Consider the following 99,292-nt stretch of genomic DNA (forward strand, 5'->3'; position numbering starts at 1 on the left):
GCTCCCCCACCTGCGTCGATCGTCCGCCGCGGCAATCGTCAACATGTCCTCCTGCACCGCCGCATCGGGCTTCCGGCAACGCAGCGCGTATTCGGCGACCAAGGGCGCGATCGAGGCACTCACCCGGTCCTCGGCGGCCGATCTCGTCGCCGAGAACATCACCGTCAACGCGGTGAACCCGGGCACGGTCGACACCCCGTTCATGGCCGAACTCGCCGCCCGCGCCGACGACCCCGCCCAGCGACGCCGCGATTACGAGAGCCGCCAGCCCACCGGCCGGATGGTCGCCCCGGCCGAGGTCGCCGCCGCGGTGCTCTACCTCGCCGACCCGGTCAACCGTTCCTCCGTCGGGACCGTGGTCACGGTCGACGGCGGTATCGCAAGCCTGCATATCACCCAGGCCTGAAACCCTCTAGAAAGGATCCAATCATGTCGGAACAGCGCACGGTGATCATCACCGGAGCCGGCCAGGGTATCGGCCGACGGTACGCCCTCGAATTCGCCGCGGACGGTGACGCCGTCGTCATCGCGGATCTCAACGGTGAGAAGGCGGCCGCGGTGCAGGCCGAGGTCGAGGCGGCCGGCGGGACGGCGCTCGCAGTGACCACCGATGTCGCCGACAAGGGCAGCGTCGATGCCATGGTCGCCGCTGCGGTGGCGAAGTTCGGCACTATCGATGTGCTGATCAACAATGCCGCCATCTTCTCCACCCTGGTGATGAAGCCGTTCGACGAGATCGATATCGACGAATGGGAGAAGGTCTTCGCCGTGAACTCCCGCGGGACCTTCCTGTGTGTGCAGGCCGTGGCCCCGTACATGAAGGCTCAGAAATCCGGCCGTATCATCAATATCTCGTCGTCGGTGGTGACCACCGGCCGCGCGAACTACGCCCACTATGTCGCCTCGAAGGGCGCGGTATCGGCACTGAGCAAATCGCTGGCCACGGAAATGGGCGAATACAACGTGACCGTCAATGTCGTCAGCCCGCACGGCATCGTCACCGAGATCCCGCGTGGCACCATCACCGACGACCAGTGGGCCGGGATCCTGGCCGAGCAGGCCATCAAGCGCAAGGGTTCGGCCGAGGACGTCGTGGGAGCGGTGAAGTTCCTGGCTTCCCCGGGCGCCGGCTACATCACCGGGCAGACCCTGCTGGTCGACGCCGGCCTCCGCTACACCTAGACGCCACGCAGAAAGGATTCTCATGTCCCATTCGATCAAGCGGGTGAGCGATAAACGTCATCGGATCGCTGTCATCGACGGTCCGAACATGTCGAACCTGGGCGCCCGCAGCAAGAAGGTCTACGGCGCGATCGCGAGCCTGGACGACCTGAAAGCATTCGTCGCCGGTTTCGGCAGCGATCTCGGCGTCGAGGTGTCGACCTTCTCGTCCAACTACGAGGGCGCGATCCTCGAGTTCATCCACGAATCGGCCGAACAGGTCGACGGGTACATCATCAACCCGGCGGGGCTCACCACCGTGGGAGAAGCGGTCCGCCACGCCCTCGAAGAAACCACCAAGCCGGTGGTGGAGGTCCATTTCTCCAACATCACCGCCGGCGCGGGCGGCGCCCGGGGCCTCGGCGGTGGGGCGATCCAGTCCACGCTCACCCACACCGCCACCGGCATGTGCATGGGCCTACGGCAGTACTCCTACATCGGCGCACTCACCGCCCTGGTCCTGTCACTGGACGACGCGAGTTTCCTCGGCGCGCAACCGTAGGCCCGGACAGACGACCGGCCTCAGCGGGTCGACGACGCCACTCACCTCAACCGCAGTTGCCGATGATGAGGGAACTGCGGCCGGGGCGAGTGGCGTACCGGTCGACCGGTGAAGCACACGCCACGCCCGCAATAACCACCGAGCACGTCGCTGGGGACTGTAAACACAACAAATCGGACAAATCCGCTTCTGAACAGCGGCTACGAGCTCGGCCGTCGCCCTGGCACCATGTCGCTATGGCGCGAGGACGGCGTACACCTGACCGGCCTCGGCGAACATCTCCTCGCCGAACAGACGCTGCGGCGACTCCTCACCCGGCTGCCGGAACCCCGCCGATGAGACCGGCAGATCGGCCGCAGATAGTGCGCAAACAGCAAGGCCCATCGTCAGGGGTGGACGGTGATCCACACCTCGCCCGCCCGCACCGTGGACTACGACAAACGGAACAACCCGCTTGATGGTCTCGGTGCCCTCCTCCTAGCATTCGATGCAATCGAACACCCGGAACCAGCAAAGTTGCTGATATAGAGGGATACAGCGGGCAAGACAGCGCACCGCAGGACTGCCGGGCAGGGTTACACGGTGCTGCCACCATCGGCCAGCAATGTGCTGCCGGTCATGAAAGCGGACAGATCCGAAGCACAGAACAGGACGACACGGGCGATATCGTCGGGAACACCCAGACGTCCGATCGGGCTGGTCAGCATGAGATGGGTCGAGGCGTCGGGCGCCGGTGCCGCAGCTGCCGCCGCCGCCAGCATATTGCCTTCGGTGGGGATATAGCTCGGTGCGACGCCGAGGACACGGATATCGAGTGGGGCGAGTTCGAGGGACAGTTCCCGGGTGAGACCGCGGGCGGCGTGTTTCGATCCGACGTAGGCGGCGAGACCTGGCGCGCTGCCGCGGAAGCCGGCGGTGGAGATGATGTTCACAATCACGCCCCCCCGCGCCGATTTCCGACATGCGCCGGGCCGCCTCGCGCGCGCCGAGAAAGACGCCGCGGGCATTCACCGCGAATACCTGGTCCCATACCTCTTCGGTCATGTCGAGCAGGGGCACGCTGGGGAAGACACTCGACAACCCCGCCTATCAACGCAATTGGCTGGCGCTGGCCATCGCGGCAACCGACCCCGCCCACCCCGCGCACGAGTTCTTCGTCAGCCGGCGTGAACGGATGCGGACCCGCTTCAGCGGTAGCCCACTGCCCACATCACGGGACAGCGCTTACCTGTCGGCGGACGAGAAGGTGACTCTCGTGCTTTCACTGAACGACGGTCTGCGCATCCAATCTCGCCTCGACCCCGGACGCGAGCTACTCCACTTGCTGGAGGTGTTCATGACATTGGTCATCAGCCCCGCACATCCGGATACCGGCGCCTGACAAGCCCGTCCGTGACTACCGCTTGTTCAGTTGGCCCGCATCGACGGCAACGACCGAGCCGGTGACATAACGCGCCTCATCGGATACCAGCCAAGCAATGGCATTCGAGACGTCGAGTGGTTCCACCAGGTCTACCGGCATAGCGTTGGACAGCGCCCGCGCCAGTGCCGGATTGCGTTCCATTATCCCCTCCAGATTCCCGTCAGCGGCCATCGGCGTACGGACGGCGGTCGGGGCCACACTGTTCACCCGGATACTGTGCGGTGCCAGATAATTCGCCCACGACCGCATCAGTCCGACCACACCGTGTTTGGCCGCGGTATAGCCGAGGAAACCGGCCGTGGGGATGCCGACTCCGGTCAATCCACCGGTGGAGCTGGTCAGCACGATCGCCCCGCCCTCGCCACGCTCGACCATGGACGGAATCGCCACGCGACCGGTGTTCCATACTCCGGTCAGGTTGACGCCGATCACCTCGTCCCACTCCTGCTCTTCCGGCGCCGCTGCACCTCCGGCCCCTATTCCCGCGTTCGCCAGCACGATGTCGACCGGCCCCAGCTCCGCTACACCTTCCCCGAACACCTTTTTCAGCGCTGACACGTCACGGACGTCGGCTTGCCGGGCGACGATGCGCCTACCCAGTTTCTCGACCTCGGCGACAGTCTGCTCGAGCTCTTCGGCGGTGCCCATCGAGTACTGCACCGTCGCCAACTGGGCGCAGATATCCACGGCGATGATATCGGCGCCTTCCGCCGCCAGCCGGACCGCGTGACTGCGACCCTGCCCGCGAGCGGCGCCGGTGATGAACGCGACCTTGCCGTCCAACTTTCCCATTGTGTCTCCTTTGATCCTCATGTACTACCTTCGTGGAGGTGTTTCCGGGCCGTATATGTCAGACCCGCTCCGGGCCGCCGCTGGCCGTGTGCCATCGGCACCTTCCACAGCTACGGTGGCCACATCCGGCCTTACTCAGAACTGGCTGTCTCCCAGCGCTTCCCACTACAGCGCGGGAGGCCGAGTCGGCTACGTCACCACGACGGCGTGTTCCGGACAAGCATCGGCCGCATCGGCGGCAGCATCCACCCGGTCGTCGGGTACTACAGGATTTCGCGCCTCGGCGTAGCCATCGTCGGTGAGTTCGAAAATATCGGGGCACAACGCTGCGCAGACTCCGTGGCCACGGCAACGGTCGGAATCGACGGACACTTTCATGACGTTTCACCAACCTACCGAGCGAATATTCTGGTTCATTTCACCTGCGTGTAGGTGATATTGAGGTTACGCAACCCGCGCAGCAGAAAGGTCGGTTCGTAGCCGTACCGGCGGTCACCGGAAGCACCGTGGACGCTCTCGTCGATGGCGATATCGGTGACACGGTCGAGCATCCGATTGAGTGTGACCTGACCTTCGGTCCTGGCCAGCGGTGCGCCGGCACACGTGTGAATGCCGCGCCCGAAGGCGATGTGCTCGCGCGCATTGCGGCGATCGATGAGGAACTCGTCGGGGTTGTCGAATTTACGCGGGTCACGGTTGGCCGCACCGATGCACAACATCAGGACGGTACCGGCTTTGATTTCGATCCCGCCCAGTTCCGTGGTCTTGCGCGCCAGCCGGAAGTCGACCTTGGTCGGGCTCTCGAAACGGAGCGATTCTTCGATGAAAGAACCGACCAGGCTGCGATCTTCGCGCACAAGCCGCTGCAACTCCGGCCGCTCCGCGAGAACCCGGACAGCCGCACTGAGCAGTTTGGTCACGGTTTCCTGTCCCGCGGCGAACAGGAAGGTCGCCGGCCGCACGACGTCGATGATCTCGGGTTCCACTCCGTCGGGGTATGTGGTGGACGCGAGCACCCCGAGGATATCTTCGCGCGGGGTAGCCCTGCGGTCAGCGATGTACTCGCCGAAGGTTTCTTCCAGCCACTGCAACGGGTTGGATCCCACGGGTTCGCTGTCCAATGCCCCCACTCTGCTACCCGGCTCTTTGTGACCGGCCAGGCGTGCGCGGAATTCGTCGCGATCGGAGTCGGGGACACCGAGCAGGTCCGCGATGACCAAGGTTGCGAAGGGCTTGGCATAGGCGTCGAGGAAGTCGCAGCGGCCGCGCGCGACAATCTCGTCGAGCTGGCGGTCGGCCAACCGCCACATATATTCCTCGTTCTCTTTGAGCCGTTTCGGTGTCAGCAGCCGGCTCAACAACATCCGTGCGCGGGTGTGCTCCGGCGGATCCATGGTGACCATGTGCTCGAAGATCGGGAAATGGTGGCGATGTTCTTCGATCTGCGCGGTGATGTCGTCACCCTCGGGCACAAACGGAAGCGGCGGGAAGGGGCCGCCGATCGAGACGCACGCCGAGAAGGCGTCGGTATTGCGGAACGCCTCGTTGGCTTCCTGATATCCGGTAACAGCGACGACACCGTAGTGCGGTTCACGGAAGACCGGGTTCCGGCTACGCAGGTAGGCCAGGTATTCGTAGGGGTCCTGGGCAACCTGCGCATCCGTGAAGTAGTTGACAGAGGCCAAGTCGGTCATTGTCAGCCTTTCGAGGAGGGCGGCATTCGTCCGCCGAGTGCTGTCGACGGTCAGGTCATCGATCGGGTGCGCAGCACTGACCGGGAAACGGGGAGGCCGCTTCGGCAGATCGAACAGATCACTTTCGGAATCGTTCCGGCAATGGCCTGCCATCGGATACCACTCCGGCGATCCATCAACATTTTATCACTCGATCAACACTTGGCAACTCGATATCAGTATCATGCACCTGAGCGATCGGTCAAGCCGATACCCCGTACAGAAGTCGGCGACGAGCATGGCGCACCCCGACCGACCGGGCCGAATTCCACGATACTGCAGCATATATCGCCATCTTGACCGTAGAGCCCCGAACGGAAGGCAAATCCCGCACCGAGACTCTCCATACCCGACAACCACCGTCCACTCGGCGAGCAACCATTGACATAGACAGAGATCGAGAGTCATATTTGATCGATTGATCAGCATTTCCGGGCGGCCGTCCGGATACCGGTCGAGCCGCGGTCCGATGCGCTTCGCGACCTGAAAAATTTCACTACCAGTCGATGTGGGAGAAGAATCGTGCGTGTAGGTTTTATCGGGCTCGGCAGTCAGGGCGCTCCCATGGCGCGGCGCATAGCCGCGGCGGGGCACCCGACTACGTTGTGGGCGCGTCGCTCCGAGACGCTGGTTGCGCTCTCCGATACCGGAGCGGCAGTCGCCGAGTCCCCGGCTGCGCTTGCCGCCAGCGATCGGTTGGCCGCGATCTTGTCCGACGGCACCGCGAACAGTTTCGCGCTGAGTACGATCGCCCCGTTGGGCGGAAGTCTCGAGGTGCTTGCCGCACACGCCGATGGTCTGCTGCGCAAGGATGTCGGGCTCAGCGGTGATCTCGCCACTCGCGCCGCGGCCCAACGCGGTCCGGTGGTCACCGCGGCCGAGGCGACGTTGGCCTTGATGTCGGCCCTGCACCGAGGGGCGCGGGGGACCGAGCAGTAGCGGGCGCACGCTGATCAGCGAAATCTGAGTAATCCCTCCTGCGCGAACGAGGCAACCAAGGTCCCGCCCTCGGTGAACACGTCGCCGCGCCCGAAACAGCGGGCGTGTGCGGCCACCGGGCTGTGATGACGTAACAGAAGCCAATCGTCGGTGCGGAACGGACGATGGAACCACAGCGTGTGCGAGGTGGTGGCAGCCGTCCACGCGCTGCCGTTGCCGTGGTGGTTGTACCCGGCGAACGGCCGCAACGCCGTGCCGATGAGATTCACATCGGACGCGTAGCCGACCAGCGCGGGCGCGACTGTCGAATCCACTGTGGGGGTACGCATCCAGAGTTCGTAGTCCGGGGGTTGCGCGTCGAGTATGTTCAGGTCGTCCGCCGACCTCGCCTCCCAGGGCAGCAGGCCGTGATCGATCCGGTACTCGGGCGGCAACAGCGGCGGGACAAAGGTCGCTGTCTGGCCGGTCGGACCGTCCTCGACGACATGCAGGCTCACCGAGGCGATCGCGAGAGCTTCGCTGTGCTGGTGAGCGGTGATCGTCAGCGTGACGAAAGAACGACCGGCGCGCAGGACGCGCACCTCATAGCACACCGGTGCGCGGCCTTTGCCCTCCCGGAGGAATTGCACATGCAGTGATTTCACCGATTTGCCGGGACAGACTTCCCCTGCGACCCGAATGGCTTGTGCCAGCACCTGACCGCCGAAGAGCCGGTCGAGTTCCAGATCCTGGCTGTCGGCTTCGAAGACCGCGCTACCTTCCCGCGGTTCCGGTGCGACCGGGGTACGCAGTTCCAAGCAGCCGAGCAGATCGAGCCAGAGAGCAGGCATACCAACTTCTTTCAGGGTTTCGGCGAGGGCCTACGGGCGGTGGGTTCACTGCACAAGGCGGCCGAGCGGGAAGGTTTCACCGACTTACCGGGGCCAGATCGCACATGGCCCGCGGCCGGGAATTTCCGGCGCGGGTGAGGAAGAGTTCGGCCGCTCCGGCCGGAGTGGCTCGGGAACCTGCCGCCGACAACGCGGCCTGTTTGAACATTCGGGCGGCCACGCTGAGTCGATGCTGTGCCGCAACGAATGGCTCCCGCGCAACCTGCGGGAACGGCCGGCCCCACATCGTGACCTCGTCGATGAGCCGATACTCGAATACCTCGGCGATTCCGTCGCGTACCCGGGCGTCGGCCATGTACAGCTGCGGGTCGACCGCAATCGCCTGGGGTAGCGGAATCCGCGTCTGCGATACCAAGGCCGTTTCGAGGTCGACGACGTGCGCCCCGAGGATATCCAGCGGTCGACAGTCCTCGCGTTCATCGACCAGGACGACGACCTCCCATCCCGCCATCACTCTGTCGAACAGCCAGCCGCCTGCATGGGTGACTACGGCGGTAACTCCGGAGGCCGCGACAACCAATCGGTGGCTGGTCCGAATGTTTCTCGCCTGCGCGGCGGCGAATGACAAGGGATGCATACGGGCATCGGGTCGTGAGTGCACGATCATCGGGTTTCCGTCCCGTCGAGCCGAGGGGGTGAAGGGTCCACCGGCCGCCTGCGCGCGAGCCACGGCGCCCGTAGGCGAGCCGGCGGGCCTTGGGTCTTCTGCGGAGTTCAGCCCATTGCGATCCGAATATTCTTCACCTGCAGGAATTCGTATAGCCCATCGATACCGCCGGTCCGTCCGAAGCCGCTTTGTTTGTAGCCCCCGTAGGGCCCCTGGGGCGAGATATCGCTGATCTGGTTGATCCAGACCGACCCGGCTTCCAACTGCCGTGCGACGCGATGGGCCCGTGTGAGGTTCGTAGTCTGGACGAATGCATTCAGGCCGTAGCGGCTGTCGTTGGCGAGCCGGATCGCCTCTGCCTCGTCGGTGAATCTCATGACCGATACCACCGGCCCGAATGTTTCGTCCTGGGCCAGCGCCAAGATGTGCTCATGCGTGCCGCCGGAGGACCGACCTACCCGGTCGCCGGCAATGAACAGATCTCCGGAGAGGGTTGCGCCGGACCGGGGGTTGTCAGTGTTGGATGTCACGGTTGCTCCTGCGAGTTCGTTCCGGCTTCGGCGCGCCATTCCTCGAGAACGCGGGCCTTCTGCTCACTGATCACCTGACTCAGGTGTGCTGCCTTCGGAAGTCCGGAGTAGGCGCCGAACTGCAGGGCCAGTTCGTCCATCTCTTCGAAGGAGATGTCGCGGCTCTTGAGCGCTGCGTAGACATGCGAAAGGATCGGAATCGGTGCATCTTGAAATCCCACGCACGCCACGGTGATCAATCGGCGCGCTCGCATGCTCAGGCCCGGGCGAACCCACATTTCACCGAAGACGAAGTTGAGGATGCCCGCGCCTTGGTAGGGGTTGTCTCGGTCCGGAGCGAATGGCATGCAGTTGATATCTTTGAAGGTCGCTGTTCCCTGAACCAGGCGCTCCTCGGGGTCGCTCGGTGTGACCAGCGGCAGCAGCGGTTCGGGAGGGGGCATCGGAAGATCACGTTCGCGATGGATCCGTTCCCATTGCATATCGACGATGATGTTGAATCGCGATGCTTTGGGCCATCCCGCGTAGACGGCGAAATGCAGTACGGTTTCCCGCATCTCGGTGATCGAGATGTCGCCGCTGTTCAGGGCGGCGTACACGTGGTCGGCCAAGTGCTGTTCGACATCGGAGTCGGCCACGCACGACAGGGTGATGAACCGGCGGTCGCGGCGGCTCAGCACCGGCCGGGTCCATACTTCGGCGAAGACGAAGTCGATCAGGCCGCTGGTCATCGTGGGATTCGAATCCGCCGGCGGGTCGAAGGTCATGATGTCGGTGAATGCGCTCCTGCCACGTTCCGAACGCGCCGTGGAGGTATCGATGGTTCCCATATCTTCAGCTTTCATTTGAGCGTGACACCGGCATCGACCTTGAACTCCATCCCGGTCACATGCCGTGCCTCGTCGGAGATCAGATACAGCACCGCGTTGCTGATATCGATGGGCTCGGTCATCACCACCGGTAGCGCATTGCCGAACAGCGGCGCCAGATCCGGGCGGGCCTCGGAGAGCAGACCGAACAGCGATTCCGGCGACATACCCGTCGCCACCCCGGTCGGATGGACGGTGTTGACCCGGACATTTTGCGCGGCGAGCTCGTTGGCCAACGCTCGGCTCAGGCCGACGACACCGTGCTTGGATGCGGTGTACGGGGTGTGCAACGGTGTGCCTTTCAGACCCGCCGCCGAACTGATGTTGACGATGCTGCCGCCGCGCTCGACGAGATGCGGAAGCGCGGCGAAGCAGGTATTCCATGTGCCGATGAGATTGATGTCGACCACCGTGCGCCATTGTTGAGATGTCGTCCTATCCCAGGTCGCGGCGGTCAGCACTCCCGCGTTGGACACGGCCGCGTCCAGCCCGCCGAGCTGGGCAACTCCTTCCTCGACGGCCCTGGTCAGCGCGTCCGCGTCACGAACGTCGACTACCGCGGTAATCGCGCGTCGGCCGTGCTTCTCGACCAGCTGAGCGGTTTCAGCGAGGTCGTCGGTCGTAGCAAGCGGGTATTCGAGTTCCGGCAGCGACCGGCAGATGTCGATCAAGATAACGTCGGCTCCCTCGTCGGCGAGGCGCACGGCGTGGCTACGGCCCATACCGCGGGCGGCACCGGTGATCAGGACGCGTTTACCGGCCGCCCGTCCGGGCGGTCGTGTGTGCTCGGCCATCGTGTCCTCACAGCTTGTTGGTGAAGCCGGCATCGACGGGCAGCGTCACGCCGGTGATGTATTTGGCTTCGTCCGAGGCCAGGAAGGCAATCGCCGCACTGATGTCCTGGGGTTCGAGCATCGCGACGGGCATCGGGTTCATCAGATGCGGGCCGCCGTCGGGGTTGTTCGCCGCCCACTCCGCCATCTGGGGATTGACCGCCATCATGGTGTTCACCGCGGTCGGGTGCACGGTGTTGACGCGAATACTGTGTGCGGCCAGGTTATTCGCCAGACAACGCATGATTCCCACGATGGCGTGCTTGGACGCAGCGTAGCCGAGTCCACCGCCATCCATACCACCCATACCCACGAGGCCGGCGGTGGAGCTGGTGAAGATTATGGAACCGCCCCGCCCACCGGCGATCAGATGCGGAATGGCAGCACGAGCGGTGTGGAACGCGCCGGACATGTTCACACCGATCACATCGGCCCACTGCTCGAGCTCGGTCTCGATCGGGATTGCCTCTAGCGACAACGGCGCGATACCCGCGTTCGCGCAGACGATATCCAGGCGTCCGAGCTCGGCCACTCCGCTGTCCAGCGCGTCGCGGAGCTGGAGAAAGTCGCGGACGTCGGCGACCGAGCCGATCATCTTGCGCCCCGTCGCCTCGACGAGCGCGATCGTTTCGTCGAGCTCGTCCCGGCTTGCCATGGGATACCGATTGGAAGCGATATCAGCGCAGATATCCACACCGATGATGTCGGCACCCGCACCGGCGAGACGGACCGCGTGACTTCGGCCCTGTCCTCGTGCCACTCCGGTGATGAAGGCGACTTTGCCATCTAACGATCCCATCGATCCTCGCTTCGGTGCCGAGCAGATTCGCGTCACCCTGGTTATTTCACGAGGCGAACGCGACGATCTTCGAGCGCAAATATGCACCTGACCTGTGGTATCGTGGATACCACTGTGATGGAGAATAACAGTTCCACTGTCGAGAGGGAAGGAATCGCGAGAATTGAGCGAACACTACGATGTGGTGATGGAATCGGCCGTCGGCGATGGAGAGCAACGCATCCGCGAAACGGTCATCGACATCCTCGAGACCGAGGGGTACGACGCAGTACAGGTCCGGGTGGTCGCGCGGCGCGCTCGGGTATCCTTGGCCAAGATCTACAAGCTGCACAGCACCCGCGACGAACTCATTCTCGCCGCACTGGACTGGTGGATGCAGGAGAACCGCTACGCGGGAATACCGACATCACACCCACGCCCTGGAGACTCACTCCACAACGCGCTCATGCACGTGTTACGCCCGATCTTCGAACCCTGGGAGCATCACCCAGGCCTGCTCGTCGCATACTTTCGCGCACGCTCCTCCGCAAGTGGGGAGACACTGGCCAGCCATGGACTCGACGCCGTCGTTCCCGCCGCGATGGCGGTACTGGTCGATATCGACGCGGAATTCATCCAGGACCTGGACATGATCCTCACCAGCCTGGCGTACGGACTGTCGGGACGTGTCGCGCGCGGCGAAATCGAGGCAGCAACAATCGTGCCCGCCATCGACCGCGCCGTGTACTGGTTGACCACCGGTTACGAAGCGACGCAGGGATCTCGGCCATAGCCCCGAGCATCGGGCAGAATCACCGCAACCCTCCGGGTCCCCTCTAAGGTGCGACCGAGAATCCGTATGCAGCCTGTGACGCCGACCAATCGGATCCTCCGGGATTCTTCCGGCAGCATTGCGCCGGCCAGAGATAATTTTCACTAGCATTCTGCGACTGGGCGCTCCACCTGCAGCAATTTCGCGAGCTCGTCGCGTAGTTCGACCGCACGGCGCGCGGCGGTCGACGCCGGGGGCGAGTGCTCCGATCACCGCCGTTGCCGAACCCGAATGGGAAGGCCCTCATCGCACCGGCGACCGCGAACAGAGCCTGAGCGGCACGACGTAGGTTGGGCCCCACGGAACGGGTGGAGCCCACCACCTCGCACAGTGACGCCTGAACGTTTGCCGGGAGGTAGGTTCCCCATACGAAGCTCCGCCGATCGGAGCTTGATCAATCGATCAGAATTTCACCACAGTAGCATCCACGGACGAAGGCGAGGGGACCATTCTCACCGGAGCGCTGGAGTCCGGCGGCAGGACCCCAGCGGGCGAAGAGGCGTCAGCTGTGCCCGGTTCGAACCATGTGACCAGTTCGATCAATGGTCACTGGGCAGGATCACGCACCGGAGCGGTACCGACCCCTGGCGATACCACTGCCGGGCGGTACCGGCCCATCAAGTCCTGGACGAATGCGCGTAATTCGGCGTGCCCCTGCCGCATGCCGACTGCACCTTCGTTACACAGGATCCGGGACGCACCGGTGAGCAACATCGAGACGACAACGGGCGGGTACCGGTCGAGATCGACCCCGCACGAGCGCAGCACGAGAGTGACTGCGGCGGTTTCGATATCCCGGACACGTTCAGCGAAGGCCTTCAGCTCCACCCCGACCGCCTTGCGATGATTGGCCAAGGCCATGAACTCTGTGTTCAGCTGAGTGAACCGGGCATCGGTGTTGATATCCCACAACACCTGCAGTGGATCGTCGGCTGTGAGGGCTTGCCGCATCCGATCCAGCGCCTTCTCCGCACCGGCACGCAGTACCGCGATGAACAGGTCATCCATCGTCGGGAAGTAGTAGTACACGAGGGCCGACTTGACCCCGGCCACTGCGGCGACCCGGCGCGAGGTCGCAGCGGCATATCCCTCCTCTCGGATGATCTGAGCGGTCGCCTCCATCAGGCGCAGTCGCGTGCCGGTGTCGTGCGCTTTCGTGGCCCGTTTCGTCACCATTCAGCACCGTCCGACGGTCCTGCTGCCATCAGGCCGGCAGATGCGGGTCACGGAATTCCCCAGTTGCCGGAATCGCCACAGAGTAACCATTGGCTCACCTTAACATTTATCGATCGATCAACCCGCAGCGGCGCCAGCGCCCGCCGACCGGCAGGACGGCGAGATGGTTCGCGCCACCAGGCGTGCCCTCGCCAGCGTCGCCATGGCGAAACGACCGCGCTGGTGAACCACTACCCGGTCGTCGCGCATATCGATATCGCGGGCGCGGCATCGACGCAGGTGGTACCGCGGGTATTCGCCGCCGGCGGCGACACCCAGAGCTTCCGGGTCGTCCTCGTAACCACCGTGATCGCTTTGATCATCGCCCTACTCATGCCTATGGGCGGGAAGCCCGCCACCGGCGGCGCGCATCCCGCTGTGAAGGCGGACGCGGCCTTTAGGGCGCCGTTGCCCGGGGACACCCCACCGGCCCGAGTTGTCGGCCGGTCCGGTCGGAGATCTGTGGGGCGGAAGAGCTATACGCCCAGCAGGTCGAGGCTGCGGTGTCGTTCGACCGCGCGGCCCAGGCGATCGGTGAGATGTTCGATGACCGGACGATCGACGGCACGAGTCATCCCCCACATGAACATCCCGTACGGCAGATACGACCGGTACAGCTGCCAGGCCCGGCCGCGGCCCGGCGCGGTGACACCGTGGGAGCCCAACCGGTCGAGATAGTGGTCGAGCAGGGTGCGTTCGTGGCGGGCGAGCTCGTCCGGGTCCAGCACAGTCGCCAGGTGATAGGCGACGTCGAGGGCCCATGTGCCCCGTTGAACCACCTGCCAGTCGATGAGACCCGGCCGTCCGTCGGCTGTCTCATAGATATTGCCGGTGTGCAGATCGCCGTGGATCAAGCAGGCCGGTTCGGTGGCGCGAAGCCGGTCCATGGCCGCCATTGCCGCGATGAGGCGGTCCGCGCTACGCACCTGTTGCGAGACGCCCGGGGCCCGGCCGTCGTCGAGCAGCCCCTGGAGCTGTTCGGGGCTGAGATGACCCGATAGGCGAACCAAACGGGGAGGGAAGAGCTCGTACAGCGCTGAGCGTTTCCCATCCCAGGTGGCCGCATGGAGTGCGGCGAGCTGTTCAAGTGTCGCGGCGGCCCGCTCCGCGCCGTAGGTGGTGGTCGGATCGAGGAACCGAGCGCCGACGGCGACGAGATCGTGCATGAGAACGAGGGCGTGCCCGGTCCTGTCGTCGACAGCGGCGTGTACACACGGTGGGGTACGGACGGGAAGATCCTGCGCGGCCAGCCGGTAGAAGTCGCCTTCGGCGCGGGTCGTGCGCGTCCGAGCCGGATTGAAGTAGCCCTTGGCGCACAGCGCGGTAGGCGCGTCGGTGGGCTGGGCGTACTCGACGCGGAACCGCAGTTTGGTGGCGACGGTCTCGAGTCGTTCGACAATGCGGGTATCTGCTACGACGGCACCGGGATAGCTTGGGGCCAGGGTCGAAGTGAGCCAGCCGGGAGATAGCACTATCGATTGATCGGCAGGCGCCGGAGAGCTCGCCCGATTCATCGAACATCCTGCGCGACAGCGATCCCGGCGAGATCACACGCCTGGTGCAGATAAGAGAAGTGGCGGGCGCCCGCGCTGCCCGGTAACTGCATCGAGCGTCGGCTGCGTAAACTGAGCAGTCCGGCCTTGACACGGGCGAACACCTCGTGCCAGTGGAGGTGATCGATCGAGTGGCCGGTCAGCTCTTGCCAGAGCGCGATGGTTTCCGCGCGGCCGCCGAGCCCGTCCAGGCGCGGCACTCCCTGGCCGACCGACAAGGACTCGTCGAACAGCAACCACCAGGCCAGATCCGCCAACGGGCCGGCCAGCGAAGCCTGTTCCCAGTCCATGACGCCGACGACCCGGAAATCATCACCGAACATCATATTTCCGATACGCGCATCCCCCCAGGAGATCCCGGCCCGGGAATGCGCCGGCCGGTTCCGGTCCAGCCAGTCCAGCAACACCCGCACAACGTCGGGAGCGTCGTCGCCGAACGCCCAGCGCGCGTAGCCCGTCCAGTACGACAGATGCTGCGCATCGCCCTGCGTGCCGTGCTCGGGCCGGTCGAAGAACGGCACCATCGCCACGGGTAGGCGATGGATGGCGGCCAACTGGCGCATTGCGCTCTCCCAAAGCGTCCTGCGCTGCGCCGGAGACGCCTCCGCGAGCCAACCGGAAGAGTTGTACGGCGGCATGCTCACCGGTACGCGGCCGCGCATGCGTTGCATGACATAGAAGGGCCGGCCGAGGATCGCGGGGTCGTCCTCGAACCACAGTGCCCGCGGTACCCGTACCTCGGGGTGACCGTCGAGGGCTGTGAGTATGTCGTACTGAATATGGAATTTCGGCTCGAAGAACACTTGATGGGCCGGCGCCGGCGCGATGCGCACCACAAGTTCTTCGACACGCGAGCCGGTGCGCGCTGTGACAAGAAGGGTCTCGTTCGAAAACCCTGCACCGCGCGGGTACTCGGGTCGATCGATCTCGACTGCGGCGACACCGAGACGATCGGCCAGCCAGGGACGTAGCGCGGCAACGGCGGCGTCCAGATCGCGGCCTTTGGAGAATTGGGGAGCATGTTGCATTGCTGTCCCGTTACCTTTCGCTGGGCGGACCGCCGAATGCGATCCGGCAGAAGGCCCACACCTGTTCGAAGACATCGTCGACACTTGCGGGTGCGGGCGCGAACGCATAGTGGTGGAATACGGCCGTAACCAGTTGCAGGGCCAGCCAGGCATCGGTCTGCGGGTCGGTGGGGCGCAGCACGCCGGCCGTTGCGGCAGCGTGTAGTTCCTGCTCGACAAGGTCGACAAAGGGCCGGTTGGCCTGGGCCATCTCGACCGGGAAGATCTGGTACAGCCGCCAGTGCTCGGCGGTGATGAAGCGCGATCCAACCAGGCCGCCGCCTCGACCCCGCAGCGAACGCAGGATCTCCGAGAGATAGAACCGCAGACGAACCTCGGGATCGGGCAATTCGCGGGCGGCGGTCTCGACCTCGGCGGCCCGTTCGCTGACGACAGCCTCGAACACGGCGAGCAGGAGCTGGTCTTTACCGGCGAAGTGCCGGTAAAAGGTTTGCAGCGCGATACCGGCTTCTTTGGACAACTCTTGTGTGGTGAACGAGGTACCTTCGGTCTGCAACAGTCGCCGTGCGGCCGCGATGATCGATTGAACCTGCTTCCGGCTACGGCCCTTCGATCGCTGGACCGATCGGGAGCGTTCTGCCGCGCGGTCGGCCCAGGGCGCCGTAACCGAGGCACCGTCGGCGCAGTCTTGGGCAGGGCAATTCTGTGTGGGCGCCACAGTGTCCTCTCTCGGGCCGGTGATCGGGAGTGCGATCGGCTATGTGATGCTCCGGCTTCCTGAGCACCTGGCATCGGGCGGACCTGGTGCCGCCGACCAGATCAGGCTGATGCAAAAGTGATGTTCAGTTCCCTCAGCCCGCGGAGCAGGAAGGTGGGTTCGTAGTGGTAGATCCGATCATCGGCGTGGCCATGGGCGGCCTCGTCGATCGCGATATCGGTGACACGATCGAGCAAACGATTCAGCGTGACCTGCCCTTCCACGCGAGCCAGTGGCGCACCGGCGCAGGTATGGATTCCACGACCGAAAGCGATGTGCTCGCGCGCATTACGGCGGTCGAGCCGGAACCGGTGGGGATCGTCGAATTTGCGTGGGTCACGGTTGGCCGCATTGATACACAGCATGACCACCGTGCCGGCGGGAATGTCGACACCGCCGAGTGTGGTGCGCTTTCGAGCAAGCCGGAAGTCGACCTTGGTCGGACTCTCGATACGCAGGGACTCCTCGATGAATGGGGCGATGAGGCTGCGGTCCGCACGCAGGATCCGCTGATACTCCGGCTTCTCGGCCAGAACCCGCACCGCGGCGCTCAGTAGCTTGGTGACCGTCTCCTGCCCTGCGGCGAACAAGAACGTGGCGGGACGCACCACTTCGATGACCGACGGTTCGGATCCGTCGGGATACATCGTCGACGCCAATACTCCGAGAATGTCGTTTCGCGGATTCGCGCGTCGATCGGCTATGTAGCCACCGAAGGTGTCGTCCAGCCACTCCAGCGGGTTGGTTCCCGGCGCGTCCTGATACATCGACCCCTCGATACTGCCCGGAGTCGTCTGGCCGGCCAGCCTGGCCCGGAACTCATCCCGATCCCCGTCCGGTACGCCGAGGAGGTCGGCGATAACCAGGGTGGCGAAAGGCTTGGCGTACTCACCGAGGAACTCACAGCAACCGTTACCGAGGAACTCGTCGAGCTGGCGGTCCGCCTGATCCCACATGAACTCCTCGTTCTCCTTCAGCCGCTTGGGCGTCAGGAGCCGGTTCAGCAGACCACGGGTGCGTGTGTGATTCGGTGGATCCATGGTGACCATGTGCTCGGAGATCCGGAACTGCTGCCGGTGAGCCTCGATCTGTTCGCCGATATCGTCACCTTCCGGCTCGAACGGCAGAGGCGGAAACGGCCCACCGATCGAGACGGCGGCCGAGAAGTCTTCCTGGTTGCGGAAAACCTCGATGGCCTCCCGGTATCCCGTGACGGCCACGACTCCGTAGTGCGGCTCTCGGAACACCGGGTTACGGGAGCGCACATAGTCGAGGTACTCGTAGGGATCCTGAGCGATAGCCGGATCGGAGAAGTAGTCGACGGACGCCAGGTCAGCCATAGAGCTCGCCAGCCTTTCATGACAGGAAATGAGACAGGCACATTTCGAGATTCACACTCTCGCTTGAGGTAGAATGGTACTCTCATTCTGGGTTAGGCGCAGGAAATTCAGCTGCAGTCGCCCAACCGATGACGTATCGGGCAGCAGCATGCTCGATCAGCGACAGGCGAGGTTCTCTATGAGTGGGCGGGTCGAAGGCAAGGTCGCCTTCATAACAGGTGCGGCACGCGGACAGGGCCGCAGCCATGCAGTGCGACTGGCCCAGGAGGGCGCCGATATCATCGCCGTCGACGTGTGCCGACCGGTGGGCGAGAGCAGCGGCATTCCGGCATCCACTCCCGGAGATCTGGCCGAGACCGCGGGCCTTGTCGAAAGTCTCGGCCGCCGCATCGTCACCAGAGAGGTCGACGTCCGGGATTTCGACGCATTGCAGGCCGCCGTCGACAGCGGCGTGGAACAGCTCGGCCGACTGGACGTCATCGTCGCCAATGCAGGGATCGGGATCGGTGGCGCGACGCTGGAAGCAACCGGCGAGCAGGATTGGGACGCCGTGATCGACATCAACCTTTCCGGCGTCTGGAAAACAGTCAAAGCCGGTGTGCCCCATATATTGTCCGGCGGGCGCGGCGGGTCGATTATCCTGACCAGCTCGGTGGGAGGACTCAAGGCTCACCAGAACATCGGCCATTACGTCACCGCCAAGCATGGGGTGGTCGGTTTGATGCGGGCATTCGCAGTCGAGCTGGGACAGCATTCCGTCCGGGTCAATACGGTGCATCCGACCAATGTCAACACCCCGATGTTCATGAACGAGGGCACCAAGCGGATGTTCCGCCCGGACTTGGAAAACCCCGGCCCCGAAGATCTCGCTGCGGTAGCACGGCAAATGCATGTACTCCCGGTCGGGTGGGTGGAGCCGGTCGATATCAGCAACGCGGTCTTGTTTCTGGCCTCGGACGAGAGCCGTTACGTAACCGGCCTCCCCTTGACCGTCGACGCCGGGAGCCTACTGAAGTAGCCCGTCGTGGCCGAGCGGCTCGCACCGCACAGAAGTTCGTCTGCGGCAGGGCCTTGTCGATGCCTGGCGAACGCTTTCCCGCACGAGCCATCGCGTGGAACCGAACGCCGACGTCCACCGAGGCTTCGCCGACCCGTTGACCCCCAATTTTCCCGAGACCGAAAACCGGCCAACTGCTTGACGTGGGTCGACCCGAAACGAGCTTGGCGCAACAATACTCACAGTTCGCTGAGAGAGCGGCCGAGACCGCAGAGCAATCTGCTGCTGAACTGCCAGAGTAGACGTGCCGCATCATCGTCTCGAGCCTCGTCGCTGGGTATCTCTTCCTCAGCTCGTCGATGGAAGTACCGTCCACTGCCGCGGCCGCCTTCGGGGGATGTGGCCAGCCAGACCAGCGTGTCGGCCGGTTCTTCAGGCGGGACGGTATCGGCGGAAGCCATGTATTCCCGCATCCCGGTGTCCCCGTGTGCTGCAAAGTTGGTGCTCACTGTGCCGGGGTGCATCGAGTGGGCAACGATACCCGACGCCGCCCCTCTCCTGGCCAGCTCGCGAATGAAGAGAATGATGGCGAGTTTTGCGCGGCCATACGCAAGGGCCGTATTGAATCGGTCGAGGCTCTGAGGGTCGTTCCAGTCTATTCCATTGGCGATGCGATGGGCGCTCGAAGAAACCGCGATTACTCGGGAGCTGGCGGTCGGGTCGACGGTGAGGAGCGGCAGAAGTTCGTGAGTCAGCAGGAACGGCGCGAGAAGGTTGGCGGCGAAGGTGGCCTCGGTGCCCTCCTCTGTCACGATCTTTCTGTCACGCACGCCGCCGGCATTGTGGATGAGTACGTCGAGTCGTGAAGTGCACGAACGGATCTCTTCTGCCAGGCGGGCGACCTGCGACATCGAGGTGAAGTCCGCCTGCAGCATCGTGAAATCACCGAGCGCCGCGATCTCTGTTGCGGTGTCGGCACTTCGCTGCGGATCGCGGCCGGTGCCGATCACCTTCCAGCCGAGGTCGACGAGACGACGCGCGGTCGCCTTACCGATCCCGGAACTGGCTCCGGTGACAATCGCAACTCGACGTTCCGTGTCGACTCTCAAAGCCTTGCTCTCAATCAGTGTGGTCCGATACATGTACAGCCCGACAATGATGGCTGCGATGCACCGGTCGAAGTTTCGGGTGTGTGAGTTGCCCGGCACCGATCCCTGCCGGTGGCATGGCGGGACGCCCTGCCGGCAGCTCGGAACGGCACTGACGACAGCGACACCTGGCTGAAACCTTGCTCGCTGTCCGATCCTGGCACTACTTGCGATCGGCAGGGAGCGCCGAATTCGACTCGGCGACATAGATGTCGTCGTCGGCCATCCAGTGCACCAATCGCGACAACGGGTACATTGCGTCGTGCGGACTGCCCTCCACGTGACTGTTGGCGGTGCCGACTCGGCAGATGCGCTGGGCGCCGGCTCCTGCGAGCCGGTCGCGTAGTTCCGCCTTGCGCTGATATGGATACATCCCGATCGTCTGGGTAGCGAGGTTGACATACCGCGTCGCGCCGTCGATAGACGAGACCATTACCACGTTCGAGATCTTGTTGGAGGGATGGAAGTCGACCGGTTGCTCCGACAGCACGACAATGCCCCGGCCATCGAAGCGGCCGAACACTTCGATCTCGTCGTCCATGGCCTGCATGACTTCGATCTCGTCGCGGACGTCCGGTGGTGGCAGGGGAGCTACAGCCGAACCGAAGACGCGGTCCACGGCCAGTCTGTCGGCCAGAGCGGCACAGAACGTCCGGGCCTGATCGCGATCGTCGGTCTCGAGAAAGACGAATCGACTTGCGAGACAAGCCTCTTGATTGAACACTGTAGTGTCGGCGGCGACGCGTTCGGCGACATCGGCGACGGCATCCGGGGACTCGAATACTTCTTGGCCGACCATCGAGATCGACGATTTCGGATCGAAGGACAGCAGTTGCAGTCCCGGCCCGAGATACTTGATGACATTGTTGATGGCCGGGCCGCCGCCCCAGGCAACAATCCTGTCGAAATACTGCGGCCGATAGATTGTCCGCTCGATGGACTCGTCACCACCCTGCCAATATACGGCAGACATCGACTGCACCACTGGATGTTTCGGGTCGATCTCGGCCATGGTCTGTAGGACTGCCACTGTGGTGAACGGATCCGAAGAAGGCATCTTGAACAGGTTGATGGCCTTGGTCATTGCGCCTTGCGCGATGGAAGCGATGCATCCCGCCGGCGCATTGCCTGCAAGCATGTGCACCATTCGGGGAGGAAAAGCACGAATTGCTACGTCGTTACCTGCAGGGTCGGTGTGCGCGATCCAGCCGTCGAGTACTGCCGGGTTGTGAAAATTAGACTCTATCTGGGCCATGAGTCCGGCACGGGTGAGCAGGTGCGGTGCACTGCGATACAGATTCTCCACTACTCGCCGGGGCAACGGATTGGTCGCGGCTACCAGGTCCAGGCAGCGTTGCATATGTGGGTTCTTGTCGAGCGCCAGCCGCTCACCGGCCTCCACCAGGAAATCGACGATCTCGGTGAGGGGAGTATCGAGCAGGGGCGGCAGTTGAGCGCGGGACACGACGATCGCATCCAATTCCAGAGCAGGCGTTCGGAAGTCAGTGCCGAGATCGCGGGATCGATGCACATTGTCGTCGCCTTGAATCAGTTCGCCGCGGACAAAGAATGGCGCGGACAAATATCCGGTCGCGGTGCTCATGCTTCTCCTCTGACATAGGCATCGATGGTCCCGGCGCAACTGATCTTGTCACCACCGAGGTCGGCGTAACGGGTGATGTCCTGACCCACCGTCGGGCCTTGATGTCCGCAGGCGCACGAGCTGAAGTCCATGGTGACGCGGTCCCCGGAGATGACACCTCCCCAGCGACCGTCCAGCGACAGATCGAGGAAGGCGGCGCGACCCTGAATTTCACCCGACTCGGTGTCGAGCAGCCTTTCCCCCGGCTCGTCGAGAGGGAGTGCGATTACCCAGGGCGGAACATGATACCGGCCACTTCGGCATTTGGGGAAGGGGGTATTCAACTCCTGCATTGTGTAGAAGTGATAGATCCGGTTTTCACCGATGTTGAATGTTGCCAAGATGAATTCGCGATAGTTCTCGGGCAGCGTCGCCCCCTTCAAACCACCACCGACGAGCAGTGCGGTGTCGTCACGAAAATGGCTGCTGTCGAATCCTTTTGCTCGGACGCCGGCAGCGATAGGATACAGCGTGGCGAACATTCCGGTGAGGAGCAGTTTATGCTCGCGGCAGGCGATCAGTTCGTCGACGGCGCCCGAAAGTGCTTCGTCCATAGCTTTCTGGCGCTGGGCGCTGAGCTGTTCGAAGGCCGCGACTTCCGACGGGTCGGCAGAACCGTCGCCTATACGTTTACGGAGCGCGATCATGTCCATGATCGATCCGACAGTAATGGGCGGAACGTCGAGTTGGAAACTCGAGTCCGGTGAGGAGAATGCATTGGTGAGCGCAATTCGTGTGTGTTCGTTGCGTTCGACCGTGGTGCGCGGGCCGAGTCCGAAGAACCGACGGTCACCTTCGGGTTGAACCCCGGTAGCCCAGGAAAATTCTTGCACATTCGCCGTCGCCGATATCTTCAGGTCCGCCCCGGAACATGAGATCAGCGCCGGCTTTCCTGAGGTACCACTCGAACAGGTAACGTAATAGCCGACGGTTTGCAGCCGTGAGACGAAACCATCCAAACCGTCGACACCCTCGAGGTCCAATCCGTCCAGAGGATAGGTCGACACGGTGCGAATCCACTTCGCCATCCGGTCCCAGCGACCTTCCAACAGCCAGTTTTCACTGTAGCTCTTGTAGGCGCTGTGCGCGAACAGCAGCGGAACGAGGTCGGCGCGATCGGTGATCTTGTCTACCCCGGCAGTGCTCGCTCGATTCTTCAGAAGCGGGATCTGCTCCCGGCGGGATTGCAGACGCTCATTTGCTGCCTCGAGTTGCAGCGGGATGAGGTCCTGTTGCGCAATGTCATAGCGCTCAGGCGTGGCCTGCAATCCGATCAGTTGATCGAGCGCTGATGTCATGGTCGCCTCCTCGGCGGGAAAATCGCACCTGGTGTGCGGACTTCTTTTCGGTGGCATTGCTGCCGCTGCCCGATCGGTCGTGCAACACATCGCCGACCTTCCGACCATGCATGCGGCCGTCACCTCGACGCAGAGCTCGGGATGCGTTCCCCGGCCTGGCAACCGGGCCACACTCTCTAAGAGCTCGGCCGATTCGAAGCGCTCGTGAGCGGTACCGGAACTTGCATCGAGATCATCGAAGTCGATGACACCGCGGAACCGACGGGCTTGAAACTCGTTCCCGACGTTCCGGAATCCGAAACCGCTGTTCGCTTGCGCGACCACCGTGGCCCGACCAGACGGCTCCGACATGTCCGCGAAGGTCCAAATCCTTACTCACACTGCCGAACTCTACAACACGAATCGGCCATAAGTATCCGGAATCGGATACTTACTTGCCGGAATATCACCTAGACAAAGTAGACGTAACCGTGTACATAAAGACGATGCGCCCGACCACGGCCCATCGCCTCGATCATGGCGCAGGCCGCGATACACGGGCACTGACGAGGGCCACGAGTTGGCTCACTGCTACAACCGCGTCGTTCACAGCAACCGCAGTTCCGGGGCCTTGCCCCGCATTCGGCGAGTCGCCCGGCGTACATCACCGAGACCCGGTCGGCGCGGCCGGCGACCGCCGAGAGATCGTGTCTGATCGATATCAGCGACATCCCCCGGTGCCGCTGCACACGGCGCAGCAGGTCGAGGATCTGCCGCTGGATCGTCATGTCCAGCGGGGTGGTCGGTTCGGTGGAGCACCCATGGCCTCAGCTCTCAGGCCTGCTATTCGACGATCCACAGCTCCTCGGGCAGCACCGAGCCGGAGCCGTACATGGTGAGGCCGCCGACGTTCTTCCCGGTGGCGGCGCCCGCGACAGTGCGTGTGTAGAAGACGGCGGGCATCAGGTCGATCAACCGCTCCTGAACAGTCCGGTAGATCGTCTTGCGCTGCTCCACATCCGTCGACATCCGGCCGGTGTCCAGTGCTTTGTTCAGGACCGCATCGTCGATACCGGCGCTGTTCCGGCTCGAGTCCCCATGGAAGGCCGTCCACAGCCGCGGCTCGGGATCATCGAAAAACGCTCCGCCGGTCATCACGTCGAAATCGTATGTGTGATGCAGTTTGATCAGGTCGATGATATCGATGACCTTGACTTCGGCTTCGACATTGTCGAACGCGCTGAGCTGAGCCTGCACACTCTCCGCCAGCAGCCGGTTCTCCGTCTGCGCGGTGGTGGTGAAAGTGAACTTCACGGGCTTGCCCTCGGCCGCCAGTTCGTCGAACAACCGTTGTGCGGTCTCGGGATCGTGTGTGTGCAGGGGCAGATCCGGCGTGTAGTACGGGGAGGATTCGCGGAACAGGGTGGTCGGGAGTTCCCCGCTTCCGTTGTAGATGGTCAAGTTGAGCGCGTTCACATCGAGGGCGGCCGCCACGGCCCGGCGGGCTCGGATATCGTCGAACGGCGCGCGCCGCATGTTCAGCGAGAGGTGCTGTCCCCCGTGCAGCGGTGCTACCGCGGTGGGGTAGCCCTGATTCTTCAGTTTTTCGATACTTCCCCAGTTGGGGCTGATGATCACGTCCGAGCCACCACTGATCAGGGTGTTGTAGCCCTGAGCGGAGTCGGCGGAGGTGCGCAGTTCGATCCGGTCGAGGTAGGGTTTCGGCGCATCCCAGTAGTTCGGGTTCTTCACCAGCTCGATCACATCCTGCCGGGCCCACCGCTGGAGGGTGAACGGACCCGCACCCACCGGCTTGCTGTCGAAGGCCGTGCGCCCAGCCTGCAGCGCCTGCGGTGAGGCGATCCAGTTCATCGAGGTTTCTACCAGGGTGTAGGCGAAATGCGGTGCCGGGTGGCGCATCTGCACTCGCAGCGTGGTCGGGTTCACGACCTCGGTCGATGCGATCGCCACCGCATCCTCGATATAGGACGATCCGTTTTCCGGGTCGACGAAGCGGTCCCAGTTGAATTTCACGGCCGCCGCGTCCAGCGGAGTTCCGTCGGAGAACCGCAGGTCCGGCCGCAACGTCAGGTCGAACGTGGTACCCCCGTCTCGCGTGGCGAAGCCGGTCGCCATGGTGTATTCGATCTCGCCACTGTCCGCATTGTTGACCATCAACGTCCCGTACAGGGCGTTGCCGAGGATCGCGTTGATCACCCACTGATTTCCCATGGCTACCGGGTCGAGGGTGCGCGGTTCACTGGTTTGGATGATCTGTGCGGTACCGCCGGCCACCGGGTCGCCGCCCGGGCCGGTACCGGTACCTGTTCCTGCTCCGGTTCCGCCGCAGGCGGCCAGGACGAGAGCGGTGCAGCACACAGCGATCGAACGAAAGAACGATGTACGGAACATCATTGTTCCTCTCAAAGAAGAAGCGAGGATTGAATCGGATGGACGGGCAGGTCAGTCGCTCATCGTGCGATCGAACCGGCCACGCAGGTGGTCATCCGCTCGGTTCAACGAGAAAACGGTGCACAAGATGACCGCGGCGGGCACGAAAACCATGCGTGGCGCGGTGGTAAGGCTGTCCTTGCCGTCGGAAATCATTCCACCCCAGCTCAGTATCGGGGGCGGGATTCCGAGCCTGAGAAAGCTCAACGATCCGTCCGCAACCATGAGCGCGGCCACCACCGCCAGGGTGACCAGAGATCCCACCGACAGACCTCGGCCCAATCGCCTCACGATGGAGAACATCATCCACTTTCACCTTTCCGGAGCGCGCGACCGATCGACCCGACACTCGCGGGGGGTACCTGGCTCACGATTCACGGCCGCATGCGACCAGGATGAGAATTCCATTCTCCTTATGGGCATCTCTGTTCGCGCTCTTAGTAGAAGCATATTCTACCCGGGGTGGGGTCGTGAGAAAACGGCAAATGAACCTCGAAGCCGCTGGTAACAGTGACACCGAGCAACGGTTGCCGCGCCAGGAGGTCATTGCTTGTCGTGAAGCGACCCCGAGTTCGGCGACCGTCGCGGGATAGGGGTCGCGCGGGCATAGGCCGCAACGGTTCCCGCGCGCGGCGGCGGTCGCGACGCTGGCGCGGCCCTCATCGGTCAGGCTCAGCCGGGCGTCTCCGCCCAGCGAAGAATCTGTCGAGCGAGACTTGGGCTTGCTCAGGGGTCGCCTCTTCAGCGCGGGTGCGCCACCATCGTTGCGCAGCCGTGTGATTCGCCTTCTCGACCACGCCCTTCCGAGTGCTGCGCCGGGGCGGGCAGATCGCAGGCACCACGGCGTAACGTGAATTGAACGCCGTGGTCGGAATGAATGATCGTGCCCGGCTCCGGCGACCGGTTCGATATCGCCATCCCGAGCGCGTTGGTGACCAGCGCCGCGGTTTGGGTCGAGTCGATGGACCAGCCGACGACTCGCCGTGAGTGGGTGTCGAGCACGACCGCGCAGTAGACCTTTCCTTCCCTGGTGTAGTGCTCGGTGATGTCGGTGACCCACAGCTGGTTCGGCTGTGACCGGGTGAACGCCCGGTTGACCAGGTCACCGGCGGTCGAGGTCTGATGCCGTGGCCGTGCCCGTTTGACCCCAGGCAGGCCCTTGATTCCCGCGCGTGCCATCAATAGTTCGACCTGGTTGTAGCCGACGCCGATACCGAGGCCGAGGGTGAGTTCGGCGTGCACCCGCGGAGCACCGTAGGTGCCGCGGGAGGCGGGTGGACCGCGCGGATCTGGTCGGTGAGCCAGGCGTGGCGGATCGCTCGTTGCGAGGGCGGGCGTGATTTCCAGTGGTAGAAACCGGACTCGGAGACGTCCAACAGCCGGCACGCGACCTGCACCGGCAATCCCTCGCTCGCGATCGTGGCTATGGCCGCGTAACGCCTTTTGGGCCATTGCCCTGTTCTTTCAGCAGCTCACGAGCCCGTTTCAGGATGGCGACCTCGTGCTCGAGCTCGCGGATGCGGCGCTTTGCTGCGATCAGTTCGGACTGTTCGGCGCTGGTTGCGCCGGGTATCTGGCCGGTGTCGATCAGTTCTTGTTTGCGCCAGACGTAGATCGTCTGGTCGCTGATGCCCAGGTCCGCGGCTACCTGCGCGACCGGTCGGCCGGCGGCGACCAGGTCCAGGACCTTGCGACGGAACTCTTCGGGATAACGCCTTGGCACGAACAAGTCTCCTTCGATGACTTCGTGACCAAGAGTCAAGCAAACCAACTCCGGAAAACCGGGGGAACATCACGCGGCGGCCGTGGCCGGGGCGGGTGATCAAGACCAGTCCCCCGGTGACCCGCCACGACAGCAGGTCGCCGAGATGCCAGTCGAGGGCTCCGACAATGGCTTTGTCGACGACACGTCCGTTGGTGTCGACGGGCCGGATGCTGTGCACGGCCCTCGACCGGATGGGTTCCTCGACATTCGCCATCGGCAGAGCAGGACCCGCAGCCAGACCGCCGGAGCCGCCGATCAGGGGCCCACCCGTGAACGAAGGCAACAACGGCCCCAGTGTGTCACTGGTCATAATTTTCACCCCCGCCCGGGGTGAAACCGCAGGTCACAGCAGTGACAGGAAAATGGGTGTCCAGGCAGTGCACGGACACGGTTTTTAGGGCACAAATGCAGCAAAAAAGTGTCCGGAGGGGGAACCGACCACTACGCCACGCACTGACCAGGAAACATGTTCTGCGTCTTGCATATTAGAGGCCACGGGCACGATCTGTTGCTGACCTGGACTTCCGGATGAACAATCAGATGTTCCAGGCGGTACTCATTTCCGCCGCCCCCGAAAGTCGCCGAGCATGTTCAACAGCGGGCTCGGCGCCCGAGCCTCGGCACAAGCGGAGGTCATCCCCACGGCCGTGATATGCGCACCGGCCAGGTCCCGTCCTTCCTGCGCACGCGGGGGTCCTCCCGGTGATATCGAGCATCAGCAACCCTCCCAGCGGCCCTCCCCGCGCATGCGGGGGTCGTCCTCCAGCGGGCTGATGCTGCCATTGGTCGCCTACCCCTGACCAGCTGAAGGGAATTCCTCTGTGCCCACTGCCAACACGGCCGTCACCGAATCGACCGCGATCACCGAAGAGCAGTCACATCATGATCAGGCCATACCGGCGCGCGAGGTCCTTGTGCGTACGACTTCTTCTGGTCGGTACTCATCACCGCCGCTGCGGTCGGTATTACCGGCAACGCTTACACGCGATACTGCATGCGACCGCACTACCGGTGCTTGCTGCTGCGGTCGCGGTCATTCCACCGTTGGCACTGCTCGCCGCGGTGCACGGCGTCGCGCTGCTGCAGCGTGCGCACGCCCGCGCCCGCGGTACACACCTCGTCGCCACGGCCATGACCGCACCTATCGCCGCCGGCGCCTTCTGGCTCGCTTACACCGCGCTGCGCGCGCTCGCAGTCACCGCCGGGAGCCGGCCGGGGAAGCATGGCTGTGCCCCTTGATCATCGAAGGCTCCATGACCCCGGCCACCGTCGCCCTGCTCGCCCTCGCCCATTCCCGCGCACGCACCACCGCAGCCCCCGCACACCGTGACCCGGACACATCACGAAGGGACCCCGCTTCCCCCGCGGCCGAAACTGCCCAGCACATGCACCATCGAGTCGCCGGGAATCGGCCACCCACGCGCTGAGTGCATCGAAGTCGAACGACAGACAGATGGTCGGCTTCGCGCTTTGGGCCCTGTTGATCATAGCCGTCCTACTCGCAGGTCATGGGTCGCCGGCGCCGTCCGCTCGAGCAACCCGATACCGGCCGGTGTTGCATCTGCTGGTCTTCGGACCGGCCTCCGGCACCACGAACCTGTCCGAATTCGAGGATCTCGGAATCGGACGGCGAGCTCACGCGAATTGAGGTCCGACGACTTCGAGCAACCGGAGCTTCTCGGCGCTTTCGGTACCGGGATTCGCGGTGTACACGAGCAAGGACTGCGACTGATCCGGGTCCAGCAGGGTCTGGCAGTGCAGCTCCAGTTCGCCGACCTCTGGGTGTCGAAACCGTTCCATGACGCAGCTCGGTGCCGGCACCGGGTGAGTTGCCCAGAGGCGGGCGAACTCGGGACTGCGATCCAGGAGAGACTCGACGATCTCGTCGGTCCGGGAGTGTTCGCCGTCACGGAGCCACGCTTGATGAAGGTGGGCTACCAGTGTGCGGCTGCGTTCGGCATGGTCTGCGGACAGGTATTTCGCGCGAACCGACAGGTCCGTGAACCAGCGGTGGTAGAGGCTGCGGTCGAGGCCGGAGTGGCGTGAGTCGTCACCGAGCAGAGCAATCGCGAGGTCGGTCTGCAGGAGTGTCTCGGCTCGGTGATTGACTACGAGAGCGGCGCTGTCGTGCAGTCCGGCGAACACCCGCATCATACCGGGGTTGACATGATCACCCAGTGGACCTTCGGCCGGCGGGAGGTATCCACCCAGCCGGAAGAGATGGTCGCGTTCCTCGAGGGTCAGCCGAAGGCCCCGGGCCAGCGCGGCCAGGGCCTGCTCCGACGGGCGGGGCCCCTTCGGTTGTTCGAGCCTGGCGTAGTAGTCGACGGACAAGTCCGCCAATCGGGAGACCTCCTCACGGCGGAGCCCCGGTGTCCGGCGGTTCCGGCCCGGTCGAATGCCCACATCTTCGGGCTGCAGTGCTGCGCGTCGCGTGCGCAGGAAATCCGCCAGGTGTGCACGGTCCATCCGAATCCTCCTCGCCGCCGTCGCTAGGTCACCGGGCTGCCGAAGCCGATATGGGTCAACTCCTCCGACACTGCCCACAACTCGGCCGCGGCTCCGGCGTCCCGTGCGGGCCGATAGATATCCAGCTCGGTGGGCCGGCCGGTGAATTCTCCGATGCCGTTCGGGCCGTAGAAGCCGCCGCCGTGTGATTCACCGCCGACGGCCGCGTAGAGAATCGGTTGAACGCCCTCATCGACTCCGTGGACGAACATGCCCAACCGCTTCAGTCCGGCCATCACCGCTGCTTGCGGTGACGGCCGGGTACGGCCCAGATTGGGCCCGGCCGAGTAGAGGTTGGTGAGGGTCGTTCCCGGATGGGCGGCCGTGCTGGTGATACCCCAACCGGCCTGGGCACTCCGCCGGTCGAGTTCGAGTGCGAAGAGTAGATTCGCGAGCTTGGAGATACCGTAGGAACGCGCTGGGGAGTAGCTTCGCTCGGACTGGAGGTCGTTCCAGTCGAACTTGCCGAACCGGGCAGCGCTGCTGGTAACGGTGGTGACCCTGGCTTCACCCGCGCGCAGCAGCGGTAACAGGCCGGCAGTCAGAGCGAAATGTCCGAGGTGATTGGTACCGAACTGAAGCTCGAAACCATCCTGGGTGAGTTGGCGAGTCGCGGGTGCCATGACTCCCGCATTGTTCACGAGCAGATGAACGGGTTGGCAGTCGGCCAGGAGGCGGTGGGTCAGCTCGGCGACCGAACTGAGTGATGCGAGATCGAGGGTTTCGAGTGTTATCTCGGCCTCCGGGGCCGCAGTCCGGATCACGTCTACGGCGGACCTGCCCTTCTCCTGGTTCCGCACCGGGAGGACAATTTCCGCGCCCGCCTGTGCCAGACGCGTCGCGAGCGCGAGGCCCACACCGTCGCTCGCTCCCGTGACGATCGCGCGTTTTCCGGTCAGCCGCGGTACGGACGTGATCGGGATCGAGCGTTTCATATCCACTCCTTCAACAGGTTCGTCCCTCCACGATCAACGCCTACGCCGGGATGCACCATGCCCTTCGAGTACGGGGACCGCCGTCACATGCCGGTGGAGGCGCAGGGTTCCGCTCGTGGAACTCGCGATGTGGTTGCCGGGGCTGTCACCGCCGGCAACCACAGCTCTCGCTACGAAACGGCGGCGCGGGCGGCGTCGAGGATCGCGGCTGCCACCGCGTCCGGTTGGGAGACACCGACGGCGTGGGAGGCACCTGGAACCTCGCGGATCGCTTCCGCGCCGGCTCGCTTCGCCATGAAGCGGTGCAGACCGACGGGAATGTTGAGATCCGCGTCGCCGAAGACGAACCACGACGGGGTCGACCGCCACGCGGGGGTGTCGGTCGGCAGTCCTGTGGTGAGGGCGAGCTCGGTGACGGGACGTTGGGTCGCGCTCATCACCGCGGCCCGAGCGAGGGGAACATCGGCGGCGAACTGGTGGTGGAAGGCCTCCGAACGGATGGCGAACTCGTTCCCACCTGCGACCGGGTAGGCGGTGAGTGACTCGCCGAGAGTACTGCCCGGGAACATATTCGACAGTTCGAGTGCGGATTCCCCGTGCTCGGGTGCGAATGCGCAGACGTAGACGAGGCCGGTGACCTTGTCGTTCCCGGCGGCGGCCTCGGTGATCACCATGCCGCCGTAGGAGTGGCCGACGAGCACCACGGGTGCGTTGATCGCGGCGATCACGTCGCGGACATAGGCGGCGTCGCTCGGCAGACTTCGCAGCGGGTTGGCGATCGCGACGACCTCGAAGGACTGCTCGCGCAGTCGCTCGACGACGCCCGACCAACTGGCGGACTCCGCGAAGGCGCCGTGTACGAGGACGACGGTCGGTTTCTGCTCGGTCATAGTTTGTTCTCTTCTCTCGGGTCAGTGGAAAGCGCAGCGAAGTGCGTGGACGGCCTGATCGATCGCCGCGGTCGAGGCGGCGGTCCGGCGCAGGGGGTTGAGCATCATGAAGTCGTGCAGGGTGCCGTTGTAGCGGGCACTGGTGGTGCGCACGCCGGCCGCGGTGAGCTTGCGACCGTAGGCTTCTCCCTCGTCACGGAGGACATCGCTCTCGGCCACGGCGAGGAAAGTGTCGGGCAGGCCGGTGAGTTCCTCGGTGCTCGCCCGCAGCGGTGAGACGGTGATGTCGTCGCGTTTGTCCAGGTCGGGCAGATAAGCGTCCCAGAACCAGGCCATGGCTTTTGCGGTGAGGTGGGGTCCGTCGGCGAATTCGCGATAGCTTCCGGTGTCCTGTCCGGCATCGGTGACCGGGTAGTACAGCGACTGGTGCACGAACTCCACATCACCGCGCTGTTTGGCGAGGAGCGCCAGAACCGCCGCTGTGTTGCCCCCGGCCGAGTCGCCGGCCACCGCCAGCCGGGTGGCGTCGAGGCCCTCTCCGGCACCGTGCTCGGTGATCCACTGGGCGGTGGCGTACGCCTGCTCGATCGCGACCGGGTACCGGGCCTCGGGCGAGCGCTCGTAGTCGACGAACACCACCGCCGCGTCCGCCCCGACCGCCAATTCACGAACGAGCCGGTCGTGGGTTCCCACGCCACCGAGAATCCAGCCGCCGCCGTGGAGATACAGCACAACCGGCAACCTTCCTTCGGCCCCGACCGGTCTGACGATGCGAATCCGCACATCGCCGACCTCGGCGGGAACAGTCACCCACTTCTCCTGAACCGGGGGCTTGTCGATCGGCGCGGCCTGGATATCGTCGAGCACCTTGCGCGCGCCGTCGGGTCCGAGTTCGTACAGCAACGGGGGGTGGGCGGCGGCTTCGGCGAATTCCTGTGCCGCCGGTTCGAGGACGGGCTTGGTCATCCGGCTGCTTTTCTCTGCTGTCATGACAACTTGGACAGCACAGCACTCGGACTTTGTGACGGACGCGGCATAGCCTTGCCTGTCTGACCGCTGTGTCCACACGACGGGTTTCTCTGCTGTCGTCTTCGGCCACGTGCGGAATCGCGGCGCACGTCAGCTGTGAGGAGCCGCTCCAGTTGGGCCACGGCGCCGTTCTGGGCGGCGTCGTGGAAGGCCCGCAGCAATCGGTCCCGGTCCGCGCGGGAGACAGGCTCGTGCTCGTGCCGTGGCCCAGCGAGGCGGGCGCGAGCCCGATGGCAGAGTTGGCGGGCGTTGGTCTCGGATATCCCGAGCCGGTCGGAAATATCGCGGAACGGGTAGGCGAACGCTTCGCGGAGCACGAAGACAGCGCGTTCGGTAGGCGTCAACCGCTGCAGCAGGAGCAGGACGGCGTGCTGGATATCCGCCGCCCGCTCGGTCGTCAGCGACGGATCCTCGGCGGTGGGTAACTCTTCCGGGAGCCAGCGATCGACCAGAACTTCGTGGCGTGCGCGGGCCGAGCTGGTCGCGTTGAGCGTGACCCGGGTCGTGATCGTCACCAGGAATGCGATCCGGTCGCGCACCTGTGTGCGGTCTGTGCCCTGCCAGCGGAGCCAGACGTCCTGGACGACGTCCTCGGCGTCGGCTGCCCGGCCCAGCATTCGGTAGGCGATACCGAAGAGGCGGGGTCGAGCGTCCTGGAAGTCTGCCGCGTACCCGGCGACTTCCGATGACGACGGACTCGTCCGGTCCGGCTCGGATATGACGTTGGTAGTGGTCGTCGAGTGCATGGCGGACGTCCTTTCCTGCGGACCTCGACCGCCACTCGGATCGGCGATCGAATCGGCGACCCCAGGTGGGCCGCATATCCACCGTCGCCCGGCAGGGGTGCCGATCGCGCCCTTGGCGATCCCGGGTGACCCCCTGGCGAAGCGGAACCAGGGACACGTGGCCCCGGGGGTCCTTCCCCGGGCCACTGGTGTGGACAGGCGGTGTCGATTGCCGCTGTCGAGATCCGAAACGGGGGTCGGCAGGACGCTGACCAGGAGTTTGTGCTGAGGAACGCATCCGCGCGGGTGACATCATGAGCGCGTCCGGTCCGGGGGTGGTGCTGGTGGACCAAGGGCACTCCCGGTGCCCGACCTGCACGGCCACCCTCTGGGGGAATGCCGGAGCCCGTGGTCCAAGGGTTACCTGCTGGAGACCGTGTGCGCTGCCGCCGGCAGCGATCCCCGGGTGGCTGGACGCACCGGTGATGAACCGGATAGTTCCAGGTAGCAGCGGGAGTCCGAGCGCTCACCGAGGCGACCGGTCGCCTCTCGCTGCTGTTCGCCGCCCGGCGCGGAGGGGAAGCTGCCAGAACCGCGGCGCTGATTCGGGACAAGCCCAGCGGACGCCTTCCTGGCGTGAGACGCCGCAGAGCCGACGTGACCGGGCCCGCACACCCCCGGGCCGGGCGCCCAGGGAGCATCCCCGGCCCAAGCAGACCAGGGATCGGCTACGGCCGACGGGGCGCGAGCCGCCGCCCCGCTGTCATTCGGCCTGGAGCAGGGCATCCCCGAGCTGTCGGCGGGAGGTGATCGACAGCTTCGTGAAGATTTTGCGCAGATGCCACTCGACCGTCCGCGGGCTGAGGAACAGCCGGGCACCCACCTCAGGGTTGGAGAGGCCTTCGCCGACGAGGGTCGCGATCTGCCTTTCCTGCGGTGTCAGCTCGTCGCTCGAGGTTTCGACGCTGCGTTTTCGGACCTTCTCACCACTGGCCAGTAGCTCCCGGCGGGCGCGTTCGGCGAATGCCGCCATGCCGATCGAGATGAACATGTCGTAGGCGGTGCGCAAATGATGCCGGGCGTCGATGCGCCGAGACTGCCGGCGCAACCATTCGCCGTACAGCAGATGAGCGCGCGCCAGTTCGGGGCGTAGCAATGTCCGGCCCAACCGCTCGATCGACTCGCGGTAGAGGTCGTCCGCGGCGGTCTCGTCGGCGAGCAGTGCCCGGCAGCGTGCCAGGATCCCGTGTGACCAGTCGGTGTCGCCGGTCTCGGCCGCGTCGGCCAGCCGTTCGAGCGCGCTGCGGGCGGCCTTGTCGTCACCGACCCGCACCGCTGCCTCGATGAGCTCGGGCAGCACCCACACCGAGACGACCAGCTGGGTGATCCTGGTGCTGGCCTGGGCTGCCGAGAGGGCGTCCTGGTAGCGGGCGAGGCCGTTGTAGAGGACCGCTGCCGACCATTGCGCTGTCGTGACGCCGGTCAACTGGCCGTCCGCTGCACTTTGTTCGATCGTGGCGGCGATCAGCGCCGACGCTTCGGTCTCGTCGCCCTGCATCGCCGTCAGTATGAGAGTTGTGTAGGGAGCGAGGGGGATGCCGGTGGCGGCGGCGATACCTTCGGATTCGGCGACGATCCCGGCCGCGGTGGCGAAGTCCCCGATCAAGGAGGTCGCTGCTCCCAACGAGGCGAGATAGATGGGGAGTTCGGTCAGGATGCCGGCGGTGCGCACGACCTCAGCTGCTCGGGCATACGTTTCGAGCATGACCTGCTCGTCCCAGACGGCCGGGCTGAGGCCGCACGCCGCCCAGCCCCATCCCAGGAGGTCCGGCACGGGCAGGTCCACGAGTGCGGTCATTGCGCGCCGCAACGCGGTGATCGCGGTGCTCCGCCCCTCGGTGACGAGCAGCGCGCAGCCCTCCAGCACCAGGTCGATCGGCCGTGGGCTGCCCGGCCGGGGTGGGAGTTCCCGGATCGCCCCGGAGATCGCCACGAGACTCTCGGAATCGGCGGCACCCCACGCCGCCGCACCCCAGGCGAGTAGGTAGGTCTCCCGTGCGAGGTCGGGGTCGAACGGCTCCAATCGCCGCGCCGCAGCCAACAGCATCGGCGGGGATTCCTGATTGAAGCCCGCCGCGTGCGCGATACGACCCCGCACCAGCTGGGCGCGTGCGCGGAGCCATTCGCTCGGCTCATCGAGTTCGGCGATATCTATGAGCCTGCGCGCGGCATCCAGATCGCCCGCCCGGACACTCGCGTCCGCGGCGGCCACCGCGCGTTCGGCGCGCCGCTCGGTGCTCGAGGTCAGTGCCACGGAACGCTGCAGGAAGGCAGCAGCGGAGGCCAGCCCGCCGCGCGCCCGTGCCCGGCCGGCGGACAGCTCGAGTTCCGCCGCGACGGTTTCATCCGGTTCGCCGGCCGCGGCAGCGAGGTGCCAAGCACGGCGATCCGGGTCGATCTGGGGATCGGTGACCTCCGCCAACGCCAGATGTACCGTGCGGCGGTCCTCGTCCCCGGCGGCTCGATACACCGCCGAGCGTACGAGCGGGTGGCGGAAGGTCACGCGTATGTCGAACGACAAGAGTCCGGCGGTCTCGTCGTCGAGGGCTGTCGCCGACGTGAGGCCCAGTCGCTCCGCCGCACGCCAGACCAGGGCGGGGTCGCCGACCGGCTCTGCGGCGGCGATCAGCAGCAACAACCGACTCTGCTCCGCCAGTTTCTCGATTCTCGACAGGAAGCTCTGCTCGATCCGATTGGGCAGCGTATCGGTCCGCGGCAGGCCGAACCCGCCGGCAAGTTGGGTAATGGTGCGCTCGCGGGGCAGCTCCAGCAGAGCCAGCGGGTTGCCCGCGGCTTCAGCGACGATCCGATCTCGGATGTGGTGATCGAGCCGGGCGTGGGTCGCCGCCTCGAGTAGGGCGTGGGCGTCGGCCTTGCCGAGCCCGCTGACTTCCAACTCGGGTAGCCCGAGCAGATCCCGAATCCGCTGCCGGGCGCCGAAAACGAGCGCGACGGACTCGGCGAGCAACCGTCGGGCTACGAAGCCGAGGACTTGTGCCGAGGCCTGGTCCATCCACTGCGCGTCGTCGACCACACACAGCACGGGGCCGCTTTCCGAGGCCTCCGACAACAAACTCAGCACCGCCAGTGCGACCAGAAAGCGTTCCGGTGGGGTGCCCGCTCGCATCCCGAATACCGTCTCGAGGGCGTCGCGCTGCGGTTCGGGCAGTTCTTTCACTCGATCCAGCAGCGGCACACACAACTGGTGCAAGGTGGCGAACGCCAACTCCATCTCGGACTCGACACCGACCGCCCGCATCACCCGCATACCTGTCGCCGAATTCTCCAGGTATTCGAGCAACGCGGTCTTGCCGGCTCCTGGCGCGCCGTGCACGACGAGGACACGGCTCTCACCGGTGCGGACGGCCTCGGTCATCTGATCGAGGGCGCCGCATTCCGATCCTCGCCCGACGAGCCCGATTCGCCCTCGAAACGCCACCCTCGCCTGCCTTCACTTCGGTCGATCAGAACCGGATCGGTCTCGACAATCCAGAGAGGACAGTCGCGTCTATTGTTCAGATCGGGAAGAACTGGTCCGCGCGCGGGCCCGGGCTATGGGTGCAAAAGGTGCCGTGCTATGGGTGAAACGTAGCGGCTCACCGGGTGATCATGTTTCTCGGCCACCTCCCCGCCGGGGATCGACTCGTGGCGCGGAGGCATCACGCGGCGCGGCGAGAGTGACCGCCACAGCTGTCACGGTGAGCAGTGCGACAACCGCGACGGTCGCGGCCGGGATCGCTGCCGTGGCGACCGGTGCGACGAGTACCGCCGCGGAAGTGCCGAACAGCACTCGTGTGCGGATCGGCGAATGCGCCACCATTCCGGCATGAGCCGCCCACAGCAGCACCAGGAACACGGCGGTGGGGATCGCCACGGCATAGCCGGTGACCAGCGAAGAGGTACTGGTATGGCCGTCACCGTTACGCACTGCGACTTCCAATCCCGCACCGAGCGCGGCCAGCGCCGCGAAAATCGCGTAGTGGGTGTATCCCCAGACGAACGACCGCGTCCGCCGATCGCTCAATGCCGCCCCACTCGGCTCGAGGTCATAAAGCCACCAGAGCGCGAACAACAGGGCCAGTCCGGACAACGCAGTGACCACCAGGGTCGGTCGTAGGCCGTGATCGAGGGCGTCGGCGACCCCGGTGGACACCGCGAGAACGCTCTCACCGAGGAGGATGATCGTGAAAAGGGTGTAGCGCTCGGCGATGTGGTGTGGATGCCATGCGGTGCCACGCGCTCGTTCGGCCCATACCGGTATCGCCAGCTCGGCGGCGGCGAAGGCAAGAAAAACCAGATTCACCACCGCTGCGGCCAGTACATCGAGCTCGGCCAGCAGCAGTCGTAGCAACCACAGGGCTTCGAGCACCGCGATACCGGTTGCGTACCGCAGTGCGGTCCGCCGGCCGGGCCGATCGTCGCGCGCCGCCCGGAGCCATTGCGCCATGAGACCGCTGCGCATCACCAGATAGCCGATAGTGATCGCGAGATAGTCGCCGTGAGCGAACGCGGCGGGCACACCCGCCGCGAGTATCAGCACGCCGACCATCTGCACCCATGTCAGCAGGCGATAGGGCACATCGTCGGTGTCGTACGACGACGCGAACCAGGTGAAGTTCATCCACGCCCACCAGATCGCGAAGAACACCTGCAGGAACGGCAGCAGACCCGAGAGCGGATGACCGGCCCCGACGGCGTGCCCGAGCTGCGAGACGATGGTGGCGACCGCGACCACGAAGCTCAGGTCGAAAAGCAACTCGAGTCCGGTCGACGCCCGATGCGGTTCATCGACCGACCGGCCACGCATCCGGACACGCAGCCGATCGGAGCGAATACTATTGGTCACTCGACCAACTTTCCGATGGTCGAAACGTCGCGCATCAGGTGAGCTATATCGGCCGGAATGTCGGGAATCGCTTCCCGTTCGATCCGGCCGGGCCCCGACCACACGAGGTTGACCTGCAGCTCCGGATCGAGCTCCGGATAGTCGGACCGGTTGTGACACCCTCGTGTCTCACGTCGCTCCAGGGCGGCGTCCAAGGTGGCACGGGCGGCCATCGCCGACGATTTCAGATCGAAGGCATGCGCCAGATCCTGGAAACCGGCGGGGTCGGGATGCACCCCGGTATCCGCCATCCGCGCCTCGAGCTCGTCGAGCTCGGACAACCCCGCGCGAATCCCGGCATCATCGCGGACCACACCGGCATGCTCGGTCATCGTGTTGCGCAGGGTGCGCTGCAGTGCCCGGACGTTTTCCTGCCCGTCCGCCGCCAGTAGTTCGTCGACCTCACGGCGGGCCTCGGCGAGCGCGCCTTCCGACCGCCGCTGCACGGACAGCCCGGCCGAGTACCGCGCGGCCGCCTCCCCCACGATCCGGCCGTAGACGAAAAGCTCGATCAGCGAATTGCCGCCGAGCCGGTTGGCACCGTGCAGACCACTGGACGCCTCACCTACCGCATACAAACCCTCGACGCCGGTCCCGTGGTCATCCGCCCGAACCCAGACACCACCCATGGAATAATGCGCCGTGGGCGCGATTTCGATCGGCGACCGAGTGATATCGAGCATCTGCAGTTCCAGCATCGTCTGGTAGACGCGCGGCAGCCGCCGCATGATCGTCTCCCGCGGCAGGTGCGAAACATCCAGCCACACACCACCGTTCTCCGTGCCCCGGCCCTCTTTGATCTCGGTGTAGGCGGCGAGCGCGACCCGATCACGGGTGGACAATTCCATCCGCTCGGGGTCATAACGCTCCATGAACCGCTCGCCCGGGGCGTTGCGAAGAACACCGCCCTCCCCGCGAGCGGCCTCCGAAACCAGCGTTCCGGCGGCGTTCTCCGGCTCGATCAGCCCGGAGGGATGGAACTGGACCAGCTCCGGATCCCGGATCCGCCCACCGGCCAGCACCGCCAGCCGCACCGAATCGCCGGTGTTCTCGTCCCGTCGCGACGAGGTACGACGCCAGATCCGGGTGTGTCCGCCCGCGGCGAGGATCACCGCGTCGGCCCGGAACGCGTAGCGCCCGCCGTCGTCGAGATCGAAGCCGTAGGCGCCGAAGACGACGTTGTCGTGCACCAGAATCCGCGTCACGTAACAGGTGTCGAGGATCCGGATGCCGAGCTGCGCGGCGCGGTTCACCAGGGTTCGCTGGATCTCGAGGCCCGTGTAATCACCCGCGAAGGCGGTGCGCCGGTAGGTGTGGGCGCCGAAGAAGCGCTGCGAGATCCGGCCATCGGACTCGCGAGCGAACGGCATCCCCCACCGCTCCAGATCCTCGATGCCGCGTGCGGCATGCTCGGTGACGATCCGCACGGTATCCGGGCGGGCCAGCAGGTAGCTTTCGGTGATCGTATCCGCGGCGTGCTGTTGCCAACTGTCCTCGAGGTCCATCGTCGACAGCGCGGCGTTGATACCGCCGGCAGCGAGTGTGGTGTGCGCGTCGGCCTTCGGCCGTTTGCCGACCACCAGCACATCGATACCACGTTCGGCCAGCTCGATCGCGGCCCGCAGGCCCGCCCCACCCGTGCCGATCACCAGTACCGATGTCGCGACCTGACGTTCGTCGGGGTAGACGAGCATCAATTCAATCCCTTCGAATCACGATCGGTGCGCGCGAGCGGCTGTGTACCGCCCGCGCGCCCGGATCACTGCTGCGCCAGCCACTCCGACAGGCGTGTCTGCGCGAGTCGCGCATCCCGCCCCGGCAGCAGGCTGCCGGGCTTCAGTACCGCCCCGAAGTACGGCGACTGGGGGTCGGTGCGGACCTCACGCGGATCGGAGCGGGCGGTCAGCACTGTGCGGATCCACTGGTCGAGTCCGAATACCTCCGGACCTGCGACCTCGACGGTGCCGCCGACCGGCGTGCCGGCGGCGGTGCGACCCACGGCGGCCGCGACATCGTCGGCAGCCATCGGTTGCACGTTCGCGCCCGATAACCGGACCACGCCGTCGCTGGTCGCGGAATCGGCTATCCCACCGGCGAACTCGAAGAATTGGGTGGCATGTACCAGCGAGTACGGCAGGCCCGATCCCTTGATCAGTTCCTCCTGAGCCACCTTCGCCCGGAAGTACCCCGACTCCGGCAATCGTTCGGTACCCACGACCGACAGTGCGACATAGTGCCCGACCCCGGCCCCGCGCGCCGCCTCGAGCAGGTTGGTGGTGGAGGTCCGGAAGAAGTTCATGACATCGTCGTCCGCGAACGACGGCGAATTCGACACGTCGATCACGACGTCGGCGTCCTGCAGGACTTCTTTGACTCCTTCCCCGGTGAGCGTGTTCACTCCCGTGTTGGGTGCGGCCGGAACCGCCTGATGGCCGTGCTCACCCAGCCGGGTGACGAGTTTCGAGCCGATCAGCCCGGTACCGCCGATGACGACGATCTTCATGCTCATTCCTTCCATCGAGCGCAATCTGTGAAACCGCAATACCCCTGCAATGAGGACAAGCTGGGCAGCTACTTCGTGACGTTCGCAGCGCCGGAGTCGGAAAGATCTCCGGCGTTGCCGGGTCGCCGTCGTGCGAGTTCGTCGGCATCGACCGGGACCAGCATGGGGTGGCCCTGTGCGCAGAACATCGTCACCAGGAATACGGATTCGGCATCGTCGAGGTTGTTGGCGTCCCGGTAGTGAATGACATCCCCGCCCGGCTCCCAGAATGTCTGCCCCGCCTTGACGATCCGTTCCGGTTCGCCCTCGATCTCCACGATGATCTCGCCTTTGAGCACATAGCCGTACGCAGGCCCGGAGTGACGATGTGGCGGCGATCCGGGACTTCCAGGAGGAAGCGTCACAAGGATCGTCATGGCCTCGGCGCGGGATGGGATCTGCGGTGCGCCGGACACATTCCCGATCAGGGCTATCCGGGGTGCGAGCAGTTCCGAATTCGTGCCCTCGGTGTGGTTCGGAGGTTGTGTGCTCACGAGATTTCCTTTCGAATCCGCTGATCAGTCCATGTCCGGCGACGGGTGGGACCAGTCACGCTCTGCTTGACGCATACTCCGAGAAGCCGTCTGAAACCCGGTACTCCCGCTCTTATCTCGCGACTCGACCGGACACCTTCGACAACTAGGACAAGAGAGAGCGCCGTCTTGTGACAAACCGGTGGCCGCCCTGAGCCGCCACACATCCCTCGCTCTCTCCGCGGGCATGGCCCGGGGCGCCTCGATGTGCTTTCCGCGAATCTCATCGAATCGAATCAGGACAACGATGTCCTCGGCGTCAGGCCGAGTGTGGCGGCGAGAGTCCCCAGCAGTTCCACCTGCCGCTCCGGATGAACAGATGCCAGGTTGAGAGTGATGTGCATCTCGTCGGCGCCGGCGGACGCGGCACGCTCGAGGTCTGCGAGGACGGCGTCGGCGAATATCGCCGGGCTCCCGGGTGCACCGCCGGGGTAGAACTGCAGCGTGTTGAGGACGACGGCTCCGGTACCGCCCGCGTCCCGGTACCAGCCGATCTTGGTACCGGTGTCGTCCCAGTCCAGGGCTACCGCGATGAATCCGTCCGCCAAGCGTGCCGCGCGCTCGATCGTCGACCGGACCATCGCGCCGAAGTACAGCGGGATCGTGTCCCCCCACGGTTTCGGGCCGACCGCCGACCTGGGAATGTGGTAATTCGCGCCCTCGAACTCCACCGGGTCCCGGCCCCAGCAGGCGCGCATCGCCGCGACGTGCTCGACGAACCCGGCGCCGCGGCGGGTGAGCGGGATGCCCGCCGCGGCGAACTCCTCGGGAATCATCCAGGAGGAATCGGCCGCGCCTCCGCCGCCCTGTCCGATACCGGCACAGAGCCGGCCCCGGGACAGACGATCGAGAGTAGCCAGTCGACGCGCGAGCACGATCGGGGGCTGGAAGATGGAATTGACGACCCCCGACATCAGACGAACCCGGCTCGTGTGCGCGGCCGCCCAGGTCAGGACCTCCAACGGGTCCCACACATGCGACTCGGGCAGCCCGTCTTTCAGGTTCGTGGCCGGTGAGACGGGCATCAGGAGCCGCTCACTGACGGAGACGGCGTGGTAGCCGAACTGCTCGGCTGCCCGGGCCACCAGGGTGACGGCGTCCGGGCCGGCGTGCGGGCCGAATGTCGGCAGGCCGACACCGATACGTGGAATGCTCATCTGGATCCTCCGGTTGGGATGTATTGCGGCCTTCGTGTGAGGCGCTCCCTGGATGGTCGGAGTGGGCTCGGCAATCTTGCGGCGATCTCCCGCAACGAGCATGTCAATTTCAGCGTCGCGGCTCCGACTCATCGGTGAGCGGCGCCGTCGGGGCACCGCACCGGCACAGAGGAGACACGATGAAATTCATGCTGATCATGCATGCGAACCCACTGATCTGGGACGCGCTCACCGACGACGAGCGCAACGAGGTGATGAGCGGGCACGGCGCATTCATGGAGACGATCCGGGAGTCCGGTGAGCTGCTCGGCACAGCGGCATTGGCCGATGTCTCCGAAAGCGTCGTGGTGGGTGTCAGGGATGGTGCGCGCACGGTAACGGACGGCCCGTATCTCGAGGCCAAGGAATATCTCGGAGGCTACTACCTGGTCGAATGCGAGAGCCGGGAACGCGCACTGGAGGTGGCGGCGATGATTCCGGACGCGAACGTGGAAGGACTCGGTATCGAGGTTCGTCCGGTGGTGTTCGCCACCGATCGGGCGGACTCGGCCACGCCGTGAAGTTCATGCTGAACGTGTTTATCGACCCCACGGATCCGGCAGTGCCCGACGCCTGGTTGCGCGTATCGCACGACGTGGCGTTCGCGGACACAGTGAGCCGGGCCGGGGAATTGGTCGGCGGGCACGTGTTCGCCGATCCGTCCACGAACACGGTGGTCCGGCCCCTCGGCGGAGAGCTGTCCGTCACTTACGGGCGGCCGTACCTCGGGGCCCAGACGTACGCGAGGAGCTATTTCGTGCTGGACTGCGAGAACCTGGCACGTGCTGTGGAACTGGCCGCGCTGCACCCGGCAATCCGATTCGGCGCGGCGGAGATACGGCCGCTGATGTTCCCCGCCGGTTGGGAGATGTGACCATGGCCGCCGAGGACCTGGGGAGCAGGTTGCGCGAGCTGGCGCCACAGGTCCTCGGCGCGCTGCTGCGACGCTACGACGCGTTCGACACCTGCGAAGACGCCGTCCAAGAGGCGCTGCTGGCAGCCGTACGGCAATGGCCGACCGACGGGACACCCGACGACCCGCGAGCCTGGCTCGTCACCGTCGCCTCCCGCCGCGTCGTAGACCACATCCGCAGCGAGCAGTCCCGCCGCCGGCGCGAGGAAGTCGCCGCAATACAGGATGGCCCCGACGCGGAGCGGACTCCACCTCCCGGCGAGCCGGCCTTCGGCGACCGCGACGACACGCTGGCCCTGCTGTTCATGTGCTGTCATCCGGCGCTGACCGAATCATCGCGCATCGCGCTCACCCTGCGCGCGGTGGGCGGCCTCCGGACCGCCGAGGTCGCGCGGGCTTTTCTTGTCCCCGAGGCCACCATGGGACCGCGGATCAGCCGGGCCAAACAGCGAATCCGGGCGGAGGGATCGCGCTTCGGGATGCCGTCGGGCGAAGAATACTCCGAACGGCTCGGCGCCGTCTTACACGTGCTGTACCTGATCTTCAACGAGGGATATACCGCGAGTTCCGGGCCCGACTTGCGGCGCGACGACCTCACCTCCGAGGCGATCCGGCTCACCCGCGCGGTCCACCGGTCGCTTCCGGACGACGGCGAGGTGGCCGGCCTGCTCGCGTTGATGCTGATGACCGACGCGCGGCGGGCCACGCGCACCGACCCCGATGGTGGCCTGGTCCCGCTTGCCGAACAGGACCGCGCCCGCTGGGACATCGCTGCGATCGAAGAAGGAGTCGGCCTGGTCACCGACGCCATGATGCGGTCACCGATCGGGCCGTATCAACTCCAGGCCGCGATCGCGGCGCTGCACGTCCAGGCATCGCGCGCCGCGGATACCGACTGGCAACAGATCCGTATCCTCTACAGAATCCTCGGCCGAATCGCACCGAACCCCATGGTGACCCTCAACCATGCTGTCGCGGTCGCGATGACCGACGGTCCGTGCGAGGCGCTGGAACTGCTGACCCATCTGGACACCGACACGCGGATGGCCAGGCACCATCGCCTGCACGCCGTCCGCGCTCACCTACTGGAACTGGCCGGCGACAACCCCGCCGCACACGACGCCTACCTGCGCGCCGCGCAGCTGACCACCAGCCTGCCCGAGCAGCGCTATCTGCTCGACAAGGCCGACCGGCTTTCCCGCGCCGGCGCCGCTGTGGACCGAACCAAGCCGTGACGACTCGTGGTGCCGGCCCGGTCGGTCGGCACCACGAGTCGTCGACCGATCACTCGATGAGGGAGAAATTCATCCGCATCCACGGGATCCATATGCCTGCACCGGTTTCACGTTCCCAGAGTGCGTGCATGGATGGTTCGTTCGAAGACGGCCGGAGAGTGCTGCGCATTCTCTCTCCGTCGAAGAGCCACGACCCGTCGTCGTTCGGATGGGCGGTCATGGTGCTGTAGACCCCGGAGGCATCGAAGGCGCGCATCGCATACGTGCCGGCATCCGGGTCGTAGTCGCCGATGAGTTCGAGGGCCTGGGTATGCTCGGCGCCCATCATCACATCGACGCGGTGCAGGATCCACTGGCCTCCGGTCATCCACTCGTATTCGTCGGTGCCCTCGATATCCATCATGTGCCGGCCGTGCTCATCGAGGACGATGCCGGAGGTCTTCCACCGGCCGATAAGGGTTTCGAACCCTTCCATCGCACGGGCAGTTGTGGCCATCTCGAGTTCTCCGTTCGTTGCCGGCGGCGTCGGTGCCCGAAGTGCGGTCAGTAATCCCAGACGGCCGGTACGAAACGGAAGGCGTTGCCGGCGACCGCCACGTGGCAGACGGACGGGAACGGCAGGTGAGTGGCCACCAGTTGCTCGCCACTCGCCGCCAACTCTTTCAAGAGACGGATCCTGACGCGGGCCGATTCCTCGGGATCGTGTTCGAACCCGTTGTGCCACTCGGGGTTGTCGAATCCGGGCTGGAACACCGCGTCGCCGGCGAACGTCAGCCGGTCGCCACGGGACTCCAGGCGGACGATGCTGTGGCCCGGGGTGTGACCACCGGTGCGACGGATCATCACGCCTGGCGCCACCTCGTGCTCCGTCTCGAACGGCCGCAACTGGCCGCGGTACATGTCCAGGAACCGCGAGGCAGTTGTTCGCAATACCTCCGGCACCGGTGCCGGCATGGCGGTCCGGGAGAAGTCGGGCGCCTCCCAGAACTCGGCCTCGGCGGCCGCCAGGTGGACCCGCAGATCTGAGCGCAGCCGGCCCCTCAGCCCGTCGACGAGCAGCCCGCCGATGTGATCCATGTGCAGATGGGTGAGCACCACGTCGGTCACGGAGGCAGGATCTATCCCAGCGGCATCCAGTCGCATGGCCAGCTGCCCGGCCCGCGGGAAGCCCGGAAACTCGGTGCCCAGCCCGGAGTCGATGAGGATGGTCCGATCGCCGCTGCGCACCACCGCGACATTCAGTGGCCAGTCGAGCGTCTCCGGTGGGAGGAACATGTCATTGAGCCAGGCCGACAGATCGTCCGGGGCGGCATTCGTGGCCATCGTGACAGCGGATATGGGCAGCACCCCGTCGCTGATCACCATCACGTCGAGGTCGCCGACCTTCAGCGCGTAGCGCGAGGGAACCAATTCGTCATACCCTGGTGCGTCGGAGCGTGCAATGTTGATCTGCTTCATTTTGTTCTCCTTTTGAAGAGAGTTGACCGGCGCCATGAGGTGGCACCGTTCAGTCATAGCTAGGACCGGACAGCAGCCCTGTTTGTGACGGCCGCGAACTCTTCCGAACATGCTGAGGATCGGCCCGGGGATTCCTGACACGACGACATCGGTCTCGACACCCGCCGCGTCTCCACCGGCCGAGATGAACGTCCACTTCCCGATCCGAGCGCAACGACCGGCAGACCGTGCAGGTCCGCCTCCGCCTTTCACCGGCATCATCCAGATCCGACGCCACCCGGGGACGACCCGAGTGAAAATGGCGGCAATCAGATATCCGTGACTTCCCACACGAACAGTCCGCCGACCACGCCGGCGGTGTCCGCGAAATCACTCGGCGATTCGATCTGCTCCGGGTTCTCGGTGGCGCTGAACACCGTCGCTGCGTCGCCGTCATCGGAGATGACCCACGCGTACCTGACCTCGTCGATCTTCATGCAACCCACCGCATGTCGTAAACCGGCAGTTTTCCGTTCGTACTTCGCGCGACCTTCTTTGCGCCCCAGTAAGTTCGGTAGCCTTGCCCGCCGTCGGCCACGATGCCGCCGTTCGGCGCTACGCGGCGCCAGCGGTACCTGCCCTCACCATCGCGGTAGATCTCGATGTCGTCGAGTCCGCTCATGCCATTACCCGCTGTTCCGGCCGACTCCGGAAATCGACGTTCTCCGAAGGCACGATCCGCGGCGCTTTCGTCGACGCGGGCATTCTGGTTGTCGTTCACGCTGCCCAGACTCCTTTTATCGGCCGCCGGTCGACGGCACCGCGTCCGCCTGCCACAGACTCTTCGGCCGCATGTCCGTCCAATTCTGTTCCACGTACTCGAGGCACGCGGAGCGGGAACTCTCGCCGAAAACGGCCGACCAGCCGCTCGGGACATCGGCGAAGGACGGCCACAGAGAATGTTGCCCCTCATCGTTGACCAGAACCAGGAAAACACCGTCTTCGTCGTCGAACGGATTCGTACTCAATTTCCTTACCTCGTTTCTTCTGGGTGGATAAAGCCTGAATTCGGAAAAGACAGGTAGCGGCCGGCCGGATTACCGCCGACTCGCGCGTCGGTAGCCCAGGGCGGCCGGGACCGCGAACACGGCGAGCATGCCCAGCGACCAAACCAGAGTCAGCAGCAACGGTCGACCGAGCGGACCGCCTTCGGACAAAGCCCGCATGGCCTCCACCGTGACCGATATCGGCTGATGCTGCACGACCGGCCGGATCCACTCCGGATAGGCCGCGGCCGGGACGAACCCCGTGCTGAAAAACATCAGCAGCGAAGTCAGAATCGTCATGCTCTCCACCAGGGTGGCCTTCGGCGCGAGCACCGCGATGACCATCACCAAAGTGGCGAAACCGAGCCCGAACAACACCGGGATCAGAACGAAGACGATGGCGGCGGGTAGGCCCTGGTGGAATCGAAAGCCCAGCAGATGACCGAAGGCGACGATCACCGAGGTACCCACCAGAATCCGGCACCCTTCGGCCAGGATTCGGGCGGCGAGCCCCGAGCCTCGGGACACCGGTAGCACCCAGAATCGGGCCAGCAGACCGGCTTCCCGCTCCCGCCACAGCATCGCTCCCCCGGCAGCGGCCCCGGACAGCGCACCGACCACCGCGACCATCGGCACCGAACCGTACAGCGCGCTGCGCCCGGAAAACCGTCCGACCTGATTGCCGATCACGGTGTCGAGCACGAAAAGCAGCAAGCAGGGAATGATCAAGGTCTCCAGCAGGACGACCGGATGCCGTAACCACCTCAGAAGCAGCCGCTCGGTTTGAATCGCAATGTGCCGCAACGGTAGTGCGGGTCGGCCTATCGCCAGGTCGACCGCCGGACGGGTGGCGAACAGGCTCACCGATACTTCAGGTGCCGAATCCGAGGTGATCATGCGTCTCTCCGAGTGCTCAATCGCCAGGCCAGCGGAATGCAGATGACGAGGGCGGCCGCGATCCAACACAGCGACGGACCCACCAGAGCAGAGGTGACGGGGGTTGCGTCACCTCCGGAATCGCCGGCCGAGGCCCGCAGTACAGCGGCGAACTGGGAGACGGGCTGGTTGCGGACGAAAGGCTGAATCCAGTGCGGATATTGGCCTACCGGAGCGAGCCCGGTGGAGAGCATGCCGAGGATCAGCGGTGGTAGTCCCAGGATCTGGGTGATCGACTCGGGACTGCGTATCGCGGTACCCACCACATCGGCACAGAAGGTGAGCACGATGCCGGTGGTCAGCGCGAAGGCGAGGAAGCCGACCGTGTGCGCGGTATCCCCCCAGAACCGAAAGCCGATGACATGACCGCAGATCAACGCGGTGACGAGGGCGATACACAGCCGGACGAGCGAGCCCGACATCCGCGCCGCGACCGGGACCAGCGGGCCGACCGGCATGGAAGTGAATCGGCGGTCGAGGCCGGAGACCGCGTCGGTGGCCGAGCGCAGCGCGGCAGAGATGGCGGTGAAGGCGATCGCCTGCAGGATGACCAGCGGCATCATGAATTGCGCGTAGCTGCTGAAACCCGTTCCGGCCAAGGCCATGATGCGCTGCAGCGGCAGGTAGAAGCCCGCGGTGAAGACGACCGGGGCGAGCACGGAGGTCAGCACCTCGCCGGATCGGATCGCGGGCATGATCAACCGGATGCTGAGCACCCACCACTGTTGCCGGGCCGTGGGCGTGGGCGTGGCACGGCCGGTGCCGAATGCGAGTGCGGTGGTCACCTGCGGGCCTCCTCGGTCCCCAGGGGCGAGGAATCGGCACTCGTACCCGCACGTGCACGGTCGTGTACCCCCGGACGCTGTGTGAGGGACAGAAACACCTCGTCCAGCGACGGCCGTCGCAAGGCGATATCGGCCAGTTCGATGCCTGCGGCGGCCAGCCGCCGCAGGACCTCGAAGACTGTCCGCGCGCCGTCGGGCGCCGCGATGACGATCCGACCGGTATCCGCTGTGTACCCGTCGGACGCGACTGAGTCCAGGACACTGACCATCCGCGGCACATCGGCCGAATGCAACGGGACGATCTCGCAGTAGCTGCCTCCGGTGCGGGCCTTCAGTTCATCGGCAGTGCCCTCGGCGATCACCGTGCCGTTATCGATCACCACGATCCTGTCGCACAGCGCATCGGCTTCCTCCAGGTATTGGGTGGTGAGCAGGGTGGTGATGCCGTCGGCGCGAAGGCCCTTCACCAGCTCCCACACCCCCTGCCGGCTGCGCGGATCCAGCCCGGTGGTGGGTTCGTCGAGGAACACCACTTCTGGTCGGACGACGAGTCCGCAGGCGATATCGGCACGCCGTCGCATGCCGCCGGAGTACGTGCCGACCCGTCGCGTGGCCGCGTCCGTGAGGTCGAAAACGGTGAGTAGTTCGTCGGCGCGGGCCTTGGCCGCGGATTTGCTCAGCCCCTGCAGGCGGCCGAACATCACCACATTCTCGTAGCCCGAGAGCATATCGTCGAGAGCAGCGAACTGGCCGGTGAGCATGATGGACTTGCGCACCGCAGCCGGATCGCGGACGACATCGTGTCCGGCCACGAGCGCCCGGCCACGATCGGGAGCGAGCAGTGTGGACAAGATGTTGACGGTGGTGGTCTTGCCCGCACCGTTGGGGCCGAGGAGGCCGAGGATTTCACCGGGCGCCGCTCTGAAGTCGATCCCGCGCAGGGCCGGCCGAGTGCCGAACGTCTTCTCGATGGCCTCGACGATCACGCCGCCGCTGGAACTCATGGATATGCCTTTCACTTCGGTCACGCCGCCACAGCGCCGTCGGTACCGGCAAGGGCGCGGACTACGTCGGGACGGTCACTCAGATGGGTGTCGAGCGCGCGGGCTATCCGCGACAGTGCACGCGGGGTGGCCAGCTCGCTGTGCTCGGCATCGATGTCGTACACGGTGATCTCGCCGGTGACATACGGTTGCCAGCCCTCCGGAGGCGCGATCTGCGACAGCCCGGCTGTCGCGCGGAAGAACAGGATGTCGCCGGCGAATTCGGGCTTCCGGTCGACCGACAGGATGCGTCCGGCCGCGTTGTAGGACGCAGTCAGCCGCTCCAGTAGATCCGCGGTGACCAGCGAGCTCCCGCCCAGCTGGTCACAGATCAGCGTGGCCACCTCCTCGGCGGTGGCCTCGGCGGAGATGTTCGACAGCCCGAACAGGTCACCGAACTCGTTGAGCAGCGCACCGACTCCGAGATCTTCGGTGTGCTGGGCATGCGCGCCGTTCGAGGAGTCCGCGTCCAGCAGTGCCAGCACTCCCACCTCCGCGCCGTCGGCCTGCATCCGGGCCGCGATCGCATGGGCGACGATCCCGCCGAACGACCAGCCCACCAGGTGGTACGGCCCCTCGGGTTGCACGCCACGGATCTCACGCACATAACGCTCGACGTACTCGGCGATGGACCGGGCCGCCGGTTCCCCGGACAGCTCGGGCGCCTGCAGGCCGTAGATCGGCCGCCCCGGTCGCAACGCCTCGGCCAACCCGAGGTAAGGCCAGGCGATTCCGGAGGCGGGATGGATGCAGAACAGCGCCGGTTCTCGACCTTCGCTCCGGATCGGCAGCAGCACGTCCAAGCCCAGTGCGGACGCCGCCGTCGTGCCCACCGCTGCGCCGGTCACGGCCGCCAGGGCCGCGACGCTGCGGTGCTCGAAGACCTGCGCCGGGGTCAGCGCGATACCGACCGCCCGCGCCCGTGCGACGAGTTGCATCGCGATGATGCTGTCACCGCCGAGCGCGAAGAACGAGTCGTCGACGCCGACGCACTCGCGACCCAGCAGGTCGGCGAACAGCCGGGCGAGTTCCGCCTCGGCGGGCGTGCGCGGCGGCCGGTACTCGGTGGTGTCGTCGAGGAATACCGGCTCCGGCAGGGCCTTGCGGTCGAGTTTGCCGACCGGGGTCAACGGCATCGCGTCCACGAGGACGATGGCGGCGGGCACCATCGCCGCGGGCAACCGCTCCGCCAGGTAGGCATGTAGTTCGCCTGCCTCCGGGACCGAGCCGGACGACGCGGGCACCACGTAGGCGGCCAGCGCCGGTGCGCCGGCCGGAGTGCGTACACCGAGGGTGACGGCGAATTCCACTCCCGGAGCACCGGCCAGGGTAGCGTCGATCTCGCCGAGTTCGATGCGCTGGCCGCGTATCTTCACCTGGAAATCGGAACGCCCTCGATACTCCAGCCGAGGCCGGGGCTCCGCAGTCCACCGGACCAGGTCGCCGGTCCGGTACATCCGCTCCCCCGCAGTGTCGTACGGGTTCGCCACAAATCGGGTTGCGGTCGTTCCGAACTGGCGGAAGTAGCCACGGGCCAGGGCCGGACCGGCGAGGTAGAGCTCACCGGTGACGCCGGCCGGAACCGGTCGCAGCCACGTATCGAGCACGAGTGCCGAGAAACCCTGGACCGGTGCGCCGAGGGTGATCGGCGCATCGGGCCTCAGATCCGCGGATCTGGTTGCGAGGATGGTGGTTTCGGTGGGGCCGTACAGGTTGACCATCCGCCGCCCCGGCGCCCACTGCGCCACCAGCTCGGCGCTCACCGCTTCACCGCCGACCGCGAGGGTCCGCAACTCCGGCAGTCCGTGCCGGCGAATGGTGGCCAGCACCGACGGCGTGATGAATGCGTGGGTGACCCGCTGATCACGAAGCAGCTCCTCGAGATCGGGTCCGCTGTAGACGTCCAGCGGCGCGACGATCAGGGTGCCGCCGGAACCGAAGGCGAAGAGCGCCTCCAGCACCGAGGCGTCGAAGCTGGGCGAGGCCGCGTGCAGCACTCGCGAGTGCCGGTCGAGTTTCATCGTTGCGGCCTGCTCGGCGACCACGTTCGACAGGCCGTGGTGATTCAACAGAACGGCCTTGGGCTTGCCGGTCGATCCCGATGTGTAGATCAGATACGCGGTCTGACCCACATCGATCGGTCCGCCTCGCTCGATATCGCCGAGCGATGCCTCGGAGACGGTCATCGCGTGGCGGATCGTGTCGAGATCGTCGAGCATCAGCCAGGGGATGCTCCCAGGCAGGTCAGCGCCGATCTCGGTAACCGTAATTCCGATCTGGGCCCGCGAGTCGGACAGTACGTGCTCGATACGGTCGATCGGATGATTCGGGTCCACCGGTAGGAACGCCGCACCGGTCTTGGCGACCGCCCACAGCGCCACCAGCGATTCCAGCGAGCGGGTCAAGGCCAACACCACGAACGTTTCCCGGCCCACACCGTGCCGCACAAGCATCCGTGCGTAGCGATTCGACCACGCGTCGAGTTCGGCGTAGGTCATGCGTTGCCGACCCGAGATGATCGCGGTCGCGGTGGGGTCCAGTGCCGCGCCGGCCGCGAGAATCTCCGGCAGCGTGTGCAGTTCCGCGGACTCCCTACCGCGCACCGGCACCAAAGCCCGGCGTTCCCGCTCGGTGACGGCCGGCAATTGGGCCAGTCGCTGATCGGGGTGGGTGACGATGTCGGTGAGCAACCCGACGAACCGATCCAGCAGCACGCGAGCCCGGACGGAGTCGACGTGAGAGGTCTGGTAGTTCAGGGTGATCCGCAGACCGCCCTCGCTACCCGATCCAGGAGTCAGCTTCAGAGTCAGGGGGTACGGGGCCGATTCGGTGTCGACGATTTCTCGCACCTGCAGTCCTGCCTGTTCCAGGGCCGCACTGAGGTTGTCCCGGTCGATCGGGACCGATTCGTACACGGTGATCGTGTCGAACAACTCCGGCAGACCGACCGCGCGATGGATGTCGGCCAACCCGACATGCTGGTAGTCGAGCAACCGTGCCTGCTCCGCACGGACCCGCGCGAGCGCGTCGACAACGGTTTCGGCGGGATCGAGCCGGATCCGCACCGGCAGCGTGTTGATGAACAGGCCGATCATCTCTTCGACCCCGGGCAGCTGCGGCGGCCGCCCGGACACGGTCGAGCCGAACACCACATCGGTGCGCCCGGTCATCGTCGACAGCAACGAGGCCCACACCAGCTGGATGGCATTGTTCACCGTCGCGCCGGCGGACCGGACGACCGCCTCCAACCGCGCGGCGAACTCCGCGGGCAGGTCCCGCGATTCGGTGCCCAGGGTGGTCGACGCTGGATCGATGGGTGTCGGGAGAGCCAGCGTCGGTGCGTCGATGCCGTGCAACGTCTCGGCCCACGCCTCGACTCCGGCGCCGTCATCGGCGGCGAGCCACGACAGAAATCGCACATAAGAGTGTGCCCTCGGCAGCGCCGTATCGATATCCGCTGTACTCGCGACGTACCCGGTGAGTAGTTCACGGATCAGCACCGGCATCGACCAACCGTCGAGAACCAGGTGATGGCTTGTTATCAGCAAGGTCCAAGCCTCGGCCGTGGTGCGAACCAGAGTGAGCCGCAACAGGGGCGGATTCGCCGGATCGAATCGCGTCCGAGCCTCGTCGGCGGCGACGAACTCCAGCTCGCGGCGCCTGGTCTCACTGTCGGCCGTCTCGGACAGATCCACTTCCCGCCAACCTATTTCGGCCCGATCGACCACGACCTGACGCGGCCCGTCCAGGGCGTCGACGAAGGCCACGCGAAGGCTGTCGTGTCGGTCCACCAGACGCTGCGCGGCAGTGCGCAACCGTTTCGCATCGACCGGTCCGGTGAGCGATGCGCGGGTTTGGATCAGATAGCGATCGTGGCCGGCGGGATCGAACCGGCTGTGGAAGTACATGCCCTGCTGCAACGGCGACAACGGCCACACATCCACCAACCGCGGGTATTTGTCCCGCCAGCGCTGCAGTTCCGGCGGTGCGACCGGGACCGAGCTGAACGGCTCGATCACCTCGTCCGCGGGCTTCACGACCGCGATGCTCGCGACGGCGGCCAACGCGGCCACCGTCTCGAGTTCGAAAACGTCACGCGCAGTGAAGGCGAGTCCCGCAGCGCGCGCACGAGAGACCAGTTGAATGGCGACAATGCTGTCGCCGCCGAGCGCGAAGAACGAATCGTCGACACCGACGCGGTCGCAGCCCAGTAGTTCGGCGAACAGGCGGGCGAGTTCCGCTTCGACATGGGTAGCGGGGGCGCGGTACGCAGTTGTCTCGGCAAGGAACACCGGTTCGGGTAGGGCCTCGCGATCGAGCTTGCCGACCGGAGTCAGCGGCATCGCGTCCATGAGGACGAAGACCGCGGGCACCATGACCGCGGGCAACCGCTCCGCGAGGTAGGCGCGCAATTCGCCGACGTCCGGGACCGGCCCGGACGGTGCGGGCACCACGTAGGCAGCCAGCGCCGGTGCCCCTGCGGGAGTGCGCACACCGACGGTGACGGCGAATTCCACTCCGGGTGCGTCGATCAGCGCGGCGTCGACCTCGCCGAGTTCGATCCGCTGGCCGCGGATCTTCACCTGGAAGTCGGTACGGCCCAGATATTCCAGGCGAGGACGCGGTTCGTCCGTCCAGCGGACCACGTCACCTGTCCGGTACATACGCTCGCCGGGTGCACCGTAGGGGTTTGCCACGAACCGCGTGGCGGTGAGGCCGAACCGCTTGTCATAGCCACGTGCCAGCGCCGGCCCGGCCAGGAAGAGCTCACCGGTCGTTCCGGCGGGCACCGGTCGCAGCCAGGCGTCGAGCACCATGGCCGCCATGCCGCGAATCGGGTCGCCCAGCGTAACGGGCTGCCCGGCAACGAGCTCGGCGGGGCCGGTAGCCCAGATGGTGGTTTCGGTGGGACCGTAGAGGTTGACCATGCGCCGGCCCGGCGCCCACTGCGCCACCAGATCCGCACCGACCGCCTCGCCGGCGACGGCGAGAAACCGAAGGTCCGGGAGCCACTGCGGTTTCATCGTGGCCACTACCGACGGTGTGATGATCGCATGGGTCACCCGGTGCGAGCGCATCAATTCGGCCAGCCCCTCGCCGCTGTAGGTGTCCGCGGGCGCGACCACCGCGGTGGCGCCGCCGGCGAAGGCCAGCACCTGCTCGGAGACAAACGAATCGAAGCTCGGGGAAGCTACCTGCAACACTCGGGCGTCCTCGTTCATATCGAACGAGTCCTGCTGGGATGCGACCAGGTCCGCTATCCCCCGATGAGAGATAACGACGCCCTTCGGGACTCCGGTCGATCCGGAGGTGTAGATCATCCAGGCCGCGTTGTCCAGGTCCGGGCGGGGAAAGGCGGCATGGCGGGGGCCAGGGTCACGGGGGTCGGCGAGGGTGAGCCAACGGACCTGACCGGGCAGCGTGGACCGGCGGTCGACATCGGTGAGACCGAAACCTGCACCCGAATCGGCGAGCATTAGCTCGATCCGGTCCGCGGGCTGTCCCGGATCGATCGGCAGGAACGCAGCCCCGGCCGTCGCGACCGCCCAGACCCCGATGATCAGATCGGCCGACCGGGGGAAAACCAGCGCGACCAAGGTTTCCGGACCGACTCCGGCCGCGATCAACTGCCTGGCTATCAGGTCGGACTTCGCCTTCAACTCCTGGTACGTCAGGGTGTGCTCACCATCGACGACCGCTGTCGCGTCGGGATTGCGCGCCGCGCCTGCGGAGAGAATCTCCGGCAGCGTGCTCGGCGAGGCGGAATCCGCTCCGCGCGCCGGCACCGGCGCGCGCAGCTCGTGTTCGGTCACGGCGGACAGTTGCGCGATCCGCCGACTCGGACAGGTGACGATTTCGGTGAGCACGCGCACGAATCGGTCCAGTAGTGTGCGAGCGCGGTCGGCATCGAGGTGCGAGGTCCGGAAATTGATCGCGACCCGAAGCCTGTCCCGGCCGTCGGCGCCCGGTTCGGGAACAACTTTCAAGCTCAACGGATACGGGGCAGTATCGATATCGGAAACATCGAGCACCCGAAGACCCGCCAGATCCAGCGCCCCATTCAGACCGTCCCGGTCGATGGGAGCCGATTCGTAGACTGTGATCGTGTCGAACAACTCCGGCACACCCACTGCGCGATGGATGTCCGCCAACCCGACATGGTGATAGTCGACAAGCCGTGCCTGCTCCGCACGGACCCGAGCGAGCGCGTCGATAACGGTTTCGGCAGGATCGAGCCGGATCCGCACCGGCAGCGTGTTGATGAACAGGCCGATCATCTCTTCGACCCCGGGCAGCTGCGGCGGCCGCCCGGACACGGTCGAGCCGAACACCACATCGGTGCGCCCGGTCATCGTCGACAGCAACAAACCCCACGCCAATTGCAGCGCCGTATTCACGGTCGCATCGGCTGACCGGACGACCGCATCCAACTCGGCGACGAGCGCCCCCGGCAATTCCGCCGATACTGTGCCCGACGTGGACGATGCCGGATCGCCCGCTGCCGGTAGCGCCGATGTGGCCGAATCCACGCCACGCAACGACTCGGTCCAGACCTCTATCCCGGTGCTGTCTTCGGCAGCGAGCCAGGACAGGAATTCGCCGAACGAGTGCGCCGGGGCCGGCACCGTGTCGAGATCCGTCGAATCCGCGACGTATCCGGTCAGCAGCTCGCGTATCAGCAGCGGCATCGACCAACCGTCGAGAACCAGATGGTGGCTGGTGATCAGCAGCGTCCACGTATCGGTGGTGGTGCGGATCAAGGTGAGCCGCAACAGCGGTGGGCGGGTGAGGTCGAACCGAGTGTGCGCGTCATCGTCGGCCACCCGTCGCAATTCGAGATCCCGGGCCCGCGCGTCGGCGACCTCGGTCAAATCCACCTCGCGCCAATCGACTTCAGCGGCGCCGAGCACGATCTGGACGGGACCCTTCTCGGAGTCGGCGAACGCCACCCGCAGGCTGTCGTGCCGATCCACCAGGGCCTGAGCCGCACCGCGCAACCGAGCGGCATCGACCGAACCGGACAGCGCCGCCCGCGTCTGAATCAGGTAGCGGTCGACATCCGCCGCATCGAACTGGGTGTGGAAGTACATTCCGTGCTGCAGCGGCGACAACGGCCACACGTCCACCAGCCACGGATGGTCCTCGTGCCAGCGATCCATATCGGACTGCGACACCGAGATCAGGCTGAAGGGTTCGACCACAGCACCCGGCGACTCCGCCACCCTCGTCGCGACAGCGGCCAACGCGGCCACGGTCTTGTGGTCGAAGACTTCGCCCACGGAGAACTCGAACCCCGCCGCGCGAGCGCGTGATACGAGCTGGATCGCGATGATGCTGTCGCCGCCCAGACCGAAGAAGGAGTCATCGATGCCGACCCGATCCCGGCCCAGCAGTTCCCCGAACAATTCCGTCAGCCGCTGCTCGACCGGGGTTCGTGGCGCTCGGTATTCGGTCGTGTCGTCGACGAAGACAGGCGCGGGCATGGCCTTGCGGTCGAGCTTGCCGACCGGAGTCAACGGTATCGCGTCCATGAGGACGAAGGCCGAGGGCACCATGACCGCGGGCAGCCGCTCCGCCAGGTACGCACGCAACACGCCGGCATCGGGCACCGGTCCCGCCGCGGCCGGCACTACGTAGGCAGCGAGGGCGGATGTGCCGGCCGGAGTCCGCACACCGACAGTGACGGCGAATTCCACACCGGGTGCGCCGGACAAGGTCGCGTCGATCTCGCCGAGCTCGATGCGCTGGCCGCGGATCTTCACCTGGAAATCCAAACGGCCTCGATACTCCAGCCGCGGCCCGGCATCGCGGGTCCACCGCACCAGATCACCCGTCCGATACATCCGGTCACCGGGTGGGCCGTACGGATTCGCGACGAACCGCGCGGCAGTGAGTCCGAACTGCCGCAGATACCCGCGTGCGAGCGCCGGGCCCGCCAGGTAGAGCTCACCGGTCACGCCCGGCGGCACCGGACGCAGCCAGCTGTCGAGGACCAGCGACGAGAACCCTCGTACGGGGCTACCGAGGGTGATCGGCCCACCCGGGTCCAGGTCCACGGAGCCGGTTGCGACGATGGTGGTTTCGGTGGGGCCGTACAGGTTCACCATCCGGCGTCCCGGCGCCCACTGCGCCACCAAGTCCGCTCCGACCGCCTCGCCGCCGACTGCCAGCGTGCACAGCTCCGGCACACCGTCCGGGCGCATCGTCGCCAGGACCGAGGGGGTGATCAGCGCATGAGTGACTCGCTGATCGCGCAACAACGCCTCCAGGTCCGGGCCGCTGTAGACCTCCGGCGGTGCGACGACCAGCGCGCCACCGGAGCTGCAGGCGAACAGGACTTCCAACAGCGAGGCGTCGAAGCTGGGCGACGCCACCTGCAACACCCGCGACTGCTGATCCAGCCGCATCATCTCGGTGTGTTCGGCAACGAAATTCGCCAAGCCACGATGATTCACCTGCACCGCCTTGGGCTTGCCGGTCGACCCCGAGGTATAGATCAGGTACGCGAGCTGGTCTACGGTGATCGGCCCGCCCCGCTCGGCATCAGTGACTGCGCTGTCGGCCACGGTCATCATGCGCCGAACGGTGTCGAGATCATCGAGCACCAGCCAGTCGACACCGTCGGGCAGACGCTCACCGATCTCGTGCACCGTCAATCCGATCGGCGCGCGCGAGTCCGACAGCATGTGCTCGATACGGTCGACCGGATGGTTCGGATCCACCGGCAGCAGCGCCGCACCGGTCTTGGCTACGGCCCACAGCGCGACCACCGACTCCAGCGAACGGGTCAACCCCAGCACCACGAACTGTTCACGACAGATTCCCCGGCGCACCAGGACCCGAGCCAGACGATTCGACCACGCGTCCAGCTCGGCATAGGTCATGGTGTGGCCGCCGGAGACGACCGCGGTCGCATCGGGAGCCACAGCGACAGCCGTGGAGAGGATTTCGGGCAGTGTGTGCGGTGCGACGGATGCCGCGCCTCGTACCGGCACCAGCGTCTCGCGTTCGGTCGCGGAGGTGACCGGTATCCGCGACAGCGGGGTCGTGGCTCCGGCGCTCAGGAAACTGTGCAGAAACGACAGGAAGCGATGGTGGTGCGCGGCCAGCTCGGCCTCGCTGTAAATATTCGGGTTGGCCTGGAAGTCCAGGTGTGTGCTTCGGCCGCCGATACCCGGATAGACATTCACGAACAGGTCGTCGATCAGCCCCGACGTGAGCACGTGCAATCGGCCGACCACCGGGCCGAGGTGGATCCGGTTGTCGAACATCATCAGATTCACCGTCGGCCCGAACGAGGCGGCGATATCCATCGTATGGCCGAGATCGCGGAGGATGTCCTCCTGCCGGTAGCGCTGCCGCCGCAGCGCGCCGGTCAGTTCACGCTGGGTCGCTGTCACGAGTTCACCGACGGTCATTCCGGGATTCCGGCCCAGGCGTAGCGGAACCACATTGGCGACCATGCCGCCCGAGCGTCGCAATGTCGCCGTGGTGCGTCCCGAAACCGGCAATCCCAGTGTCACTTCCGGTGCGCCGGTCATCGCACCGAGATAGGCGGCGAAGGCGGCGACCACGATCGGGGCGATACTGGTCGACTCACCGGACGCCATCTCGGTGAGCAATTCCGCTGTTGTGGAGGCTAATTCGCTGGATATCACAATCGGATGCGCATCCACGGCGGCGGAACGACCGGCCAGGGTCACTGGTTCGGTCAGCGCCGCGAGATGGGTAGCCCAGAACTCGCGATCCGTCTCCATCCGGCTCGAATTCCGGTAGGCCGTATCGTCGGCCACGATCTCCTGCAGCGCGGCAACACGAGCGGCCGGGACGTCACGGCCTTCCACGAGCGCGTCGTAGATCTCGCTGGTCCGCTGCATCATCGTCATCGCCCCCGCACCGTCGATGATCAGGTGGTGCATCCGGGAATACAGGAACCAGCACTCCGCGCCCAATCGCAGCAAGGCCACCCGCATCAAGCGATCCGCGTACAAGTTGAGCGGCGCCGAGTACTCCGCCCGCATCCAGGCGTGCGCGGCCCGCGCCGAATCCGGTTCGTCACGCAGATCGACCAACTCGATGCGGACATCCGACGTCTGATCGACCACTTGGGTGGGCACGCCACCGGTTTCGATCAGCCGCACGTTGCCGGTCCCGAACTCCCGCCCGGCCCGGCGCACGGCCTGGGCCAGGGCGCCGATGTCGACGACACCGGTGAATTCGACATACTGCGCGATAGAGATCGGTGTGGCACCGACGACCTGCTGGGCGAACCAGATGCCGCGCTGCGCGGCGGACAGATCGAACGGTTCGGCGGGAAGTGCGGCATCGGCCGCACCACTGGGCTGAGGCATGGGGAATCCTGGGGTCTGAGGCATCGCGAAAATGACACGTTGAGAGAGTGGTGACCGAGTGATCGATCCGGATTCAGCTCGCGATGCGCTCGCTCCCGAGTTCGACGACCTCCAGCGGATCGCTGGAGGTGCTCAGGTACTGCTGTAGCGTCACCCTCTCGTCGAGTACGAGCCAGCGGGTCGAGCCGGAAAGCCCATCACGCCTGGCCCGCACGGTCACACCCACTGTGGCCGCGGGAGCGAAAACCTCGGCAGGGACCTGCCGCGCGGTGGCGCCGATCTTGGCCAACGCGTGCCGGATCACGATCATCTCGAACTCCGGCACCGCGGCCAGCGCCACGTGATTACCGGGTCCTGCACCCAGGCGGAGCAGCATCCGTGCCATCCGGTTCGACCAGCGGTCCAGTTCGGCGGCGGTGAGATCGAGCCCATCGGCCGAGGCAACGATGTCATTCCCGTGCGCCGCAGCAATCGCCTTGCCGGCCGAGATCGAACTGGGTGACGACGTCATTTTCGAATACATGGAAATCAATCCTCTCGAGTGGTTGAACGAGTGCTCTCATCGACAGCTGTCGGCTCCCGGACACGGCAGCCGACGGTTGATTCCGGATCACATCGGAAACTCTTTTCCGATTCCCCGCACTCAATGACTGCGTCGCAGTTTCGAGGAAATCGACAGCAATATCCAGCGACGGCCGGAAAACTCCGGAGACTTATACCGTGAGATCGTTCCCAATTGTTCTGATTGCATTCACGGCCTGAACTAATACCCTGATCACGGCCGCCGAGCAGAGCGCGGTAGGGGCGGCAGACCGCCTCCGGGAGCGAGGAATTCTGCTGATCTGATTTCGATTCATATCGAATTCTCTCGTCTGCCGTCGTTATTCGTGGTACGTGAAGATGGACACGGGCTCGACGCGATCCGTTACAAAAATCTGTTCGGCTCACCGAATGCCGTCGTATAGCGCAGCGTCACCTGACCGATATCGAGGGACCGCCCAGACCACCGCCGCTCACCCAACTTGTGAATACGCGCGATCCCCCGGTCCGGACGACCGTTCAGGCACTCGACAACGGAAAGTCGATTTACGATTCGGCACCCGAAAAACAGCACCGGCAGCCCGCAACTCGCCCGCGGTCTCACGCCCGGAGTTCGGGCGGCACCCACTCGAAGGTCGGGCCGGCGGTGGTCGACCCGACGCCGCTGGGCATCTTCATGAGCGCCTGAGCCTGGGATTTCAGGGCGTACATCACCCCGAACGTCTCCTTTATCTCCGACGGACTGCCGTTGAAGGTGTCTTCCAGCAGGTAGAGCAACAGGCAGTAGGAGTTGTTGAATTCTTCCTGCGCGCGCCGGATCTCACTGTCTTCGGGATAGTCGGTCGTGCGCTGGTTGGGCCGCATAGGCAGTATTCCGTCGGAGTCCACCCGGATCGGGTCACCGGTCGGCCCCGTTTGTGGGGTGTCACCGGCACGGAATCGCCGGCCTTCCTTCAGTTCGACAATGCGGTAGTAGTGGGCTACCTGGTCGCGGTCGGGGTGGAAGACGTCTTTGTCGCCGTCCCACACCTCCGTTTTTGCCGCGCCTTCGCCTTGGGTGACGATCTCCGCCAGTGCGGCGAGCGCGGATTTCAGATCGTGCACCGGGATCATCTGTCCGCCTCCGCTGCTGAAGTGGACCTCGTTGAGCTGGCGGGCCGGGTCTCCGCCGAAGACCACCTCTTCGCCGAGCGTGTCGGCCAGGGTGCGCAGGCCCACCTCGATGGCAGCGTAGAACTGCCCGATCGTGTGATATCCATCGTATTCGGCCGGTGCGTCCGCCGATGCCGGCTCCTCGATACTCAGTAGCAGCTCGATCGCTTCCGGACCGAAGGGCAGGAGATCGAGCTGGATAGATCTGTCCCCGTGGGGTAGCGAATGCGGGTATGGCGGAAGTAACTCGGGGGCGTCGAGTACGGGCTTTCCACCGACGGCATTGAGGAGATTCGCAGCCAATGCCAGGTGCAGCATCTCCTCCACGAGCACGCTGCCGATCACCTGTACGGCCTCGGCATTGCAGCTCGGATCCAGCGAGTACAGCGCACACATGTAGGGCGGGATGGTCGCATGCTCGAGCTCGATCGCCCACTGCAAATGGCGACGCAAATCGTCCAGCGTATCGATGGCCTGAGCACCACTGGTATCCAACATGGGGCCTCGTCTCGTCAAGTCGTGGGGACTGTTCAGCACCAAGGACAAGACGTCCTGCGAGTTCGTGACGAGCACACTGCGGACCGAGTCTTGCGATCCGAAATGTTGCGGGCCGAAACGATGCCGGCGTGATTGCTGGGTGTCGATGGCCGATCCCTGGTCTCCCTGTACCAGGGTGTCTCCCGGGGTCGGCCGGGCAGCCAGGAGTGCAAGCCTGGATCCCTGAGTCGGCGCCGAATGCGCCTTCGACCCCGGGAGTGAGGCAGATATGTCAGATCAGCCGTTGGACGGAGCCGCTGCGCTCGTCACCGGCGCCGGTTGCGCCATCGGCCGGGCAACCGCACACCACCTGGTCCGGGCGGGCGCGGCCGTCGCCCTCGTCTCGGAGCGCGGTGATCGTCTGGACGAGATCGTGAACGACATCATGATGTCGGGCGGCAAAGCCATCGCCGTGGCCGCCGATATCACCGATCCGGCACTCGCCTATCAGGCGGTCGAAGACACACACGAACGGCTCGGTCGCCTGGACGTGCTGGTCAACGGTGCCGGACTCATGGGGCTCGATACCGCCCTGCACACCCCGATCGAGGAGTGGGACCGGATGATCTCGCTCAATGTGTCGGCGCTCCTGCATGTGACGCACGCCGCCGTCCCGTATCTGATCGACGCGGCGGCAACCTCGCCGCGGCAGGTAGCCGACCTCGTGAATGTGGGATCGCTGGCCGGGCGAGTAGCCCGTCCGGCAGGCAGCGTCTACAACCTGACCGCGTCCGGGCTCAACGGATTCACCGAGTCGCTGCGCCAGGAACTGCGACCTGAGTCCGTCCGGGTCAGCGTGGTGGCACCCGGGGCCGTATACGAGACCACCCCCGATCCGGCGCGGCGGCCGGCAGGCTCGATGGCGGACCGGCTGCGGCCGGAGGACATCGCGGACGCCATCTCCTACATAGTCACGCGAGGGCGAGGAGTAGCTGTCAACGAGCTACTGATCCGGGCCGCCGGGCAAACCTGGTAACCGGGATGACCGGGAGTAGCCGCGGCCGGTCAGCTGTCCAGCGCTGCCCGGAGCTCTTTACGCGAGGTGATGTCCAGCTTGGTGAACACCTTGCGCAGATGCCATTCGACCGTGCGGGAACTGATGAACAGCTCGGCGCCGATCTCGGAGTTCGTCCGGCCGTCGCCGGCGAGCCGGGCGATCTGGGCTTCCTGCGCCGTCAGAACATCGGACGCGGCTGCCGCCCGTTGCCGAACCGACTCGCCGGTTGCGAGCAGTTCGCGACGAGCGCGTTCGGCGAAGGCGCCGGCGCCGCAGCGGCGCAGCATCTCGTGGGCGGTGCGCAGGTGCTCGCGGGCGTCGGCGCGGCGGTTCTCGCGGCGTAACCACTCGCCGTACACCAGGTGGGCGCGCGCGAGATGAACGACCACCCGAGTGCGTGTGAGACGCTCGATGGCCTCGCGGTACAGCAGGTCGGCGGCATCACCTTCGCTGAGCAGGGCTCTCGACCGGGCCAGCGCTCCGAGGGCCCAGTCCGTGCCGCTCGCCTCGGCTCGCAGCTCGAGGCGTCGCAGGGCTGCTGCGGCCGCATCGCGGGCATCGCCGCGGACGCCCGCCTCCACCAGCTCGATGAGTGAAGCGTCGTAAACCCCGAGGTCGTCGTACTCGATGGCTTGTTCCGCACTGGCCAAGGCGTCCTGATACCGGCCGAGACCGTTGTACAGCACGGCGAGCAAGTGCTGGCCCGAACCGATGACTCGCCCTTCGCCCCAGTCGGTAGCCAGGTCCAGGCGGGACTCGATCAGTGTGACAGCGCGGGGGTCCTCGCCCCGCCAGGCGATGAGCAGGACTTCGGTGTATCCGAGAATCGAGTTGCCGGTCGCCTTCGTGAGTTCGGTGGCCTCCTCCACCAGAACCGAGGCCGCATCGAACTCTCCGGCGTGTACATGCACCGCCGCGCGGTAGGTGAGAGCGAGGGGAAGGAAGTTGAGCGCGCCGATCTCGCGCGCCGTCCGCACCGCGATATCGGTCAGGTGGAACATGGTCTCGTCGTCCCAGACATCGAGGCCGGCCGGCCATGCCAGCCACAGCCACCGCATGATGTCGTCCTCGTTACCGCCGGACGCGTCGCGAAACGACCGCAGCGCCTTGATCAACAACGCGGCCCCCCGGTCGTGATCATCGACGAAGCGGGCGGTCAGGCCGTCGAGAAGCGCGTCGATCCGCCGAGGCGGCTGTGGCGCCCGCGGTGCGGCGCGGGCCGCTTCGGCCGCGGCGCGCACCCCGCCGTGTACGTCGAGTCGGCCCGCGAAAACCGCCGATCCGATCGCTTCGACGTATGCCTCCCGTGCCTGGCCTGGCAGGTACGGCGCCAGCTGTCCGGCCGCCTCGAGCAGTAGCGGATGCACCTCACCGCTGCGCCTGCGCGCGAAGACGATCTGGGCGCGCAGCCGCGCCAGCCGACCACGCTGGAGGTCGTCCAGGCGACCCATCTCCGCCGCCGCCAGAAGTTCGAGCGCCGTGTCCGGGGTCCCGGCTTCGAAAGCGGCCTGGGCCGCCGCCAGCGCCCGCACCCCACGCCGCCCGAGATCAGGCGTCAGCTCGGTCGCACGTCGCAGGAACGCGGCCGCCGCCGCGACACCCCCGCGAGCCTGCGCCCGATCCGCGGAACGTTCCAGTTCGGCCGCCACTTCCTCGTCCGGTCCGACCGCCGCGTTGGCGTGGTGCCATGCGCGGCGATCGGGATCGGAGACGGGGTCGGTGGCCGCGGCCAGCGCCCGGTGCACATCCCGGCGCCTGCTCGCTTCCGCCGCACGATACGCCGCCGAGCGCACCAGCGGATGGCGGAATCGCACTCGCGCCCCGAACTCGATCAGCCCTGCCGACTCGGCCACCCGCGCGGCGTCGGCACCGATATCGAGCTGGTCGGCCACCCGCCGTAACAAGGACACGTCCCCCACCGGTTCGGCCGCCGCCACCAGCAACAGCCGTTGCGTCGCGTCGGGAAGCGATTCGATACGCCGCAGGAATCCCTGCTCGATCTGATTCGCGACGGGCGCGGTGTCCGGTCGGACGAACCCACCGGCCAATTCCGCCGCCGACAATCCGCGCGGCAACTCCAGCAACGCAAGGGGGTTACCGCGGGCCTCGGATACGATCCGGTCCGTGATGTGCTCGTCGAGCCGCCCGGGGACCGCGGTTCGCAGCAACGCCCGCGCATCGCTGTCCCGCAAGCCCCCGATCATGAGCTCGGGCAAACTCGCAAACGGGTCGTCGCACGGATCGGGCGTCGAGGTCCGCACCGCGACGACCAGCAACACCCTTTCCGCGAGCAGTCGGCGTGCGACGAAGGAGAGCGTCTGCGCGGACACCTGGTCGAGCCACTGCGCATCGTCTACCACGCAGACGAGCGGTTGCTCCTCCGCCACCTCGGCCAGCAGGCTGAGTACCGCCAGCCCGACCAGGAAACGATCCGGCGGGCTTCCGGCGCTCAGACCGAAGGCAACCGATAGCGCATCCTGCTGCGGTCCGGGAAGGCGATCGAGATGCCCCAGCATCGGCGCGCACAGTTGATGCAACCCGGCAAACGCCAACTCCATCTGGGACTCGACACCGACCGCCCGCGCGATCCGGAATCCTGCCGCGCTCCGCACCAGATAGTCCACCAACGCGGACTTGCCGATCCCTGCCTCGCCGCGCAGCACCAGCACCCGGCCCCGGCCGGACATGGCATCCCGTGTCAGCCGATCCAGCGATTCACACTCACTACGTCTGCCACGCAGCAGATCGCCGCTCGACATTCACACCACCACCGCATTGAAGAAAGCCAAGCCCTGGTCGCCGGGGTCAACCCATGATGTCACCCGCATGGGTGACGCCCGGACACCCACCCATGGGACAGGAATACCGGGGCTCATGCATCCGTCCCGCTTTCCCACTGAGCCAAACCCTGCCCAACCCACGCCCCAAACCGCACAGTAACCGGTACAGGACGAAAGTGCTCTCGCCCATCCGGAGAACGGATGAGCGAGAGCAGTTCCACGATTGGGTAGTCGTCCTGGCAACCGCACTGTGTTCAGTTACCAACGTCCAGGCCAGCATCCGGGCTCAGCCCAACCAGCGGTCCGCAATCAGTGGCTCTGATCGAATTCTCTGCCTCCGAAATCGTGATTCGAATCCGAGAAGTCCATGCCGTTTAAATGATAGTTCACGATGCCTGCAACAGCGCGGGCGTCGTCCCCAGAGGCCACGGCATCGCCAGCGTTCGGAACCCGCTCCTCAATCTCCAACGTGAGATCAAGTACCTGATCCCGGATCGTATCCAGAATCCATGAAAATACTCGTCCAGAGTCATAGAAATCTGTCCGACCGGGTACGCCAACTTGGCGTAGAAATCCCAAGATGCGTACCGCCCAGAGAGCCCCACCTTCCAGTTCGGTATGCCCTCTCCTCGAGGCGGCCCGCACGTCATCAGGCTCGCCCTCCAGCGGCCAGAAAAAAACTTGGAGAAACGGGTGCTACCTATTCACTCGTAGGGGCGGCGGGGTCTTGTGCCAATTGAAGTAGCGCCTGGTTGCATCCAGTGCTGCAGATAGCTTTTGTCGACGGCACGTGAATACTGGATCTGGCACGGTTTGCGTGATTGACCCAGCCTGAATTGCCAACGGCTGCTTGATGTTCGATCATGTCGCCGGTGTTCTGATCTCGGGCCGCTCGCGGTCTTGCTCCCGCACCTGGATGGGCTGCACATCGACGACATGTCCTCGACCGGGGCTCGGGTGAACCTCGATGTGAGCACCCGCGACGAGGCCGCCGCCTGTCCGGGCTGCGGAATGTCTTCGCGGCGGATCCACAGCCGCTACCGTCGGCGACTGTCCGACACCGCGATCACCGGCCGGGAGGTGCTGATCCGGTTGCGGGTCAGACGCCTGTTCTGTGACAACCCCGAGTGCGGCAGGAAAACCTTCGCCGAACAGCCATCCGGGCTGGCGGTCCGGTATGCCCGGCGCACGACCGTTCTGCAGCGTCTGCTCAGCGCGGTCGCGCTCGCATTGGGTGGCCGCCCAGGAGCCCGAATGACCCGTCATCTGGCGGCGACGGTCAGCCGGATGACCCTGCTGCGGCAGATCCGCGCGTTACCCGACCCTGACCAGGCCACACCCCGGGTACTCGGTGTCGATGACTTCGCGCTGCGTCGTGGTCACCACTACGGCACGATCCTGATCGATATCGAAACCCGTCGTCCGATTGATGTGCTTGCCGACCGCACCGCCGACACCCTCGCCGGCTGGCTGCAAGCGCATCCCGGCGTCGAGATCGTGTGCCGGGACCGCGCCGGCGCCTATGCCGAAGGTGTGACCGTCGGGGCACCCGATGCGCTGCAGGTCGCGGACCGATGGCATATCTGGCACAACCTCGGCGAAGCGGTCGAGCGCGTGGTGGCTCGACACCGCGACTGCTTGAGCGCCGCAGCCGATATCGAGTTCGACGCCGCACCCGGGCACCAGTCGCATCCAGCACAGACTTCCGAGGTGAACGAGCCACCGCCTGGCAGAACCGACAAGTGGGCCGTTCGTACCCGCGAACGTTACGCCGCGGTCCACGCGCTGCTCGGCGAGGGTGTGAGCATCCGCGCAATCGGTGTCCAGCTCGGTCTCGCCCGAGGAACTGTTCGTCGCTTCGCTCGTGCCGACAGCGTCGAGGAGTTACTGGTCAACAACGGCACCGGACGGCGGACCAGTCTGCTCGAGGAGTTCAAACCATACCTGCATCAGCGCTGGAATGAGGGCTGCACCAACGCCACCCAGCTCTTCGGTGAAATCCAGAAACTCGGCTACAGCGGCGGCAAGAAGATCCTGCTCAGCTACCTGCACCCATTCCGCACCACCGGTCACATCCCGCGCCCGGCATCCAAGCCACCGTCGGTCCGGCGGGTGGCGAGTTGGATCATGACCGATCCAGCCCGTCTCGATCCCGACGACCAGCAACGCCTCGATGCGATCCTGACAACGAGCCCCGAACTCACCGCCCTCGTTGTCCATGTCCGGGCCTTCGCGACGATGATGGCTCGTCTCCGTGGCCGTGAACTGGAGCGATGGATGGCTGCGGTCGATGCCGACGACCTGCCCGCGCTGCATTCCTTCGTCCGCGGCCTGCGTCGCGACCTCGACGCAGTGACCGCCGGCTTGTCCCTGCCCTGGAGCAGCGGACCGGTCGAAGGCCATGTCAACCGCATCAAGATGATCAAACGGCAGATGTTCGGACGAGCGAACCCTGACCTACTCCGAAAGCGGATACTGCTGGGCGACTGACTGCACCCCCAGCAGTCCGAATCACCACATTTGTGCCAGATCCAGGATTGGCCTGCCGTTGACAACGCGCTGCTCAGCAGCCGACATCGCGTGAGCGATGCGTGAGCGGACGGCCCGATACAGGGCGGCATGAGCCGGGTCAAAGGGCTCACATCGAGGTTTTGACCAGGGGAAGCAGCACCAGTCGGCAGCGCCAGTCACCGCCCGGCAAGAATTCGATCCCACTCCTAAAGCGGTGTCGCAGGTTCGAATCCTGCCGAGGGCACAACCCACTACGGCATTTCCGCAGGCCAACTAGATTCACGCTCCGCGAACGACTTGAGAATCGTTGACAGAAGCGAATCTATGCAGGTCAAACGGTTACCTGGTTACGCCAGCGAGTTCCGACGTCATTTGTCGGCGAAATCGGACGTCGCGTGCGTCAACTCATCCGTGATCGTGACGGTGAATAGTGACGTCACTGCGCGCGTGAAGCGGGCAGGCGGAACCGTGGCGTTTCACCGAACTTGTGGGAGACGGTTCGGATGGGTTCAAGGCCCGCGAACTTCCCACCCGAAGAAGGTGATCTATTTCGCGGATTCGGAGGTGGGCTTCGGGCATGAGTCCACGTGCCTATCTGTCCGATGATGGAGGATCAGACAGTCTCCGTCGCCTCTGACTGCTTGGCTGGTCCTGCGGTGCGGGTCCGTTTGGTCGGCAGCATGATCGCAAGCGCAAGGAACGCTAGACCCGCGGCGGCGGCCGGGACGAGCCCCACACCGACCGAGAAGACTCCGCCGCCGACCACGCCTCCGAGTGCTGCGCCGATGTAGACGGAACTGCTGTGCACGGCCATCGCTTGAGATGCTGCCTCGGCGCCTGCGCGCGCGAGCATCATTGATTGGATGCTCGGAGGTACTGCCCATGCGGCTGCCGACCAGATGGTGAGCAGTACAGCGGTCAGTACCACTGGGATCGGCCTGACGGTCCAGAGCACCGCAAGGGTCACCATGATGGCACAGAACATCAGGCTCACGAGGACGAAGACCAGGCCGGGGGTGTACTTGTCGATCAGGCGACCTGATGCCTGAGTGCCGAACAGGCCACCGATTCCGCAACACACCAGCAGTACGGCCAGCACCATGGGCGACACATTGGAAAGCCTGGACAGGAAGGGGGCGATGTAGGTCTGGAAGGTGAGGTTGCCTGCGACGGCCAGGGTCGTGACGATCAGGATTGCCGTGACAGTGCCGTTGAGTAACGGCCGGACCATGTCGGCGAGCGTTTTGCGCTCTTCGATTGCGTGGGCTTCCGCTTGCGGAAGGGTGCGCACCAGCACGAGGAGTGCGGCGATGCCGAGGAGACCGGCGAATACGAATGTGGCCCGCCAGTCGAGGATCGCTCCGATCCATGTACCGGTCGGGATGCCGATCAGTACCGCCCCAGTCAATCCGGTCATCACGGTGGCCAGGTAACGGCCCTGGTGCTGCGGCGGGGCTTCGGCGCTTGCCGCGGCCAGTGCGGTGGGGAGAACCAGGGCAGCTGCCAGCGCGGCGATGACGCGTAGCGCTAGGAGGGCGCTGTAGCTGTCGACCAGCAGGACTGCGAAGTTCGCGGCACCGAAGACGATCAGTGCCCCGCACAGTGCGCGCCGTCGTGGAATGCGGAGTGGCAGAGACGCCCACATCGGGGCGGCGAGCGCATAGGTCAATGAATACACCGTGACCAGTTGACCGGTGGTGGTCTCGGGCAGCTGGACCGTCTCCGAGATCGCCGGCAGGACACCGATGATGATGTAGTCGTCCGTCTGCACCGCGAACGCCGCAAGAGCCAAGGCGAGCAGCCACACGGGCTGGGATGTGGGCGAGAACCTCATGCCGTAAGGGTAACGTTTGTTTCCTTTATAAGGCTAAGCGTATTCTCCTGACGAGACGAGGAGGTGGGAACAGTGCCCAGACCGGCCAGCCCGCAACGGCGACGCGAGGTGACCGATGCGGTCATTGAGCAGCTCGCCACCACCGGTATCGGGAACTTCTCCCTACGGACGCTGGCCGAGGGAATCGGCCAGAGCACCCGCGTACTGACCCACCATTTCGCCGACAAAACCGCCCTAATCACGGCCGTACTCATTCGACTCGACGAACGGCAGCACCACGCGCTTCGGTCGACACCCGGCTGGGACGACCCCGCCGTTGAGGTCGGTTCTCTCGTCCGGTCGGCCTGGGAGCGCAACCTCAGCCCAGAAGAGCTGGCCATGACCCGCCTCATCCGGGAGATCGAGGGCCTCGCCGCCGCTGGACGCCTACCGTTGCCCGCCCCGGGGTTCATCCGGGGACGGGCCGAGTTCGTCGCCTCGTGCCTGGTCCGCCGTGGCCTGCCCGAGAGCAACGCACTCACCTTGGCGACCCTGCTCAACAGTGCCTACTCGAGTCTCCAAAGCGACTACCTCACCACCGGAGACAAGCAACGGGTCGAGATCGCTCTTCACGAGCTGTGCGCATGGATAGACGACTGTGTGCGACAGTCCAACTGAGCGAAGCCAGCGATCCCGGCACACCCGTCAGCGGCGAGGGCAACCGGACCGGCAATTCATGGAATTCAGGGTCAGCCAACATCGAAGCGGCCTGCCTGCCACCTCAGCAGTGCAATAAGAGCCTTCGCCTGCGCGGCAGTGATGCGCTCTGCTTCCGCACCGGTGACATACCGAATCTCGAAAGACGTCGTCATCCCGGTTTCTGCGTCCGCTGTCGGTAGCGCCGTTCGGCATAGGCCAGGTCGTCGCGCCACAACCGGGTCGCAGCGCGGGTCATTATCGGCCGTAGGAAGCGGGCGGCGTGGCTGGCTCGGGCGAAGCCGGGGCGAGTCGAGTCGGCTATTACGGCTTCGATGACGGCGGTTCGTGGTTCGCCGTCCGGCCCGGGGCCGAGCGGTGTGGCATGGGTTTCGACGACACTGCCCGATCCTTCACCGTCGATGATGCGCATCGTGACGGTCCGGGGCTCCGGACTGGTGAACTCGGCGCGCACCGGGACACCGAGACGGCCGCCGACCCGAAAGGTGACTGCAACCAGGAACCGGTCGTCGGAGTCGGCCGAATCGTGTTGCTGGGACGGAGTCTCTAGTACTTCCAGCCGGGTGAATGAGTATGGGTGGAACCAGGCGCCGTGCCACGGGTCGAGTCGGTTGGCGACAATATCGGCCGGTTCGCACACTCCGCTGAGGGTTGCTACCGCGGCGATGGCGCGGTGCGCGGGCGGGCGGGCCCCGATAACAGGTGTTTCGAGCGGGCTACTGTCGCCGATATGGTCGAGGCGGACCCACGCCAGTACGCCGTCATCGTGGCGCGGTAATGGTGTCCAGCCGGCTTCCCCGCCGCTGTCCAGTCGCAGCCCGTGCCATCGGCACACGAGGGCACCGCAGTCGATATGTGCCTGCGCCAGCGGCGCGCCCAGATGTGGGCACGCTCCCGGACCTACGACAAGTCGTTGCCCTCGGTCTCGCCATGCGACGAGTTCGACTCCGGCGATCGTGAATCCGAACGGGCGGCCGGGGCGAATGTCTCGGCTGGCGGCGAAGACGTACCAGTTCCCGGACGGGCGTTGTTGTGCGCGTTGGAGTGTGGCGGCGATGAGGGCGGGTTTCGCGGCGTGGTAGGTGGGTTCCTGGTCTGCCCAGTTTCCGGGGTCGATGGGTTGCAGTGGCCATCGATCGGGCCAACGCCGAAACAGGAGGTTGTTCATCGGAGGTCCTCGGCAGGTGCGGTTGCCGTTGCGTAGCGGGTGGCGAGTCGGCGCAGTAGGGCGTTGCGGCCGCTGGTCGGCACGGTGTGCAGATCGTGGCCGGGTAAGCCCCATTGGGTGAGCAACGCGTTCGCCGCCGCCCATCCGGTGGTGGCGGCGCGTTCCATCAACGCGACGGGCAGGTCGATGCGGATGCCGTCGCCGGCCAGCACGAGCCGACGGTGTGGTGTGCGGATGGTGGGCCGGTACGCGTGGTCGCCGACGCCGAACAAGGGGCAGTCCTGGTTCCATTGCAGGTGTTCGCCGAGGATTCGGGCGTCGGCGGTTTCCGGGTAGAGGCGGTTCAGCCGGGCGCGCAGCCGAGCGGGGATATCGCGCTCCTGGGCCGGTGTCAGCTGCGCGGGCAGGGCGTAGGCGTGGAGTTCCAGTACGGCGCCGCCGTGGCGCGCGGCCCACGTGCGGGCCTGTTGCTCGTAGTGGTTCAGCACGCTGACGTTGTCGAGGGGGGCGAGGCCTCCGGTGGCCAGGAACGCCGGTCGATGCGGCGCGACCGGCTTGTCCAGCCAGATCCGATACACCAGAAACGGTGGCGCGCTGCGTAACCGTTCGATCGATGCGCGCCACACTCGGTCGCCGAGTTGCGGCGAGTTCTCGACGATGCGACGCAGTCCGGCGGCATCTGTGGCGAGGACGACGGCGTCGGCGGCGATATCACGACCGTCCTGTGCGCGCACCCGGAAGCCGCCCTCGCCCGCGGGCTCGACGGCGGTCACCGTGCTACCAGTGCGGATCCGGACATCGTGCGAGATGAGGTAGTCCTGCAGCGGCGACCACAGTGCGGTGTCGTAGTTCGAAGTGGGGACGTCGAACAACAGACCTTCGCTCGAACCGAGGAAGTAGATGTGGAACATGGTCGCCAGCTCGGCCGCCGACAGCTGGGCGGGTGGCGCGAAGAAGCTGCGGGAGAACACGTCGAAAGCCAGATGGCGGGCGGTGGCCGGAAAGTTGATCTGCTGCAGGAAGGTTTCGGCGTCGGTGTGGTCGAGCAGGTCGTAGATCCCGGGTACGGAGACCGCCGCGAGAGGTGCCGCGGCGCGCGCGTCGATGCGGCGCAGGTCCTGCAGGGGGAAAGTGTGGCTGCGGGCGGCGAAAGCGAGGGCATTCCATGGTGGTGTGCGCGGCAGACGCCGGAAGGTGTCGCGGCGTCCGTGGCCGTCGATGAGTGGGTAGTCGTCGATCGCGACGAGCCGATGCAGCTGCGGATCTGTGCGGCGCAGTAGCGCGCGCAGGTTGTAGTACTGACGGAAGAAGGCGTGGAACCCGCGGTTGATTGCGATCGCAGTGCCGTCGGGCAGGTTTTCGGTCCAGCCACCGACCCGGCCGCCGAGGTAAGGCCGGCGCTCGATGATTTCCACGTCGATGTCACGTTCGGCAAGCCCGGTTGCCGCGGCGAGTCCGGCGATACCGGCGCCGATGACCACCACGTGTGGGCGGTGGTCGAGGCCGCGGCGTCCCGAGGCCGCTGGGGCGCGATGGTGGACAGCACGTCGGTCGCGTCCGGAGCCGGCACGCATCATGGAGCCCCTTTTGATTCGGAGCCGGGCCCCGGCACGGTCGCGGTGAAGGTGTGCACGATGTCGTACTGCCATCCGGGCACAGTCGCCACCCGTATCCCGGTGAAGCCGTTCTCACGTAACCGTGCCCGGAACTGGTGCACGCTGTCGAACGCGGTCACGCTGCGACGCAGGTGCCGGTACAGGGTGGTGTCGCCAGTGAGCAGCGCGCCGAGCGGAATGATCACTGCGCCGCAGACCGTGTTCCACACCACGCGGGCGGGCAGTGACCCGCGCACCGAATACTCGTGCACTACGAGCGGGGCACCGGGATGCAACAGCGCGGCGAACGCGCGCAGCTGGGCGTCGGGGTCGGCGAGGTTGCGCAGCAGATATGCGGCGAAGATCCCGTCGAAATGGCCGCCGCAGCCGGCCGCGTCGAGGTCTTCGATGCGGGTGTGGTGGAACCGCACTGTGGAAGGCCAGTTCTTCGCGCGGGCGCGGGCGAGCATTTGGGCCGATGCATCGATGGCGACGATCTCGGCGTCCGGGGCAACCGACAGCAGCGCTGCGGTCGAGGCGCCGGTACCGCAGCCTGCGTCGAGCAGCCGGAGTCCGGCGCCGTTGGCGGGTAGCTGCATACGTCGCGCGGACAGGCGCAGATGCTTGTGATAGCCGGGGTTGTACCCGACGAGACGGTCGTATTCGGCGGCGCCGTGGTCGAAGGTTGCCGGTACCTGGTCGCGTGGGAGCCCGTCCGGGCCGAGCCGGGCGCAGTTCACGGCGCTACCTTCCGGCTGAGGTGGTGTTCGTTTCGGCGGTGATCGCGATCGCGTCCCACACCAGCAGTATGCCCGCGACGGGCAGCACGCTACCGGCAAGACGCGCCGGACACCGGTGGCCCCTGTGTCCGACGAATTCCCGTAGGACGGTCACCATGAGGCACAGGCCCATCAGGATCAGGTGCTGCCAGTGATCCACGATCACCTCCTATCCGTCCACAAGCTGAACCCGGGCGCCGCCGCGAGCTGCGGTACCTGGTCAGCGGCCCACGGACTGATCGGCCAGCGCAAGCCGGCGGCGACGGCGAAGTCGGGCCACGGCACCCAGCGCCAGTCCATCACTTCGGCGGCGTCGGCATGCACCGGTCCGTCGGCGCGGGCGCAGAATACCGGGCAGACTTCGTTCTCCATGGTCCCGTCGGGTGCGGTGGCCGAATACCGGAACCGCGGCAACAGGCAGGTGGGGGTGTCGATGCCCAGTCCCAGTTCCTCGCGTACCCGGCGTCGAACAGCGTCGCCTACTGGTTCGCCGGGTGCTGGATGTCCGCAGCACGAGTTCGTCCACACTCCCGGCCAAGTCCGTTTGCTCAGTGCCCGGCGCGTGACGAGCAGTCGCCCGTCCCGATCGAACAGGTAGCAGGAAAACCCGAGATGTAGTGGCGTATCCGTGTGATGTACAAGCGTTTTCGGCATCGAGCCGACCTGCTCGCCGCTGTCGTCGAGCAGTACCACGCGCTCTTCGGATCGCCCCGTCATGACGGCATCGCCGTAGTGAGTGTGCCGGCGCGACCGCCGCGGCGGGCCCACAACGCGCGAGCCAGTGCGGGCCCCGCCACGGCGGCGCGCCTGGCGCGGCCGACGGTCGCACGCTGGGAGAACACCGCGAATTCTGTTGCCTCGATCCGGTCCAGAATCTCTGCGTACAGCATTGCCGCCGTTGTGACGCAGGGCCGCGACACCGGGTGCAGTAGCTCGATTCCGGCGCGAGCGGTCCGGTACCAGTCGCGAGCGATCGCATGCTGGGCCGCCAGCGCCGAGCGCACCCGGGTGTCGATCTGTCGATGATCGCGGCACCACTGCAGCCGGTCTCGGTCCACGCCGAAGGCGGCCAATTCGTCGGCCGGAAGGTAGACCCGGCCGCGGTCGAGGTCTTCGGCGATATCTCGCAGGAAGTTGGTCAGCTGGAATGCCTTGCCCAGGGCGGCCGCGTAGGGGGCCGCGTTCTCGGTGGGGCCGACGGTACCGAGAACCGGGAGAACCTGCAGGCCGATCACTTCGGCGGACCCGCGCATATACCGATCCAGCGCGGCCCGGTCCGGGTAGTCGGTCACCGTCAGATCCATCCGCATCGAGGCCAGGAAATCCTGGAATAACGCGCGGTCGATATCGAAGCGGGCGACGGTGTCGCTCACCGCGGCCACGATCGGGTCTTCGTCGGCACTGTTGTCGATACCGTCGAACAGCCGCTGTGCCAGTAATTCCAAACGTTCTGCCGGGGTGAAGGGCTGCCCGCCCGGAAGGTCGACGATATCGTCGGCCCACCGGGCGAATCCGTACAGGGCATGGATCGGCGGGCGTTGCGCCGGCGCGAGCAGCCGGGTGGCGAGGTAGAACGTGCGCCCATGGGTGGCGTTGAGGCCGCGGCACCGCCGGTAGGCGTCACGCAGTCGCGGTTCACTGATGCCGGCGGCGTCGAGTTCGGAACTGATCATGGCCGTACCCCGCTGCTGTTCGCGGCCGGTGCCGGGTTGTTGCGGCCGGCGGCGCCGGTGATGCGGTCGGCAGCGAGCCGGCCCGACAGCAGGGCGGTCGGCACTCCGACGCCGGGTACTGTGCCGCAGCCGGCGAGCACCGCATTCGATACGCCGCGCGGCAGGTTCGCCGGCCGGAACGGCCCGGTTTGGGCGAAGGTGTGCGCCAGCGAGAACGGTGTACCCGCCAGCATGCCCCGCTGTGCCCAGTCGTCGGGACTGTCCAGATGCACGATATCGGCGTGCTCAGCGAATCCCGGCAACAGCCTCTGTTCGACGATCGCGGCCAGGTCCGCGCCGTATCCAGGAGCTCGGCGCTGCCAATCCAGGTGTGCGCCACGGTCGAGATTGGGGGCGGGGGCCAGCACCGAGAACAGGTCGTGGCCAGGCGGGGCGAGTGTCGAATCGGTGGCGGTGGTACGGGTGACCAGCAGCGAGGGATCGCTCATCGGCACGCCCTGGTTGATCAGTTCGTCGAATGTCTGCTCCCAGGCGTCACCGAAAAGCAGAGTGTGATGCGCGGTCGTCGCACCGGCCGGCACACCGATATGCGCGACGACCGCCGACGGCGCGGGCCGCGCCCGCACCGGCCGCCGCGGTGATCGGCCCAGCAGCTGGTAGGCCGTGTGCAGTTCGGTCGCCAACACCACGGCATCGCAGGTGATCCGCTGCTGTTTATCGGTGTGTACGGCACCGATGTGGGTGCCGCATCGTTCCAGGTCGGTCACCGCTTCGCCGTAGTGGAACCGCACCCCGGCGTCGGTGGCGGCTGCTGCCAGCGCGGCGGGCAAGGCGCGCATCCCACCGCGCGGGAAGTACACGCCGCCGACGGTGTCCATATAGGCGATCACCGCATACAAAGCCAAGGCTCGTTGCGGTGACACACCCGCGTACAAGGACTGGAAAGTGAAGACCCGGCGCAACCGCGGATCGGTCAAGAACTCGGCGATGACCCGGTCCAGACGGCGGAAGCCCCCCAATGCGACGAGCCGGGCCAGCGCTGGGGTGACCAGTGACAGTGGTGAGTCGAAGTTGGCGGCGATGAACCGGTCGAACTCGATGCGATATATCTCGGTCAGCCATTGCCGCAGTCGTCGATAGCCGGCGACCTCACCCGGTCCGGCGAATTCCGCGATGGAGTGTTCCATCGCGTCGCGGTCGCTGTGCACGTCCAGTGCGCTGCCGTCGGCGAAGCAGGCGCGGTAGGCCGGAACGACAGGGTGCAGATCGAGCCGGGTTTCGATGTCCTCGCCTACCGCCGCGAGGGTATCGGCGACAATTTCCGGCATGGTGAGCACCGACGGGCCGGTGTCGAGGCGGTACCCGCCGATATCGAGTTGCCCCGCTCGGCCGCCCGGAACTGGTTCGCGTTCCACCACCGTGACAGCGCGGCCTCGTCCCGCCAGGTGCAGCGCGGTGGCGAGCCCGGCGAGTCCCGCGCCCACCACGACGACATGGTCGGTGCTCCCGGTTACGGTCCGCATGGGTCCTTCTTTCTTTGTTCGGCTGTCTGGCTGTGTCGCGTGAGGATGTGCGGGTTCAGGTGCTACGTCGGGTGCACAGCAGCGCCATCTGCTGCAACGCAGCGGTCACCGTTGGGTCGAGAACACTGTCCACGAGAAGCTTCCGCGCGTCCTCGACGCGGTCGGCGATCATCTGCTCGGCGCGCTGGGGCGCACCGCTGTCCACGATCAACTCCCGGGCCGTCTGCACCGCACTGTCATCGAAGGTGTCGCGCTGCCACAGATCGTGTAGCCGAGCTCGCCCGGACGGCCCGGCCAAGTGTTCGGCCAGCGCGACGACGGTGGTGGCTTTGCGTTCCCGCAGATCCGCGTCAGCTGATTTACCGGTGACCGAAGGCTCACCGAAGATACCGAGCAGATCGTCGCGCAGCTGGAATGCCTCGCCGATCAACACGCCGTACTCACACAGTACTTCCAGGACCGGCTCCGCGCAGCCCGCCATCGCGGCGCCCAGTTCGAGCGGCCGGCGCACCGTGTAGTTACCGGATTTGCGCCGCGCGATATCGAGTACCTGTTCCAGCGTCGGCACCCCTGCGGCGTCGTTGACCAGGTCGGCGAGCTGACCCACTGCCAGTTCGGCACGCATCGCGTCGTAGCGCGGCCACACCCGGCCGAGCGCCGCTGCCTCGACACCGCTTTCGCGCAGCATGCGTTCCGCCCACACCAGGCACAGATCCCCCAGGAGCACTGCCGCGGATTCACCGAAACGCGCCGGCGATCCGGACAACCCTTGCTCTTCATGCCAGCGCGCCAGCCGCACGTGAGCGGCCGGGAGACCTCTGCGGGTATCGGATTCGTCCATCACATCGTCCTGCAGCAAGGCGAACCCGTGCAGCAATTCGATACTGGCCGCGGCCCGGAGTGCCGCCTCGGATTCATCGGCACCGCACAACCAGCCGAGGTACATGAACGTCGGTCGCACAGACTTGCCACCCGGCACGAAATCGAGCAGTACCCGGCTCGGATATTCGAACCCGTTTGCCTGCAGCTCTTCCGCGCACCGTGCGTGTACGAAGTCCTCGACGTGGGTGCGCACCGCGGCCCGGACTTGCGCCGTCCACGACTCGAACCATGCGGAATCGTCACTGTCACTGTCACTGTCCGTCGGAGGGGACAGGGGTGCCGCCTGTTGTGCGTTCACCACTCCGATTGTGGCACTTTTCCGCCAAAATTGCATCGTTTGCGCATCGTTTAATCGAATGGTGAACTACTTGCCGGCCCGCACCAGTCGACTGATCTCGGAGATTGCCTCCTCGAGCGTGCCGACGCGCCGGCCGCCGGGCAGCGCCGGAGCTGCCGGCCAACCGGGTCCGGCCAGGAGTAGTCGAACAAGGCGGCCACTCCCGGCGGGAACCGGTTCCGCTGCCGCCGTCCGGCCCGATTGGGACCACAGCACCACCACGGGACTGCGCGCCTGTTTGGCTATCGCGTCGGCAAGTGCGATACCGGGCACGGCGGAGCCGAGCAACAAGGCCGGTACGCCGGCTTCCGCGAGCGCGGCACGTAGTACCTCCAGTGGAAGTACGTGCCCCTCGCCCGCAGTGCAGGCCAGCAGCACCGGAGCCAATCCGGCGACGTCGGGCGCCGGCGGTACCGCGCGGTGCAAACCGGTGGTGATCGCCCAGGACAGAACATGCTCCACATCGATCAAGTCGATTCCTCGATGCTGGCGGCTCACGATGTCGGTGAAAGCAGGGCGGCACAACCGGTTCCATGTGGCCACAACGCCGAAACACGTCAGATGGGCGGTGATCTCGGCGAGGAGATCGGCGGCTCGAAGCTGCTCGGCAGCGGCCAGGACCGGAGCCACATTTCCCAGTTCGGGCAGTGAATCCGCTCCGGCACGGGCAACCCTCGCGGCTTTGGCCGGGCTCACGCCGGACCGGACCAGATCGGCCATCCGGCTCAGCATCGCCACGTCACTCGTCGTGTAGTGCCGGTGACTGCCCGGGCGGTGGTGCGCGGGTCCCAGGCCGTACCGCTGGTTCCAGCTACGTAGCGTCGCGATGGGGATACCCAGCATTGCCGCCACGACACCGACGGTGTAGCCGGATGTCGAGTCACTACCTCTCGCGCCACCTTCGACCACGCTCGGCACACCTTTCAACGAAACGGCGCAAACCGCGTCACCGTCGAACGGCTGGAATCCACCACGCGACCAGAAGACATACCGCTCGGCACGGCCGAGCGCGGCGCGGGGGTCGGTTGTATATCCGGTTCGGATGCTCAGCGCAGCGACAAGCACCCCTGCAATGTTTGGAAGTCTCCGGCGAATGCGGGACCGCCGGTGCAGGTGGGGGTGGATACCCCAGTGACGGTTACCGCCGCTCCCGGCCCGGCGATACCGATCGACAGCCCGGGACGGACCCCGGTCAGTGTCGCTTGCGCGCCGGGTCCCACGGCGATAGCGGCCGGGCCCGACAAGAATGCCGAGCTCGATGTCGCCGTTCCGCCGTTCTGTGCGATGGCCAGCGACAGGCTCGTCGCGGCCGCTTCGGCAGCCGCGGTGCCATCGACTCCGTACGCGGCGGCCGCACCGCCCGTATTACTCGTCGCGGAGCAGGACGCGCCACCGGTGTCGGTCTGCACGGATGCGGCTCCGGGCGCCGGACACGACGCAATCGGCGCGGCATTCGCCGTCGGTCCGGCGACCAGCGCAAACACTGACGCGGTCCCTACGCCCACCAGCAGACCGAGCGAGCGGGCAGCAGTGAATCGAAACATGACGATCTCCTCCATTGTCCGAGCTTGTCCCTGGCCGTGCCCCACTTTTGGAGTGTTGTCGGCCGTCTGAAATTTCCGCCTGTAAGGGTTCACACTACGCGCTAAATGATGCAGAATCGACGCATCACGAGAATTTGTTTCGAGATCCATGACGGAAAGCAGTCGCGAGTTTCTGGCCGCATTCCTGCACACCCACCAGACCACGAGCCGTCGGCACGTACAGGCTCCGTTCTTGACAGGAAGGCACGACATGAGAATCCGAAAGCACTCCGCGGCGCTGATCGCAGTACTGTCGGCGATGGCTATCGCCGGCTCGGCGTGTACCGACACCGACGAATCAGGCAACGGCGAGTCTCCACCCGCTATGACCACGTCCTCGCCCACGATGCCGACGCAGGATGACGGTGCCATGGCCGGGCCGGTCGGCGCCGGGTGCGCAGCGTACGCCGAGCAGGTACCGAGTGGGCCCGGCTCGATCGATTCGATGGCGCAGGAACCCGTGGCGACAGCGGCCGCGAACAATCCCCTGCTGACCACACTCACCTCCGCGGTATCCGGTCAGCTCAATCCGCAGGTGAACCTCGTCGACACGCTCAACAGCGGCGAGTTCACCGTTTTCGCGCCGGTGGACGATGCTTTCGCCGCGCTCGATCCCGCCACGCTCGAAACGCTGAAAACGGACTCGGACATGCTGACCAGCATTCTCACCTACCACGTCGTACCGGGTCGTATGTCACCCGATGCGGTCGCCGGCACACACCAGACAGTCGAGGGCTCCGAGGTGACGGTGACAGGAACCGGCGACCAGATCACCGTCAACGAGGCGACAGTGCTCTGCGGCGGTGTCGAAACCGCGAACGCCACCGTTTACCTGATCGACGGCGTCCTGACGCCTCCCACCAGCTAACGCACCCCGCCGGCCACCGCCACATACCTGCGCACTCGATAATCGGTGCCGGGTATGTGGCGTGGTTGATGTTCTCGCGCCACGGCCGGTGTTGATGCCAGGTCCCCAGATAGCGGGTCAGCTCCAATTTCTCCACCGGGGCCGGCCCGGTAACGGAAACACGGCCGGGCGTCGCGCCCGCTCCGCCGGAGGTCGCGACAGAAACCACGACAGCGGCCGAGGCCACCCCGAACGCAGCCAATCGCTGTCCCCATCGGCGGCGCGACTCGTCGAAGGCAGAACTTGTATGTGAGAACACCCGGTACTTCTCGAATCTCGGTTCCCTGGCTCGGGGCTCTACGTCAACAGAACACGATGCGTAATCGATTCATGGGAATTTATCGGTCGCGTGCCCAGGGAGGACGGCCCGTATCCGAGCCTCATGGCCTCGGACGGGTCTTCATCGTTGCGCTCCAGAAGGCGGCCCACAGCACACAGCGGTCCGGGCGCTTGGTGAACCGGCGTCCGGACCGGGCACAATGGGCTGATGCCCGCCGGTCAAGCTCCCCTTTCCGACGCGGCCGGATATACGGTCCGCGCGGTAGCCGACCGACTCGGCATTCCGACCGCGACATTGCGCAGCTGGAATCGCCGCTACGCTATCGGCCCGACCCAGCACCGGCCGGGCCGGCACCGTCTCTACACCGCATCCGATATCGCGGCACTCGAGCAGATGCTCAGCCTTATCCGCGCGGGCGCGAGTCCGGCCGGAGCAGCCGCCGCGGTGACCGCCACATCGCCCACCCCCGCGCTCGGAGAGTGGGAGCCACTACTGAACGCCGCGTTCGCGCTCGACACGCGAACCACCTCCGCTCTGCTGACCGCGCACCTGCAGGCATACGGAGTCGTCGATACGTGGGATCTCCTGTGTCGCCCTGCCTTCGCGGCCGTCGTCACACGCCAGCTCGGCGGCGAAAGCTGCATCGACGTGGAGCACTTGCTGTCCTGGTCGATCACCGTTGCGCTGCATCGCCATACACCGGCACCCGTTCCGGCGGACAACCATGCGGTCGTGCTGGCGTGCACCAGCGGCGAAACCCACGCGCTACCGCTGGAAGCCCTGCGCGCCGGTCTCGCCGAGCGCAATGTCGGCGCGTTGATGCTCGGTGCCGATGTACCCACCGACGCTGTCGCGGCCGCACTCACCCGCAATGATCGGCGGCCTGACGCCGTGCTCTGGTCACAGCAGGAGTCCACCGCGCTGACCTCTGCGGTACGTGCTTGTCACGTCGCCGGTTCCCGAATCTTCGTCGGTGGACCGGGCTGGGATTCGGCGATCTTGCCGGAGTTCGCGTACCGCCTCGACAAGCTCGGCGAGGCGGTCGACCGGATCACAACGCCACGCGGGTCATGACGGACACCACCGGCAGTGGTTAGACGACCGGGACAGAAATAGAGATGCAGAAATGATGCATACGGCGGTGTCGAGGTGGCGTTCGGCGAACTTCGTGTCCGTCCCGCGGGTCGGTCATCGGACGATCGGGGGACTTTGCCCGTCCGTGTGGGTCGCTATGTGCAACCACGATCAGCCCTCGACGTGCAACCGTGACGACTCGGAGGTGCGGCCGAGAACGTGGCGCAGCGCCGATTCCAGATCGGGGTCGCGGAATTCGTGGCCGGCACGGCCGAGTCGATCCGGCACGACTCGCTGACTGGCGGTAGCGAGTTCGCGAGCACCCGAACGGCCGAGCAGCACGGAAGGGCCCAACTCTGGCACGGCGAGGACCGTTGGCCGCCGCAGGACGCGGCCCAATGTATGCGTGTACTCGATATTGCGCACCGGTCGCGGTGCCACCGCGTTGATCGGACCCTGCAACTGAACGTCCCACAACGTGCGGTGATAAACATCGACGAGATCGTCGATCCCTATCCAGGACATCCACTGACGCCCGGAACCGATGCGGCCACCGAGTCCAGCGCTGAACAGTGGGCGCAGCAACCGTAGGGTCCCGCCTCGCGGCGATTGCACGATCCCGGTACGTACCGACACCACGCGAGTGGTGCCGGAAGCGGCAGCCGCCGCGCCCCCCCAGTCGGCGACGACATCGGCCAGAAATCCGGTGCCGCGCGATGACTGTTCTGTGAGGGTTTCCTCGTCGCGGTCGTATCCGTAGTAGCCGATGGCCGAGGCGCTGACAAACACCGCCACGCCGGCCTTCGCACTGAGTTCGGCCAATTTCCGTGTCGGCGAGATCCGACTGCCGGCGACCGCTTTCTTGTGCTCCTCGGTGAACCGGCCGGCGATCGGCGCCCCTGCCAAATGAACAACCGCGTCCACGCCGTCGAGCAGATCAGCGGCGGGATCGGCCGGATCCCAGCGCCGCTCCCCGCGCTCACGTGGCTCGCCGCGCACCAGGCGGATCACGGTATGCCCGCCCGAGCTGAGAAAGGCCGCCAACGCCGACCCGATCAAGCCGGAGGCACCTGTCAGCGCGACCGTGATCGCGCCTAGCCCGTGATCGGCCGCGCGCGCATGTGCTGCCAGGTCGGCTTCGAGCTGCCGGTACCGGTAGGCGAACATCGGACGCAGCATCGCGGCAGGCACCCACGTCTGCACTCGGTCCACGATCCGAGTGTGCGCGGGGTCCACCTCCTCGAATTCGTGAGTATGCCGCCACGACAAAACAGCAGACACGGGCACCGAGGCCGGACCGTCGGCGGTGATCCCGTCGACAAACCGGTGCGGCGGGTCGTATTCACCGGCTTCGTGCCGGGCTACCCAGCGCAAGCGCGCAGGCAAACCGAGCACCGCGCGCCCATCGGCGAGCGAATCGGCCTCGGCGAGCAACGACACCGGCTGCCATGGTGGTGCGAGCCGCGCGAATGCCCCCGGACGCGCGAACCACGCGAACACCTCGGAGCGAGGCGCCGCGACCACGGCCGAACACTCGATGCTCATTACCCGACCCTACGTGGTTTCGCCGAGCACAGTCTCGAGCCGAAGCCTGATCGAAAGGTCGAGCATGCGCGGTTTCGGGTCGCGTCGTTGCGGGTATCGCCTCGGCAGATCACCGCATCTTCCCGGGAAGCTGCAGAGATCGAGAACACGCCGGTTCAAACGAGTAGCCTGCGCGTTCGCCCTCGCTTCAGCTGCGTCTGGCGCGGTTGCCGGCCAGGCTGTAGTAGTCGACGCCGGTTTCGGTGATGTGGCCGCCGAAGGTGAGCGATCGGTGATCGCTGCCCGTGGTTTGAAGCCGCTCGGACAGGTACCGCAACATCTCGAACTCGCCGAACCGGAACCGATGGTGAACCGAGCGACAATCGCCGAACTCAACGACCAGGCCGAGTCCATCTGATCCATTCCCCGTGAACCGACCCCGAACCCGCACCTTCGGTCAAGTCGGCGCGGACCCTGTTCCGACAACCCGCCGACCAGAGTAAATTCCCAGGTCGTCTGCTCTTCCCGTCTTCGATGTCTCCGCACAGGTATCGACGAAGATAGGAGCCACGGACGACCGGGTACCGGCAGATCACGATGCCTGGATTCGATAATCACCCACGATGACCAGGCGTTTCCCAGTTGCCCATGTTTTGTGTGTCCTGCCGAGGGCACAAACCTGCGACAGCATTTCCGCAGGTCAACCGGATTTCCCGATCCGCGCTCAGCTTGCAAATCATCAGTATGACCGAATATATGCAGGTCAAGCAGTTGCCCTGGTTCGAGACTCTAGGAAACATAAAACAAGGGCAACTGGACCCGCAATTCACCGGAATTCAGCTGTGGGACGCGGTGGTGAAGGAGATCTGCGCCGCGATCCGATCCTGCACATACCGTTCCGGTTCGCGGTTGACGATTCGACCTCGACACCGGGTTGCGCGCCCGGATCGCGAAAGGCGATGTCCTGCTCGTCTCATTGGCCGCCGAGATGCTGCGAGACCCACGACCTGTTATGTGGCCGATTTCGGATGGCTTTCGAACTCCGCCGCGATGGGATGCCGGCGAAGTAGCACCAGTGCGCTGAAGAGTACTGCGAGGGCGCTGAACGAGGCAGCGAGAACGGTAAAGGATGCCGATCCCAGTTCAGTCATTCCGAGTAGAAAGGTGCCTGCCGCGGTGCCGGCATACAGCGCCGAGTTGTTCCAGGAGACCGCGGGAGCGCGGCGGTCGCCCATTGCCGCGGTGAGGTGCTCTTGGCTGGTACTGACGAAGGCAGCCCCGGCTGCGAAGGTGACAATCCATCCGGCGATGCCGATCCACGCGATGCCCGAGCTTGTGGCCGCCACCAGGCCCAACGTCATCATCGACCCGTAACCGACGTTCAATACGAACTGGCTCCGGCCTGATCGGTGGAAGCTGTCGACGAGACGCCCCGCCAGCAGCGCGGGTGAGGTTCGCCGGTGAGATGTGCGACGGCGGTGGCGACTTCGGTGATGGTGGCGGTGGTGTAGATGCCGGTGACTCCCCCACCTGTTTGGCTGTGGCGGGCGAATTCGCGGGCGACGGCGGTGCCGTAGTGGCGCTCGACCCAGGTGATGGTGGTGTGGCGTAGCCAGTGGATGGAGATTCCGTGGGTGAGCACCCAGGGCAGGTGTTTGCCGAGGCGTTCGAACAGGTGGTTGTAGCGGCGGCGGGTGATCGGTGTGCCGTTCCGCGCGCGCAGCAGTGGGCCGGACGCGGGCGCACCGCGTTGTTCGGCGTGGCGGCACAGGGCCTGCATGAGCGTCGGTGAGATCGGTTGCCACAACTGCGTTCCGCCTTTCTCCCGCAGGAGGATCACCGATTGCACCGGGTCGAGATCCTGCGGTCGTAGGGCCAGCGCCCCGGCGCGGCGGCAGGCGGTTTCGGTGTGCAGGCGCAGGATCAGGCTGTCCAGCTCCGGGTCGTTGCCGGTGGTGGCGGCGACTTCGACGAGTTGCGCCAGCAGGTCGGTCGGCAGGGCGCGGCGGTTGGAGCGGGTGCGTTTGGGTTTGGTCAGGCGGGCGGCAGGGTTGTCGCGGGGGTCGATGAGTCGGCTGTCTTCAGCGTGCCTGTACAGCTTGCGCAGGGCGTCGATGACGTGGCGGACGACTTCGCTGCCGCCGCGATCGGAACGCCGGATCACCCGGGCGGCCTGGATCTGTTCACACAGCACCTGCAGATCCGCGGGGGTGGGTTCGTCGAGTCGCCGCTCACCCCAGCCGGGTTGAATCAGGATCTTGTTCCAGTACGTGCAGTAGTGCTCACGGGTACGGCCCGCGGGCATCCGGTCGATCGCGGCGGGGATGAACTCGGCGAAGGTCGGTGCGAGACGCGCGGTCTCGGCCGGCGCTGCGGTGCCGAGGTCGGCGGCGGTGAGACCGAAGCGTTCCATCATCATCTGGACCGCGGCGATATCGGCTTGGGTTCCGGTGGTCATTCGGGTGCTCCTTCGGCAAAGCGGCGAGCGAGGATGTCGTCGAGAACCGCGGCGGGATACACGACCAGCAGTGCCTGGTCGGGGTCGGCAGCGAGCAGCACACGGTCATGGATCCGGATGCCCGCGCAATGCCTGACAGCGGCGGGCAGGGAGAGGTGGCCGTACTTGGTGATGCCGCGGCGGCCGCGGCCGGGGCGAGTGATCAAAACCAGTCCCCCGGTGACCCGCCACGACAGCAGATCTCCGGGATGCCAGTCGAGGGCTCCGACAATGGCTTTGTCGACGACACGTCCGTTGGTGTCGACGGGCCGGATGCTGTGCACGGCCCTCGACCGCACGGGTTCCTCGACATTCGCCATCGGCAGAGCAGGACCCGCAGCCAGACTGCCGGAGCCGCCGATCAGGGGCGCACCCGTGTACGAAGGAAACAACGGCGCCAGTGTGTCACTGGTCACAATTTTCACCCCCGCCCGGGGTGAAACCGCAGGTCACGGCGGTGACGGGAAAATGGGTGTCCAGGCAGTGCACGGACACGGTTTTTAGGGCACAAATGCAGCAAAAAAGTGTCCGGAGGGGGACACAGCGGCTATCCACAGAGATCGACCTGCGGAAACGCTGACGTATCTGGGATTGGTTGCTCGTGGCGCCGGCTGGCCGCGCGGAGGTTAGCGCCAACCCCCATTGCTCACTGGAAGACTCTGCGGCGCGCATGTCAGCAGGGGTCTCCGGGTCGGGCTGACAGGATGAGAATTTACGACCACTTGACCCCAGCTGACATCTACTGGCATTTGCGCACGTCAGGCACACCGCGAATCTATGGCTGCTGCTTTCAATGTGCTGGCCGTGCGCCAGCGCTGACTGCGTGTGGTCCCAATGTGGTCCCAATATGGTCCCAGTACGTCTCGGATCCGAGGGTTCAAGCCGCTCCGGCGGGATCGCAAGCCTGGATGCGTGGAGGGGGTGACCCGAACTCAATATGGATTGACCTACCGTCGGCGTCGCCGTCACCGGCTTCGTGCACGACAGTACAGCGCACTTCGCCCTGTTGATCTCACCGCAACAGGGCGAAATGCGTTCGTAGATCGCCGCGCATCCCCCGCAGATGATGAATCAGCTACCGCGGAACGGAGATTCAAGCTAATCTCGCATCCGCGGGTGTCGATCGGCACCCGCGGATGAACGGAGAAACTATGACGATGTCCATGCCGACGGCGGTGGTGGAAGGTGTCACCCTGCCTGCTATGCCCTTCCGCCCAACGGCAGTGGTGGGGACGATCGGTCTGCCGACCCTGCTGGGAATGGTGCACTCACCGAAGCGTGAGGAGGATCCCCGCGCGATGAAGTACCAGGATGGTGCGACCCGCCGACACGCTGAGATCCGCGCCCTGGTGCAGCGCATGATCAAGTCGACGCAGAAGGGCAAGAACGTTCCCGAGTACGCCCAGTACATCGCGGCGGGCATCAACGGGGAGTACGGCGACGGCTGGTCGACGCCTCCGGTTACGTTGTGGATCCCTGATGACCCTGATGACGACGGAGACGCAGTGCTCGTCGGCGAGGAGCTCGTCAAGGGTTCGGGAATATGCAACATCACGATTCCCAGTGGCACTCCGGTGGTCGCCATCGACGGCGAGACACAGGTTACGGCGCTGCACGACGTCAACGACGCGCCCGAAAAGTTCGGGTTGACCTTCAAGAAGCTGCGGGATGTACGGATTCCGTTCGAGCTCTATTGGAACCTGTCGGTGGAAGATGCTCGGCAGATCTTCTATGACCGGAACGTCAAAGGCGTTCCGGTGGCCAAGAACCTGGCGATGAGCATGGATCAGCGCGACTACGCTACCCAGCTCGCTCACCGTATCGCAGAGAAGCTCTTCGTCACTCACGAGGGCAAACGCGTGCAGTTCTCTACCCTGGTCCAGGCGCGTAAACGTCAGTTGGGGAAGTCCGATCCCGAAGTCATCACCTTGTCGGGATTGCGCGCTCTCGTCGTTACTACTTTGCTGGGGCGCAGTGGTATCCAGAAGTCTTCGGCAAGTGTTGATGAAGGCGACCTGCCTGCGGGGGTTACGGAGGAGGAAGCCGCGGATGCCGTGGTCGGTCTGCTAACGGCGGTCCTTGACGACCTCTTTCCGTACTTCGCCGACCGCAGCGCTGTCTCGACGCCTGCCGTGCTCGCTGGGCTTGGGGTGGCCGGTCATCAGGCCCTGCCTTGGGCTGACAATGGAGCCCAAATCACCTCCCACCAGTTTCGCGAGCTGCTCGCCGACATCAAGTGGGACCGTAAGGCGACCTACTGGGACGGGATCGCGGGCAAGGCCACCGGTAAAGAAGATGGCATCAGCTTCGCCGGTGGTGTGAAGGATTCCGGCGGCCGGGTTGCCGAAGCAATCCTTTATCCCGACACCCAAATGGGCCGCAAGATTCGGGACAAACGGGCCTGAGACCATTCAGCTTTTAAGGAGAGGGTGGTCGAAGCCACTGGATCTGGCTTCGACCACCCTTTCCTGCACTGTACACAGGTGTCGATGTATTACCCGCTATCGCACCGGGGAGGCAAGACCGTCGAGAAGGGTGGTGGGAGATTCGTCCGGATCTGTCAGAAGCCGGTGTTGTGGAGGTGCCGCCGAGCGGGCTCGTTCTCGCTGGATTATCGGATGTCGGGCTGACCGGACTGGTCTTTGGCCACATGACCCCCAGCTCTAGTTCTGCCCCAATTTCGCACGTCAATCGCGACTTTCCGAAATGCGTGCGAAGCGCGAGACGAATGGTCGTGTGTTGCTGCGCACGACGTGCGGCCCCAGATTCATCACGCTGACCTGGGCTGCCGCAAGGCGAGCTACCCGGCCCGATCTTCCGCCACCTACCGGTGACACACCGCTGCGTCCTTCATGCGGGGCCACAGCCAGGCGTCGGCTGCCCGTGGTATCGGCGAAAGTCAGAGCGATCCACGAACCGATAGTCCTTCTACTTGCTCCGTCGGGGAGGAGGTCGACGCATGTACGCCGGCAGCGCCCCAGTCGCGGAGTCGATATCCCAGTCCCACGGATTGAACGGTGCTGAGGATGGTGGCGGCTCGGTCTCCTCGTCGAGGTCCACCACCTGCGCTGGGGCGACCACCGTGTCCCTGGGAATGTCGAGGTCTTTGGCTGTGTGGACGGCGGAACGGCTGTGTTGGTCGTCGTTGGGGTATTCGTCGAACAATCGGCCAGGGACCCGCCGGACGATGCGGGTCGATACTGGGCCCTGTCGGCCGAAACGCGACTCCACCACGACTCGGGCGTATTCGGCGGCTTCCCGGTCCGCGTGCAGCGAGACGTGCAGGATATCGCCGAGCTCTCCAGCTGCTACCAGCACGTACTGCGAGGACTGGTCATCGGCGCGGGCGAGGTTGGCGCGCTGTTCGAGTGAGCCCCCAGGAGTGCAGCCGAGCCGGTCGACGATCTCTGCATACGAGGTGCTCAACCCGAGGATTACGATTCTGTCGCTGATATCGGCATCACTCATCCGGAGTGCCGCAGACAACTCGGCCATACCGACACCGGGTTCCAGGCTTCGTCGTAACCAGCCCCTCCCCCTCCACACCGCGGTGGGTGCTGCCGCCCAGACGGTGCGGACGTGAGCGTCGGCGTTCTCGTCCCAGTACGGCAGCTCGGCCTCCGCGTGTTTGCGGCGGGCTATGGTTTCCCAGTCATGGTCTGGTTCGATCTCGATCCGGTCTTGAAGCCGTTGCCATGCCTTACGCCGGCGCCCGCCGTCCTCGTTCTCGATCAGAATAGAGGCGCGGTTCTGCACCGCCGACACTGTGCGGCCCACCACCCGCGCGATTTCGGCCCACGTCTGACCACGCTGCAAGCCCTCGATGATGATCCGATAGTCGTACGCGGTCCACCGCGCCCCCTGCATCGGCCACGGATATCCACTGTCGATGTCCATCCCGGCGCCCTCCCGCCTCGATTACTCAACACCATCAACCAGGATAGGGACCGATTCCGAAAATCGTGTTCATTCAGAACATATCTGCCCCAACGAGTTTCAATGGCCCACAGCCGATGGCGTTGCTCGGACAGAGTCTCCGTGGGAAGAACAGGCGATCACAGCGACACCCTGCCAGGCGTGGTCGGCGCTCTCCATCAGAAGCATCCAGGGGCAAGCACCTGTCGCGGCGGGTGCAGCCACCACCAACACTTACAGGCGGTTCATGAAGTTGGAGTGATTCAGCGCCACCCTGGCCCGGGAATGGGCCTACATCCGCGAATACAACTCCGAACAGGCACGCCGCGTCACGCTGGTCGTCTTCCTCAACAACTACAACCACCACCAGCGGCCCCACGCCGACATCGGCCACCGAATACCCAGGAGCCGAGTCCCACGCTCCAGCTACCGGCTCACCGGCTCTAGCCCCACAATCGCGGCAACCCACACCCGCACAAGGATCCCGACCAGCTGGCCCTCGACCTCGACGCCGTGGAACCAACGTCGTGAGACATCACACCAAGCACCGCAGCCGGCCTCCAAACCGACGCAGACCAACTAGCCAAGGCGCAAGCCGCGGACCAGAAAACCGGGAGCGTTGACCTCGTGCCGCCCCGGCATCTGTGGCTCGATCATGGAACCGACGATGTCGGCCTCCTCGGACTGACTGCACGGCTCCGTGCCCGCAGATAACCACACTTGACGACCGCTACTCAAAGTTAGTGGGCCACCTACAATTCGATCGACTTCAAGGTTCACGCCGGGCTCAGTCATCCAGATGTAGGCGATAGTAATTTTGTCCCAACTATCTTGGGCAGCTATATGATTGTCTCTAGGATCCAGTGCACCGGGCAGGTAGGACGATCGCAACGGCGCAACTACGAACGCCATCCGTTTGCCCCCTTCGAATGGCACAGGATCGAACTCCCACATACTGCGCCCGATCTTCGGGTCGATAATTGGCGTTGTCGACTGGGCATTCTCGCTAGTTTGGGCAATACGCCATGCAGTGTCTCCATGTAAGGATGCCTTCCAGATCGAGCCGACATTAGCCGCTGCGATATAGGTGTCTTCTTTACTGACCCACAGTCTCCAAGATCCAGCAGTCCATCCCGCATGCTCGCCTTCGCGGATGGTGAATGCGAAACGAACCTTCTGTTTATTCGACATTAATCGTCCTGACAATTATCTAGAATGGTTCTGGGGTCAGATAGCCAGCCACGTTCGGCAAACTATATCCAATCTCATCAAAAGCGATTGACTTAGCTAGAGCAGCGCGGACCTTCGATCTGAGTGTGAAATCATCGCGACAAAGCTCGACTAATCCTTCTCGGATGACTTTAACCCCTCCATCGCGCTCACTTCCGTCCAAGCTCCAATCAAGAAAAACTTCGAAGAGCGCTTGATCGTCGAGATCAGCAGGAGAAGGCGGTAAGAGTTCACCAAGCTTTTCACGAAGCTCAGCAATGACCGAGTCGACCGTCACAGCAGTACTCGTATTGGTTGGAATTTTTCCTTTTTCAGAGAAATCTGCAAGCATATGGATTGCGCGGTTTGCAATTGACTCCGAGCCCGAAGCGCCGAGCCCATCGAGAAACGCCCGCGTCGCCCCAGAGGAATTATCGGACAATAAGGCTTCTACCTCAAGCCAGACTTTCGCTCTGATTTCACCGTCACGTTCCATATGCGGAGCCAGGATCTCAGCAAGCCGTGTGATGTGAGCCCCGATTGGACCAGTTAACAAGCGAAGCGAGGCAAGTACTAGCTCCTGTTGAAATCTTGGCGTATTCGCGGCGAACCCATCCTGCAGAGCGTCCATAGCAAGAACCGCCCCTGGCATTACCAACCGGCTTGCCGCGTTGCTGTGGTCAACGGCGACGAGTCGACTCAGCACCGCGTCTCTTAACTGGAGCCGCTCGGAAAAGATGTAACCGGCGGCTAGGAGCCACGTGTGACGCCAGTGGACAGAGGGGACAAGTATCTCAAGATTGTCGGCGGCGTCCTCTCCGCCCATCAGGCACCGGGCTGCAAAGAATTCCGTGAGGCTTCTAAGTTCGAATGAGAGGCCGTCCATTCTCGGCACCAAGAGAACCAGCCGCTGCCGCGCAAGATGCATGATCTTTTGAATCAGAGGCTTGAGGTCCGATTCGCGATACCCCTCGGATCCCAAAATTTCGCGTGCGATTAGTTCAAGATCTTCCGTTGGAAGTATCGAGTCTGCAGTGCCAGCCCGCTCGGCACGAGCATGGATTACGAGGCCGCACCGCTCGTGAAGCTGATCAAATTGCTGACGGTAAGCCTCAAGTACATCGCCTATTCCGTCGGGCTTATTCGATTCACGCGCATAGATAACGTCGTAGTAGCTCTTGAAAAGCGAATATCTACTCGCAGGCGCCTGACGACGCTGTTCGAGCAGGAGGCTCAAGATCGTAACCTGAAGTGGCGACGTCATTAGGCGCGCGGTATCTTCATTCTTTGAAGCTGCCTCTAGTCGCTGAAGGGTTGTTTCTTGCCGGTCAGGATCGTCTATGAATCTAGAAGCCAGCAGCCTTGAGGCATAATTCAGCGCATCCCTTGGCTTCAAAGGAGTCAGATGGAGCTCCTCGTAGGAGATGTCCGGGTCGTGCTCGAACCCTATAGGCCGTGATGTACAGACCGTCATAACGTCTGCTCTAATCATCGCCATTTCTGTAAGGAATTCTGCTATCCGGGCGGATACCTCTTCACGATTTGTAGCCGACGCTACCTCATCCATGCCGTCTAGAACCAAGAGCAGAGGCCACGCGGATAGCAGACGCTTGACCTCTGGGACGCTTATCGGTTCCGACCCACGCGAATTTATCAACTCGACAATGTGCTTCAAAAGTGTCAGATCTTTAGATCTGCTGATAGCGTCGGCAAAAATGCTCAGCACAACGCGGACCGGAAGTCGATGCAGGGATGGGTGGGGTAGGTTGGCTGCGTCAAATGATTTCCTGATCTGAGTTGCGCGGTCCGCATCGTGCAGTGCAACGCGGCCGGCTGCCTCCTCCTGCACGAGTGCAATTCGATATAGCTGGCACAGCAACCTTGAAAGGGTCGACTTGCCCGACCCGGGCCCGCCAAGTACCACAATGCGATCTCGCGCCGAAGGCTTCAGCGAAGGTGATAAAACCTGGTCACCCCGTTCCACAAGTGACTGCAGTGCCAGAGCCGTAGCCCGGTTGCGGACTCCGGAGGACGGCAGATCAACAGCGACTTCAGCCAGCGCCAATGGGGAATTCGCTCGGTCGCCAGACTCCCCGAGCTCCACTGAGGCATCGGCCTTGAGCGCGCGAGTAACATGCCCGATCCATGCGTGCGCCACACGCTCGTCGCTCGCGCTGACTTGCTCGTACAGACGGGAGATGACATCACCAGTTAGCACCAAATCCGCATAACTGCGTCGAACCTCTCCGTTGTTATCGAGCAGACGGTACAAGTAATCGGCATGCCACACGGCGTAGTCTTTGAAATCAGGCATACCAATCATTCGGAAGTTACCTGATCCTAAAGGTTCCTCTTTGGTGAGGTCCCGGTAATATGCAAACAATCGTTCCAGGCGGTCCAGCCCTCCAGCCTCCGCTACTGAAGTGAGCGTTACGTTTGTAACGATAATGAAGTATTCAGGCTTTCGGAGAGACCGCTTCTTCTTCGGATTGATCCATGCGTCGAGCTCAGCGGTGACTTGGTCGAAGAACCAGGCTTGATCTGCTGCGGTGGCAGACAGACGCTCCTTGTACTTCGCCTGAATTACACCGTAACCATCCCACTCGCCCTTCCCCTCCAGATGAATTTTGCCCCTGAAGGTTGCCTCACGGCCACCGTCTGGGCCAGCCCCAAAAACGTCCACTCCGGGGCCGATGTGGCCTAGCGCGAGCGCCTGCACCATGTGCTCGAACCGATTACTGCCGAGTCGGGTGAGGTCATAGTTCATGGCTGGCAAATCTAGTACCAGCGTGACCATTTGACGAACCGCTTCCCTTCAGATTCCAAGATCTGCCGCCGGGGGCTCGGCTTGCTCCACCGGCCAGCGCTGAAGTCATGTTGAGCCCGATTCCAGGTCGTCTCGCCCGCTTCCTGCATGTAGCGCCCCACCGCTCGGCCACCCTGGTGCTGGCCCCGGCAATTATCAGGAAGGTCCCGAGGCTGTCCCGAGGACGAAGACCCACCGTCGCGGCTTGTCCTCCATATCGCTGCAGGGGGACGAGACAAGAGGGGTCGTAGAAACGGGGTCCAAGTTTGAGGCCGGCCACAAGGGCGGAAGGCCACCACAAACCGGAGCAGGCAAGAGAGTCTGGCATCCGCGGCAACGCCCCAGATGTCGACGGAAGGTCATCTCCCGAACCTGCAGACTGCGTAGCGGAAGAGTACGGACAGGGACGTGCGGACAGCAGTCCATACGGATCTGTCCGTACCTATTTCACCCGGCGAACAGCGGCTTTACCCACCTGCCTGCCCGCCTCATCCCACGAACACTAAACACACCCTGCGGGCGCGTTTAGTGTTCGTGGGAAATCGGCGGGCAGACAGGTGTTGGTAGGTCTGGTCATAGGACTAACAACTACGAGGGGGCGAGACCAGCGAGATCGGCACGGGGAGAGTTGGCAACCGAGCTGGGTTGGGACCGAAGTGTGGCGAATTCGGTTGGGTGGTATCGACCGGCATCGGGGATTCTCTGGGTACGGCTTCCCGTCACCGGGACTCCCGGACTACCGCGTACACACGAATAGCTGACGCCATTACGGGATAGCTTCCCATCCTGTCCACGGCCGCGATCCACGATGTCCGCGGAGGCAATCCAGTCTGTGTTGCGCCTGCTCGGTGAGTTCGGGTTGATTACCTGCAGCTTGGGCAGCCATACAGGTCATACGCATCTCTCGAATGTCTCGCAGCAGCGTAAATCCCACCCAGGTGGTGACGTCGTAACCATAGGCCCGGGCGAACTCATCGTTCAGATCGCGGTCGATCCAGCCGAATGAACTGTGCTTGATCGCGGTTGAGGTCAGGTCCCATTCGGGTGGCCCGACGGATGCGCGTTCCAGGTCGAGGAACAGGGTGGTGCCGGTGTTCGTCGTGACGACATTGCCTTCCCAGGCGTCCCCGTGGATAGGGGCCCACGCCAGTCCTTCTGGGCGGTGCTTCCAACGGTCGCGGAGTTCAGTGAGGTGGTGGCGCATCCATTCGCGGTCGTTGACGCTCAGGGTGTGCGCGGCGTCGATACGCTGGTCGAGTCGGACGAACGGGTCCACTTGCGTCAGGATGGGTGGGGCTTCGAGTTTGTGGAGTGCGCGCAGGGCGCCGGCGATTTCTGTCACGGTACCGCCGCGGTGTTCGGGTAGTTCTGCCCAGAAGGTCACGGGATGGCCGTCGACCATGACGAAAGTGGTGGGTATGTCGGCTGGTTCGACTGCCGGCACGTTGCTGGCGCGCAGCCATTCGGCGATCCGCAGCTCGCGTTCGGCGGCTGATCGCTGGCCGGGCTTGGCGATGCGAGCGACGATCTGGTGCGCCGGCAGTCGGTAGATGCCGTTTTCCGCCACTTTGATCGGGGTGAGGCCGGTCGGATCCAGCCCTACGACCTCGCAGGCGGCGCGGGCGATCTCGTCGAGGGGGCGACCGTTCACTCGGCGGGAACCTGGTCGAAAGCCCGTCCCGCGTGCCGAGCGTATGAGCGCAGCTCGTGGACGTCCTCGGCTGCGCGCATGGATTTCAGGCCCGCGGCGCGGGCGATCGCGATGGATCCGATCTCGGCTGCTTCGTCCGGGTCGCCCGTGGACATCGTGAGGGAGGCGAGTTTGATCATTGAGATCGTACGGGAGCGTTCGGCATCTGAGGTGTGGTCGGCTACGGCGGTTCCGAGACGCCGGCGGGCTTCGCTGCCGAATTTCCCGAGGACGGCTATATCGAACAGCGCATGTCCGGTGTCACCTGCGTGCTGGGCGGTGTCGTAGTAGTTCATCCAGGTCGGGTCCTCGGCTGGCCGCGAGCGGCTGAACTGGTCGTCGGCACGTCCTACCGCGGTGGTGACGGCTTGCACGTCTCCGAGTTTGCCGTGGGCGCGGGCCTGCGTGGTGTAGAGCATCGCGCGCTCGGTGGCGGTAAGGCGGTCGGAGTACAGGAATGCCTTCTGGGTCAGGCGTAGTCCGTCTTTCGGTTTGCCGGTCCAGATGCGGTGGCGGGCCATCGAGGAGAGGATTTTCGCGCGCAACTGCCAGGCGTCGGCTTCTTCGGCGCATTTCAGCGCCAGGTCGAACATGTCGGCGGCGTCGCTGTGTGCGCAGGCGTCGAAAGCCATGAACCCTGCTGTGTGGCTGAGGGCGCCGACGGCGGAATACAGGTCGTTGCGATGCTTGGGAGCGCAACCGGCCCGCAGGTAGGACACGGCGACGCGGAGCTGGGCGGCGACCACATCGCGTACGAGCCCGCCGCCGTAGAGGGCGTCCCAGCCGGCGAACAGATCGGAGGCGGCGCGCAACTGCTCGATCTCGGCCGTCCCGACACGGGCCGGTATTTCGGTGAGTCGGGTGTCGTTGAGCATCTGGAGGAGGCTGTGAGGCGATGCCGCAGCCGTCGCCGTCACGGCTGCCGCGGCCCGCAGGAAATCGTTGCGGTTCACTTCGTCGAGCGTAGACCCGGCAGGCATTTTGAACCACAACAGCTCAGCGGGGATACGGAGCACCTGTGCCCAGCGGATCAGCTTGGTCAGCAGTTCGGGAGCGGGACCTGTTTCGATTCGAGACAATTGCGCCTGGGTGAGGTCGAGCCAATACGCCACCCGTTTCTGCGCGATCGGTTGCCCTCCATGGATCGGGTGGGTGCGATATGCGTAGATGACCCTGCCCATGTGCCAGCTGGAAAGCGCGGCGAGCATGTGCTCGCTCCACCAGAAGTGCGCCGGCATATCCAGCGGCTCGTCTGCGATCGAAGGTGTACAGGCCCCGCACCATGCTGCCGGGTTGTAGCGGCTGAGGTGTCCGCCGCAGTGAACGCAGTAGCGGTCTTCGAATTTCCGCGTCTTCATCCCCACTCCAACAACGTCGCCCCACACTGTTTCCGCCGACGTTATCACCATGCGGCGCAGCGGATATGCGCCCGACGTATACCCGGAATGCAATTCGTGTGTAGTCATTCCCGGCCCCCTCACGCGATCGTCGTCTCGTCCGGAAATCGAATCTGGAAAGGGGCAAAATGACGTTATCAATCGTGGTTCCCATCCTCGGGCCACCCGCCGCCGGTAAGACAACCCTCACCCTCGCGCTCGAGGCCGATCCGCGCCGTCGGGTCTTCCGGCTGCGCGAGCACGTCCCCGCCGAAGCGCTTGCGGCAACGGCCTCAGCGGCCAACCGAGTCGGCTGGATCGACAACAGCATCGTCAGGCCGGCGATTCACAACTACCTCGAGCAGGTGTGTGCCGACGACCTCGTCGACACCGTTCTCCTGGACAACTTCCCAGGGACAGCGGAACAGGTGTCGATGTTGATCGACAGCGTCGGCGCGGTAGCCCCGCAGTGCGTGGTCGAACCGCTCGAGCTGGCCGTCGACGAGCGAACCCGTAGGAGCAGGGCAAAGAATCGGAGGGTTTGTTATCACTGCGAGAAGGACCCGATCGCCGATCCGCGCCTGCCCGCCACCGCGGCTGCGCAAAGCGCGTGGACGTGTGGTCGGTGCGGGGGCCAACTGCACCCGAGGCGCGGAGACGCGCCGTCGTTGTTCGCCGCGCGAAGCCGTCGCCACCAGAGCGCTACCGACGCAATCCGTGCGGCGTTCATCAGCGCCGGATATCCCGTCACCACCCTCGACGCCAACCCGACACCCGACACGATGGCCGACCGCGTTGAACCGATGCTGATCAGCAGGAGACGAACCGCATGACTACCGTTCCACTGCCGATGCCGAAGGCCGAGACCGACAGCTACGGTCACGCGCGCATGCCGCGGGGCTTTACCGCGCCCGAACCCGACCGCGTGGACCGGGTGGCCTACGGCCGGTACCGCAACGTCTACCTGTACATCACCGAGGCATGCCAGCTTCGCTGCGAGCACTGCTACATGGGCGAACGCCTCGAGCGGGCGCTGAAAATGAACCCGCAGCAGATCATCGACACGCTCACGGTGTGGCGGAAGATGGGCGGCGACAAGCTCACCGTCCTCGGAGGCGAGCCCACGCTGCACCCGTTCTATGTCGACTCCATCAAGATCGCTAGGCCGCGTTTCATAAGCTGTGGCCGGATAACCACAGGTTGATCGCGGCGACGCGGACCGTGGCCAGGTAGCGGACAGCGAGTTTGTCGTAGC

At 65.1% G+C, this 99,292-nt stretch carries 84 protein-coding genes and 1 pseudogene (1 of these 85 running past the window's edge); 20 read left to right on the forward strand and 65 right to left on the reverse strand.

From position 1 onward, the window contains the following. The 3 genes in view from ACIA75_RS24615 to ACIA75_RS24625 are tightly spaced (at most 23 nt apart) and all read left to right on the forward strand, a layout consistent with a single transcriptional unit that may run on beyond the window. On the forward strand, positions 1-406 hold the 3' portion of the coding sequence (locus ACIA75_RS24615) for an SDR family NAD(P)-dependent oxidoreductase (RefSeq protein ID WP_397107813.1). Its footprint begins 350 nt before the window's first position; 406 of the gene's 756 nt are visible here — the last part of the coding sequence; its start codon lies beyond the left edge, outside the window; its stop codon occupies positions 404-406. Positions 407-429: 23 nt separating this feature from the next. Next, the gene (locus ACIA75_RS24620; protein WP_357239581.1) at positions 430-1,182 is read left to right on the forward strand and encodes a glucose 1-dehydrogenase; all 753 of its coding nucleotides are present in this window, start codon (positions 430-432) and stop codon (positions 1,180-1,182) included. A 22-nt stretch (positions 1,183-1,204) separates the two neighbouring features. Further along, on the forward strand, positions 1,205-1,723 hold the full coding sequence (locus tag ACIA75_RS24625; RefSeq protein WP_397107816.1) for a type II 3-dehydroquinate dehydratase: 519 nt from the start codon (positions 1,205-1,207) through the stop codon (positions 1,721-1,723). A gap of 575 nt (positions 1,724-2,298) precedes the next feature. Here the strand turns inward: ACIA75_RS24625 and ACIA75_RS24630 are convergent. Further along, positions 2,299-2,655 (reverse strand): SDR family NAD(P)-dependent oxidoreductase, encoded by a 357-nt coding sequence (locus tag ACIA75_RS24630; RefSeq protein WP_397107818.1) that lies wholly within the window; start codon positions 2,653-2,655, stop codon positions 2,299-2,301. Positions 2,656-2,765: 110 nt separating this feature from the next. Here ACIA75_RS24630 and ACIA75_RS24635 point away from each other — a divergent pair, with 110 nt between their 5' ends. Next, positions 2,766-3,104 (forward strand): hypothetical protein, encoded by a 339-nt coding sequence (locus tag ACIA75_RS24635; RefSeq protein ID WP_397107820.1) that lies wholly within the window; start codon positions 2,766-2,768, stop codon positions 3,102-3,104. 15 nt (positions 3,105-3,119) lie between these two features. Here ACIA75_RS24635 and ACIA75_RS24640 read toward each other — a convergent pair whose 3' ends face one another. The 3 genes from ACIA75_RS24640 to ACIA75_RS24650 all read right to left on the reverse strand — a co-directional run bounded on the left by ACIA75_RS24640 (position 3,120) and on the right by ACIA75_RS24650 (position 5,632). Beyond that, positions 3,120-3,938, reverse strand: a complete 819-nt coding sequence (locus tag ACIA75_RS24640) for a mycofactocin-coupled SDR family oxidoreductase (RefSeq protein ID WP_397107822.1) — start codon at positions 3,936-3,938, stop codon at positions 3,120-3,122. A 189-nt stretch (positions 3,939-4,127) separates the two neighbouring features. Beyond that, positions 4,128-4,316, reverse strand: coding sequence for a ferredoxin (locus tag ACIA75_RS24645; RefSeq protein WP_397107824.1), 189 nt, complete (start codon positions 4,314-4,316; stop codon positions 4,128-4,130). Positions 4,317-4,351: 35 nt separating this feature from the next. Next, positions 4,352-5,632: a cytochrome P450 gene (locus ACIA75_RS24650; protein ID WP_397107826.1), complete on the reverse strand. Its 1,281-nt coding sequence runs from the start codon at positions 5,630-5,632 to the stop codon at positions 4,352-4,354. Between the two features lie 561 nt (positions 5,633-6,193). On the opposite strand from ACIA75_RS24650, the gene ACIA75_RS24655 reads away from it, so the two are divergent. Beyond that, positions 6,194-6,610: an NAD(P)-binding domain-containing protein gene (locus ACIA75_RS24655; protein ID WP_397107828.1), complete on the forward strand. Its 417-nt coding sequence runs from the start codon at positions 6,194-6,196 to the stop codon at positions 6,608-6,610. Positions 6,611-6,624: 14 nt separating this feature from the next. Here the strand turns inward: ACIA75_RS24655 and ACIA75_RS24660 are convergent, their stop codons facing one another. The 6 genes and pseudogenes from ACIA75_RS24660 to ACIA75_RS24685 form a co-directional block, all read right to left on the reverse strand. Continuing rightward, complete coding sequence (locus tag ACIA75_RS24660) at positions 6,625-7,440, reverse strand: acyl-CoA thioesterase (RefSeq protein ID WP_397107830.1); 816 nt, start codon at positions 7,438-7,440, stop codon at positions 6,625-6,627. 76 nt (positions 7,441-7,516) lie between these two features. Continuing rightward, positions 7,517-8,077 carry a hypothetical protein gene (locus ACIA75_RS24665; RefSeq protein ID WP_397107832.1) on the reverse strand — a complete coding sequence of 187 codons (561 nt, stop codon included), beginning with the start codon at positions 8,075-8,077 and terminating at the stop codon, positions 7,517-7,519. Between the two features lie 137 nt (positions 8,078-8,214). After that, a pseudogene (locus ACIA75_RS24670) lies at positions 8,215-8,529 on the reverse strand (aldehyde dehydrogenase family protein); the annotation flags it as partial. A 104-nt stretch (positions 8,530-8,633) separates the two neighbouring features. Then, the gene (locus tag ACIA75_RS24675) at positions 8,634-9,467 is read right to left on the reverse strand and encodes a carboxymuconolactone decarboxylase family protein (protein WP_397107834.1); all 834 of its coding nucleotides are present in this window, start codon (positions 9,465-9,467) and stop codon (positions 8,634-8,636) included. Positions 9,468-9,478: 11 nt separating this feature from the next. Next, on the reverse strand, positions 9,479-10,300 hold the full coding sequence (locus ACIA75_RS24680) for a mycofactocin-coupled SDR family oxidoreductase (RefSeq protein WP_397107836.1): 822 nt from the start codon (positions 10,298-10,300) through the stop codon (positions 9,479-9,481). Between the two features lie 7 nt (positions 10,301-10,307). Further along, positions 10,308-11,138: a mycofactocin-coupled SDR family oxidoreductase gene (locus ACIA75_RS24685; protein WP_397107838.1), complete on the reverse strand. Its 831-nt coding sequence runs from the start codon at positions 11,136-11,138 to the stop codon at positions 10,308-10,310. A gap of 187 nt (positions 11,139-11,325) precedes the next feature. Between ACIA75_RS24685 and ACIA75_RS24690 the strand changes: the two genes are divergently transcribed. Beyond that, on the forward strand, positions 11,326-11,910 hold the full coding sequence (locus ACIA75_RS24690; RefSeq protein WP_397108032.1) for a TetR/AcrR family transcriptional regulator: 585 nt from the start codon (positions 11,326-11,328) through the stop codon (positions 11,908-11,910). A gap of 585 nt (positions 11,911-12,495) precedes the next feature. On the opposite strand, the gene ACIA75_RS24695 is transcribed toward ACIA75_RS24690, so the two are convergent. The 5 genes from ACIA75_RS24695 to ACIA75_RS24715 all read right to left on the reverse strand — a co-directional run bounded on the left by ACIA75_RS24695 (position 12,496) and on the right by ACIA75_RS24715 (position 17,842). Then, positions 12,496-13,125 (reverse strand): TetR/AcrR family transcriptional regulator, encoded by a 630-nt coding sequence (locus tag ACIA75_RS24695; protein ID WP_397107840.1) that lies wholly within the window; start codon positions 13,123-13,125, stop codon positions 12,496-12,498. Positions 13,126-13,640: 515 nt separating this feature from the next. Continuing rightward, entirely contained in the window at positions 13,641-14,636 is a 996-nt protein-coding gene (locus ACIA75_RS24700) for a phosphotransferase (RefSeq protein ID WP_397107842.1), read from the reverse strand. Between the two features lie 38 nt (positions 14,637-14,674). Continuing rightward, entirely contained in the window at positions 14,675-15,745 is a 1,071-nt protein-coding gene (locus ACIA75_RS24705) for a phosphotransferase family protein (RefSeq protein WP_397107844.1), read from the reverse strand. A 10-nt stretch (positions 15,746-15,755) separates the two neighbouring features. Next, positions 15,756-16,325, reverse strand: coding sequence for a TetR/AcrR family transcriptional regulator (locus tag ACIA75_RS24710; protein ID WP_397108034.1), 570 nt, complete (start codon positions 16,323-16,325; stop codon positions 15,756-15,758). A 239-nt stretch (positions 16,326-16,564) separates the two neighbouring features. Then, positions 16,565-17,842, reverse strand: coding sequence for a cytochrome P450 (locus ACIA75_RS24715; RefSeq protein ID WP_397107846.1), 1,278 nt, complete (start codon positions 17,840-17,842; stop codon positions 16,565-16,567). A gap of 178 nt (positions 17,843-18,020) precedes the next feature. On the opposite strand from ACIA75_RS24715, the gene ACIA75_RS24720 reads away from it, so the two are divergent. Next, on the forward strand, positions 18,021-18,860 hold the full coding sequence (locus tag ACIA75_RS24720) for a mycofactocin-coupled SDR family oxidoreductase (protein ID WP_397107848.1): 840 nt from the start codon (positions 18,021-18,023) through the stop codon (positions 18,858-18,860). 218 nt (positions 18,861-19,078) lie between these two features. Here ACIA75_RS24720 and ACIA75_RS24725 read toward each other — a convergent pair whose 3' ends face one another. The 7 genes from ACIA75_RS24725 to ACIA75_RS24755 all read right to left on the reverse strand — a co-directional run bounded on the left by ACIA75_RS24725 (position 19,079) and on the right by ACIA75_RS24755 (position 27,080). After that, positions 19,079-20,047, reverse strand: a complete 969-nt coding sequence (locus ACIA75_RS24725) for an SDR family NAD(P)-dependent oxidoreductase (protein ID WP_397107850.1) — start codon at positions 20,045-20,047, stop codon at positions 19,079-19,081. Positions 20,048-20,150: 103 nt separating this feature from the next. Beyond that, the gene (locus ACIA75_RS24730) at positions 20,151-21,590 is read right to left on the reverse strand and encodes an acyl-CoA reductase (RefSeq protein WP_397107852.1); all 1,440 of its coding nucleotides are present in this window, start codon (positions 21,588-21,590) and stop codon (positions 20,151-20,153) included. Further along, entirely contained in the window at positions 21,587-22,927 is a 1,341-nt protein-coding gene (locus ACIA75_RS24735) for a hypothetical protein (RefSeq protein WP_397107854.1), read from the reverse strand. The genes ACIA75_RS24730 and ACIA75_RS24735 overlap by 4 nt, the downstream gene beginning before the upstream one ends. Positions 22,928-23,749: 822 nt before the next feature. Beyond that, on the reverse strand, positions 23,750-25,318 hold the full coding sequence (locus ACIA75_RS24740) for an ABC transporter substrate-binding protein (RefSeq protein ID WP_397107856.1): 1,569 nt from the start codon (positions 25,316-25,318) through the stop codon (positions 23,750-23,752). A 51-nt stretch (positions 25,319-25,369) separates the two neighbouring features. Further along, on the reverse strand, positions 25,370-25,621 hold the full coding sequence (locus ACIA75_RS24745) for a hypothetical protein (protein WP_397107858.1): 252 nt from the start codon (positions 25,619-25,621) through the stop codon (positions 25,370-25,372). A 477-nt stretch (positions 25,622-26,098) separates the two neighbouring features. Continuing rightward, positions 26,099-26,809 carry a DDE-type integrase/transposase/recombinase gene (locus ACIA75_RS24750; protein WP_397107860.1) on the reverse strand — a complete coding sequence of 237 codons (711 nt, stop codon included), beginning with the start codon at positions 26,807-26,809 and terminating at the stop codon, positions 26,099-26,101. Continuing rightward, positions 26,781-27,080, reverse strand: coding sequence for a transposase (locus ACIA75_RS24755; RefSeq protein ID WP_397107862.1), 300 nt, complete (start codon positions 27,078-27,080; stop codon positions 26,781-26,783). The genes ACIA75_RS24750 and ACIA75_RS24755 overlap by 29 nt, the downstream gene beginning before the upstream one ends. A 1,053-nt stretch (positions 27,081-28,133) precedes the next feature. Between ACIA75_RS24755 and ACIA75_RS24760 the strand changes: the two genes are divergently transcribed. Further along, complete coding sequence (locus ACIA75_RS24760; RefSeq protein WP_397107864.1) at positions 28,134-28,361, forward strand: hypothetical protein; 228 nt, start codon at positions 28,134-28,136, stop codon at positions 28,359-28,361. A gap of 396 nt (positions 28,362-28,757) precedes the next feature. On the opposite strand, the gene ACIA75_RS24765 is transcribed toward ACIA75_RS24760, so the two are convergent. The 11 genes from ACIA75_RS24765 to ACIA75_RS24815 all read right to left on the reverse strand — a co-directional run bounded on the left by ACIA75_RS24765 (position 28,758) and on the right by ACIA75_RS24815 (position 42,386). Further along, a complete protein-coding gene (locus ACIA75_RS24765) occupies positions 28,758-29,591 on the reverse strand; it encodes a helix-turn-helix transcriptional regulator (protein ID WP_397107866.1) in 834 nt (277 codons plus the stop codon). 23 nt (positions 29,592-29,614) lie between these two features. After that, positions 29,615-30,565 carry an SDR family oxidoreductase gene (locus ACIA75_RS24770; RefSeq protein ID WP_397107868.1) on the reverse strand — a complete coding sequence of 317 codons (951 nt, stop codon included), beginning with the start codon at positions 30,563-30,565 and terminating at the stop codon, positions 29,615-29,617. Positions 30,566-30,735: 170 nt separating this feature from the next. Continuing rightward, a complete protein-coding gene (locus ACIA75_RS24775) occupies positions 30,736-31,455 on the reverse strand; it encodes an alpha/beta fold hydrolase (RefSeq protein ID WP_397107870.1) in 720 nt (239 codons plus the stop codon). Positions 31,456-31,476: 21 nt separating this feature from the next. Continuing rightward, on the reverse strand, positions 31,477-32,421 hold the full coding sequence (locus ACIA75_RS24780; RefSeq protein ID WP_397107872.1) for an alpha/beta hydrolase: 945 nt from the start codon (positions 32,419-32,421) through the stop codon (positions 31,477-31,479). Between the two features lie 20 nt (positions 32,422-32,441). Next, complete coding sequence (locus ACIA75_RS24785) at positions 32,442-33,230, reverse strand: sigma-70 family RNA polymerase sigma factor (RefSeq protein ID WP_397107874.1); 789 nt, start codon at positions 33,228-33,230, stop codon at positions 32,442-32,444. A gap of 742 nt (positions 33,231-33,972) precedes the next feature. Next, positions 33,973-36,708, reverse strand: coding sequence for an AAA family ATPase (locus ACIA75_RS24790; RefSeq protein ID WP_397107876.1), 2,736 nt, complete (start codon positions 36,706-36,708; stop codon positions 33,973-33,975). A gap of 168 nt (positions 36,709-36,876) precedes the next feature. Further along, on the reverse strand, positions 36,877-38,115 hold the full coding sequence (locus ACIA75_RS24795) for a low temperature requirement protein A (RefSeq protein WP_397107878.1): 1,239 nt from the start codon (positions 38,113-38,115) through the stop codon (positions 36,877-36,879). Next, positions 38,112-39,848 carry an L-aspartate oxidase gene (locus ACIA75_RS24800; RefSeq protein WP_397107880.1) on the reverse strand — a complete coding sequence of 579 codons (1,737 nt, stop codon included), beginning with the start codon at positions 39,846-39,848 and terminating at the stop codon, positions 38,112-38,114. Before ACIA75_RS24800 ends, ACIA75_RS24795 begins: the two co-directional genes overlap by 4 nt. A gap of 65 nt (positions 39,849-39,913) precedes the next feature. After that, positions 39,914-40,657 carry an SDR family oxidoreductase gene (locus ACIA75_RS24805; protein ID WP_397107882.1) on the reverse strand — a complete coding sequence of 248 codons (744 nt, stop codon included), beginning with the start codon at positions 40,655-40,657 and terminating at the stop codon, positions 39,914-39,916. 68 nt (positions 40,658-40,725) lie between these two features. After that, on the reverse strand, positions 40,726-41,130 hold the full coding sequence (locus ACIA75_RS24810) for a cupin domain-containing protein (RefSeq protein WP_397108036.1): 405 nt from the start codon (positions 41,128-41,130) through the stop codon (positions 40,726-40,728). A gap of 335 nt (positions 41,131-41,465) precedes the next feature. Beyond that, positions 41,466-42,386, reverse strand: a complete 921-nt coding sequence (locus tag ACIA75_RS24815; protein ID WP_397107885.1) for an LLM class flavin-dependent oxidoreductase — start codon at positions 42,384-42,386, stop codon at positions 41,466-41,468. A gap of 179 nt (positions 42,387-42,565) precedes the next feature. Between ACIA75_RS24815 and ACIA75_RS24820 the strand changes: the two genes are divergently transcribed. Genes ACIA75_RS24820 through ACIA75_RS24830 form a run of 3 tightly spaced genes read left to right on the forward strand, consistent with a single transcriptional unit; the run spans position 42,566 to position 44,573 of the window. Then, the gene (locus ACIA75_RS24820) at positions 42,566-42,946 is read left to right on the forward strand and encodes a YciI family protein (RefSeq protein WP_397107887.1); all 381 of its coding nucleotides are present in this window, start codon (positions 42,566-42,568) and stop codon (positions 42,944-42,946) included. A gap of 5 nt (positions 42,947-42,951) precedes the next feature. Further along, positions 42,952-43,299, forward strand: a complete 348-nt coding sequence (locus tag ACIA75_RS24825; protein WP_397107889.1) for a YciI family protein — start codon at positions 42,952-42,954, stop codon at positions 43,297-43,299. 2 nt (positions 43,300-43,301) lie between these two features. Then, positions 43,302-44,573 carry an RNA polymerase sigma factor gene (locus tag ACIA75_RS24830; RefSeq protein ID WP_397107891.1) on the forward strand — a complete coding sequence of 424 codons (1,272 nt, stop codon included), beginning with the start codon at positions 43,302-43,304 and terminating at the stop codon, positions 44,571-44,573. 49 nt (positions 44,574-44,622) lie between these two features. Here the strand turns inward: ACIA75_RS24830 and ACIA75_RS24835 are convergent, their stop codons facing one another. The 11 genes from ACIA75_RS24835 to ACIA75_RS24885 form a co-directional block, all read right to left on the reverse strand. Next, the gene (locus ACIA75_RS24835) at positions 44,623-45,069 is read right to left on the reverse strand and encodes a hypothetical protein (RefSeq protein WP_397107894.1); all 447 of its coding nucleotides are present in this window, start codon (positions 45,067-45,069) and stop codon (positions 44,623-44,625) included. Positions 45,070-45,116: 47 nt separating this feature from the next. Next, positions 45,117-46,031 carry an MBL fold metallo-hydrolase gene (locus ACIA75_RS24840; RefSeq protein WP_397107896.1) on the reverse strand — a complete coding sequence of 305 codons (915 nt, stop codon included), beginning with the start codon at positions 46,029-46,031 and terminating at the stop codon, positions 45,117-45,119. A 308-nt stretch (positions 46,032-46,339) separates the two neighbouring features. Next, positions 46,340-46,507: a hypothetical protein gene (locus ACIA75_RS24845; protein ID WP_397107898.1), complete on the reverse strand. Its 168-nt coding sequence runs from the start codon at positions 46,505-46,507 to the stop codon at positions 46,340-46,342. Then, positions 46,504-46,791 (reverse strand): hypothetical protein, encoded by a 288-nt coding sequence (locus ACIA75_RS24850; RefSeq protein ID WP_397107901.1) that lies wholly within the window; start codon positions 46,789-46,791, stop codon positions 46,504-46,506. Before ACIA75_RS24850 ends, ACIA75_RS24845 begins: the two co-directional genes overlap by 4 nt. Positions 46,792-46,807: 16 nt before the next feature. Beyond that, positions 46,808-47,038: an MbtH family protein gene (locus ACIA75_RS24855; protein ID WP_397107903.1), complete on the reverse strand. Its 231-nt coding sequence runs from the start codon at positions 47,036-47,038 to the stop codon at positions 46,808-46,810. 69 nt (positions 47,039-47,107) lie between these two features. After that, positions 47,108-47,953: an ABC transporter permease gene (locus tag ACIA75_RS24860; RefSeq protein ID WP_397107906.1), complete on the reverse strand. Its 846-nt coding sequence runs from the start codon at positions 47,951-47,953 to the stop codon at positions 47,108-47,110. Continuing rightward, entirely contained in the window at positions 47,950-48,777 is an 828-nt protein-coding gene (locus ACIA75_RS24865; RefSeq protein WP_397107908.1) for an ABC transporter permease, read from the reverse strand. The genes ACIA75_RS24860 and ACIA75_RS24865 overlap by 4 nt, the downstream gene beginning before the upstream one ends. Then, a complete protein-coding gene (locus ACIA75_RS24870) occupies positions 48,774-49,781 on the reverse strand; it encodes an ATP-binding cassette domain-containing protein (protein WP_397107911.1) in 1,008 nt (335 codons plus the stop codon). The genes ACIA75_RS24865 and ACIA75_RS24870 overlap by 4 nt, the downstream gene beginning before the upstream one ends. A 20-nt stretch (positions 49,782-49,801) precedes the next feature. Continuing rightward, positions 49,802-60,172 carry an amino acid adenylation domain-containing protein gene (locus tag ACIA75_RS24875; protein ID WP_397107913.1) on the reverse strand — a complete coding sequence of 3,457 codons (10,371 nt, stop codon included), beginning with the start codon at positions 60,170-60,172 and terminating at the stop codon, positions 49,802-49,804. 73 nt (positions 60,173-60,245) lie between these two features. Beyond that, entirely contained in the window at positions 60,246-60,695 is a 450-nt protein-coding gene (locus ACIA75_RS24880; protein ID WP_397107915.1) for an AMP-binding protein, read from the reverse strand. A gap of 617 nt (positions 60,696-61,312) precedes the next feature. After that, positions 61,313-62,362, reverse strand: a complete 1,050-nt coding sequence (locus tag ACIA75_RS24885; protein WP_397107917.1) for a ferritin-like protein — start codon at positions 62,360-62,362, stop codon at positions 61,313-61,315. 268 nt (positions 62,363-62,630) lie between these two features. Between ACIA75_RS24885 and ACIA75_RS24890 the strand changes: the two genes are divergently transcribed. Further along, on the forward strand, positions 62,631-63,377 hold the full coding sequence (locus tag ACIA75_RS24890; RefSeq protein ID WP_397107919.1) for an SDR family NAD(P)-dependent oxidoreductase: 747 nt from the start codon (positions 62,631-62,633) through the stop codon (positions 63,375-63,377). 29 nt (positions 63,378-63,406) lie between these two features. Here the strand turns inward: ACIA75_RS24890 and ACIA75_RS24895 are convergent, their stop codons facing one another. Then, entirely contained in the window at positions 63,407-66,157 is a 2,751-nt protein-coding gene (locus ACIA75_RS24895; protein WP_397107921.1) for an ATP-binding protein, read from the reverse strand. A gap of 957 nt (positions 66,158-67,114) precedes the next feature. Here ACIA75_RS24895 and ACIA75_RS24900 point away from each other — a divergent pair. Beyond that, positions 67,115-68,668, forward strand: a complete 1,554-nt coding sequence (locus tag ACIA75_RS24900; RefSeq protein ID WP_397107923.1) for an ISL3 family transposase — start codon at positions 67,115-67,117, stop codon at positions 68,666-68,668. A gap of 634 nt (positions 68,669-69,302) precedes the next feature. Here the strand turns inward: ACIA75_RS24900 and ACIA75_RS24905 are convergent. Then, positions 69,303-70,523: an MFS transporter gene (locus ACIA75_RS24905; RefSeq protein ID WP_397107925.1), complete on the reverse strand. Its 1,221-nt coding sequence runs from the start codon at positions 70,521-70,523 to the stop codon at positions 69,303-69,305. 72 nt (positions 70,524-70,595) lie between these two features. Here ACIA75_RS24905 and ACIA75_RS24910 point away from each other — a divergent pair, with 72 nt between their 5' ends. Further along, on the forward strand, positions 70,596-71,180 hold the full coding sequence (locus ACIA75_RS24910; RefSeq protein WP_397107927.1) for a TetR/AcrR family transcriptional regulator: 585 nt from the start codon (positions 70,596-70,598) through the stop codon (positions 71,178-71,180). A gap of 190 nt (positions 71,181-71,370) precedes the next feature. Here ACIA75_RS24910 and ACIA75_RS24915 read toward each other — a convergent pair whose 3' ends face one another. Genes ACIA75_RS24915 through ACIA75_RS24960 form a run of 10 tightly spaced genes read right to left on the reverse strand, consistent with a single transcriptional unit; the run spans position 71,371 to position 80,720 of the window. Continuing rightward, a complete protein-coding gene (locus ACIA75_RS24915; protein WP_397107929.1) occupies positions 71,371-72,387 on the reverse strand; it encodes a DUF5914 domain-containing protein in 1,017 nt (338 codons plus the stop codon). Next, positions 72,384-73,961: an NAD(P)/FAD-dependent oxidoreductase gene (locus ACIA75_RS24920; RefSeq protein WP_033244222.1), complete on the reverse strand. Its 1,578-nt coding sequence runs from the start codon at positions 73,959-73,961 to the stop codon at positions 72,384-72,386. Before ACIA75_RS24920 ends, ACIA75_RS24915 begins: the two co-directional genes overlap by 4 nt. Then, positions 73,961-74,722 carry a class I SAM-dependent methyltransferase gene (locus tag ACIA75_RS24925; protein WP_397107931.1) on the reverse strand — a complete coding sequence of 254 codons (762 nt, stop codon included), beginning with the start codon at positions 74,720-74,722 and terminating at the stop codon, positions 73,961-73,963. Before ACIA75_RS24925 ends, ACIA75_RS24920 begins: the two co-directional genes overlap by 1 nt. A gap of 4 nt (positions 74,723-74,726) precedes the next feature. Continuing rightward, positions 74,727-74,921 carry a hypothetical protein gene (locus ACIA75_RS24930; RefSeq protein ID WP_156052294.1) on the reverse strand — a complete coding sequence of 65 codons (195 nt, stop codon included), beginning with the start codon at positions 74,919-74,921 and terminating at the stop codon, positions 74,727-74,729. 2 nt (positions 74,922-74,923) lie between these two features. Next, positions 74,924-75,478, reverse strand: coding sequence for an isopentenyl-diphosphate Delta-isomerase (gene idi / locus ACIA75_RS24935; protein WP_397107934.1), 555 nt, complete (start codon positions 75,476-75,478; stop codon positions 74,924-74,926). Then, entirely contained in the window at positions 75,475-76,434 is a 960-nt protein-coding gene (locus ACIA75_RS24940) for a phytoene/squalene synthase family protein (RefSeq protein WP_033244219.1), read from the reverse strand. Before ACIA75_RS24940 ends, idi begins: the two co-directional genes overlap by 4 nt. Continuing rightward, the gene (gene crtI, locus ACIA75_RS24945) at positions 76,431-77,957 is read right to left on the reverse strand and encodes a phytoene desaturase family protein (RefSeq protein WP_033244218.1); all 1,527 of its coding nucleotides are present in this window, start codon (positions 77,955-77,957) and stop codon (positions 76,431-76,433) included. The genes ACIA75_RS24940 and crtI overlap by 4 nt, the downstream gene beginning before the upstream one ends. Positions 77,958-78,012: 55 nt before the next feature. Then, a complete protein-coding gene (locus ACIA75_RS24950) occupies positions 78,013-79,173 on the reverse strand; it encodes a polyprenyl synthetase family protein (protein WP_397107937.1) in 1,161 nt (386 codons plus the stop codon). A 30-nt stretch (positions 79,174-79,203) separates the two neighbouring features. Then, positions 79,204-80,241, reverse strand: a complete 1,038-nt coding sequence (locus ACIA75_RS24955; RefSeq protein ID WP_231508564.1) for a MerR family transcriptional regulator — start codon at positions 80,239-80,241, stop codon at positions 79,204-79,206. After that, positions 80,223-80,720 carry a DUF6764 family protein gene (locus ACIA75_RS24960; protein ID WP_033244605.1) on the reverse strand — a complete coding sequence of 166 codons (498 nt, stop codon included), beginning with the start codon at positions 80,718-80,720 and terminating at the stop codon, positions 80,223-80,225. The genes ACIA75_RS24955 and ACIA75_RS24960 overlap by 19 nt, the downstream gene beginning before the upstream one ends. A gap of 250 nt (positions 80,721-80,970) precedes the next feature. Here ACIA75_RS24960 and ACIA75_RS24965 point away from each other — a divergent pair, with 250 nt between their 5' ends. After that, entirely contained in the window at positions 80,971-81,627 is a 657-nt protein-coding gene (locus ACIA75_RS24965) for a fasciclin domain-containing protein (RefSeq protein ID WP_397107939.1), read from the forward strand. Positions 81,628-82,153: 526 nt separating this feature from the next. Continuing rightward, positions 82,154-83,020, forward strand: coding sequence for a MerR family transcriptional regulator (locus tag ACIA75_RS24970; RefSeq protein ID WP_397107941.1), 867 nt, complete (start codon positions 82,154-82,156; stop codon positions 83,018-83,020). 171 nt (positions 83,021-83,191) lie between these two features. Here ACIA75_RS24970 and ACIA75_RS24975 read toward each other — a convergent pair whose 3' ends face one another. Further along, positions 83,192-84,565 (reverse strand): TIGR01777 family oxidoreductase, encoded by a 1,374-nt coding sequence (locus ACIA75_RS24975; RefSeq protein WP_397107943.1) that lies wholly within the window; start codon positions 84,563-84,565, stop codon positions 83,192-83,194. Positions 84,566-84,836: 271 nt separating this feature from the next. Here ACIA75_RS24975 and ACIA75_RS24980 point away from each other — a divergent pair, with 271 nt between their 5' ends. Next, the gene (locus tag ACIA75_RS24980) at positions 84,837-84,962 is read left to right on the forward strand and encodes a hypothetical protein (protein ID WP_255218508.1); all 126 of its coding nucleotides are present in this window, start codon (positions 84,837-84,839) and stop codon (positions 84,960-84,962) included. Positions 84,963-85,554: 592 nt separating this feature from the next. On the opposite strand, the gene ACIA75_RS24985 is transcribed toward ACIA75_RS24980, so the two are convergent. From ACIA75_RS24985 to ACIA75_RS24995, 3 genes are read right to left on the reverse strand one after another with little or no spacing between them, the layout of a single operon-like run. Next, the gene (locus tag ACIA75_RS24985) at positions 85,555-85,905 is read right to left on the reverse strand and encodes a hypothetical protein (protein WP_397107946.1); all 351 of its coding nucleotides are present in this window, start codon (positions 85,903-85,905) and stop codon (positions 85,555-85,557) included. A gap of 20 nt (positions 85,906-85,925) precedes the next feature. Next, entirely contained in the window at positions 85,926-87,002 is a 1,077-nt protein-coding gene (locus ACIA75_RS24990) for a tyrosine-type recombinase/integrase (RefSeq protein WP_397107948.1), read from the reverse strand. Then, complete coding sequence (locus ACIA75_RS24995) at positions 86,999-87,457, reverse strand: hypothetical protein (protein ID WP_397107950.1); 459 nt, start codon at positions 87,455-87,457, stop codon at positions 86,999-87,001. The genes ACIA75_RS24990 and ACIA75_RS24995 overlap by 4 nt, the downstream gene beginning before the upstream one ends. 735 nt (positions 87,458-88,192) lie before the next feature. Here ACIA75_RS24995 and ACIA75_RS25000 point away from each other — a divergent pair. After that, the gene (locus ACIA75_RS25000) at positions 88,193-89,446 is read left to right on the forward strand and encodes a DNA sulfur modification protein DndB (RefSeq protein ID WP_397107952.1); all 1,254 of its coding nucleotides are present in this window, start codon (positions 88,193-88,195) and stop codon (positions 89,444-89,446) included. Positions 89,447-89,969: 523 nt separating this feature from the next. On the opposite strand, the gene ACIA75_RS25005 is transcribed toward ACIA75_RS25000, so the two are convergent. The 5 genes from ACIA75_RS25005 to ACIA75_RS25025 form a co-directional block, all read right to left on the reverse strand. Further along, on the reverse strand, positions 89,970-90,938 hold the full coding sequence (locus ACIA75_RS25005) for a hypothetical protein (RefSeq protein WP_397107954.1): 969 nt from the start codon (positions 90,936-90,938) through the stop codon (positions 89,970-89,972). A gap of 597 nt (positions 90,939-91,535) precedes the next feature. Further along, positions 91,536-92,147 (reverse strand): hypothetical protein, encoded by a 612-nt coding sequence (locus tag ACIA75_RS25010; protein ID WP_397107956.1) that lies wholly within the window; start codon positions 92,145-92,147, stop codon positions 91,536-91,538. Positions 92,148-92,166: 19 nt separating this feature from the next. Continuing rightward, entirely contained in the window at positions 92,167-94,932 is a 2,766-nt protein-coding gene (locus ACIA75_RS25015) for an NACHT domain-containing protein (RefSeq protein ID WP_397107958.1), read from the reverse strand. Positions 94,933-95,737: 805 nt separating this feature from the next. Further along, positions 95,738-96,622 (reverse strand): phosphotransferase, encoded by an 885-nt coding sequence (locus ACIA75_RS25020; RefSeq protein WP_397107960.1) that lies wholly within the window; start codon positions 96,620-96,622, stop codon positions 95,738-95,740. Continuing rightward, positions 96,619-98,019, reverse strand: coding sequence for an XRE family transcriptional regulator (locus tag ACIA75_RS25025; protein ID WP_397107962.1), 1,401 nt, complete (start codon positions 98,017-98,019; stop codon positions 96,619-96,621). The genes ACIA75_RS25020 and ACIA75_RS25025 overlap by 4 nt, the downstream gene beginning before the upstream one ends. A 167-nt stretch (positions 98,020-98,186) precedes the next feature. Here ACIA75_RS25025 and ACIA75_RS25030 point away from each other — a divergent pair, with 167 nt between their 5' ends. Both ACIA75_RS25030 and ACIA75_RS25035 read left to right on the forward strand, forming a co-directional pair. Further along, positions 98,187-98,870 carry a hypothetical protein gene (locus ACIA75_RS25030; RefSeq protein ID WP_397107964.1) on the forward strand — a complete coding sequence of 228 codons (684 nt, stop codon included), beginning with the start codon at positions 98,187-98,189 and terminating at the stop codon, positions 98,868-98,870. Further along, a complete protein-coding gene (locus ACIA75_RS25035) occupies positions 98,867-99,241 on the forward strand; it encodes a radical SAM protein (protein ID WP_397107966.1) in 375 nt (124 codons plus the stop codon). The genes ACIA75_RS25030 and ACIA75_RS25035 overlap by 4 nt, the downstream gene beginning before the upstream one ends. Positions 99,242-99,292: the final 51 nt, after the last annotated feature.

It is taken from the genome of Nocardia sp. NPDC051750 (assembly GCF_044453135.1).
In the GTDB taxonomy this organism is placed as follows: domain Bacteria; phylum Actinomycetota; class Actinomycetes; order Mycobacteriales; family Mycobacteriaceae; genus Nocardia.

What these genes read in the sequence shown, in the direction of transcription:
- ACIA75_RS24620 (WP_357239581.1), top strand. Translation starts at nt 430, where the DNA reads ATGTCGGAACAGCGCACGGTGATCATCACCGGAGCCGGCCAGGGTATC.
- ACIA75_RS24625 (WP_397107816.1), top strand. Translation starts at nt 1,205, where the DNA reads ATGTCCCATTCGATCAAGCGGGTGAGCGATAAACGTCATCGGATCGCT.
- ACIA75_RS24635 (WP_397107820.1), top strand. Translation starts at nt 2,766, where the DNA reads ATGTCGAGCAGGGGCACGCTGGGGAAGACACTCGACAACCCCGCCTAT.
- ACIA75_RS24640 (WP_397107822.1), bottom strand. Translation starts at nt 3,938, where the DNA reads ATGGGAAAGTTGGACGGCAAGGTCGCGTTCATCACCGGCGCCGCTCGC.
- ACIA75_RS24645 (WP_397107824.1), bottom strand. Translation starts at nt 4,316, where the DNA reads ATGAAAGTGTCCGTCGATTCCGACCGTTGCCGTGGCCACGGAGTCTGC.
- ACIA75_RS24650 (WP_397107826.1), bottom strand. Translation starts at nt 5,632, where the DNA reads ATGACCGACTTGGCCTCTGTCAACTACTTCACGGATGCGCAGGTTGCC.
- ACIA75_RS24660 (WP_397107830.1), bottom strand. Translation starts at nt 7,440, where the DNA reads ATGCCTGCTCTCTGGCTCGATCTGCTCGGCTGCTTGGAACTGCGTACC.
- ACIA75_RS24665 (WP_397107832.1), bottom strand. Translation starts at nt 8,077, where the DNA reads ATGCATCCCTTGTCATTCGCCGCCGCGCAGGCGAGAAACATTCGGACC.
- ACIA75_RS24675 (WP_397107834.1), bottom strand. Translation starts at nt 9,467, where the DNA reads ATGGGAACCATCGATACCTCCACGGCGCGTTCGGAACGTGGCAGGAGC.
- ACIA75_RS24680 (WP_397107836.1), bottom strand. Translation starts at nt 10,300, where the DNA reads ATGGCCGAGCACACACGACCGCCCGGACGGGCGGCCGGTAAACGCGTC.
- ACIA75_RS24685 (WP_397107838.1), bottom strand. Translation starts at nt 11,138, where the DNA reads ATGGGATCGTTAGATGGCAAAGTCGCCTTCATCACCGGAGTGGCACGA.
- ACIA75_RS24690 (WP_397108032.1), top strand. Translation starts at nt 11,326, where the DNA reads ATGGAATCGGCCGTCGGCGATGGAGAGCAACGCATCCGCGAAACGGTC.
- ACIA75_RS24695 (WP_397107840.1), bottom strand. Translation starts at nt 13,125, where the DNA reads ATGGTGACGAAACGGGCCACGAAAGCGCACGACACCGGCACGCGACTG.
- ACIA75_RS24705 (WP_397107844.1), bottom strand. Translation starts at nt 15,745, where the DNA reads ATGCAACATGCTCCCCAATTCTCCAAAGGCCGCGATCTGGACGCCGCC.
- ACIA75_RS24715 (WP_397107846.1), bottom strand. Translation starts at nt 17,842, where the DNA reads ATGGCTGACCTGGCGTCCGTCGACTACTTCTCCGATCCGGCTATCGCT.
- ACIA75_RS24720 (WP_397107848.1), top strand. Translation starts at nt 18,021, where the DNA reads ATGAGTGGGCGGGTCGAAGGCAAGGTCGCCTTCATAACAGGTGCGGCA.
- ACIA75_RS24730 (WP_397107852.1), bottom strand. Translation starts at nt 21,590, where the DNA reads ATGAGCACCGCGACCGGATATTTGTCCGCGCCATTCTTTGTCCGCGGC.
- ACIA75_RS24735 (WP_397107854.1), bottom strand. Translation starts at nt 22,927, where the DNA reads ATGACATCAGCGCTCGATCAACTGATCGGATTGCAGGCCACGCCTGAG.
- ACIA75_RS24740 (WP_397107856.1), bottom strand. Translation starts at nt 25,318, where the DNA reads ATGTTCCGTACATCGTTCTTTCGTTCGATCGCTGTGTGCTGCACCGCT.
- ACIA75_RS24750 (WP_397107860.1), bottom strand. Translation starts at nt 26,809, where the DNA reads ATGGCCCAAAAGGCGTTACGCGGCCATAGCCACGATCGCGAGCGAGGG.
- ACIA75_RS24765 (WP_397107866.1), bottom strand. Translation starts at nt 29,591, where the DNA reads ATGGACCGTGCACACCTGGCGGATTTCCTGCGCACGCGACGCGCAGCA.
- ACIA75_RS24770 (WP_397107868.1), bottom strand. Translation starts at nt 30,565, where the DNA reads ATGAAACGCTCGATCCCGATCACGTCCGTACCGCGGCTGACCGGAAAA.
- ACIA75_RS24775 (WP_397107870.1), bottom strand. Translation starts at nt 31,455, where the DNA reads ATGACCGAGCAGAAACCGACCGTCGTCCTCGTACACGGCGCCTTCGCG.
- ACIA75_RS24780 (WP_397107872.1), bottom strand. Translation starts at nt 32,421, where the DNA reads ATGACCAAGCCCGTCCTCGAACCGGCGGCACAGGAATTCGCCGAAGCC.
- ACIA75_RS24785 (WP_397107874.1), bottom strand. Translation starts at nt 33,230, where the DNA reads ATGCACTCGACGACCACTACCAACGTCATATCCGAGCCGGACCGGACG.
- ACIA75_RS24800 (WP_397107880.1), bottom strand. Translation starts at nt 39,848, where the DNA reads ATGCTCGTCTACCCCGACGAACGTCAGGTCGCGACATCGGTACTGGTG.
- ACIA75_RS24805 (WP_397107882.1), bottom strand. Translation starts at nt 40,657, where the DNA reads ATGAAGATCGTCGTCATCGGCGGTACCGGGCTGATCGGCTCGAAACTC.
- ACIA75_RS24815 (WP_397107885.1), bottom strand. Translation starts at nt 42,386, where the DNA reads ATGAGCATTCCACGTATCGGTGTCGGCCTGCCGACATTCGGCCCGCAC.
- ACIA75_RS24820 (WP_397107887.1), top strand. Translation starts at nt 42,566, where the DNA reads ATGAAATTCATGCTGATCATGCATGCGAACCCACTGATCTGGGACGCG.
- ACIA75_RS24825 (WP_397107889.1), top strand. Translation starts at nt 42,952, where the DNA reads ATGCTGAACGTGTTTATCGACCCCACGGATCCGGCAGTGCCCGACGCC.
- ACIA75_RS24830 (WP_397107891.1), top strand. Translation starts at nt 43,302, where the DNA reads ATGGCCGCCGAGGACCTGGGGAGCAGGTTGCGCGAGCTGGCGCCACAG.
- ACIA75_RS24835 (WP_397107894.1), bottom strand. Translation starts at nt 45,069, where the DNA reads ATGGCCACAACTGCCCGTGCGATGGAAGGGTTCGAAACCCTTATCGGC.
- ACIA75_RS24840 (WP_397107896.1), bottom strand. Translation starts at nt 46,031, where the DNA reads ATGAAGCAGATCAACATTGCACGCTCCGACGCACCAGGGTATGACGAA.
- ACIA75_RS24845 (WP_397107898.1), bottom strand. Translation starts at nt 46,507, where the DNA reads ATGAAGATCGACGAGGTCAGGTACGCGTGGGTCATCTCCGATGACGGC.
- ACIA75_RS24860 (WP_397107906.1), bottom strand. Translation starts at nt 47,953, where the DNA reads ATGATCACCTCGGATTCGGCACCTGAAGTATCGGTGAGCCTGTTCGCC.
- ACIA75_RS24870 (WP_397107911.1), bottom strand. Translation starts at nt 49,781, where the DNA reads ATGAGTTCCAGCGGCGGCGTGATCGTCGAGGCCATCGAGAAGACGTTC.
- ACIA75_RS24875 (WP_397107913.1), bottom strand. Translation starts at nt 60,172, where the DNA reads ATGCCTCAGCCCAGTGGTGCGGCCGATGCCGCACTTCCCGCCGAACCG.
- ACIA75_RS24880 (WP_397107915.1), bottom strand. Translation starts at nt 60,695, where the DNA reads ATGTATTCGAAAATGACGTCGTCACCCAGTTCGATCTCGGCCGGCAAG.
- ACIA75_RS24885 (WP_397107917.1), bottom strand. Translation starts at nt 62,362, where the DNA reads ATGTTGGATACCAGTGGTGCTCAGGCCATCGATACGCTGGACGATTTG.
- ACIA75_RS24890 (WP_397107919.1), top strand. Translation starts at nt 62,631, where the DNA reads ATGTCAGATCAGCCGTTGGACGGAGCCGCTGCGCTCGTCACCGGCGCC.
- ACIA75_RS24895 (WP_397107921.1), bottom strand. Translation starts at nt 66,157, where the DNA reads ATGTCGAGCGGCGATCTGCTGCGTGGCAGACGTAGTGAGTGTGAATCG.
- ACIA75_RS24900 (WP_397107923.1), top strand. Translation starts at nt 67,115, where the DNA reads ATGTCCTCGACCGGGGCTCGGGTGAACCTCGATGTGAGCACCCGCGAC.
- ACIA75_RS24905 (WP_397107925.1), bottom strand. Translation starts at nt 70,523, where the DNA reads ATGAGGTTCTCGCCCACATCCCAGCCCGTGTGGCTGCTCGCCTTGGCT.
- ACIA75_RS24915 (WP_397107929.1), bottom strand. Translation starts at nt 72,387, where the DNA reads ATGAACAACCTCCTGTTTCGGCGTTGGCCCGATCGATGGCCACTGCAA.
- ACIA75_RS24920 (WP_033244222.1), bottom strand. Translation starts at nt 73,961, where the DNA reads ATGCGTGCCGGCTCCGGACGCGACCGACGTGCTGTCCACCATCGCGCC.
- idi (WP_397107934.1), bottom strand. Translation starts at nt 75,478, where the DNA reads ATGACGGGGCGATCCGAAGAGCGCGTGGTACTGCTCGACGACAGCGGC.
- ACIA75_RS24940 (WP_033244219.1), bottom strand. Translation starts at nt 76,434, where the DNA reads ATGATCAGTTCCGAACTCGACGCCGCCGGCATCAGTGAACCGCGACTG.
- crtI (WP_033244218.1), bottom strand. Translation starts at nt 77,957, where the DNA reads ATGCGGACCGTAACCGGGAGCACCGACCATGTCGTCGTGGTGGGCGCG.
- ACIA75_RS24950 (WP_397107937.1), bottom strand. Translation starts at nt 79,173, where the DNA reads ATGCAATTTTGGCGGAAAAGTGCCACAATCGGAGTGGTGAACGCACAA.
- ACIA75_RS24960 (WP_033244605.1), bottom strand. Translation starts at nt 80,720, where the DNA reads ATGTTTCGATTCACTGCTGCCCGCTCGCTCGGTCTGCTGGTGGGCGTA.
- ACIA75_RS24965 (WP_397107939.1), top strand. Translation starts at nt 80,971, where the DNA reads ATGAGAATCCGAAAGCACTCCGCGGCGCTGATCGCAGTACTGTCGGCG.
- ACIA75_RS24970 (WP_397107941.1), top strand. Translation starts at nt 82,154, where the DNA reads ATGCCCGCCGGTCAAGCTCCCCTTTCCGACGCGGCCGGATATACGGTC.
- ACIA75_RS24975 (WP_397107943.1), bottom strand. Translation starts at nt 84,565, where the DNA reads ATGAGCATCGAGTGTTCGGCCGTGGTCGCGGCGCCTCGCTCCGAGGTG.
- ACIA75_RS24985 (WP_397107946.1), bottom strand. Translation starts at nt 85,905, where the DNA reads ATGACGTTGGGCCTGGTGGCGGCCACAAGCTCGGGCATCGCGTGGATC.
- ACIA75_RS24990 (WP_397107948.1), bottom strand. Translation starts at nt 87,002, where the DNA reads ATGACCACCGGAACCCAAGCCGATATCGCCGCGGTCCAGATGATGATG.
- ACIA75_RS25000 (WP_397107952.1), top strand. Translation starts at nt 88,193, where the DNA reads ATGACGATGTCCATGCCGACGGCGGTGGTGGAAGGTGTCACCCTGCCT.
- ACIA75_RS25005 (WP_397107954.1), bottom strand. Translation starts at nt 90,938, where the DNA reads ATGGACATCGACAGTGGATATCCGTGGCCGATGCAGGGGGCGCGGTGG.
- ACIA75_RS25010 (WP_397107956.1), bottom strand. Translation starts at nt 92,147, where the DNA reads ATGTCGAATAAACAGAAGGTTCGTTTCGCATTCACCATCCGCGAAGGC.
- ACIA75_RS25015 (WP_397107958.1), bottom strand. Translation starts at nt 94,932, where the DNA reads ATGAACTATGACCTCACCCGACTCGGCAGTAATCGGTTCGAGCACATG.
- ACIA75_RS25025 (WP_397107962.1), bottom strand. Translation starts at nt 98,019, where the DNA reads ATGAAGACGCGGAAATTCGAAGACCGCTACTGCGTTCACTGCGGCGGA.
- ACIA75_RS25030 (WP_397107964.1), top strand. Translation starts at nt 98,187, where the DNA reads ATGACGTTATCAATCGTGGTTCCCATCCTCGGGCCACCCGCCGCCGGT.
- ACIA75_RS25035 (WP_397107966.1), top strand. Translation starts at nt 98,867, where the DNA reads ATGACTACCGTTCCACTGCCGATGCCGAAGGCCGAGACCGACAGCTAC.